Here is a 113,476-nt window from a genome sequence, read left to right on the forward strand (position 1 = left end):
GCAGCGCTGGCCGCAATGCGCAGGAGCGCATGGGCCAGGTGGCGCAGGTGGGCCGCGAAACCGCGCAGACCGAAGACGGCGGGGAGTTTTTCAGCCAGCTGGCCAGCCACTGGAAGAAGAACTACAGCGGTTGGAGCGCCTGGATGCTCACGCCCGACCTCAAGCTGCCCGGCAAGATGCGGCTCAAGGAATCGCGCCGCACGCCGATGTGGAATGGCCCCATCGAGTGCCGCCTGTTCCGCTTCGACATGGTCAAGGGGACCGTCAAACCGCGCAAAAATGAGAGCGATCAAGGCGCCCCGGAAGGCCCTGGCGCATGAAAATCGTGCTCAAGTGGCCCGCCTGCAATGATGGCTATGCAGGCCCGCTGCCACGCCCCGTGGTGCTCGACACCAATGTGGTGCTGGACATGCTGATCTTCGACGACCCGCATATTCCGCCCATCCGCGAACTGGTGGCCCAGGGCCATCTGCGCTGGATTGCCGACCAGGCCCAGCGCACAGAACTGGAGCGCGTGCTGCACTACAGCCAGATTGCGCCGCGCGTCAGCTTCTATGGAAAGACCCCCGAAGGCGTGATGGCGGCCTTCGATGCTGCGGTGCAATACGTGGCAGAAGCGCCCAAGATCCGCTTTACCTGCACCGACCCGGACGACCAGCACTTTCTGGATCTGGCCAGCCAGCACCAGGCACTTCTCGTCAGCAAGGACAAGGCCGTGCTCAAGCAGCGCAAGCGGGTGGCGACCTATTACGGCGCGACGGTGGGCAATATCGTGCAACTGGAGCCAGTGCCTGCCCTGGTGTGACCATGGCCTATCATGGCTGCGATACGCCATGTGCATCCCGTTCAGTTCTCTCGCGTGCACAGCTTTGGGCCCCGCGCCGCTGTTGCGTGGCAACCACCCAAGCCATCGGCGGTTTTGGAGCGGCTGAGGGTGTGAAGGCGGAAGTGGCGCTAGCATAGACACACTTTCGTGCACAGGGACGGCCCTGTTACAGCATTCACGCGATGCGCACCGCAGCCAGGACGGCCTGGCCCTTCAACACGACAGGAGTGCAATATGGCTTGGTTTGCTTTGCTGGTGGCGGGCGTTCTGGAAGTACTGTGGGCTTACACGATGAAGCAGTCGCACGGTTTCTCCAATCTCAAATACAGCGCCGTCACCCTGGTGGCGATGGCTGCCAGCTTCGGGCTTCTCGCCTATGCCATGCGCAGCCTGCCGCTGGGCACGGCCTACACCATCTGGACGGGCATCGGCGCGGTCGGCTCGTTCATCGTGGGCGTGCTGGTGTTGGGCGAGGCCCTGTCGGCCATGCGCATGACGGCGGCCGTGCTGATCGTGGCGGGATTGGTGCTGATGAAGATATCTTCCAGCTAGAACGGCTGCAGGTGCTTAACCATAAAGCGCCTGTAGCTCTTCTTTGTATAGCATCTGCAGTAGGACTGGCGTATAACCGCACCTCCGATGCATAAGGCGCAAACCAGACGCAGGCCCGGTGCAATTGCGCAGGCTGCGACAATGGCGGGATGACAGACGCCTCTATTTCTGCAATGGCAGCGCAACGCAAGCATGCGTCGCGGCTGACCACCTTGGACAAAACCCGCATTGACGACACGCGCATCAAGATCGTGCGTCCACTGCTCACGCCTGCGCTGCTGGAGGAGTGGCTGCCCATCCCGGACGAGGCATCCCACCTGGTGGAATCGAGCCGCGCCGCCATCTCGCGCGTTCTGCATGGGCAGGACGACCGGCTGATCGTGGTGGTGGGGCCTTGCTCCATTCACGATCACGACCTGGCCATGGATTACGCCCGCCAGCTCAAGCTGCAGGCCGATGCGTTGAAGGACGATCTGCTGATCGTCATGCGTGTGTACTTCGAGAAGCCTCGCACCACGGTGGGCTGGAAGGGCTACATCAACGACCCTTATCGCGACGGAAGCTTTGCCGTCAACGAGGGGCTGGAGCTGGCGCGCCGCCTGCTGCTCGATGTGCTGGCGCTGGGCCTGCCTGCGGGAACGGAGTTTCTCGATCTGCTCTCGCCCCAGTTCATCAGCGATCTGGTCAGCTGGGGCGCCATTGGTGCGCGCACCACCGAGAGCCAGAGCCATCGCCAGCTGGCCAGCGGCCTCTCATGCCCCGTGGGCTTCAAGAACGGTACCGACGGCGGCGTGAAGGTGGCAAGCGACGCCATTCTGGCCGCCCAGTCCTCCCACGCCTTCATGGGCATGACCAAGATGGGCCAGAGCGCCATCTTCGAGACGCGCGGCAACCAGGATTGCCACATCATCCTGCGCGGCGGCAAGGCGCCCAACTACGACGCAGCCCATGTGCAGGAGGCCTGCGAGCTGCTCGAAAAGTCGGGCCTGCGTCCGCAGGTGATGATTGACCTGTCCCACGCCAACAGCAGCAAGCAGCACCGCCGCCAGATCGAGGTGGCGGCTGATGTGGCGCAGCAGGTGGCTGGTGGCGACCAGCGCATCACCGGCGTGATGATCGAGAGCCACATCCACGAAGGTCGGCAGGATATTGTGGACGGGCAGGAGCTGCAGTACGGCGTGTCGCTCACCGATGCCTGCATCAGCATGGAGCAGACGATTCCCGTGCTGCAGCAATTGGCGCAGGCGGTGCGCGCACGCCGGAAGATCTGAATGAAAATGCACCCCAGCGCTTGTTCATTGAGTGCCAAATGCTTCTAAATTGATAGCATTTGTGGGGCAAAACAAAAGGACCACCTGTGGAAACAGGCGGTCCTTTTTCGCGGAGGCGTCTTCTCGAACCTGGTTACCGGGCCGCCCCCTGCCCGGTTGCCTCTGCTGGCAAGGACTTGCGCACGGCAGTTGCCTGCGATGCCGACACGGCGCCCGCCTGGTTGCCCCAGCTGCTGCGCACAAAGCTCGCCAGCTCTGCCGCCTGCTGGTCGTTGAGGCGCCAGCCGAATGCGGGCATGGTGAAGGTGGACGGTCGCGTGGCCGTAGCAGGTACCTTGCTGCCCTGCAGCATGATGGCGATCAGGTTGTTCGGGTCATGCGAGAGCACCACGGGGTTGCCCGCCAGTGCAGGGAAGACCTGCTGGTAGCCCTGGCCGTCGCTGCGGTGGCAGGCGGCGCAGTTGTCCAGGTACAGCGCGGCGCCCGTCTTGCTGACATCGCCCTTCCACAGCGCGTTGGCCGTATCGGCATTGGCGGCGAATGCGCTGGCCTTGCCATCTTTGGCAGGGCCCAGCGATTTCAGGTAGACGGCAATGGCGTTCAGGTCGCTGTCGCTGATGTACTGCGTGCTGTGCGCGATCACGTCCGTCATGCCGCCAAACACCGCGGTGTGGTTGTTGCGGCCGGTCTTGAGCAGGGCGACGATGTCGGCGGCACTCCAGCGGTCGAGGCCGTCCGGGCCTCCGCTGCGCAGGCTCTTGGGAATCCAGCCGTCCACGGGTTGGTCGCCGCCGCTCAGGAACAGTGGGTCGCTGTTGGTGAGCGCCTTTTCCTGCATCGTAAAGGCTCGCGGCGTGTGGCAGGCTCCGCAGTGGCCCAGGCCTTCGACCAGATAGGCGCCGCGCAACTGCGGGTTGGCCGTGGGCGCCACGGCATCGGAGGCGGCCTGCACCTTGCCTGCATCGGGGGCGAACATCGCGCGCCAGACGCCCAGCGGCCAGCGCATGGACAGCGGCCAGGTGATGCCATTCTCGGGCGGTGCGCTGGGGATGGGCTCCACCTTCTGCATGAAGAAGGCGTACATGTCGCGCATGTCCTGCTCGCTCACCCGCGCGTAGGACGGGTAGGGCATCGCCGGATACAGGCTGCCCTTGCCCTTGGCCTTGCCATGCCGCACGGCCTGGTCGAAGTCTTCAAAACTATAGCTGCCGATGCCGGCGTCCTTGTCGGGCGTGATGTTGCTCGAATAGATGGTGCCGATGGGCGTGGCCATTGCCAGCCCGCCGGCAAACGGTTTGCCGCCCGGCGCGGTGTGGCAGGCCACGCAGTCGCCCATGCGCGCGAGGTACTCGCCGCGCACCAATGGGTCGGAAGACGTTGCACCGTCTATGGGCTTGCCGGGCTGCCATGGCGCTGTGGTCACCATCGGCTGCGCGGCCACCTGGCCTCGCGGAGCAGGCACGTTGGATGGCGATGCACTTGTGGCTGCCGCTGGTGAGGCAGGCTCGCCGGACGGCATCGCTTCTTTCTGGGCCCAGCTGTTGATGCCAAATACGCAGGCAGCGGCGGCTGCGGCGGCAATCAGGCCGCGCTGGAGTGTGGAGGTTTTCATGTGCATGTTCCTCCATCAGGCCTTGAGCAGCGCGCCGGGCTGCTTCAGGTATTGATCCCGGATGGCACGGGCGGACCAATACGCCAGCGCGGCCACCAGGCCGGTCGGGTTGTAGCCCAGGCCCTGCGGAAAGGCCGATGCCCCCAGCACGAACACGTTGTGCACGTCCCAGCTCTGCAGGTAGCGGTTGACGGCGCTGGTGGACGGGTCGGTGCCCATGATGGCGCCGCCGTTCAGGTGCGTGGTCTGGTAGCTGCTGGTGTCGAAGTGCGTGCCGTCCTTCTTGCCCGAGACACTGATGGCCTGGCCGCCCATGGCCTTGGCGATGGCGCCCATTTTTTCCTGCATGAAAAGGTTCATCCGGATGTCGTTGGGCTGCCAGTCAAACGTCATGCGCAGCAGCGGGTTGCCATAGGCGTCCTTATAGGTGGGGTCCAGGCTCAGGTAGTTGGCGCGGTAGCTCTGGTGGGCGCCGTGCGCATCCATCGAGACGTTGTGCGTATAGGATTCGGCCACCGCCTTTTTCCAGCCACTGCCCCAACTGGGCGTGCCCGGCGGAGTGGGAGTGCCGGAGATGGGCTTGGCACCGGCCTGGTTGACCCAGAAGGGCGAGCCGCCTACGAACCCGGCGGGGCCGTGGTCGAAGTTGTCGGCATTGAAATCATCGACGGCAATGCCGTTGCCGCCCGCGCCGATGAAATTATTGGTGTGGTGCTGGTCCTTGCCGTAGAAGACCTTGATGGTTGCCATGTTCTGGAAGGCAAAGTTCTTGCCAACTACCCCGGTGTTGCTCACCGGGTCGTAGGGCTTGCCGATGCCAGACAGCAGCAGCATGCGCACGTTGTTGAACTGAAAGCTGCATACCGCCACGATGTCGGCAGGCTGCACCACCTCGTTGCCAGCAGCGTCGATGTAGGTCACGCCGGTGGCTGTCTTGCCGTCGGCCGCTAGGTTGATGCGGGTGACCTGGCACTGCGTTCGCAGCTCAAAGCGCGGGTCCAGCCGCAGCGCGGGCAGGATGTTGACGTTGGGCGATGCCTTGGAATACATGTAGCAGGCATAGCCGCTGCAGAAGCCGCAGAAGTTGCACGGCCCCATCTGTACGCCATACGGATTGGTGTAGGGGCCCGATGTATTGGCAGAAGGCATGTTGTATGGGTGGTAGCCCACTGCCTCGGCGGCCTTGCCGTACAGCGAGGCCGAGACCGAGTTCATCTGCGCGGGCAGTGGAAAGTGGTCGGAGCGGTCCGGCGCAAACGGGTTGCCGCCCTTGCCGGCGCCCACGTTCTCGCCCTTCACCGTCCAGGCCGTGCCCGAGGTGCCGAACACCTTTTCGGCGAAGTCGAAATACGGCTCCAGTTCTTCGTAGCCCACGCCGAAATCCTGGATCGTCATGTCCTCGGGGATGAATTTCTTGCCGTAGCGCTCTTCGTAGTGGCTGCGCATGCGCAGTTCTACCGGGTCGACGCGAAAATGCACACCCGACCAGTGCAGGCCCGCGCCACCCACACCGGTGCCCGGCAGGAATGCGCCGAGCTGGCGATTGGGCAGGGCCGTTGCCGCCTCGTTGTGGCGGATGGTGACGGTTTCCTTCGATACATCGACGAAGAGTTTCTTGCGCGAATTGAAGGTCAGCTCGTCCATGGTCTGCGGATAGACGCCGTCGGGGTCGGTATCGCGCATGGGGCCGCGCTCAAGCGCCAGTACATCGAGGCCCGCTTCGGTCAGCTCCTTGGCCAGGATGGCGCCGGTCCATCCGAAGCCGATCACCACGACATCTTTTTTGGGAAGTGTTTTTGCCACGCTTTAACCCCTTTGTCCGCGAATGGAGACAGGCGGCTGCGGGTAGGCTTCGTCGCGCTCGATCCAGTCCATGAAATCGGCACGTGCGCCGGGAAAGCCGATCAGCTTCCAGCCCACCAGCCCCTTGTTGCCGCCGTGCAGCGGGTCGCTGAAGAAACCTTCCCGGGTGTTGCCCCACAGCATGGAAAAGAAGGTGCCGGACGGCAGGCTGTCAAAGCCTTCCGCACCATGCTCCATGGCGGCCAGTGCCTTGTCCTGGTCTGCAGCGGACAGTTCCGCAAAGCGCTTGCCCAGGTTCTTGCTGCACCACTGGTTGGCAGCGGCGATGCCCAGGCGGTAGATCTCCCGTACCGTGAGTTTGAGCTGGTAGCCCATCTCTGCGGGCGCGTCGGGCTGGAATGGCCCTTGCATGTACCAGTTGCTGCCGGCGGCGTAGGGCGTGTTCATCTGGCGGTCGATGAATTCGGGCACGCCCGTTTCCAGTGCGCCAGGGCCCAGTTCGTCATCGGGAATCAGCCTTGCCACCGCAGCCTGCAGGAAGCGGTACTCATCGGGGCTGAAGTAGCTGGGCTGGTACTTGGCGGCGTCGGCCAGCGCCGTATCGACGGCAGGGCCGGAAACCACCGGCAGGTGGTGGCTGCCGGTGGTGGCCAGGGTGGCGGCACCACCGGCTGCGGCCACGGCGGCTACGGGAATGATGGGGAGCGAGCGCTTGAAGAACGTGCGCCGCGAAGGATTGCCCGGCGAGGAGGGGTCTTGCATGATGGGGTTGTATCGTTGTTATCTATCCCCTCATCATTTCTCTTTAGGAAATTGGCACCCTGTCAGCCAATGGGTTGTTGGTTTGTAGGAGAAGGCGCTGCCCTCGCTTTGCTTCTATCGCTGCGCAGCGCCCGCCATGATGACGGCCATGCCCGCCAGGCACAGCGCCACGCCTGCAGCATCCCAGGCGGTGGGGCGCACGCCATCCACCAGCCACAGCCAGGCAATGGCCACGGTGACATAGACGCCGCCGTAGGCTGCGTACACGCGGCCGGACGCCGTGGGGTGCAAGGTCAGCAACCAGACGAAGGCGTAGAGCGACAACGCCGCAGGCAGCAGCACCCACGGGGGCGCCTTTTCCTTGATCCACAGGTAGGGCAGATAGCAGCCCACGATTTCGGCAATCGCGGTCAGAACGAACAGGGCAGTGGTGGTCAGGAGTTGCATGGGCTGGCAAAGTCTGGAAGGCGCGCGGCCAGCTCGGCGTCGTGCCGGGCCAGCGTGTGCAATTGCGCAAATGCGGTCTTGGCCGCCACCGTCACCTGCGAGCCGCAGGTCTGCAGGTAGGCGTCCAGAAAGGGCTGCGCCGTATCGGCAAGGGCCAGCCACGCCGGAGCACAGTCCAGCAGCGCATGGCATGCCATTTCGCAGCGGCCGAGTTGGCTGATGGCCCACAGCGCCGATTGTGCTTCCACCTCGTCCAGGTCGGCATGGTCCTGCACCAGCAGATCCAATGCCTGCTGTTTGTCGGCATCGGGCACGGCGGGGTCGGCAAACAGGCGCCCCAGCTCCGCAATGACGGGTACGCGCGATGGAAGGCCGTGGTTGTTCAGGCTCATGGGCAGGAAATCTTGCAGAAGCTCCCTAGGGCAAGCCATGGGGATGGAGGACACAAATACCGATTAGAATTTTGTGAGACAAAAGTCTCGTAATCGATAATTTTTTGACGGATTTATGAACTCTGACGCGGATGGAAAGCTGGTCAGCGCCCTGGTGCGCGGCATCAGCATTTTGCAATGCTTCAACAACAAGCGCCAGGAACTCAGCGGCAAAGAGCTGATGGATTTGACGGGATTGCCCAAACCCACCCTGTTCCGCCTGACGGAGACGCTGTGCGAGCTGGGCCTGTTGCGCTATTCGGAGCGCTTGTCCAAATACGTGCCGGGCGTGGCGCTGCTCAACCTCGCCTCGCCCGTGCTGGCACGTATGACGATGCGTCAGTTTGCCCGCACGCAGATGGAAGAGCTGGCCAACTACATGGGCGGCCAGATCCAGCTGAACGTGGGCAGCGGCCGCGAACTGGTGCTGGTGGAACTGGCCAAGGGCATTGAAGACAAGCTGTTCGCGCCCGAGATCGGCGTGGGCATTTCGCTCTCGCGCACTGCCACGGGTCGCGCCTATTTGCTGGCCTTGCCGCAGGCGCAGCGCGAAAGCTACCTGGCGGACCTGGCGGCGCGCGATGCAGAGCGTGCCACGCAACTGCGCGAGCGCCTTGATGACGCCCGCCGCGATTTGGCCGAACACGGCTTTTGCCGCAGCCACGGCGACCTGCACCGCGAAATCCAGTCGATTGCCGTGCCGCTCTCCAAGCCGCAGGACGGCGAGTACTGGGTATTTGCCGCATCGGTGCCTTCGTACAACCCCAAGAGCAGCCAGATGGAAACCGATATCGGCCCGCGCCTCATCACGCTGGTGCGCTCCGTTGAAGCCGTGCTGGGCGGTACAGGCGTGTGATGGCGTGGTGCTATTGATTTGATATTGACTGTGCCCGCCAACAGGGCGCTGTACGTCGATTTTATAAAAATATGGAGACAGCATGAAAGTACTGGACAGCATCAAGGTTCTCGAGATCGGCGGCCTCGGCCCCGGCCCGTTCTGCGCCATGCACCTGGCCGATCTGGGCGCCGATGTGATCTCCATCGTGCGCGAGGAAAAGCATGCCGCGCCCACGGGCAACCTGCTCAACCGTGGCAAGCGCTCGGTATTTGCCGACCTGAAGACGCCCGAGGGCAAGGCCCTGGTGCTGGCCCTGGTGCAAGGCGCTGACGTGCTGATCGAAGGCATGCGCCCGGGCGTGATGGAGCGCCTGGGCCTGGGCCCGGCCGAATGCATGGCAGTCAACCCCCGGCTGGTGTACGGCCGCATGACGGGCTGGGGCCAGAGCGGCCCGCTCAGCCCCCGTGCCGGGCATGACAACAACTACGCGGCGCTGTCTGGCGCCCTGTGGGGCTGCAGCCCGGCCGATGCGCGCCCCGTGTCGTCGTTCGCCATGGTGGGCGATATCGGCGGCGGCGCGCTCTACCTGATGACGGGTTTGCTGGCGGGTGTCATCAACGCGCGCCAGACCGGTCAGGGCACGGTGGTGGACGCCGCGATTGTGGATGGCGCCGCCCACATGCTCAACCTGGCGCTGAGTGCCCGGCAAAAGGGCGTAGTCACCGACACGCGCGGCACCAGCATCCACGACAGTGCGCCTTTTTACGAAACCTATGTCTGCGCAGACGGCGCCCACATCACCATTGGTAGCATCGAGCCGCAGTTCTACGCCTTGTTGTTGCACACCTTGGGCCTGGCGGATGATGCCGATTTTGCGACTCCTCAATGGGACAAGGCCGCCTGGCCCGGGCGTCGCGCGCGCCTGCAGGCCATCTTCATCACCCAGCCGCGCAGCCACTGGCAGCAGGTGTTTGAAGGCACCGATGTGTGTTTTGGCGCAGTACTGAGCCCGCTGGAAGCGTCGCAACACCCCCACATGCAATCGCGCGGCGTGTATGGCGAGCAGGGCGGTGTTCTGCAGGCCGCGCCTGCGCCGCGCTTTGATGGCGCCGCCTATGCCACCAACGCCATGTGTGCAGCGGGTGCGCATACCGAAGCGGTGCTGGCATTGGTACAGGACGGGCGTGCGCACGGGGTCTGGCGTTAGGGGGCGTGGCGATTTTTTATCCACCAGCAGTGCGCGCCGTAATGCGGTACAACAGACGCTTGAACGCGTTCCTGCTGTTCTCACTCCTTGCATAGCCGCGCCATGAGCATCGCCGTCTTCTACCTGCACAACACCAACCCCGACACAGAGGGCGAAGTCCGCTGGCAACCCCGCTGCATTGCCTATACCGACCAGCAGATGAGCGAGGCCCTGGCGCAGTGCCAGACGTTGCGCGGCGATGCGCGCAATGCGCATGTGGTGATCTCGTCGGAGTTGCGCGACATGGTGGGCAAGATGGGGGTGGCCGCAGTCGAAGGCGGCCAGACGCCCGACGGCCAAACCTACGACTGGAGCAAGGCTGGCCGCGCAGGCAACAGCCGAAAAAACGCCATGGAGCCGCCCAGACAGCGCAAGGACATGGATTCCTGAGCGCGGCTATTCCTATCGTCTTTTGCTATCAAAAACAAAGTGATAAATGGCGCAAATGGTGCGCAGACGGCCGATTGCTCATCCAAACTTGCACATCTTGCCCGGTGCGGCACGCCGCCACTCGGCTATCGCCACCCAGGCGTCACCTGAAAGCACTAAAATCAAGGGTTTTGACCGCTTTGCGGGCTAAGAACGTGTTCTAAGGCCGCAGTGCTTGCATGCAGCTGGGCCATGCCGCCATGTGCCGTGGAGCATAGGCGCGGGGCGGCGCACTGTATCACCACCAGATTCTCATGTTGACCTTCCAACAAATCATCCTGAAGCTGCAGCAGTACTGGGCCGACCAGGGCTGCGCGCTCTTGCAACCCTATGACATGGAAGTGGGCGCGGGCACCTCGCACACGGCCACCTTCCTGCGCGCCATCGGCCCCGAGCCCTGGAAGGCTGCCTATGTGCAGCCCAGCCGCCGCCCCAAGGATGGCCGCTATGGCGAAAACCCCAACCGGGGCCAGCATTACTACCAGTTCCAGGTGGTGCTCAAGCCCGCGCCAGCCAACATTCTGGATCTGTACCTGGGATCGCTCGAAGCGCTGGGCTTTGACCTGAAGAAGAACGACATCCGCTTTGTCGAAGACGACTGGGAAAATCCCACGCTGGGCGCCTGGGGCCTGGGCTGGGAAGTCTGGCTCAACGGCATGGAAGTGACGCAGTTCACCTACTTCCAACAGGTAGGCGGCATCGACTGCAAGCCCGCGACCGGCGAGATCACCTACGGCCTGGAGCGCCTGGCGATGTACCTGCAAGGCGTCGAGAACATGTACGACCTGGTCTGGACCGTGGATGCCGATGGCCGCAAGCTCAGCTATGGCGATGTGTTCCACCAGAACGAGGTGGAGCAATCCGCGTACAACTTCGAGCACTCCGATGCCGATTTCCTGTTCACTGCCTTTGCCGCGCACGAAAAACAGGCCAAGCACCTGATGGAGGCGCAACTGGCATTGCCCGCCTATGAGCAGGTGCTCAAGGCTGCGCACACCTTCAACCTGCTGGACGCGCGTGGCGCGATCAGCGTGACCGAGCGCGCCGCCTACATTGGCCGCATCCGCAACCTGGCACGCGCAGTGGCGCAAAGCTACTACGACAGCCGTGAGCGCCTGGGCTTTCCGATGGCGCCGCGCGAATGGGTGGCACAGATGCCAGCCAAGGCTGCTGCCTGATTCTGTTCTCTGCAAGCCGCGTCCATGCCCACCATCTTCACGCATGTTGCCGTTCCGGTTGCCGCAGCGCTGGCGCTGGGCAGCCGCCGTGTGCCGCCCAGCATGCTGCTGGTGGGGTGCCTGGCCGCCATCGTGCCGGATTTTGATGGCATTCCCCACCAGTTTGGCTGGCAGGGCCTGGGAATGTGGGGCCACCGCGGCTTTACCCACACCGCCCTGTTTGCCGCGCTGATGGGCATCATCGGCCTGCTGCTGGCCAGATGGTGGAAGGTGCCGCGCATTGCCGGTTTTGCGTGGCTGTTCGCCTGCACGGTGTCGCACCCCCTGCTGGACATGATGACCAGCGGCGGCAGCGGCATTGCGCTGTGGTGGCCTTTTACCAGTGAACGTTTTTTCAGTCCGTGGCGGCCGATTGCCGTGTCGCCCATCCTGGCGGACCGCTTTTTCTCGCAGCGCGGCGTACAGGTAATGGTCAGTGAACTCTACAACGTATGGTTCCCGCTGCTGACCATCGGCCTTTCCATCTTTGCGTTGCGCCATACCCGGAAATCCTGATGACTTCCTCTCCCAATCTTCTGGTCGAACTGTTTGTTGAAGAGCTGCCTCCCAAGGCGCTCAAAAAGCTGGGCGAAGCATTTGCCCAGGTGCTGCTTGCGCAACTGCGCGCGCAGGGCCTGGCGGGCGATGCCTCGCAGCTGACGGCCTACGCCACGCCACGCCGCCTGGCTGCCCACATCACCGATGTGCTGCCCCGCGCCGCCGACAAGCAGGTTTCGCAAAAACTGATGCCCGTGACCGTGGGCCTGACGGCAGACGGCCAGGCGACGCCCGCGCTGCTCAAGAAACTGGCCGCACTGGGTGCCGATGCCGCCGCCGTGCCCCAGCTCAAGCGCGCACCCGACGGCAAGGCCGAGGCGCTGTTCTACGACAGCACCGTGGCTGGCGCCACCTTGGCCGAAGGCCTGCAGAAAGCGCTGACCGAAGCGATTGCCAAGCTGCCGATCCCCAAGGTTATGACCTACCAGCTCGAAAGCAACTGCGAGCTGCCCGGCTGGAGCAGCGTGCAGTTCGTGCGCCCCGCGCATGGCCTGGTGGCGCTGCACGGCTCGCAGGTGCTGGAATCCATTGAAGCCCTGGGCCTGAAGGCGGGCAATACCACGCACGGCCACCGCTTTGAAGCACTGGCCGACCCGGTGCTGATCGCCAATGCCGACAGCTATGCACAGACCCTGGCCGAGCAGGGCGCCGTGATTGCCAGCTTCGATGAACGCAAGGCCACCATCGCCCGCCAGCTCCAGGAAGCTGCAGCGCGCGTGGGCGGAGGCGTTCGCGCCATCGAAGACGAAGCATTGCTGGACGAAGTGACCGCCCTGGTCGAGCGCCCCAACGTGCTGGTCTGCCAATTCGAGAAGGAATTTCTGGATGTGCCCCAGGAATGCCTGATCCTGACCATGAAGGCCAACCAGAAGTACTTCCCGCTGCTGGACGCTGCTGGCAAGCTGACCCACCAGTTCCTGGTTGTCAGCAACATCAGCCCCGCAGACGCGTCGGCGGTGATCGGCGGCAACGAGCGCGTGGTGCGCCCACGCCTGGCCGATGCCAAGTTCTTTTTTGACCAGGACCGCAAGAAAACGCTGGAATCGCGCGCGCCGCTGCTGGCCAAGGTGGTGTACCACAACAAGCTGGGCACGCAGGGTGAGCGCGTGCAGCGCGTGCGCGCCATCGCCAAGAGCATTGCCCAGCAACTGGGCGCCACGGCGCTGGGCAAGCAGGTGGACCAGGCCGCTTTGCTGGCCAAGACCGATCTGGTGACCGACATGGTGGGCGAGTTCCCGGAACTGCAAGGCACGATGGGCCGCTACTACGCGCTCAACGACAAGCTTGACGTGGCCGTGGCAGATGCCATTGAAGACCACTACAAACCCCGCTTTGCCGGCGACGAGCTCCCCCGCGGCGAGGTGGGCGTGATCGTTGCGCTGGCCGACAAGCTGGAAACCCTGGTCGGCATGTTCGGCATCGGCAACCTGCCCACCGGCGACCGCGACCCGTTTGCACTGCGCCGCCATGCGCTGGGCGTGATCCGCATGCTGGTGGAGAAGGACTTGCCGCTGGATCTGGATACCCTGCTGGTCAGCACGCTGCCTGCGTTTGGCGACAAGATCGAAGACGCTACGCCAGCGCTCTCCGACTTCATCTATGACCGCCTGGCTGGAAGCCTGCGTGAACAAGGCTTCAGTGCGCAGGAAGTGGACGCCGTGCTCGCCCACCGTCCGCAGCGCCTGGCCGATGTGCAAAAGCGCCTCGAAGCCGTGCGCGCCTTTGCCGCCTTGCCAGAGGCGCCAGCGCTTGCTGCGGCCAACAAGCGCGTGGGCAACATCCTGAAAAAGGCGGATGCCCCCGTCAGCCCCAATGTCAACGAAGCCGTGCTGCAGGAGCAGGCCGAAAAGGACCTGTACGCCGCCCTGCAGACCGTGGCCCCCAAGGCCCATGCCCAGTTCGCGGCGGGCGACTACACCGCCAGCCTGCAGACGCTGGCCGCCTTGCGCGCTCCGGTCGACGCCTTCTTTGAGCATGTGATGGTGAATGCGGAAGACCCGGCGCTCAAGGCCAACCGCCTGGGCCTGCTGGCCACCCTGCACGATGCGATGAACCGCGTGGCCGACCTGTCCCGTCTGGTCGCCGCCTGATTCTCTGGGTACACTGGTTCCCAGCGGGTCAGAAGCCTGCTGCCGCCCGTGCGGCGGCAGGCAATAACGATGAGGACTGACGCCAGCCAGGATGCGCAACGGGCCGAGCCATGGGCGCCGTCTGTTGCCGGATCCGGATTTGCGGAGGTCGGTACAACAAGGGGACGGTTATGAAACTCGCCATCATCGAGCGCGACGGCATCGTCGGCCAGCCGGTCACGGGCCAGCTCACTGGCCATCACGACTGGCATGTACTGCCCGATGCCGCCAGCGGCATTGCACGGCTCAACCTGTCGGGCTGGCATGTGGTGCTGGTGGCCAACCAGCCTGGCCTGGAGCGCGGTCTGTACGATTGTGCTGCGCTCAACGACTACCACCGTCAGATGTACAAGGATCTGGCCATGGTGGGCGCCAAGGTTGATGCCGTCTTCTTCTGCCCGCATGCCCCCGAGGACCATTGCGAATGCTGGGCACCGCAGGCCACCTTGCTGCGCCAGATCACGGAGCGGTTCAATACCGAGGCCGGCAAGGTTGCCGTCGTGGCGCGCAGCACCGAGTTGCTGCAGGCTGCCGCCAGCCTGGGCGCCTGCCTGCATTGGATTGCGCCGGCTGAGGCGGCCGCAGCACACCCGCAATGTCCATCGGCCCAGGCCGCGCAGCACGCCACCCTGGCGCAGTGTACCGAGGCCCTGCTGCACTGGCAGCCGCCCAGATCCCCGTCGCAACTGGCCGCTGCATAAACCGGCTGCTGTATCACCGGCCAAAAACAAGCCCCGCATGGCGGGGCTTGTTGCTGAAGAGGGTGCTGCTTTACTGGCGCATGGCGCGCGATTGGCTGTGCACCGCTTCGACGAGCGCCGCTACATGCTCGGGCGGCGTGAACTGGCTGATGCCATGGCCCAGATTGAAGATGTGCGTGGGGCCGGTGGTGGTGCCATCGGTATGCGGCTTGCCAAAGCTGCTGAGCACGGCCTGCACCTGCTCCGCAATGCGCTCGGGCGGGGCAAACAGCACATTCGGGTCGATATTGCCTTGCAACGCCTTGCCCGGGCCGCCCACTGCGCCACCAACGACAGCGCGCGCATGGCCCAGGTTGGCCGTCCAGTCGAGGCCCAGCACTTCGCAATCGAGTGCGTTCATGTCCTGCAGCCAGATGCCGCCGCCCTTGGTGAAGACGATGCGGGGCACATCCTGACCATCGGTGCCGTGGCGCTTCAACTGGCTGAGTACACGTTTGGTATAGGCCAGGCTGAACTGCTGGAACATGCCGTCGGCCAGCACGCCGCCCCAGCTGTCAAAAATCATCACGGCCTGCGCGCCCGCGTCGATCTGTGCATTCAGATACGCCGCCACGCTGTCGGCGTTGATTTCGAGAATGCGGTGCATCAGGTCGGGGCGCGCGTACATCAGCGATTTGACCTGGCGGTAGTCGTCGCTGCCCTTGCCCTCGACCATGTAGCAGGCCAGCGTCCAGGGGCTGCCGGAAAAACCGATCAACGGCACGCGGCCATCCAGCGCGCGGCGGATGCTGGTGACGGCATCGAATACATAGCGCAGCTTGTCCAGGTCGGGCACGGCCAGTTCTGCAACTGCCGCCTCGTCGCGCACATGTCTCGCAAAGCGCGGGCCTTCGCCTTCGGCAAACGACAGGCCCAGGCCCATGGCGTCGGGAACGGTCAGGATGTCGGAGAACAGGATGGCTGCGTCGAGCGGAAAACGCTCCAGCGGCTGCAGGGTAACTTCGGTTGCATAGTCCACATTCGTGGCCAGGCCCATGAAGCTGCCCGCCTTGGCGCGCGTGGCCTTGTACTCGGGCAGGTAGCGGCCGGCCTGGCGCATCAGCCACAGGGGCGTGTAGTCGGTGGCCTGGCGGCGGCAGGCGCGCAAGAAGGTGTCGTTGTGCAGGGGGGCAAAGGTCGTGCTCATGGCCTGATTGTCGCCCAGCGGCACAAGGCCGACGGGGAGAACCTGACTGTGGGTACCGCCTTCATGGGCAATGGTGTGGTCGTTGCGCTCCGCGCGATGGTTGCCGTTGGGTAAAAAGACCGGTTTCGGGCCGGTGATAGAATTGCGCATCGCCCTGAGAATCATTTCTCCAGGGCGTTTCGTTTCGGAAGGTGCTCGCCTTGGCGAGTGAAACGGGAACAAGGTGCGGTCGTCCGACCCAGGCCTTGGCTGCCCCCGCAACGGTATGCAGGAAAACACCCCAGGCAGGCGACTTTGCGCTTGCAGCCACTGGATCGGCGTGTGCGCTCCAACATGGAGCGCTGCACGCTACCGGGAAGGTGGGGTTTGGGTCCGAGATGGATCGCCTGCGAGCCCGGAGACCGGCCCGCCGATGTTCACAGCGCATGCTTTTGGGTGCATGCGCTGGCTTTCCACTGTCTGCGGGGTGCGGATGGCGTTCTCGGTACCAGTCTCGGTTCGTGGGTTCGGCCATCGCTTCAGACAACGGATGTCCTGGGGTGCTGCGTGATGCACGGCCTTCTTTTTTCTTTTCCTCTCTTGCGGCGCACGGCCTGTGGCCTGCTGCTGTCTCCCGCAGCCGTTCTGGCGCAGCAGACCCTGACTGAAGTGGTCGTCACTGGCAGCCGCAATGAGGCGCCTGCACTCGACACCGCACGCCGCTCTGCAACGGCGTCACATGTCGATGTGCCCACGCTGGACCTGCCCGCCAGCGTGGGCAGCGTGTCGGCCGAGCAGATCGATGAGCGCGCCGACCGGGGTGCTGCTGAAGCGGTGACGCGCACCGTAGGCCTGTCGGCTGCGGGCACGCCGGGCAATGGCGGGCTGGCGTTTGCGAGCCGGGGCTTCTATGGCGTCAATTCGGTGGGTGTGGCCGAAGACGGCATCACGCTGGGCGTGGGCTCGGGAACCATCAACTATCCGTCGGACACCTGGGGTTATGAACGCTTTGAAGTGTTGCGCGGCCCCGCGTCGCTGATGTACGGCAGCGGCACCATGGGCGCCACAGTCAACGCCATTCGCAAGCAGCCCAGCCGAGAACGCTCCACTGAACTCCTGCTCTCGGGCGGCAACCATGGCACTGCACGCATGGGCCTGGGCAGCACCGGAGCCCTGAGCGATACGCTGACCTACCGTGTGGATGCCTACGGCGCGCGCAGCGACGGCGACCGAGCCTTCGACAACAGCAAGGGCGGCAAGCTGATGAGCGCGCTGCGCTGGCAGCCGCGTGGCGACTTCACGCTCGATGTGACGGCCGACATCAGCAGCCAGGCGCCATCGCGCTATTACGGCACGCCGACCACCAATGGCCGTGTGGCGCGCGAGCTGATCGACACGGGCTACAACACCGAAGACAGCGACATCCATTACCGCGACAAACGCTTCAAGGCCAAGGCAACCTGGCAAGTCAACGACGCACTGGCGGTGCGCAACGAGCTCTACCACTTTGGCGCCGACCGCCACTGGAAGAACATCGAGGCCTATGACTACAACCCGGCCGCAGGCACGGTGGCGCGCTCGGATTACCTCGAAATCGGCCATGCACTGCAGCAAAACGGCAACCGCCTGGCGCTGGACTGGAAGGGCAGTGCGCACCAGTTGGCTGTGGGCTGGGATGTGTCCCAGGCCAACTTCCGCAACACCAGCAATTCTCCATACACGGGAAGCTCCATCGTCTCTGCATTCGATCCGGTGCCGGGCACCTGGATCAGTCCCGATCCGTATTTGCCGCGCATGGGCTCGGCCTTGCGGCAGAACGCGCTGTATATCGAAGACGCCTGGAAGATCAACGAGCAGTGGTTGCTGATGGGCGGCATCCGCCGTGACTGGTACGAATTCTCGCGGCAGGATTTCGTGGCCAAGACGGGCTTTGACAAGGACCTGAACGGCACCTCGTGGCGCCTGGGCCTCACGCGCAGGCTGACCGCGCAGTCAAGTGTCTATGCACAGATGACCACCGGGCACGACCCAGTCACCAGCCTGCTGTCGCTGGCGGCCTCGCAGACCGGCTTTTCGCTCAGCAAGGGCCGCCAGCAGGAAGTCGGCTTCAAGCAGCAACTGGCCGATGGCCGTGGCGAATGGACGGCAGCGCTGTTCCATATCGCCAAGGGCGACATCATCACCCGCGATCCGGCGAATTCGGCCCTGTCGATCCAGGGCGGCAAGCAGTCATCGCGCGGGTTGGAGCTGGCTGGCGCATTGCAGGCAAGCCCGGCGTTGCGCCTGGAGGCCAACGCTGCCTATACCAAGGCACGGTTTGACGAGTTGATCGAAGCAGGCGGCGCCGACCGCAGCGGCAATCGCCCAGCCAACGTGCCCAAGGTCACGGCCAACCTGTGGGGACACTACCGCGAAGGCGGCTGGCGCACGTCGCTTGGCCTGCGCTACGTAGGCAGCCGCTTTGGCGACAACGCCAACAGCGCCGGCAAACGCTTGCCGGGCTACACCGTGCTGGACGCCGTAGTGAGCTGGAATGCTTCCCCTCAGACCACCGTCAGCCTGATTGGTCGCAACCTGACAAACCGCGTCTACGCCACAGCCGCCTACAACAGCCAATGGCTCGTGGGTGCCAGCCGCAGCGTGGAGCTGATGGCGCAGATGCGCTTCTGAACCATGCAACGAATCTTCCTGCTGCTGATCGCGCTGTGCGCCACGCCTGCATGGGCGCAGGATGCGAAGCGCCCTCCGGTAACCGTCAATGTCTGCGGCCAGCCGCAGACCTATGCCACTGTGCCTCGCCGAGCCGTGACGCATGACGTGAACATCACCGAGATGTTTTTGTTTCTGGGGTTGGCCGACCGGCTGGTGGGATATTCCGGCATGTATGCGGGCAAAGATGCCAGCCCGCAGATCGTGCCCATGCTGGCGGGGGTTCCCAATCTGTCGCCCCAGGGCATGAACCTGGAGAATATCGTCGCCGCGCAGGCCGATTTCGTCTTTGGTGGATGGAGCTATGGCTTTCAGCAGGGCGGCGTCACGCCACAGCTGCTGGCGCGCTACGGCATTGCGTCCTATGTGTTGACCGAATCCTGCATCCGTGTGCAAAAGCGCGCGGACGTGGCCCTGGAAGATACCTTTGTCGACATGGACAACGTGGCCCGTATTTTTGGTGTGCAGCGGCAGGTCGCGCCACGCGTTCAGCGACTGCGCGACGATCTGGCGCTGCTGCGCCAGCAGATGCGCGGCAGTGCGCTGCAGCCCAGGGTCTTTGTTTTCGACAGCGGCGAGAAGATTCCCACCACCGTAGGCCGTTACGGCATGCCGCAGGCCATGTTGGAGGCGGCGGGTGCGCGCAACATCTTCGACGATATCGCCAGCAACTGGCCCAAGGGCAACTGGGAAGACGTGGTGCTGCGCGACCCCGAGTGGATCGTCATCATCGACTACGGCCAGCCCAATGCCCAGGGCAAGATGGATTTTCTGCTGCAGAAAAAAGAGCTGCAGACGGTGAACGCAATCCGCAACAAGCGCTTTTTCGTGATGACCTATGCCGAAGCCACCCCAGGCCCGCGCAATGTGGAAACCGCCCAGCGCCTGGCCGCCGCATTGCATCCACAGCGGGAAATCACCGTGACACCGGTGCGCTTTCAACCATGAAGACCTCGGCCCTGCCCTGGATGCTCGTGCTGCCTGTGCTGCTGACCCTGGCGGTGCTGGCTGGCGTCACCTGGGGCTCGGCGCAGCTGGACATGGGGCAGGTCTGGTCCATCGTGCGGCATCAGGTGGCGCAGGCGCTGGGCATGCAGACGGCGGAACCTGGCTGGAGCCTGCAGCAGTACCAGATTGTCTGGATGATCCGCCTGCCGCGTGTGCTGATGGCGGCGCTGGTAGGGGCTGGGCTGTCTATCGTGGGCGTGGTGATGCAGGCCATGGTGCGCAACCCGCTGGCCGACCCGTACATGCTGGGTGTGTCGTCCGGTGCTTCAGTGGGGGCGGTATCGGTGCTGGCCTGGGGTGTGTTTGCGGCGGCGGGGCTCTACGCGGTGACAGCGGGTGCGTTCATTGGCGCACTGGTGGCCACCGTGCTGGTCTATCTGCTTGCGCAGCAAGGCGGACGCATTCCTTCGGCGCGGCTCATCCTGAGTGGTGTGGCCGTGGGCTACATGCTCACCGGGCTGACCAGCCTGGTCACCCTCACCGCAGGCCAGCGCGATCTGGCCAATGCCTTGCTCACCTGGCTGCTGGGCAGCCTGGCCGGCACGCAGTGGCAGGCGCTGGGCCTGCCTGCTGGCATGGTGCTGGCGGGCATGCTGTGGCTGCTGGCGCAGGCGCGGCCACTGAACGCGCTGCTGGCGGGTGATGAAGCCGCCGCCACGCTGGGTGTGGCAGCCGAGCGGCTGCGCCGGCAATTGTTTGTGGTGGTGTCGCTGCTCACTGGGACGATGGTGGCGGTGAGCGGTGCGATCGGCTTTGTCGGGCTGGTGATTCCGCATGTCACACGCATGCTGGTGGGCAGCGACCACCGGCGCGTATTGCCCGTCGCGGCGCTGATGGGTGGCGTGTTCCTGGTGCTGGTCGATGGTGCCGCGCGTACATGGTTTGCGCCCATGGAGATACCGGTTGGCGTCATCACGGCCTTTGTTGGCGGGCCGTTCTTCATCGCCATGCTGTGGCGCGGCGCCGTGCGGGAGGATCGTTGATGCTGCAGGCGCAAGGGTTGCACTTTGCCGTAGGCCAACGCGCCATCGTGCAGGATGCCGCGCTGCATGTGAGTGCTGGCGAGTGTGTGGGCCTGATCGGCCCCAATGGCTGCGGCAAGTCGACACTGCTGCGCATGCTCTACCGCGTGTTGCCGCCGCACCGCGGCGTGGTGCGGCTGGAGGGGCAGGATGTCTGGCAGATGGATGCGCGTGCGTTTGCGCGGCAAGCTGCCGTGCTGGCACAGAACAGTGCACCAGCCTTCGACAGCACGGCGCAGGAAGCAGTAATGCTGGGTCGCTTGCCGCACCAGGGGCGCTTTGCCGCTGATAGCGTGCAGGACAGACGCATCGTTACCGAGAGCCTGGAGCGTGTGGGCGCCGCGCAGCTTGCCGGCCAAAGCATGGCCACCCTCTCCGGCGGCGAGCGCCAGCGTGTGCTGCTGGCGCGTGCGCTGGCCCAGCAGCCGCGCCTGCTGTTTCTCGACGAGCCGACGAACCACCTCGACATTCGCTACCAGTTGGAGCTGATGCGGCTGGTGCGCAGCCTCCAACTCACCGTGCTGGTCGTGCTGCATGACCTCAATATCGCCGCCCAGTTCTGTGATCGGCTGTACCTGATGGAGGCAGGCGCGCTCGTAGCCAATGGAGCGCCGCGCGAGGTGCTCACACCCGAAGCAATGGCGCGCGTATTTGGTGTGCGGGCCACCATTGATGACCACCCGGCCACCGGCCGGCCTCGCATTGCCTACTGGATGGAATGGGATGGACCATGACGACAGGTGAATCCATCGCCATCGTGCTGTTGGGGCGCGGTGGTGTCGCCAGATCGACCACCGGCGAGCTGACGGAGTTGGCACGGCAGCTATCGGCGCAATGGCCAGGTGTGCAGGTGCTGCCCGCCTTCGTTGATCGCTGGCAGCCGGATCTGCCTGCGGCGCTTTCCACCAGCGCGGATGCCGGTGCGCGGACCATTGCCATCGTACCGTTGATGCTGCCGGACGAGGCTGCGCTGCGCCGCTGGCTGCACAAGGTGGCCATGCGTTGGCTTGCCGGCCGGGGTGATGGCGGACCTCGCATCGTCTTTGCCGATCCTCTATCGCAGACCGTACCGCTGCCGGCACTGCTGGCCCTGGCTGTGCGCAACGCGCTGACGCACCAGCCCGATGTGCCTGCCATGGTTGGCGATGAGGACTGGCAGCACGACCCCAAGGGCTGGTCCAGCGTGCCGGAGCACACGCACCACGCGCTGTGGTGTACGGGGCCGCGCTGTGCGGCAGCCGGTGCAGTGGCGCTGTGGCCTGTGCTCACCAGTACCGTCAATGACACGCCTGCCTTGAAGAAATGCGTGCGTCCGCTGCAGACGAGCTGCCAGTATCCCTGCAACCACGGCCCGCTGATGATCGTCTATCCCGAAGGCGTGTGGTACGGGCCGCTGGATGCGGATGGCATCCGCCACGTGCTGACCCGCCATGTGCTGCACCGCGAAGTGGACCCTGCGTTGCGCGTGCATGGGCCGCTGCAGATTGATCAAAAACCATAGCAAAAGCGATTGATACGCAGGGATTTCAAATAAGTAGCGATTTGAAGACCTCATCCCTAAAGTGCAATCCGCTATCCAACTTCACCCCTCAGGAGTTCACACCATGCAAACCACCAAGATTCCCGCCACCATCGTCACCGGCTTTCTGGGCAGCGGCAAGACCACGCTGATGCGCCATATCCTTGAAAAGGCCCAGGGCCTGCGCGTGGCCGTCATCGTCAACGAGTTTGGCGAGTTGGGCATCGACGGCGAAATACTCCGGACCTGTGCCATCGGTTGCAAGGACGAAGGCGGCGCCGACGCGCCCGAAGGCCAGATCTACGAACTGGCCAACGGCTGCATGTGCTGCACTGTGCAGGAAGAGTTCTTTCCGGTGATGAAGGCCCTGGCAGAGCGCCGTGCCGATATTGATGTGCTGCTGATCGAGACCAGCGGGCTGGCTCTGCCAAAACCACTGGTGCAGGCCTTTCAGTGGCCGGAGATCGCCAGTGTCTTCACCGTGGACTCGGTGGTGACCGTGGTGGACGCGCCCGCAACTGCAGCCGGCCAGTTTGCCCATGATCCGCATGCCGTTGATGCGCAGCGCCTGGCAGACCCCAACCTCGACCATGAAGCCAGCCTGCACGAGTTGTTCGAGGACCAGCTCTCTGCCGCCGATCTGGTGGTGCTCTCGAAGGCAGACCTGGTCTCGCCGGAGGAGTTGGCGCAAGTGCGTGCCCTGGTGGCCGAGGAGGTACCGGCAGAGGTCAAGATGGTAGAGGCCGTGCAGGGCAGCGTGCCGCTGTCCGTGCTGCTGGGCCAGCAGCGCGCGGCGGAAATCCATATCGATGCACGGCACTCCAACCATGACCACGACGAAGCGCATGACCATGACGACTTCGATTCGCTGTTCATCGACCTGGGGGCTGTGGACCGCGATCGCCTGATACAGGCGCTGCAGGACATCGTGCAGCAGCACGCCGTGCTGCGCGTCAAGGGCTTTGCTGCATTGCCTGGCAAGAAGATGCGGCTTCTGGTGCAGGGCGTGGGGCGGCGTTTCGATGCATACTTCGACCGCGCCTGGAAGGAGGGCGAAGCCCAGGCAACGCGGCTTGTGTTCATCGGCAAGGGGTTGGATGCAGGGCTGCTGCGCACGGCGCTGGCTGCATCGGAAGTCTGAACCATGCACTTGCTCAGCACCCGCCCGGGCGGCTTTGTCGAAGACGACAGCATCATCACCCGGCTGGACCAGACGCCTGCCGAGATGGTCGTGCTCAGCTCGGCCGACACCACGCTGTCGCTGCTGGCCGATGCATACCGGCTGTGGCGGCAGTCTGAAGCGCCCGGGGCCGTTCCCACATTGCGCCTGGCGAACCTGCTGCACCTGCGCCAGAGCGCATCGCTGGATCTGTACATCGATGAGGTGCTGCAGCATGCCAGGCTGGTGATCGTCGATCACCTGGGCGCCGAATCGGCATGGCCCTATGGCATCGAGCAGCTGCGCAAGCTTGCACTGCAGCGTGGGCAGCAACTGGCCATGTTCTCGGGAGACAGCCAGGAAGATGCCGAGCTATTGGCCAAGGGCACACTGGCACCCGCGCAAAGCCGCGCGCTGTGGCACTACCTGCGCGCAGGGGGCCTTGCCAATGCACGCGAGTTTCTGCGCATGGGCGCGGCCTGGGGGCTGGGCAGCGCCACAGAAGCTGCGCCGGTGCGCGTGCTGCCACCCGTGGCCGTGCATGTGCCCATGGCGTGGGCGAGCGCTGAGCCGGGCCACATCGCTGGCCTAGATGATCTGCAGGCACATTGGGTGCCGGGCGCGCCGGTGGTCATGCTGGTGTTCTACCGCTCGCACCTGCTGGCCGCCAATACGGATGCCTTCGATGCCATGGCAGAGGCGTTGTTGGCCCAGGGGCTGAACCCGCTGCCGCTGGCCCTGGAATCGCTGAAGGACGCGTTGTGCCTGCAAACCCTGCGCGCGCTGTGCGCGGCCCACAATGTGCAGCTCATCCTCAACACCACCGCCTTTGCAGCGCTGGGTGAGCATGCGCGTGCGGGAACAGAGGCAGATGCCCTCGCGGGCGACATTCCGGTGCTGCAGGTGATTGCCAGCGGCGCCAACCGCGACGACTGGCTGGCTGACCACCAGGGCCTGCGTCCGCGCGACATCGCCATGCAGGTGGTGTTGCCCGAGATGGATGGCCGCATCATGACGCGCGCCGTGAGCTTCAAGGGGCTGGCCCACCGCTGCGAACTGACACAGACCGATGTGGTGGCCTACCAGGCAGAGCCTGACCGGGTGCAGTGGGTTGCCGAGCTGGCACGGCGCTGGTGCATGCTGCGCAGCAAGCCATCTGCCGACAAGCGTGTCGCACTGGTGCTGGCCAATTACCCAGGCAGCGAAGCGCGCATGGGCAGTGGCGTGGGCTTGGATACGCCCGCATCGGTGATCGCGCTGCTGGCGCAACTGGCACGCGATGGCTGGAATCTCGGCGATCCTGCCGACCGACCCGCAGACGGCCTGGCTTTGATGGAGCGCCTGCAGCAAGGCATTGCCAATGACCCTGCCAAGTGGGTGCTGCGTCGCGCGCACCAGGGCTACTCGCTGCAGGCCTACCGCCAGCGCCTGGCGCAACTGCCGGAGGGCATGGCCGATGCCATCACCCGCCGGTGGGGCACGCCCGAGCAGGATCCGATGTTGCGCGATGGCTGGTTCATGGTGGCCGGAGTGCAGCTGGGCCATGTGTTCGTCGGCATCCAGCCTGCGCGCTCGCTCGATGGCGGCAACGATTACGCCCAGTACCACGACGCCGAACTGGTGCCGCCGCACCATTACCTGGCCTTCTACTTCTGGCTGCGCGGTGCGTTTGCGGTCGATGCCGTGGTGCATGTGGGCAAGCATGGCAACCTTGAATGGCTGCCGGGCAAGAGTCTGGCGCTGTCGCAGCAGTGCTGGCCCGATGCCATCCTGGGGCCTCTGCCCCATGTCTATCCCTTCATCGTCAACGACCCTGGCGAAGGTGCGCAGGCCAAGCGCCGCAGCCAGGCCGTCATCATCGACCACCTGATGCCACCGCTCACGCGTGCCGAAAGCCACGGCCCCATGCAGGAGCTGGAGCGGCTGGTGGACGAATACTACGACGCACTCCTGGTGGACCAGCGCCGCGCGGCCATGCTGCGCCGCCAGATTCTGGAGGCCGCCCGCAGCCAGGATCTGCTGCGTGAACTGGGGGTGCAAGCCGGGCCCGGTGAGCAGGACGAACAGCTGCTGGAGCGCATCGACGCTTACCTGTGCGAGCTCAAGGAAACCCAGATTCGCGACGGCCTGCACATCTTCGGCAGCTCGCCTGAGGGCGCATTGCGCGACAGCACTTTGCTGGCGCTCGCGCGCTATCCGGCGCCGGGAGAGCTAGGTTTGCTGCATGCCCTGGCTGCCGACCTGCTGCCGGGTTGCGACTGGAATCCGCTCGACATGGACGCCGCTGCGGCATGGAGTGGGCCGCGCCCGCAGGTGCTGGCCGATCTGGATGCGAGCCCCTGGCGCCATGGTGGCGACACGCGCGAGCGCCTGGAGATGCTGGCGCTGCGCGTGCTGCAGGAGCCAGAGCTAGCCCATGGCTGGTCGCAGACGCAACAGGTGCTGGCGCGCATCCACGAGCAGATCGCGCCCGCGCTCGATGCTTGTGGCAGGGAGGAACTGCGTCAATTTTCGCGCGCACTGCAAGGTCGCTTTGTGCCCCCAGGGCCCAGCGGCTCGCCCTCGCGCGGGCGCTGCGATACCTTGCCTACGGGGCGCAATTTCTACACGGTGGATACGCGCGCCATCCCCACGCAGACGGCATGGGCGCTGGGCCAGCAGGCCAGCGAGCGGCTGATCGCACGCTACCTGCAGGAGCATGGCGAGTACCCCGCCGCCATTGGCATTTCGGTCTGGGGCACGGCCACCATGCGCACGGGTGGCGACGATATCGCCCAGGCTTTTGCACTGATTGGCGTGCGCCCCAAATGGGCACCGGGCAGCCAGCGCGTGGTGGATTTCGAGGTCATTCCGCGCGTAGGCCTGCGCCGCCCGCGCGTCGATGTGACGCTGCGCATCAGTGGCTTTTTCCGCGACGCGTTTCCAGGTGTCGTGCAGATGTTTGACGCTGCCGTGCGCGCCGTGGCAGCGCAGGACGAGGAGGCCGAGGACAACCCCATTCGCGTCCGCGTGCTGCGCGATGCCGCCACATGGGTGGAGCAGGGCATGGACGAAGCCCAGGCCCGCGAGCAGGCCTTGTGGCGCGTATTCGGTGCGCCTGCGGGCAGCTATGGGGCCAGCATGCACGAGCTGCTGCGCTCGGGCCAGTGGAGCGATGCGGGCGACTTTGCACGCCACTACCTGCACTGGGGCGCATTTGCCTACGGACAGCAGGCCGATGGGGTTCCGGCACGCCAGGCGCTGGAGCGTCGCATGCAGGGGCTGGATGTGGTGCTGCAGAACCAGGACAGCCGCGAGCACGATCTGCTGGATTCCAGCGAGTACTACCAGCACCAGGGCGGCATGGTGGCCGCCGTGCGCCACCTGGGCGGTGGCGAGCCGGCCGTCTACCACGGCGACCACGGAAATCCGCAATCGGCCAGGGTACGCTCGCTGGCCGAAGAGATCGGCCGCGTGGTGCGCGCCCGCGTCACCAACCCCAAGTGGATCACGGGCGCCATGCGCCATGGCTACAAGGGTGCATTCGAGATGGCGGCCACCGTGGACTATCTGTTCGGCTTCGACGCCACCACGCAGCTGGTGTCAGACGCGCACTATGCGTTGGTCACCGAAGCCTATGTGCAGAATGAGGTCGTGCGGCAATTTCTGCGCGACCACAATCCCCAGGCCCTGAGCGATATCGTGGGCCGCTTGCTCGAAGCCATTGACCGCGGCATGTGGGACCAGCCCGGCGCGCTGCACGATGCGCTGCTGGCACACATGCTGGCGCAGGAGGAATTCATGGAAGGACGGGTACGGCAATGACACCGACATTCCCTTTGTCTGCGATCCAGGGCCAGCCGCAACTGGTGCAGGCCTTGCTGCTCGCGGCCATCGAGCCCGCTCTGGGTGGTGTGCTGATCCAGGGGCCGCGCGGCACGGCCAAATCGACGGCGGCGCGCGCGCTGGCCGATCTGCTGGCACCCGCGCCCTTTGTTACGCTGCCGCTGGGGGCGTCCATCGAGCATGTGGTGGGCAGTCTCGACCTGTCCAAGGCGCTGTCGGGCAATGAGGTGGCCTTTGCCCCCGGCTTGCTGGCCAGGGCGCATGGCGGCGTTCTTTATGTCGATGAGATCAATCTGCTGCCCGACGCCATTGTCGATGTGCTGCTGGATGTGGCAGCTTCGGGCGTGAACCGTGTGGAGCGCGATGGTATCTCGCACGATCACGCGGCGCGCTTCGTGCTGATCGGCACCATGAACCCCGAAGAAGGCATGCTGCGCCCGCAATTGCTGGACCGTCTGGGACTGTGCGTGCAGCTTGCCAATGCGCAGGACCCGGCGCTGCGCAGCGCCATCGTCAAGGCGCGGCTGCGCTTTGACCTTGATCCCGCTGATTTTTTGGCGGCATATGCCACCCAGCAGACACACATGGCCGAACGCCTGAGGCAGGCCCGCGCGCGCTGCGCCGAGGCCGCCGAGCTGCCATGGAGCGATGCGGTGCATGAGGAAGTGGCGCGCCAGTGCATCGCCGCCTGCGTGGATGGCCTGCGCGCCGATCTGGTGATGCTGCGTGCGGCGCGCGCGCTGGCTGCCTGGGAGGGATGCAAAACCATCGAAAGCCGCCATGTGGCACAAGTGGCGCCCCTGGTGCTGCTGCACCGTGCCAACCAGGCGCCAGGTGATGCTGCGCAGCGGCAGGCCCCGACTGCATCGTCTGCCTCTGCGTCAGCGACTGAGCGACCGCCCGAGTCATTGTCCGGCCCATCTCCAGCGGGGTCTGCACCATCGGTACCGCCGGGGCAATCCACAAACCCAGGGCAGAACGGTCTCCCAGCGCGGAATCTGGAGCAGCCGCCACCCGATTGGGGTGCGCCCCAGCCCATGGCCAGTGCGCCGGTTGCTGCGCTGCAGGCCGATGCGCTGGCGCAGGCTGCCATGGAGGCACTGGCCGCAAAAAAAGCCCGCGCCCCCGGCCTGCCGCGCTGAAGCCATCGGCATACCGCCCCGGCCGGGGGCAGGCTTTCACAGCCATGGCCAGTGCCGCGCTCGCAGGCCATGTGCTGCCCGTGGCGCAGCGTGAGGCGGGGGCAGTGCTGGATTGGCCCGCAACATTGCGTGCCCGCCGGAGCCAGCCACTGGCAGGCGAGCATCTGCGCTGGCGCCGGGGCATGGGCGATCCCCAGGCGCTCCATGTGTTTGCGTTGGACTGTTCGGCCTCCATGGTGGAGAGCGGCGCTTTCGCAAAGGCCAAGGGACTGCTGTTGCAATGGCTGCGCTGGGCCTATCTGCAGCGCGTGCCAGTGGCGCTGCTGTGCTTTGGCGCAGGGCAGTTGCAGTGGAAGCTGTTGCCGCGCCGGGCGCCGCAGTGGAATACCGAGTTGATCGAACCCCTGCTCGGTGGCGGCGGAACGCCATTGGCGCTGGCCTTTCATGCGGCCTGGAAGCTTCTGGCCAAGCGGTCCGAGGCGTGCCCGCATCTTTGGGTGCTGAGCGATTTTCGCAGCGCTGATGTGCTGTCCTTGGTGCAGGAGGGCGCGCCTGCGCCTTGGCACATTCTGGTCGATTGCGAGCCCGCTGCCCGCGCAGGCCAGCGCTGCTTCGGTGGAGCGGAGCGGCTGGCAATAGCCTGGCCCTGCGCCGTGCGGCTGCAACCCTTTTGAATGGGCGCAGCAGCTATCGTGGGCGTTGTGCTTTGCGCCTACGGTAATGGCAATTGCCGCAGGCACTGCACGATGCGCCGCGCCGCTTCGTCAATGCGCGGGCCGGGGCGCACGAGGGCATCGAACTCCGCATTGGGAATGCGGCAATAGCCTTGGTTGCGCAGGGCGGCAATGCTGCTCCAGCCCTGGCGTTTGGGGGGCGGTACCGGCATGTCGGCCATGGTGATGATCACATCGGGGTTGGCCCGCACCACGTATTCAGGGCCGAGCTTGGGGTACATGGGCAGATCGCGCCCGGCAATGTTGACAAGGCCCAGGCCATGCAGCGTCTGGCCGATGAACGAGGCTTCGCCAGCAGCAGCCATGCCGCTGTGCAGTTCAAAATACACTTTTTTGCCCTGCCACTGCCTGGGCATTTCGCTGCGCAGCACGGCCAAGCGCTCGTGCATCTGCTGCCACAGCCGTGTGCCTGCGCCAGGCCTGCCCAGCAGCGTGGCCAGCACTTCCAACTCGCGCGCCATGTCTTCGTAGGTCTGGGCGTTCAGTGTGAGCACCTTGATCCCCAGGCTCTCCAGGCGCTCGTCTACCTTGTGGCCAGGGCGCGCCAGCACGACATCGGGCTTGAGGGCCACGATGCGTTCGATATCCGGGTCGCGCAGGCTGCCCACCTGGGGCAGCAGGGTCACCTGCTGGGGCCAGGTGGAAAAACGGTCCACACCTACCAGTGTGTCGCACCCCCCCAACGCGCAGATGGCCTCGGTGAATGATGGCTGCAGCGAGACGATGCGGCGGGCAGGCGCCGCAAAGGCAATGGTTCGCTGCTTGGCATCGACGAGCTGAACAGCACTGCCAGCGTGGGCGAGTACAGCCGGCGTGAGCACGGAGATGGCCGAGGACAGCGCCAGTACCTTGAGATAGTCGTTCATCTTCTTGTCGTGATGGGAATGCTTTGGCCGTATGCAATCTGCGGGCACCGGATGCTCATATTTTAATAGTGAAGCCCTACCGTTTTCCGGACTGGCGCGGCGGATAGATGGCGTGGATGCCTGCAGCATCGCCATGCTCCAGTGCACTGGCCTGCGCCTGCAGCAGCTTCAGGCTGCGTTCCAGCTGGTTTTGCTGCTGGGAATCGAGCACTGAGACCAGTTGCAGGTTGATGGCGCGCACTTGCGGGAGCAGCTCGTCGTGCAGAGCCCGGCCTTCTGTCGTGAGCTGCAGTGCGGCACTGCGGCGATTGGCGCTGGAGGCCTCCTTGTGCAGCAGGCCCTTGGCTTGCATGGATGCGATGGCGCGCGAGATGCGTGCGCGGTCCAGCTCCAGGTATGCGGCCAGCTCAGAAGGCGACAGGCCCGGCACGCGTGCCAGCCACATCAGCACACCCCATTCGCGCCGCGTGATGCCATAGCGCCGCTCCAGCATGCGGGTAACCAGGCGCCCGGCAGCGGACGAAAGCTTGTGCAGGCGGTACATCAGCAGATCACCCGGCTGCTGCGGGTTGGCGAGCGCTGGCGTGCTGGTGGGGGCGGGCTGCGGCAGGCGCGGCATGCGGGTAAATCCTGTGAACAGTTGATTAGAACAATTGTGCCTGTGCTTTTTATATTGGGATAACACGACCGAGGCGCAGCGGGTGACACAAGCTTATTTCCGCCAGTCATCAAGGCCCCGGCAACATAAGCGGCATTGCTGTAACGATTCAAGGAGAGTTTCCCCATGGTTCAACGCCGTCAATTTCTCGGCCGCTCGGCGGCATGGGCCGCAGTGCCTGTTCTGGCCACCACGGCTGCCTTGTGGGCCACGTCAGCCCAGGCGCAGGATGTGGTGCGCATCATCGTGGGCTACCCGCCTGGTGGCGCCACTGATCGCGTGGCGCGCATCGTGGGCGACAAGCTGCAGGCCGAGATCGGCGCGAGCGTGATTGTGGAGAACAAGGTGGGCGCTGGTGGCCGCGTGGCGGCGCAGTACGTCAAAAACGCCCCGGCGAGCCAGCCGATGCTGATGCTGGCGAACCCCGCCGTGATGGTGGTGGCGCCCTTGGTGGTGAGCGACCTGGGCTACGACGCCGACAAGGATTTTGTTCCGGTGAGCGAGGTGAACAGCTATGTGTTTGGCGTGGCGGTGTCGAGTGCCGTACCGGTCAAGGAGATGCAGCATCTGCTGGCGTGGCTCAAGGCCAATCCGGCCAAGGCCAATATTGGCGTGCCCGCGACAGGCAGCCTGCCGCATTTTTTTGCGCTGATGCTGGGCCAGCAGGCAGGTGTGCAAGCCGAAGCCGTGGGGTACAAAGGCTCGTCGCCGTTGCTGACCGATCTGATGGGTGGGCAGGTGCCGGTGGCAGTCGATACGCTTGACACCCTGGTGCAGCAGCACAACGCGGGCAAGCTGCGCATTCTTGCGGTGAGCGGCGATGTGCGCAACGCCGCCGTGCCGCAGGTGCCAACCTTGAAGGAAGCGGGCGTGAACCTGGCCGCTGCAGGCTGGAACATCTTTTTCGCCCCCAAGGCGATGCCAGCTACGCAGGTGCAGCGCTATGCCGATGCGATCCAGAAGGTGATGAAGGACCCCGAGGTGCATAAGCAGTTTGCCGCCAACTACCTGGACCCGGTGGTCAGCAACAGAGCACAGACGCAGCAACGCCTGGAGGCCTACAAGAAGCAATGGGCACCGGTGATCCAGGCGTCCGGCTACAAGCCTTGATGGAGGTTGAAGCCACACCGCAGGCGCTGGAGGCCGGGGGGGCTGGTTGCTATTGTTTTTGATTGCCAGGCGCGCAACAGGTGCGCACTGAGGGCAGATTTGATCTGAATATTGTGTTGAAACGACCAAACATCATCTTTATCGTGGCCGATGACCTGGGCTATGCCGATCTGGGCTGCTATGGCGGGCGCGATGCCAGCTTTGGCGCTGTATCCCCCAACATCGATGCACTGGCAGAAGGTGGCCTGCTGCTCTCGCAGGGCTACTCCAACTCGCCGGTGTGTTCCCCCACGCGCTTTGCGTTGATGACGGCGCGCTACCAGTACCGGCTGCGCGGTGCGCTGGAGGAGCCTATCCGCACCGCCACGCGCGGCAACCCCGACCTGGGCCTGCCGCCGCACATGCCCACCTTGCCTTCGTTGTTGAAGGAGGCCGGTTACCGCACAGCGCTGATGGGCAAGTGGCACCTGGGCTATCCGCCGCACTTCAGCCCGCTCAAATCGGGGTATGAGGAGTTCTTCGGTCCCATGTCGGGCGGTGTGGATTACTTCACCCATTGCGGCGCCAACGGCCAGCATGACCTGTGGTTTGGCGAGGCCGAGCGTGCGCAGCAGGGCTACCTGACCGACCTGATCACCGATTACTCGCTGGACTACATCGAGCGCATGGCAGAAGGCGCACGGGGCGAAACGCCTTTCTTCCTGAGCGTGCATTACACGGCGCCGCACTGGCCGTGGGAGACGCGCGACGACGAGGCGCTCTCGCGCGAGCTGGTGGAGAACCAGCAAGCCATCTACCACCTGCACGGCGGCAGTGTCGATACCTACCGCCGCATGATCCACCACATGGACGAGGGCATCGGCCGCATTGTGGCGGGCCTGCAGGCACAGGGCCTGCTGAAGGACACGCTGATTGTCTTCACCAGCGACAATGGTGGCGAGCGCTTTTCGGACAACTGGCCGCTTGTGGGCGGCAAGATGGATCTGACCGAGGGCGGCATCCGCGTGCCCTGGGTGGCGCATTGGCCGCGCATGATTGCGCCGGGCAGCCAAAGTCGCCAGACTTGCATGACCATGGACTGGAGTGCAACCATGTTGCACATCGGTGGTGCCAAGCCCCGGGCCGACTTTCCGCTGGATGGCCAATCCTTGATGGCGCTTTTGGAAGACCCGCTGTGGAGCAATGACCGCCCGCTGTTCTGGCGCATGAACCACCGCGGCCAGCGCGCCATGCGCCAAGGCGACTGGAAGTACCTGCGTGTCGATGGCATCGACTATCTCTTTAATCTGAAGGCGGATGAGCGCGAACGCGCCAACCTGGCGACCGTGATGCCCGAGCGCCTGGCCAGCATGCTGCTTGCCTGGGAAAGCTGGAATGCCTCGATGCCTGCCATCCCCGACGACGCGACAGTGAGCCTGTGCTATACCGAGGACGATATGCCGCAGCGCTGAAACAGCGGCGGATGCTGCAAAAACAGAGCTGCCAGCGCCCTTGAGCAGGGGGCTGGCAGCTTTTTTATTTGCGCAGTGGCAATGCGGCACAGGTGCCGCCGCGCTCGCGCTACTTGGTGGTGGCCGGTATTTTGCTCAGCGGAGCGGGTATGGGTTGGGGGACGCCACTGTTTTTGCAGCCTTTGGCCGCATCCCAGTCGGCGCCTACCGGAAAGCCGTCGCCCAGCAGCAGCGCCGAAGACAGTGGCTTGCCGTCAAAATCCACTGCCTGGGCCTTGGCAGTGATGACGCCCTGCAAGCCCGTGGGACTGGGCATGGACAGCACTTCACAAGTGACCTGCTTGGACAACTGCCCGTTGTTGATACGCTGTACGAAATAGGCGGTAAAGCCTTCGGCGTGGGTCACCGTGGATGCCAGCAGCGTTGCCGCCAGGGCCAGGGATGTGCGAATGTGCATCAAAGTCTCCTGAATCAATCAATGTTCAATGGATGGGGCGGTAAGACGCCTCTCAGCACTGGGCCCGGCGGCGGCGCGCGCCCAGTGCAGCGAACCCGGCCAGCAATGCAGACAGCATACCCAGCGCCCAGGTGCTCAGCGAAGGCACGGCAGTGGCGGTGGCCGGTGGAGTGGTGACCAGGGCCAGCATCAACCCGCCATCCTGGCTGGACTGCAGGGTATAGGTCTGGCCATTGATCACCAGCGGTGCGGAAAGCACAAAGCTGTTGGCGGGCACAGGCTGCGTGCTCTTGATGAGCTGCAATCCGTTGAGGGTGGCCGGGTCGATATTCTGCAGGCCGGACAGGCTCAGCGTGGTCTGGCCGCTGACGGCGCCATTGATCACGATCGTATCCGGCACGACGGCGGCCTTGGTGGTGGCCGTGGCGCTTTTGGCGGCGGCTGCAGGCGCCAGATCCAGCTTGACGGTGCCTTGCTGTCCCACCCATGGGCCATTCACGGTCAAGGTCTGGCCGGCAATGCCGTCTGCCAGGTTGACGGTGCCGCCATTGCGGATACCTGCCACACCCGCGTTGCCGCTGGCGGTGATGTCGAGGGTGGCGCCGCTCGCAATGGTGATCTGGCTGGTGGCCAGCGCGGTTTCCACGCCGGTGCGCAGGCTGCCCGCATCAATGCGGGTGCCTCCGGTATGGGTCGCATTGGCGGCCAGCGTCAGGCTGCCCGTGCCGGTCTTGACCAGCGTGCCCGTATAGTCTGCATCGGTCTTGGCGGCCAACTGGTCGATACGGGCTTGCCAGGCGGCGAGGCCTGCATCCACACTGGTGTTGTTGTACCCGGCATAGGCCTGGATGTAGGCCATCATGACGGTCATGTCGCGGCCACCAATAAATTTGTCGTAGGTGGTATTGGTGCGCCAGTCGGGGTACAGGTTCTGGTCTTCCAGCGCTGCCAGCACTGGCTTGCCATAGGTTGCATCGGCCAGCATCTCGTTGCGCAAGGTGGTGGCGGTGGCGGACGGGGTTGCCGGGTTGAATATTGTCTTGATCTTGTCCAGTGCAGTTTGATAGCCCGCCTGCACTTCGGGCGTGATGGCTGGAATGCTGAATTTCTCTTTCTGCAGCAGGTCGCGGTTGGCGGGCCAGTCGGCGATTTCCTGCTGGTCGTCCATCTTGCGCTGCTTCAGAGCCGCCTCGGTGATCGGGTTGGTCCATACATCCGAGGCGCCGCCTGCAATCTGGGCCTCGAAGGTGCCCAGCAACTGGCTTGGGCCGGACATGGCCTTGTCCATATCCGGCACGCCCCAGCCAAAGCGGGCATTGGGCACATCTTCGGGGCCATCGCCCAGGTGGCGCGACGTGGTCAGCAGCACGGTACGCACGGCCTGGTTGGAGAGGGTCGGGTAGCGTTCCATCAGCACGCCCAGTGCGCCGGTCACATGGGGCGCGGCCATGGATGTGCCGCTGGAGCTGGCATAGGCGGTGGTTTGCGTGGCTTCGGTAATTGCGCTGATGCTTCGGATGCCGCTGCCTGGAGCGGAGACGCACCAGTATTTGGCCAGACCGCAGTGCTGCGAAAACGAGGCAAGCGTCAGCGGAGCGGTGTTGGCCAGCGCTGGCACCGCAATCCAGTTGGCTTCGATGTCGGATTTGAAGAACGGTACTGCCGAGCGCAGGTTGACATTGGGGTACTGTGTATTGCCGGCCGCAAACACCTGCAGGGCCTCGGTGCCGCGGGTGACGTCGACGACCGCATCCAGCCAGGTCTTGTCCTTCGCATCGGACTCCAGCCGGGCGTGGGTGGCCAGAAAATACTTGCCAAAGTTGCGCACCAGGCTGGTGAGCGTCGAGGTGTCGCGGGTGGCGCCTGGACTGCCCCAACTGCTATTGGTGACGCGCACGCCCTGCGCGATGAGGTCGCCATAGGCGGCCTTGAAATAGTTGTAGTCCATGTTGGAGCCGTAGATCGCGGCGTCGGCCCCGTTGGTGTTGGCGATGTAGTACTTGCTGTTGAAGGCCACGCCCATCATGCTGGCTGCATCGCCTGTCTTGGCCGCTGCAATGGTGCCCGAGACATGGCTGCCGTGGTTGTCGTTGACGCGCTCTGCTGAGGGCTTGGTGAAGTCGTAGTTGATGGCGCCATTCACGTTGAACGCGTCGCCCGCATTCCAGGCCCCTTTGCGGGTGGGAGGCACCAGATAGCCGCTGTTCAGATACGTGCCTGAGACCGTGATGGCGACGGGGTCGCGGTTGACAAACTTGACGTGGTTGAGCCGCAGGCCGGAATCGACCGAGCCCACCTTCACATCCTTGCCCGAGAAGCCACGCGCATACGCGAATTGCGCGTTCATGGCGCCCAGGCCCCAGTCGCCTTTGAATTCACCGTGATCGGCCCAGGTTTGGGCGGCTGCGGCCAGATCGATGTTGGGGCTGCCGTCGTAATTGGTATAGGCCTGTGCGGACGCTGATGCGGCCCACGCGGGGGCCAGCGCCACAAAAATGGCGCGCTGGATGGAATGCCACTGAGGGGCCCGCTGGTGGCGCGGGCGCGAGAAAGGATAGGCTACCGCCATATTGTCTCCTGGTAATTTATCGTTGTGATAGGCCTAGTGAACGCAATAAATTGGCGTAATGAGACCTATTGAGGAACCACAATGTAGTCAGATGGACAACGGTGGCGGGTCTTGTAGTTGTATTTATTTGAAACCAAATGTTTCTTATTTGCGTTTCACAGAAGAGAGCAATGCCAAGCACTCGGGAAAACGATGAACGTGCCGATTGGTTACTGGCCTTTGCCGGTGTAGGGGAGACCGTGCCGTGCCATATCCATAAAAAATAGCTGCTTGCGCCCGTCAGACGGTCGCAAGCAGCTATGGTTTCAGGAGTGGCTGGTTACTGGCCCGACTTGTGACGGCCTTCCTGCACGTCCCGGCGCACCTCTTGCACAGTGGCCAGAAAATCCCAGAACTGGCGAGCCTGCTTCTTGAACTGGTAGTCCATCTCGCCCATCTGGTCTTCCACGAGATCGGCCATGCGGGTATCCAGGCGGGCGGGGGGAAGCTTGAGGTAGGCCTCGGATTCGGAACCGTCGCGCTCCACCGTGGCGCCGGCCTTGCGGGCAATCTTGAGCATGGCGGTGTTTTCCGACAGTGCATGGATGAACAGGAGGTGCACGCCCTTGGTTCGTGCATCCATGGCCGCCCGCTCGAACAGGCGACTGCCCAGGCCCTTGCCTCGGCCGGTCTTGAGTACCGACACGCCAAACTCTGCGCAGCTTTCCATGTCGGACGACGCTGGCGCATAAGCCACATGGGCCATGGCGATGAGCTTGAGGCTGCGGTTGTACACGCCGAAGATCTCGTCGCGCTCGAAATTCAGGTTGTCCACATAGCGCTGGATCTGCGCGTCGCTGGCGGCATATCCAAAACGCAGGTAGCGGTCATGCTCGTCCAGGCTCAGCAAGTGGGCGAGGATGCGAGGACGATGGCGTTCACTGAGGGCGCGGATCGGAACCATAGAGGAAGAAGTGCTGCGCTTCTTGCCGTCGGGGTTCTGCTGGTTGCCATTGCCCATACGGCCAAAGAAGGGGAAAAAAGCCATCATGCCGTTGGCAACGGATGAGGGGAACCATTCTTTCGTCGTGATCATGATGCAAATATACGGGTTAACCCGTGTATTATCAATCATGCTGCAATGCAGCATCTGCCGTGTGCAAACCTTACCCTCTGCTTACAGAGGATATTGCAGCCAGCACTGGCGCGGCTTTGCGACCGTTTGCTGCTGTAAAAGGGGCTTGTCAACAAAGGTCAGGCTGCTGCTGCGCATTGAAGCAACTACTGCGCTGGCGCAAACAAAGCGCAGGCAGAAAGCCAACACCGGCTCCTTCGCAGGTTCAGGTTGACAGGCCGGGCTGCACCGGCAGGGCGGTGGTGACCTTGACGCGGTCCAGCACGAAACTGGTCTTGCAATCCTGCACGGAAGGGTGGCGCAGCAGGGTGTCCATCACAAAGCGGCTGTAGTGGGCCATGTCGGCCACCACCACGCGCAGCAGGTAGTCCATGTCACCCGTCAAGGCCACGCACTCCACCACCTCGGGCCAGGTCTGCACGCTGGCGCGGAACAGATCGAGCGGGTTGCGCTTGCTCGCTTCGGTGAATTTTTCCAGCCGGACGTTGAGGTAGGCGGTCATCGACAAACCCACCGACTCGGGCTTGACGAGAGCCACATAGCGCTCGATCACGCCCATTTCCTCCAGCCGCTTGACGCGGCGCAGCACGGCGCTGGACGAAAGCCCCACCTGCTCGCCGATCACGTCATAGGTTTCGCGGCCATTGTGCTGCAGGCGCTGGAGGATGGCGCGGTCCAGTTTGTCCAGAGGGTAGAGGGTGGAATTCATGGTGAAGGCAGGATGGGAAACCAGTGATATTGCACTGCAACAGCGAATGTTCTTGAATTCTGGCAATTTTATTGCATGAAATCAAAGAAAATTGCAGATAAATAATATAAAAGCGAGTTTATAGGCTTCAAATCGCCAAAAACATGCGGGTCGGAATCGGTACAGTGGCATTGTTTTCCGCGCGGGGCCATGGCCCTTGCGCTCTCGCCTCAAGACGATTCACAGGAGACCTGCGATGACAGCCGCTACCCCCCACCAGACCATCGAATTCACCACCTGGGACAACCCCATGGGCACCGATGGCTTCGAGTTTATCGAATATGCCGCACCCGATCCGGTCGCCATGGGCAAGGTGTTCGAATCCATGGGTTTCAAGCCTGTTGCACGCCATCGCCACAAGAACGTTACCTTGTATCGCCAGGGCGATATCAACTTCATCATCAATGCCGAGCCCGACAGCTTTGCCCAGCGCTTTGCCCGCCTGCATGGCCCCAGTGTGTGCGCCATTGCGTTCCGCGTGCAGGATGCCAAGGCGGCCTACGAGCGTGCGCAGAACCTGGGTGCCTGGGGTTACGCCGGCCAAGCCGGTCCTGGCGAGTTGAACATTCCCGCGATCAAGGGTATTGGCGACAGCCTGATCTATCTGGTGGACCGCTGGCGCGGCAAGAACGGCGCACAGCCGGGCGATATCGGCAACATCGGCTTTTTCGATGTGGATTTTGAGCCTTTGCCAGGCATCACCGCTGACGAGGCGCTCAACCCCAAGGGCTTTGGGCTGACCTATATCGACCACCTGACGCACAACGTGCACCGTGGCCGCATGGACGAGTGGGCGGATTTCTACGAGCGCCTGTTCAACTTCCGCGAGGTCAAGTACTTCGACATCGAAGGTCAGGTGACCGGCGTCAAGAGCAAGGCCATGACCAGCCCCTGCGGAAAGATCCGCATCCCGATCAATGAAGAGGGCAAGGAAAAGGCGGGCCAGATTCAGGAATACCTGGACATGTACAACGGCGAAGGCATCCAGCACATCGCCATGGGCTCGAACAACCTGTACGAAACTGTGGACCAACTGCGTGCCGGAGGCGTGCGCCTGCTGGACACCATCGATACCTACTACGAGCTGATCGACAAGCGCCTGCCCGACCACGGCGAGAACGTGGCGGAGCTGAAAAAGCGCAAGATTCTGGTGGACGGCGCAGGTCGCAAGCTGCTGCTGCAGATCTTCAGCGAAAACCAGCTGGGCCCGATCTTCTTCGAGTTCATCCAGCGCAAGGGCGACGATGGCTTTGGCAATGGCAACTTCAAGGCGTTGTTTGAAAGCATCGAACTGGACCAGATGCGTCGGGGTGTTTTGTAAGTTTATTGTAAGGATTCCTGGCGGGCGGTAGCCACTCTCTCTATACTTCGGAGCGCTCAACATAGTTACCTTGGAAACATTGTGAAACGCTCTTTTGTATTCGCCGCGCTGCTGTGTGGTTCGGTTTTTGGTGCGCTGGCACAGAATGCCAGCCAGCCATTGACCTTCGTCGTGCCCTATCCGCCCGGCGGTCCACTGGACACCTCCGCCCACATGCTGGCCCAAGGTGCCAAGCAGGCACTGGGCAGCATCACCGTCACCAACAAGCCTGGTGCAGGCGGTGCTACGGGTGCCGCCCTGATTGCCCACGCCAAGCCCCAGGAAAACCTGGTGGTGATGGGGGCGGTGGCAACGCATGCGGTGCTGCCTTACCTGGGAACGCCTCCTGCCTACGACGCGCAGAAGGATTTCAAGCCACTCATCCTGGTCGCTCGCGTGCCCAACGTCTTGGTGATGAAAAAGGAACGCGCGGCGCAACTGGGGATCAAAAGCACATCGGATGCGGTGGCCTATATCAAGGCCAATCCGGGAGCGCTGAAGATGGGTACCGGAGGCAACGGCAGCATTGGCCATATCGCCAGCGAGATGTTCAGGTCGCTGGCCAACCTGCAACTGCAGAACCACCCCTATGCCGGTGCAGCGCCTGCGCAAAAGGCGCTGATGGGCGGCGAGGTGGACATGGTGTTCGACAACCTTGCCTCTGCGCTCCCGCTCATCAACAGCGGCGAGTTGGTGGCCCTGTCCGTCACCACGCCTGACCGCAATGTGGCCTTGCCCAAGGTGCCTAGCGTGAACGAGGCCATGCCCGGCTTTGATGTAGCTACCTGGTTTGGCGTATTTGCCCCGGCCAGCCTGCCCGACAAGGATGCGCAGCGCTATGCCTATGCATTCCAGTCGGCGCTGGCCGACCCCCAGTTCAAGGACGCTTACCGCAAGATGGGTATTGCTCCCGAAGACATGCGATTGCAGGAGTTGTCGCACTTTGTCGGCCAGGAGGGCCGCAAGTTTCAATTTTTGATCAACACGATCAAGATCAAGGCCAACTGAGCGCTTGCGGTTCGCGGGTGCTGGTGGTCTTCTATAACGAGATAGGAGTACACAATGGGACAAGCACCTGTGGTCTATGGCCAATCCGACCGCCCGCCGCGCGGCGACTACAGCCGCGCGAGCAGCGACTACACCTGCGCGCAGGATTACGCGGCCTATACCGAGGCGGACCACGATACCTACCGCCGTCTCTATGCACGCCAGAAGGCCTTGCTGCCAGGGCTGGCCAGCCAGGCGTTCATCGATGCCTTGCCATCGCTCGGCGCCGAAGACCGCATTCCGCGCTTTGAGGACATCAACGCACGCCTCAAGCCCGCCACAGGGTGGGAGATAGTGGCCGTGCCCGGTCTGATTCCGGAGGTGCCCTTCTTCAGCCTGCTGGCCAACCGCCAGTTCCCCGTGACCGACTGGATTCGCAAGCCTGAAGAGTTCGATTACGTGGTCGAGCCCGATATCTTCCACGACCTGTTCGGCCATGTGCCGCTGCTGTTCAACCCGGTGATCGCCGATTTCATCCAGGCCTATGGGCAAGGGGGCTTGCGCGCCTCGGAACTGGGCGCCTGCGAGCTGCTCTCGCGCGTGTACTGGTACACCATCGAGTTCGGCCTGATCCGCGAGGCAGGTGGAGTCCGTGCCTACGGTGCGGGTATTCTCAGTTCATCGGGTGAGCTCGCTTACAGCGTGACCAGCCCCGAGCCACACCGCCTGCCGCTGCAGCTGGAACGCGCCATGCGCACGCGCTACAAGATCGACACTTACCAGCAGACCTATTTCGTCATCGACTCCATGCAGCAACTGCTGGATTTCGCGGCGACCGACTTTGCCCCGCTGTACGAAAAACTGCGCGAGCAGCCCACCATTGCTGCCAACGCCTTGCTGCCGGGAGAAACAACGCTCGCGCCATAACATGGGCCATCGCGCGCCGCGCAAGCAGATAACCCGAGATTTTGGGCTTTGGCGTTTGTTGGTACTTTGCCAATTGCTATCAAAATAAAAGCATCTACCGTTGCGAGACGGTAGATGCTTCATGGGGGCGCAGCCCCGCTGGTTCTCAGTTCCAGTTCACCTCGATATTGGTGGGCTGGGTGGTGGCGCCCTTGGCATTGCTTTGTGCAATCAGCCCCGTCAGCTTTCCGGTGGCAATGACCCAATCTGTATTCACCTCGGGCTGGCCGCCATTCCTCTGAATGGTGTACTGCATCTTGCAGGTCTCAAAGGTACCGAATGCGGTCTGGATGGTTTCGCGTCCCAGGTAGGCCGTGGTCTGGACGACCTGGGTGGTGATGGTCCGGATGGGGTCCGTAAAAACGACGGTAAAGCTGGCGGTATGGGGTTGATTGAGCGGGAGGGCAAGTGGCACGGCCAGTGCAGGTGTATACACCTCTGTGTAGCGCAATAGTGCGTTGGGAAGGCCTGCGTTGCCCGAGTTCCCGTGGACATAGCTCATGCCATCTGCATTGTTGGTGTACGTGCCGCGATAGGGCGTTCCGTCCGTGGATTTTACTATTTGGAAGGTCTTTTTTCCTTCGAAAGTGGCTTCGCCTGCTGCCTCGTTGCTGGCCCTTTTGTCCGGTGTGACGTATGTCCAGATACTGCCTTTGATAAACGGCCGGTCGGATGAAAAGCAGGCCGCGCTCGTATCCGCGACGACTGGCTTGTCTGTGCACTGCACCTTGATATTGGCCACGGTGGCGTTGGCTGTGCCACTGCCATTGATGACCTCGCAAGTCTGAGACTGCGGCGGTGTTGCCACCGATACGTTGTAAGGCTTGCCAGCTTCCACCTTGGTCGAAAACTCGAACGCGCCGTTGCTCGACTGCGTCAGATCGTTGGTGCCGTTGTTCTGCAGCACCAATGATTTGCCACTGGCCAGGCCCGTCACCTCTCCACCAATGCCATAGGTGGGACTGGGAAGCGGAGGCGTATCGTCATCATCGCCGCTGCCACCTCCGCCACAGGCGGTCAGCACAAGTGCTGCCATCAGCGAAGGCAAAAATACCGTGGACTTGGAGCGAATGCGCATATGTCTTCCTTTGTTGTTGATGTTGTTGAACCTGGAATGCCGCGATGGATGCTGAGCAGACAGTCTCGCGATTCCTGATTCTTAATCCGTTTTATATATCAGATCATTTATTGATTCGATGAAATTTTGGTAGGGATATAGTCTGTTACCCGGATTTGTTGCGCTTTTATCTATGTCGGATCCCTTGTTATCAAGCCCTGCGGTTGCATTGCCTTCTGGCCTTCAATTCATCGAACGTGGCTGGCTGTCTGCCAATAACACGGTGTTTGTTGCCGGGGTGACGGCTGTGGTGGATACGGGCTATTGCAGCCATGCCGGGCAGACCGTGGCGCTGGTGGAATCGGCGCTGCAAGGCGCCCCGCTGCAGCGCCTGGCCAACACCCATCTGCACAGCGACCACTGCGGCGGCAACGCGGCGCTGCAGCAGCGCTGGCCAAGTGTGCAGACCTTCATTCCACCCGGCCACGCCCAGGCGGTGATGGACTGGGATGAGACGCAGTTGACCTACCGACCCACGGGCCAGGACTGCCCGCGTTTTCGCGCCGATGGCATGCTGCAACCAGGGGCAGAGGTGCTGCTGGGGCTGCAGCAGTGGCAGGTGCATGCGGCACGCGGGCATGATCCGCATTCGGTCATTCTGTTCGAGCCGCAATCGCGCACGCTGATATCGGCCGATGCCCTGTGGGAAAACGGCTTTGGCGTGGTTTTTCCGGAAATTGAAGGCATTGCCGCGTTTGACGAAGTCGCCGCCACACTGGATGTCATCGAGCAACTGCGGCCTGCCGTGGTGCTGCCAGGGCATGGCGGCCTGTTTGTGGATGTGGGCGCGGCGCTGGCCACTGCGCGGCGCAGGCTGGAGGGCTTTGCCCGCAGTCCCGAGCGCCATGCGCTTTATGCCGCCAAGGTGCTGCTCAAGTACAAGCTGCTGGAGTGGCAGCAGATGCCGCTGAGCCGGGTGTATGCATGGCTGGCTGCCACGCCGTACTACGCCATGCTGCATGCCGCCTATTTTGCCGATCAGCCTGCCAGCGACTGGTATGCCTCCCTGGTGGCCGATCTGGAGCGCTCGGGGGCCGCCTTGCGCCAGGGCGAACTGCTGGTGAACCAGTAGGAGGAGTGCTGACTGTGTGGAGCCCACTGCTTGCCCAGATTCAGACGCAGCCCTGGCTGCAGGCCTTGCTGACCGGAAGCGGCCTGTGCGCCATGTTCTGGCTGATCGACCACGCGGGTGCGCATGCGATGGTGCGCTACATCCCGATTGGCACACCCGTCTACCGGCGCAACCTGGCGGGTATTCTGCGACGCGTATTGCTGCTGTGCGCAGCCGGGCTGCTGGCGGTGAGCGACTATCTGATCCTGTTGCCCAGCGCATGGCAGGGCAGGCTCCCGCTGCTGGTGGTGGCATTGCCGATTGCGGCTGCCATTCTTGGAGTGTGGCTGCTCATCGAATCGCGTCTGGTGCGCCATGTGATTGCGGGCGATACCGCACTGCGCAGTTGGTGGCAGCAATACATGCAGGCTCGCTCGCCCAGCGCCATTGGGCAGGAGCCGGCCATGGGCCTGTTTGATTTCCTGCACCTGACGCCAGAGCTGAAGCAGCGCATCTACGGCAGCGAGGCCTATGGCGCGCCATCGCAGCGGCTCAATGGTTTGCTCTATCTGCTCACCTGGGCGCACCTCGTGGTCTGGGTGTATGCCTTGCGCATGCAAACCTAGAATCAAAATGGCCGCTGGCGATTGGCTGATGGGTGCCAATAGCTATAAAAATAATAGAAATTCGATAAAAAGCCCATGAAAAAAGCGCCCGAGGGCGCTTTTCTTGCAGGTGCTTCGCTAGCTTGGGAGCGGCTCAGGCGGCTTCCCAGCGTTTGAGCACCAGGCAGGCATTGGTGCCGCCAAATCCAAAGCTGTTGGAGAGCACCTGCTTGAGCTCGGCCATGCGTGCCTTGGTGACCAGAGGCATATCGCCCACCGCTGGATCAGGCGTTTCCACATTGGCAGAACCTGCGATGAAGCCCTTCATCAGCATGATCAAGCTGTAGATGGCTTCCTGCACGCCGGTGGCGCCCTGCGAGTGGCCGGTGAGCGACTTGGTGCTGGAGAACGGTGGAATCCGGTTGCCAAACACCTTGCGGATCGCATGCAGCTCGGGCACGTCACCCACAGGCGTGGAGGTGCCGTGGGTGTTGATGTAGTCGATGGAGCCATCCAGTCCCTCGATGGCCTGCTGCATGGCAGCCACGGCGCCTTCGCCGGAAGGCGCCACCATGTCTTCGCCATCGGAGGAGATGCCAAAACCGACGATCTCGCCCAGGATATTGGCGCCGCGTGCCTGGGCGTGTTCCAGGCTCTCCAGGACGAGTGCACCGCCGCCGCCGGCGATGACAAAGCCATCGCGGTGGGCATCGTAGGGGCGCGACGCCTTTTCGGGCGTTTCGTTGTACTTGCTGGACATGGCGCCCATGCCGTCAAACAGCAGTGCCAGGCCCCAGGAGAGCTCTTCACCGCCGCCGGCAAACATCACATCCTGCATGCCCCAGGCAATCTGCTGGGCGGCTGCGCCAATGCAGTGCGCCGAGGTGGAGCAGGCCGAGGTGATGGAGTAATTGATGCCCTTGATCCTGAAATTGGTCGCCAGGTTGGCTGACACGGTCGAGCCCATGCAGCGCGTGACCTGATAGGGGCCGACGCGGCGGATGCCTTTTTCGCGCAGGGTATCAGCTGCTTCGATCTGGTTGGCGGGCGAGCCTCCGCCCGAGCCCATGATGAGACCGGTACGTGGGTGGCTGATCTGTTCAGGCTTCAGGCCCGCTTGCTCGATCGCCTGCTGCAGCGAAATCTGCGCATAAGCGGCTGCATCGCCCATGAAGCGCAGTTGCTTGCGGTCGATGAACTCTTCCACATTGATCTGCGGAATGCCGGCCACCTGACTGCGCAGGCCCAGTTCCTTGAACACAGGCATGTGCTGGATGCCGGAGCGCCCTTCGCGCAGCGAAGTCTCCACAGCTTCCAGCCCCACACCGATACAGGAGACGATACCGGCCCCTGTAATAACCACCCTACGCTTCATGCTGCGTTTTCCTTGCCGTCACCGTCGCGCAGGAACAGGCCCACGCGCAGATCGTTGGCTACATAGATTTCTTTGCCATCGGCCAGCAGGCGTGCATCGCCGATGGCCATGTTCAGCTTGCGCTTGATCACACGCTTGATGTCGATCTCGTACGTGACCAGTTTCACGTCGGGGCCGACTTCTCCGGTGAACTTGACTTCGCCCGCGCCCAGCGCGCGGCCGCGGCCTGGCAGACGCAGCCAGGTCAGGTAAAAACCGATCAGCTGCCACATGGCATCCAGCCCCAGGCAACCCGGCATGACCGGATCGCCCTGAAAGTGGCATTTGAAGAACCACAGTTCAGGATTGACATCCAGCTCCGCCACAATCTTTCCCAGCCCGTGCGCACCGCCGTTCTCGTCAATATGGGTGATGCGATCGAACATCAGCATCGGCGGCAGTGGCAGACGGCCACTTTCGGGGGTAAACAACTTGCCCTCACCAGAGGCGATCAGTTGCTCGTAGGAAAAAGATTCAGCCATTGAATATCCAGTCAGTCCAACTCCAGGAATCCGGGGCGCAGTCATGGGCTGCATCTTCCGGACGGCAGCTAAACACCGCCGCCATCCATTATCCAGCTTTATCGCGCAAATGCAGCCATACATAGCCGTGGGCTGCACTGTGCTATGTCGAAAAAAAGCACGCTTTGATCGTTTTTAACAGCACTTACATTTGATGCTTGCCAGCCCTGAAGATACCGCCACGTCAACATTCATGGTGCATGTCTTGACCGTGCAGCACGCATCTGCATGCAGTTGCCGTCATCATCGGTGATCTCGCGTATCCCGGGTGCTGAGAGGTTAATCACTGGCGTGGCCGCGTCAGCATGGCTCCTGCCAACACTACAAGGCCTGCCAGCCAGAGCGGCCACAGGCCAAAATGGCCGGCCCAGCGCGCAAATGGGGTGGGGGGCACATCCACGCCCTGTACCTTGGCCTGCAGCACGGCGCGGGTCTGGTGGGGCAGGGCGTGTTCTACCTGGCCCCGGTGGTTGATGATGGCCGTGGAGCCAGTGTTGGTGGCGCGAATCATCGGGCGTGCCAGCTCCAGACTGCGCATGCGGCTGATCTGCAGGTGCTGGTCAATCGCAATCGAGCCGCCGAACCAGGCGATGTTGCTGGCATTGACCAGGATGGTGGGCGCAGCGGCTGCATCGACAAAGCGGGTGGCCAGCTCTTCGCCAAACAGGTCTTCGTAGCAGATATTGGGCGCCCATCGCTCACCCGCCCAGGCCAGTGATGGCTGGTTCATGCCACCCCGGTTGAAGTCGCCCAGCGGAATCTGCATCAGATCGGTGAACCATCGGAACATGGGCGGAATGAACTCGCCAAACGGCACCAGATGGTGCTTGTCATAGCGGTAGGCGGCAGGCTGCGCGGGCGCCAGGCCCACCATCGAATTGGTGTAGCCCACTTCAAAATCGCCCAGTGGCACACCAATCAATGCGGCTTGCCTGCCGCTGGAAAAGCGCTCCTGCAGTGCGGGCCAGTAGTTGTCCGGTGTCTGGCGCAGCAGTACCGGAATGGCTGTCTCCGGCGCAATCACCATATCGGCCTGGCTGGCCTTCAGTTGCTCCGCATACCAGCTGAGCGCCTGCGGAATGCCTGAGCTGGGCTGGAATTTTTCACCTTGCGAAATATTGCCCTGCAGCAGCTCGACAGAGACGGGCGGGCGGCTGGTGCCGGTGGCGGAATCCTGTTGCGGTTGATGGGTTATCCACAGCGCTGCGGCAAACAGGGCCACAGCCGCATAGCTTTGCCACTGGAATGCATGGCGTGCCCGCAGGCCGCCCAGCACCGCGGCGATGGCCGTTGCCACCGCGCCAATGCCGTACACCCCGACAAAGGGCGCAAGGCCCGCCAGCGGGCCATCGGTGTGGGCATAGCCACCCGCCCCCCAGGGAAAGCCGGTCCACCATTGTCCCCGAGCCAGCTCGCCCAGCAGCCATAACGCGGCAAACAGCAGCACGGCGCGGGTCAGGCGCTCACCCTTATAGGCGACGAACAGTCCGCAGGCTGCGGCGTAGTAGCTGGCAAGAAATGCGGCCAGCGCAAGAACGGCCAATACCGCCAGCGGGGCAGCCAGGCCACCATAGACGTGCATCGATATGAACAGCCACCAGAAGGTGGCGCACAGCCACGCCGTGGCAAAGCCCCAGCCCAGCAGCACCCCATGCCAGGCGCGCTGCTGGCGGCTGAGCATGGCCGGCAAGGCGGCCAGCGACACGATCTGCAGCCACCACAGGGGCTGACCATACCAGGCCTCATACCCGTCCAGCCGCCACGGCCAGGCCAGCGACCAGGCCTGCAGCACCCCGGCCACGATGGAGAGCAACAGGAAAAGCCACGGAAAGCGGCGCGGCGTCTCATACAGCGAAAAGGATGCGGGCACGGTAGGGCAGCAATGGGGGGTTACGTCAAAACAAAAACGGCAGCGACGTCACCGTCTGCTGCCGCCTTGCGCACTATACGCGATGCGTATGGCGCCTGGGCTGTGCGCCGTGATCAGGCATCTGCCTCGGGGTCTGACACGGGCGCAGCCCGCTGCACGCGGAACCAGCGTACGGCGCCGCCCTTGGTCAGCAGCACTTCGAAGTGCAGGCCGCCCAGCATGATGTGCTCGCCGCGCTTGGGCACATGGCCCAGTTCATGGGCGATCAGGCCGCCTATGGTTTCGAAGGATTCGTCGGCGTCGCTGCTCTCGAGCGTGACCTTGAACGCGTCGGCCACCCGCTCGACCGGGGTGTCGCCCGAGATGCGGAAGGTGTCGTCGGCCAGCGCGAAGATATCGCCTTCTTCCTCGGGCAGGTCGAATTCGTCCTCGATCTCGCCAACAATCTGTTCCAGCACGTCTTCGATCGTGACCAGGCCGGCCACGCGGCCGAACTCATCGATGACGATCGCCAGATGGTTGCGGTTGCCGCGAAATTCGCGCAGCAGATCGTTAAGCCCCTTGCTCTCCGGTACGAACACTGCCGGGCGCAGCAGGGAGCGGATATTGAGCTGGGGCGAGCGCTGGAGCTTGAGCAGGTCCTTGGCCAGCAGGATGCCAATGATGTTTTCCTGCTCGCCCTGGAAGACCGGGAAGCGTGAGTGCGCAGTGTTGATGACGGTGTGCAGCACCGATTCAAAATCGGAGTCGATGTCCACCAGGTCCATGCGCGTCGCGGCAACCATCACGTCGCCTGCGGTCATGTCCTCCATCCGGATCACGCGTTCCAGCATGACGCGCGAGTCGGCATTGATTACATCGTTGTTTTCGGCTTCGGCCAGGGTTTCGATCAGTTCATCAGGTGAATCTGGCGCCGGGTGGATGAACTCCACCACCTTTTGCAAAAAGGTTTTTTTGTCTTCCTTGTCAGGGAATCGCGAAGGATGGGGGTCTGACACTGTCTTGGAATGCAGGACGTGCGGTAGTGAAACAAGCTGCCAGCATAACGGATTGAAAAATTCCTCCGATTTCGCTGTTGATTGCAGTGGCCAGGTTCCGCGCCGCCCGGGTTGAGGTAATTTGAACTGCCAGCGCACACTGGCAGGGTGTAGGTTGCTATTGAATGGTGAGTGACTCTGTCCTGCTTCCGTCTTTTTTCTGTCCTATTCGCCTTGCGTGGCCGCCAGGCTTTCCAGAATGATCTTCAACTGGGGGCTCATCGGCAGGCCCAGGGTCTGGCCTGTCGGCAGCTTTTTCAGAAACCAGCGGTTGTACTGGCGCTCGATCTCTCCATCGGCCGCCAGCGCCTGGAAGACTTCCGTCACCAGTTGCGCCATGGGGGCGTCGCCCTTGCGGTACATCAGCCCGTAGGGATCGTAGGACAGGAAATCGCCAACGACGGCATACTGCTCGCGCGCTCCCGGCGTCTGTGCCACCAGGCCGTAAAGCAGCACGTCGTCGGTGGCAAAGGCATCGGCCGCGCCGCTCGTGACCTGCGCAAAGGACTCTGCATGATCGCGCATGGACATGATCTGCAGGTTCAACTGAAATCGGGTGGAGAGGTCGCGCATGGTCTTCTCGTTCGTGGTGCCTGCGGTCACTGCCACCTTTTTGCCAGAAAGTCCCGTGTAGTCGCGCACTGGCGATCCCTTTTTCACCAGCAGCTTGGTGCCCGAGACAAAAAAGGTGGGCGAAAACGCCACGGTCTGCTGGCGTTCCTTGTTGCTGGTGGTCGAGCCGCATTCCAGATCGGCCTGGCCGCTGGTGATTGCGTCCATGCGCGTGGCCGAGGTCACGGGCACCCAGCGAATGGCCAGCGGCTTGTGCACGGCCACTTCCATGGCATGCACCACTGCCTTGCACAGCTCGATGGAGTAGCCAATGGGCTTGCCGCGCGCATCTAGGTACGAAAACGGCACCGAGCTGTCCCGGTAGGCCAGAGCTACCTCGCCCTTTTGGTGGACTTTGGCCAGGGTACCCGTCAGCGCCACCGGGGCGGCCGGTACCTGGGCACTGGCTGCCAGTGGAGCGAGCGTCAGCAGCACCAGCCAGGGGTGCTTCCAGCACAGTCTGGAGATGGAGCGTATCGCAGCGCGCATCATCAGGCGACGTCCGGTGTGGGGAGGGGGTGGGCCGCCAGGGCCGCCTCGGCATCCAGCTTGCGGGCCAGTTCGGCGGCTTCCGCTTCGGGCAGCAGCTCGCCTTCCCACTTGGCAACGACGGCAGAGGCGATGGAGTTGCCCACCGCATTGGTGGCCGAGCGGCCCATGTCGAGGAAGGTATCGACCCCCAGGATCAGCAGCAAGCCGGCTTCGGGAATGTTGAACTGGTTGAGCGTTGCGGCAATCACCACCAGCGAAGCGCGCGGAACGCCTGCCATGCCCTTGGATGTCAGCATCAGGATCAGCAGCATGGTGATCTGCGTGGACAGGGGTAGATGAATGCCATAGGCCTGTGCAATGAACAAGGTGGCAAAGGTGCAGTACATCATCGAGCCATCGAGGTTGAATGAGTACCCCATCGGCATGACGAAGCTGGAAATCTTGCGTTTGACGCCAAAGCGGTCAAGTGCATCGAGGATCTTGGGATAGGCAGCCTCGGAACTGGCGGTGGCAAACGACAGCATGAAAGCTTCCTTGATCAGCACAATCAGCTTGAAAATGCGTGGACCAAGGAACACGAAGCCCGCGCTCACCAGAATTGCCCACAGCAGGAACAGGCCCAGGTAGAAGTCGCCCATGAACACGGCGAATTTGAGCAGGATGCCCAGGCCGTTCACCGCCACGGTGGCGGCCATGGCAGCCAGCACCGCCAGCGGAGCGAGCTTCATCACGTAGCCGGTGATCTTGAGCATCACATGCGATAGCTCATCAATTGCAGCCACCAGGGTCTTGCCTTTTTCTCCCAGCGCGGACAGTGCCACGCCAAAGAACATCGAGAAGACGACAATCTGCAGGATTTCGTTGTTGGCCATGGCCTCGGCGAAGGATTTGGGAATCAGGTGATTGACAAATTCCTTCAGCGTGAACTTGCCGGTGGCCAGATTGGCAGAGGCGCCAATATCGGGCAGCGGCAGACCCAGGTTGTGACCCGGCTGCAGCACATTGGCCAGCACCAGACCCAACACCAGAGACACCAGTGAAGCTGTGACAAACCACAGCATGGCCTTCAGAAACACCCGTCCCACCGATGCCGCATCGCCCATGTGTGCAATGCCGACCACCAGCGTAGAGAACACCAGCGGGCCGATCAGCATCTTGATAAGGCGCAGGAACACATCGGAGACGATGGCGATATAGCCTGCAATCTCCTTGGCAGCTCCCTTGTCCGGAAACTCAATGAAGATCAGATAGCCGATCAAGATGCCCAGCACCATTGCGCCCAGGATCAGGAACGCGACCGGGATGCCTTTTTTGCCCGCTGCAGAAGCCATGGTCAGAATCCTTTTTTGCTATTGATTGTTTTCAATGCATAGCTTACATCCATGCATCAGCGGCCAGACGCCTTTGTGCACCTTGGTTTTTACCTAGTTGACCTGGGTTATAGAACCACCACTAAATTGCAGAGACAGTGGCGCATGGCACACAGTTTCCGTCTTTCGAAGGCACGGCGACTCAGGACTGGCTTTCGTTCTCGTCGTCCTTGGGCATGGCGGCAAAGCTGATACCGCCGAGCAGCAGCATCACCAGGGCAAACAGATAGACGGCATTGGCAATGCCCAGGCTCAGGCTGTAGCCCCAGGCAATGGCTGCACACCACAGACTGTCGTTGTACAAGGCAGTGCATTGGGATTGTTGTGGCATGTGCACATACCAGACCACGGCCACTGCCGCAAAGGCCACAGCCGCCAGCACCCCGAGGATGTTGCGGTGAAAGCGCAGCATCACCAGCAGCGATACCGGCACCAGGGTGCCCCAGACAAACATCATCAGCCAACTGGCCATGGGCGCCTGAGCGAGCCAATGCTCCAAAGGTTTCCAGTGCGCCTGTGCCTGAACCAGATTGAGTGCATCTCGCACCAGCGGCAGGGCCAGCGCTGCAATGCCGATGCACAGCAGCAGAATGCCCAGGCAAACGCGCCGCGCACTGAAATGCGCGTGCCGGCCTTGTGGGGCGGTTTGCATGGAGGCGTGGGGGTTTGCATGCGTGATGACAGCCATGGTGGTCTCCTTGTGGTGGCTGTCTTGCCTGGCCGCAGACACGGTGTTGCGCACTTGCGGCGGGCGTTGCAGCCCTGGGTGACTCCGCTCCTGCTCCGTTTCGGAAGCGCAGCGCGGCATGTGAGTGCAGTGGTGGCCCGTTGAGGGACCTCCTCTGAACCGTGGTTTCAATATAGACCGATTCGGGAGCGGAAGCTAGAGGCCAAGGGCGTATCCGCGCGTGGCTGAATATGCGGAAATTTCATTAGCAAGCATGTTTTTATTCGTTTTTGATTTGTAGGCCGGCACCTAAATTGGTGGCTATACCCATCTTTCGAACGAAAAGGCTCCTGCGATGACTACCTTGGAAATCTCTCTCCCGCCCGCCCTGGAAGCCGCCTGGCAGCAGGCGCAGTTGCAGGGGCTGGGTTACGCCGGAGGCGTATCGCCCATACAGGCCTGGCAACTGGTGCAGCAGGGTCAGGCGGTGCTGGTGGATGTGCGTTCTGCCGAAGAGCTGAAGTTTGTCGGCCATGTACCCGGCAGCGTGCATGTGCCCTGGGCGACCGGTACGGCGCTGACGCGCAATCCGCGGTTTGTGCGCGAGCTGGAGTCAAAGCTCGCGGCGCATGGCGGAAAGGAGGCCGTCGCCCTGCTGCTGTGCCGCAGTGGCAAGCGCTCGGTCCTCGCGGCGCAGGCGGCTGCTGCAGCCGGTTTCACGCAGGTGTTCAATGTGCTGGAAGGATTTGAAGGCGAAATCGACGCCACGCAGCACCGTGGTGGCAGCGATGGCTGGCGCTTTCACCACCTCCCCTGGGTGCAGGATTGAGGAGCATGCCATGGCGACCAGTTCTTTCCCCATAGACGAGGTCAGCGCAGCGCTGGCCCAGGCGCGCCAGCAATGGCGCCAGGCGCACCAGCGCACGCAGGAGCCGGGCGGGCGTGAATTCCCTTCACGCGACGCACTCGCCCAGGTGGTGGCCCAGCTCAAGGGTGTGCTGTTTCCCATGCGGCTGGGGCCGCACGATCTGCTGCAGGAGAGCGAGAACTATTACGTTGCGCACACGCTGGATGCTGCACTGCATGGCCTGCAGGCACAAATTGCACTGGAGCTGCGCTACGGCAGGCGCGATCTGGCGGAAGCGGCCAGCCAGGCCCATGGGCTGACGCACCAGTTTGCGCTGGCGCTGCCCGGCATCCGGCATCTGCTCGACACCGATGTGCAGGCTGCCTACGAGGGAGACCCCGCTGCGCGCACGGTCGATGAGGTGCTGCTGTGCTACCCCGGCGTGTTGGCGCTTATCCACCACCGCCTCGCGCACCAGCTCTACCAGCAAGGCCTGCCGCTTTTGGCGCGCATCGTGGCGGAGCTGGCGCACAGCGAAACCGGCATCGACATCCACCCGGGTGCGCAGATCGGCGCGGGCTTTTTCATCGACCATGGCACCGGCGTCGTGATCGGTGAGACCGCCGTCATCGGTTGCAAGGTGCGCATCTACCAGGCGGTGACCCTGGGCGCCAAGCGTTTCGAGCAGGACGCGCAGGGCCACCTGCAAAAGGGCCTGCCGCGCCACCCGGTGGTGGAAGACGGTGTGGTGATCTATGCGGGCGCCACGATCCTGGGGCGCGTCACCCTGGGCGCAGGGGCCGTGATCGGCGGCAATGTGTGGCTGACGCAGGATGTGCCGCCAGGCGCCAGCGTGACGCAGGCCTCGCTGCAGGCGCAGGCAGTGTCCCAGGCCGAGCGGCGCGTGCGGCTGGCGGCGGAGGCGGCACTATGAACGGGTTTTCCCACCATTTCGGGCTGGCCGTGCGCCAGTCGCGCGAAGCGCTGGGCTGGTCGCAGGAGCAACTGGCGGCGCGCGCAGATCTGAACCGATCCTACGTTGGGGAGGTGGAGCGCGGCCGGGTGGCGGTGTCGCTGGCCACCGTGGGCAAGCTGGCGCGGGCCATGGATCTGGCGCAGTCCGCCCTGGTGCAGCGCGGCGAAGCCCTCCACCAGCATTACCTGGCGCGGTCTGCACAGATGCAGCACCTCTGCAGCCAGGCTCCAGCCACTCTTTAGACCCGCTAACGCAACCCTTGATACGTCGTTGCTTCGCCTTGTCGTACGTCTGTACTGCCTGCGGCCTCGCGCCTCGTCTCAATCGCAAATCTACGATTTGCTGGGTTGTGTTAGCGGCTCTTTAGCCACTTGGCGGCTATAGCCGGTTGAGCGGGGCAAGGCGTTCGCCAACAATTTCGGCATCCTTCAACCTTTCTTTCGATGACCAACGGAGTGCTTTATGACAGCAAATGTGGGCGGAACCACCGCTTTGGGCGATGTGGCAGCACGCCAGTTAGCCAATGCCACCAAGACAGTTCCCCAACTCGCAACCATCAGCCCGCGCTGGCTCACCCACTTGCTGCAGTGGGTGCCGGTGGAGGCGGGCATCTACCGGCTCAACCAGGTCAAGAACCCCGAGGCCATCAAGGTGGCATGCACTGCCAAGGAGCATGAGAACCAGTTGCCCCGCACCTTTGTCGAGTACGAAGAGGCACCGCGCGAGTTCTACCTGAACGCCGTCAGCACCGTGCTGGATGTGCACACCCGCGTGTCCGACCTCTACAGCAGCCCGCACGACCAGATCAAGGAGCAGTTGCGCCTGACCATCGAGACGATCAAGGAAAACCAGGAAAGCGAGCTCATCAACAACCCCGACTACGGCCTGCTGGCCCAGGTGACGGACGAGCAGCGCATCTTTCCCTTGACCGGGGCGCCCACGCCCGATGACCTGGACGAGCTGCTGACCAAGGTGTGGAAGGAGCCCGCGTTCTTTCTGGCCCACCCGCTGACCATTGCCGCCTTTGGCCGCGAGGCCACGCGCCGCGGCACGCCGCCGCCGACTGTCAGCCTGTTCGGCAGCCAGTTCATCACCTGGCGCGGTGTGCCGCTGATCCCTTCGGACAAGGTGCCGGTGGCTGATGGCAAGAGCAAGATATTGCTGCTGCGTGTGGGCGACAAGCGCCAGGGCGTGGTGGGGCTGTTTCAGCCGGGCCTGCCGGGCGAGCAGGGGCCGGGGCTGTCGGTGCGCTTCATGGGCATCAACAACCATGCCATCGCCAGCTACCTGATTTCACTGTACTGCTCGCTGGCTGTGCTCACCCCCGATGCGCTGGCGGTTCTGGATGACGTGGAAATCAACAAGTACCACGACTACCCCGATACCTATAAATAAGCGAAGGGGCAGCCATGGTTTCCACCGTCACAGGCGCGCCGGATCTGGCGGCCGCGCCCATTTCTCCCGAGGTGCTGGCGCAAATGGCCAGCGCCTTGTTCAGCGAGCGCCCGGGTGCTGACGCTGTGCCGCCAGGCATACAGGCGCCCGTCAATATTGCGCCGCCGGGTTCGCCCTTGGCAAGCCCTGCGGGCCTGGGCCCGAGCGTGCCGGGCACACCGATACCGCAGGGCGTGGCACCGGGTGCCAACCTGCTGCCGGCTTCGCCAACGCCCGTGCTGTCGCTCGCCCACCGGGCGCCTGCCTTGCTGCCGCATGCGCAGGCCGGCAACGGCGTGCCCGACAGCGTGTTGAGCAATCTGCCCGCTTACGAGCCGCGCCTGGGCAGCAGTGTGCAAGGCGTGCCGCAGGCGGTGCCAGTCGATGTCAAAACCGATTCTCATACGCGTGCAGAAAGCGCGAGCAGCTATTATTTTTTACAGCAATCGCCAGCGGTGCCAGCGCAAGAGGATGGCCTGCTGGCATTGGCCCAGCAGGCCCGTGCTGGCGCACCTGCCTCCGGTTTAGATGGCATTGATCTGCGCGGGCCCCGCAGCGCAAGTGCAGCGCCAGCGATACCGGCTTCTTCTGCCGCACCGCAGTACTACTTTGCCCACGCGGTTCAGTTGCCGAGCGGCTTTGTCACACCGGCCAAGCCCCATCCACACGGCGAGCAGGGCAAGACCCCGCAATCGCAGGCAGACCGCCACCCACCTTTTGATATCAATGCGGTACGGCGGGACTTTCCCATTCTGGCCGAGCGTGTGAACGGAAAGCAGCTGGTCTGGCTGGACAATGCCGCCACCACGCACAAGCCGCGCCAGGTGATAGAGCGCATCCGGCATTTCTATGAGCACGAAAACTCCAACATCCACCGCGCGGCCCATACGCTGGCCGCCCGCGCCACGGATGCCTACGAGCATGCGCGCGAAGTGGTGCGCCGCTTCATCCATGCGCCTGACGCGCGCGAGGTGATCTTTGTGCGCGGCACCACCGAGGCGATCAACCTGGTGGCTAAGGCCTGGGGTGGGCAGAACGTGGGCGAAGGCGACGAAATCATCGTCAGCCACCTGGAGCACCATGCCAACATTGTGCCCTGGCAGCAGTTGGCGCAGGCCAAGGGTGCGCGGTTGCGCGTGATTCCGGTGGACGAGCAGGGCCAGATTTGCCTGGATGAATACCAGAAGCTGCTGAACGACCGCACCAGGATCGTCGCCATTGGCCATGTCTCCAACGTGCTGGGGACGGTGGTGCCGGTCAGGGAGGTGGTGCAGATCGCCCGCCAGCGCGGCATCGCCACCTTGGTGGACGGCGCGCAGTCCATCGCACATACGCCGGTCGATGTGCAGGACATTGGCGCGGATTTCTTCGTCTTCTCTGGCCACAAGATCTTCGCGCCCACTGGCATCGGCGTGCTGTGGGGACGGCGCGAAGTGCTCGAAGCCATGCCACCCTGGCAGGTCGGCGGCAACATGATTGCAGATGTGACCTTTGAGAAAACCGTGTTCCAGCCACTGCCCAATACCTTCGAGGCGGGCACCGGCAACATTGCCGATGCCGTGGGCCTGGGCGCGGCGCTGGAGTATGTGGAGCGCATCGGCATCCATGCCATCAGCCAGTACGAGCACGCGCTGGTCGACTACGGCATGCAGCAGTTGGCTGCCATCCCCGGCCTGCGTCTCATCGGCACCGTGCCGGGCAAGGCGAGCGTGCTGTCTTTCACCCTGGCCGGTTACACGACGGAAGAGGTCGGCAAGGCGCTGAACGAGGAGGGCATTGCCGTGCGCACCGGCCACCACTGCGCCCAGCCCATTCTGCGGCGCTTTGGCGTGGAGACCGCCGTACGGCCTTCGGTCGCCTTCTACAACACCTTTGACGAGATCGATCAATTGGTGGCTGTGGTGCGGCGGCTGGCGGGACAACGGGGAGCCGGACACTGAAATTTTCTGGGTGGCAGAAAAGGAATCCGGCGCTCGCATTGCGGGGGCCGGACTTTTTCTTGCCTTCAGGGAGCCCGGTAGAACGGCCGCTCGCCCAATATGGTGGCGCGGTGCATCACGCGGCGATGAGGCAGATAGTTGGCGCAGGCGTAATGTTGGGTGCAGCGGTTGTCCCAGAAGGCAAGATCGCCCACTTTCCAGCGCCAGCGTACCGTGAACTCGGGTTTTGCGACGTGGGCAAAGAGCTGGCGCAGCACGGCGTCGCTTTCGGTGGCGCCCAACTCCACAATGCGTGTGGTGAATCCTTCGTTGATGAAAAGACCCGACTGGCCGGTTTCCGGGTGGGTCCGCACCACTGGGTGCCGCACAGGCGGATGCTTGGCGCAGGCAGCTTCCCAGCGCACGCGCTCCTCGGGCGTGCGGGCAAAGCGCCAGGCTGGGAAGGACTTCTGGAAGTCGTGCTCGGCATGCAGGCCCTCCAGCAGGCGCTGCCAGGGTGCGGAAAGCGCTTCGAAGGCCGCGGTGTTGCTGGCCCACAGCGTATCGCCACCGGTGGGCGGCAGCAACCGCGCCGAAAGCAGCGCCGCCTGGGCGGGTGTTTCGGTAAATGTGATGTCGGTGTGCCAGTTGTCATTGTCCGGAGGGTTGCTGTCATCGGTATCGAGCACGATGATTTCAGGTACTTCGGGAATGTTGCGGTACACCGGGTGAATGTGCAACGGGCCGAACTGTGCTGCGAGATCTCGCTGTTGGGCCGGGGTGATTGGCTGGTTTTCGAAGAACAGGACTTGGTGTTTCAGCAGCGCTGCATGCAGTGCCTGGCGCTGCGCGTCTGGCAGCAGCAGCGCCAGATTGACGCCGGTCACGATGGCACCGATGGCGGGGCCGAGCGGTTGAATTTCCATAAGACGGACAGAGAGGAACGAGAGCCGCAGCCCTAACGTGCCGAAGGGTGGAACAAGGATGCCAGTGTGTCGCAGCACGGCGACAGGCGTTGCGCGTTTTTGGTATTTGCACATGCGAATTTCGCGCATGCAGCAGCCGGTAAAAATCCTAGACTGGCTGCACAGCAACCATCCTTCTTCCATTTTTCATGACGTCCAAAAACCGCCGCATCTTCTCTCTGGTCCTCATTGCTGCAGCCATTGGCGCTGTCGCATTGCCCGCGCAGTCTCAAACCAAGGAGGTGGTGATCGGTTACCAGGACATGGTGCTGCCCTGGCGTTATGCCCAGGAGACGCAGGCCGTGGAAAAGGCCACTGGCTACAAAGTCAGTTACCGGAAATTGGGAAGTGGCGCAGAAGTCACGCGCGCGCTGGCCAGTGGAGCCATCCAGATCGGTGAGGCTGGCTCCTCACCATTTGCGGCGGCGCTGTCGCAGGGCGTGCCAATCCAGATTTTCTGGGTGGCTGACAATATCCACAATGCAGAAGCGCTGGTGGCTCGAAATGGCGGCAATGAGAGCAGTATCAAAACTTTGACCGATCTCAAGGGTAAGAAGATCGGCATTCCCTATGTCTCCACCAGCCATTTCCATGCCCTGGTGGCGTTGCAGGCTGCAGGTATCAATTCCAAGGATGTGAAGATTCTCAATCTGCGCCCACCCGAGATTCTGGCGGCCTGGGAGCGCGGCGATATCGACGCGGCCTTCGTCTGGGATCCGGTATTGGCCAAGATCAAGCAGGGCGGCCATGTGCTGACGACTTCGGGCCAGATTGCGGCTCAGACCGGCAAGGCCACGTTCGATGCATTGGCAGTGCGCACCGATTTTGCCAAGTCCCACGACGAGTTCCTGGGCAAGTTCGTGCAGGTGCTGGCCGAGGCCGACAAGCGATATATCGCCAACCCCAGCGCCTGGACAGCAGACTCTGCCGAAGTGAAGGCGGTGTCCAAGTGGTCGGGCGCAGAGGCTGCCAGTGTGCCTGACAGCCTCAAACTCTATGCCTTCATTTCGCCTGCGGAACAGGCCAGCACGCAGTGGCTGGGCGGCGGCAAGACCTCGGTGGTGGCCCAGTCGCTGGAAGCCACGGCGCAGTTTCTGCAGGCACAGGGCTCGGTGCAGCAGGTACTGCCCGACTATGCCGTGGGCGTGAACGACCGCTGGGTGCGCCGTGCTGCGCAGCAGTAACACCGAGCCCGGTCTGGCCGTTCGTCATCTGTCGGTGCGCTACAAAGGTGCGCCGACCCAGGACATACGGGCCTTGGCCCTGCATGACGTAAGCCTGGACATCGAGCCCGGCGAATTTGTTGTTGCCGTCGGCGCGTCAGGTTGCGGTAAGACCACGCTGCTCAACTGCATTGCCGGCTTTACGGCGCCATCGACCGGGAGCATTGCCTGGCAAGGTCAGCCGGTGCTGGATGCCGGCGCCGAGCGTGCTGTGGTGTTCCAGAAGCATGCGCTGTTGCCATGGCTGAACGTCATCGACAACGTTGCGCTGGGTTTGAGGCTGCGCGGTGCAGGGCGCGAGGAGCGCTACCGCGTTGCGCGTGAACAGCTTGCACATGTGGGGCTGACCCAACGCGCCCAGGCATATCCATGGCAATTGTCAGGAGGCATGCAGCAACGCGTGGGCATTGCGCGGGCGCTGGCGAGCGACGCCGATCTGCTGCTGATGGACGAGCCCCTGGGGGCGCTCGACGTGTTCACACGCGAGTCGCTGCAGGAGCTGATCCTGCAGCTGTGGTCTGGGGAGCGCGATGCAGAAGCAACGCAGCGAACCGTGTTCTTCATCACCCACGATGTAGAGGAGGCGCTATTCCTGGCCACCAGAATCATCGTCATGCGCCCAGGGCCTGGGCGGATCAGTGAAAGTCTGCACGTCGATTTCGGCCGCCGCTATCTGGCGGGCGCGTCTGCGCGCTCGGTCAAGTCACTGCCTGAATTCATCGCTGTGCGCGAGCATCTGGTGGATGCCATCGCAGGTGCTGCATCTGTACCCGCCTGATTGCAAAAATGACAGCGGCTGGCGCTTCATCTGCAGGCTTTTGATTTGATGTCGATATCATGACTTCTACCACGTTTGAATCCAAGCCTCTGCGAACTGCGCCTGTCGTACCCCATGGATCGCTGCCAGCGACCACGTACATCCCCGCCGTGCCACCTTTCCGCGCCTACCGGCCCCGCCCCGAACGCTGGTGGGGCCTGCTCTGTATGGCCGGCTGGCTGGCGCTGTGGTGGCTGGCTACCGAGCTGCGGTGGGTGCCGCCATTGTTCCTGCCGCCACCGGATGCCGTGCTCAGGGCCTTTGGCCAAGCTTGGCACGGTGACATTCAGGGGGGCGACCCGCTGTGGGTGCATGCGCAATGGAGCAGCCTGCGCGTGTTCGGTGCATTCGTTCTGGCAGTGCTCACCGCTGTACCTGTGGGCATGGCCATGGGCGTCAATCGCTGGGCGCAGGCCTTGCTTGAACCGGTGCTGGAGTTCTACCGTCCGCTGCCACCGTTGGCCTACCTTCCGCTGGTGGTGATCTGGCTGGGCATCGACGAGGCTTCCAAATGGTTGCTGATCTATCTGGCCTGCTTTGCCCCCATTGCGCTGGCCGCCCGCGCGGGCACCCGCAACGCCAGCGCCGAGCAGATCAATGCATTGCGCTCGCTGGGCGCCACGCGCTGGCAACTGCTGCGCCATGCCATTGCGCCCGCTGCACTGCCCGATATCCTCGTGGGCCTGCGCATTGCCATGGGATTTGCCTGGACCACGCTGGTTGCCGCCGAGATGGTGGCTGCTACGCAGGGGTTGGGACAGATGGTACTCAATGCCTCGAACTTTCTGCGTACCGATATCGTGGTCATGGGTATCTTTGTGATCGGCGCGATCGCGCTGGCGCTGGATGCGCTGCTGCGGTGGCTGGAGCGTTGGCTGCTGCCCTGGCATGGGCGTTGACTCTGCCCACGAAATCCTCTGTCGTGCAGGCTGAGCGCTATAGCGTGTTCACCGCGTTCACCACCTCCTGCACGCTCAGCACTTCGCTCAGCACCACCGGGGCCTTGCCCGGCGCGTAGAGCACATAAACCGGCACGCCGCTGCGTCCCAGTTGGTTCAGCGCTGCCGTAATGGCAGGGTCCTGGCGGGTCCAGTCGGCGCGCAGCAGGATGACCTGCTTGCCGTCAAAAGCCTGCAGCACCTCGGGATTGCTGAGCGTGGTGCGCTTGTTGTACTGGCAGGTCACGCACCAGGCGGCGGTGAAGTCCACGAATACCGGGCGACCTGCGGCGTTAGTCTCTGCCACCAGCGCCGCCGACCACGGCTGCCAGCGTGCATTGGGCTGGGCTGCACTGGCGATCTGGGGTTCGGGGTTGGAGAGATTTTTGCCTGTGGCACATACCAGATATGCGCCTCCAGCTATCAAAATTATACAAAACACCCAACGTGTACGGCCCTGCAGTGTCAGTGACCAGATCAGCGCGGCCAGCAGTACCAGGAAGGCCAGCAGGGTGGCTGCGCCATCGATACCGCTTTGCTGGCCCAGCACCCATACCAGCCAGACCACGGTGGCAAACATCGGGAAGGCCATGGCGCGGCGGAAAGTATCCATCCATGCACCCGGGCGCGGCAGCCAGCGCACCACGGCGGGCACCCAACTGGCCAGCAGGTAGGGCAGTGCCATGCCAATGCCCAGTGCAGCAAAAATCAGCAGCGCCTGCGCTGCAGGCATGCTGATGGCCAGCCCCATGGAGGCGCCCATGAATGGCGCCGTGCAGGGCGAGGCGATGGCCACAGCCAGCACACCGCTCAGAAACGCATTGGTGAGCGGGTTGCTGGCCTGCTTGCCCGCCAGGCTGCTGGGCACAAAATGGCCAAACTCGAACAGGCCCGCCAGATTGAGGCCGATCACGGTAAACAGGGTTGCCAGCAGTGCCACCACCAGCGGCGATTGCAGCTGAAAGCCCCAGCCCAGTTGCTGCCCGGCGGCACGCAGGGCCAGCAAAAGGCCGCCCAGTGCCAGAAACGACAGCACCACACCTGCGGTGTAGGCGAGGCCCGCCATGCGCTGTTCGCGCAGCTGGTTGCCGTGGCCAGCGAAGCCGAGCACCTTGATGGCCAGGATCGGGAACACGCAGGGCATCAGGTTCAGGATGAGGCCGCCGATCAGGCCGCCGAGCAAAGCCAGCCACAGGCTGCCCGACGCGGCTGGCAGCGTCGCTGGGGTTGTGCCTTGCCGTTCGGCATTTTTGGCCAATGCGGCAGCCAGCTCGGGCGACACCTGGGCTACGGCAGCGGCTTGCCATTGGCCGCTGATGGGAGCCACGGTGCGCCAGGCAACGGCGCTGCCCGCTGCGGTGCGTTCGGCGGTGGTCAGCACCAGGGGCAGTTCGGCGGGGGTGTCGCCGCGCGCGTCCGACAGTGGTACGGTGGCAGTCCAGACGGCGCCGTCCCACTGCTGGGTGAAGTCCTTGCCTGCTTCCATCGCATGGTGCAGGGTGTTGGCGGTTTCGGGCAGCACCTGCAGCGATTGGTTCTGCAGCGCAGCGGGCAGGCCGGAGACACGCAGTTGCAGTTGGCTGCCCTCCACGGTGGCGCTGCTCTCACCTTGCAGCGCAATGGGCTCCTGGGCGTGGGCGGCCGCAAATTCGGCGGCATACATGCCGGTGCTGCTCTTGGCCGGAATGGTCAGGCTGAAGCTGCCTTCCTCAGGAATGCATTCCACCCGGCAAACCAGCCAGCTCGCCTTGAGCTGCACCGTGGCGCTGGTGCTGTCTGCGGCGAATGTGGTGGGAATCTGTACTTTGACGGGGAGCAGCACCTTGCCTTCATAGCCGTAGTTCACCAGATTGCCAATGCGGATCGGGTGGGGCGTGGGCCAGGCGATGTCGGCGGCATCCCAGCCGGGGGGGAGCTGCCACTCCAGCTGTGTCGGCAGGCCGGAGTCGCCAGGGTTCTTCCAGTAGGTATGCCATTGCGGCTGGTGCTCGATCAGCAGGCCCAGTTCAATGGCGTTGCCCGGCACGATGCCATCTGGCGCATTGGCCACCAGTTCGGCGCGCACCCGGGGCGTCGTAACAATATGGCTGTCAGCGCTGCTGTTGCTGCTGGCGGGAGTGTCCATGGCTGCGGTGTTGCCGCTGCTGCCGATATTGAGCTTTATTTGGGCATTGGCGCCTGTCCACAAAGCGCTTAAAGCTATCAAAAAGAGAGTGAAAATCAGCGCCCGCAAAGGCAGGCGCTTGCCGTCATATGCCATGTAAAACCCCAGATCGCTCCAATGCCTGGCTGATTCGTGCGCAGCCTGATGCCTCGCCATTCAGCCGTGTGGCCAATGCGCTAGCTTAGTCGACTGGCGCGCTGATCAATATTAGTCACTCCCTCTCGGAGCTGCAGTCCATGGGTTTGGTTCCCTTTCCGCGCGCCGATGCAATGGATTGCCGTGCAAAGGCTCAAAAGGAAAAGGCTGCCGTTCGTAGAACAGCAGCCTGCCGACTTATTGATCTGGCAAAGAAAAACCGGGCGGGGAGTGTGTGCGCCGCCCGGTTGGTGGCTGGCAGGGTCGTGGGCTGCCAGCGGTCAGAAACGATTATTCGCCTTCAACGATCGAGCCGTTGACCATGGCCTGGTGAGCGGCCTGGGTCACTTCAGCGCGGCTCAGTTGGCCCTTGCCCATTTCGTAGGCGTTCACGGCCACTTTGTCGCCTTGCACCACCATGGTGTGGTTCTTCTGGGCGTCGGCCAGTTGGGCTTGCACATCGGCACGGCTCACGGCGCTGGTGGCGGTGGCGCGGGTTGCAATGGCCTGGTCGCCTTCAAAAGGGTTGGCGTTGGCAACGGTGGCACCCAGGGCCAGGGTAGCGGCGATAGCGAGAATACGTGCGTTCATTTTTCATTCCTTTCAAAGTCGCGGCAGGTCACATGGCCTGCCGTATCGCTCGCTGTGCGTCTTTGCGCGACAGCGTTTTGTTTAACGATGGAATGAAGTTTAGTTTTGGTATGAATGCAGATAAATCACCAAATTGCAGACGCATTGTTTCGTTTTTGAATCCAATAAGCTTGGAACTTTTACAAATATGTGACAGCTAACCCTGGTATTTACCCTTGGTCATGGATTTTGTCCTGGGCAAAATTTCTCTGTGTTGAGGCGCTGTAAAAACGATAGCTGAAAACGCCCGTTGTTCGCACGCTACGGCGCGAATGCCAGGATCACGCGCCGGCTGTTGGCGCCTTTCTTCTCGGTCTTGCTGATGGCAATGGCACCGATCTCCGACGAGTTGGCCAGGTGCGTGCCGCCGCAGGGCTGAAAGTCCACAGCGGGCATCCCTCCTGTGCCGTCCCCGCCAATGCGCACGGTGCGTACCCGGCCGCTGCCCCGGGGTGGTTGAACGCTCATGCTTTTGACAAGGGCGGGGTTGGCATCCAGTTCGGCGTCGGTGATGGAGGATATCTGCACCGGCAGCGCCTGGGCAACGATGGCGGCCAGGCCTGCGGTGACGGCATCCTTGTCGATGGCTTCATTGGTCACAAAGTCGATGCGCGCCTGCTCGGGCGTGATGGAGCAGCCATTGACCAGGTGGGGCACCAGATGGCAGAGCACATGCGACGCGGTATGCAGGCGCATCAGCCGGTGGCGGCGCTGCCAGTCAATGGTGGCGGTGACCTGGTCGCCCGCTCGCAGTCCATGGTCTTCCTGCGCAGGCACATGCAACACCAAGGGCAGAGGCTGGCCGTCTTCCGCCTTGGCCTTGCGCGTATCGGCAATGGCAATGCTGCGACCATCTGCACAGCGCAACACCCCTGCATCCCCGGCCTGGCCACCGCCCAGCGGGTAGAACACGGTGCGATCGAGCACGATGCCGGCATCGGTCACGGCCAGCACGGTGGCTTCACAGCTTTGCAGGTAGCTGTCGGCGCGGAACAGCTCTTCGGTGGCAGGCAGCAAGGAGAGTGGGGAAGGTACGGAATTCATTTCTGGCAGGGGAGCATAGACACGTTGGAGACAGCCATGCTAGTGGGTTTGGCGCGCCTGGCTTGTCGCCTGTGCAAGCATGGCGCCACAGGTGGCCGGTATACGGTGGCCTATAGCGAATGCGAATCACAGCATTGGCGATTGATATTAGACAGCGCAGGTGGTGCCGCCCACAATCATCCCAGAGTCGGCCCATACCCACCATTCGAGCATTAGGAGACAAAACCATGAGCGACATCCAACGCCGCCATTTTCTGACAACCCTGGCGGGTGCCGCCGCCACTGCAGGCCTGCCCCAATGGGCACACGCGCAAGCGGCGTACCCGAGCAAACCCGTGCGGGTGATCGTTCCCTTTGCGGCAGGCGGCACCACCGACGTGGTGGCGCGGCTGGTGATGCAGAAGATGGGCGAGCTGATGAAGGCGTCCTTCGTCATCGACAACAAGGGCGGCGCCAATGGCATGATCGGTACCGGCGAGGTGGCGCGTGCGCAGGCCGATGGCTACACCCTGCTGTTCAACACGGCAGGTGCGCAAACGCTCAGCCCGGTCATCTACAAGGCCAACTACGAGGCCGCTGCCAGCTTTGCGCCCGTGGCCAAGGTGTGCACGGTCGGTTTTGTCGTGATTGCACGCAAGGATCTGCCCGTCAATTCGATGCAGGAGCTGATCGCGCTGGCGCAGAACAAGGACAAGCCGCTCACCATCTCGTCGGGCAGCGCGATGATCAATCTGATTACCGAGCAGTTCAAGCACGTGATCAAGGCGCCGCACCTCATCAATGCGCAGTACAAGGGCACCAGCCCCCAGATGCAGGCCGTGGTGGCAGGCGAGGTGGATTTCTCGTTCGACTCGTTTGCAGCGGTCGAGATGATCAAATCCGGCAAGGTCAAGGCGCTGGGAGTGATCCTGCCGCAGCGCGCTGCGTCCTTTCCCGATGTGCCCACGTTCAATGAGCTGGGCATCAAGGACATGGAATTCAGCTCCTGGGCGGGCCTGCTGGCCCCCAAGGGCACACCCAAGGAAGTCATTGCCGCCCTGTCGCAGAACATCGACAAGGTGATGCAGATGCCCGATGTGCTGGCCAAGCTCAAACAGTACGACTACATCCCCGTCAAGACGACGCCGGACGAGTTTGCCCAGCAGATCCAGGCCGAATCCGACCGCTGGAGAAAGGTGGTGAAGGACACGGGTTTCAAGATCGAATAAGCGCTGGCGCATGACTGGTTAGCGCAAGCTGCTATAAAAAAGAGAGTCGATACCACCACGCGAACGCACCCTGTCCGGGTGCGTTTTGTTTTGGGGCAGTTGCGCGCGGGACGGGCTGGCGCGCCGCTCCAGCCCATAATCGCACCAAATACCTGTTCAAGGCCCCGCGTTGTGCACGGGGCGATTGCCTATCTGGAGAACACCCATGCAAACCCCGATCAATCCCTTCAAGCAAGCCATGGCGGCGGGTGAAGTCAAGCTGGGCCTGTGGCTGGCGCTGGCCGACAGCTACGCGGCCGAGATCAGCGCCGGTACCGGCTTTGATTGGCTGCTGATTGATGGCGAGCACGCGCCCAATGACCTGCGCAGCACGCTGGCGCAACTGCAGGCGGTAGCCAGTGCAACGCAGGCACTGCCGCCGGGCGTGCCTGCGCCGCACCCGGTGGTGCGCGTGCCCACGGGCGATGCGGTGCTCATCAAGCAGTATCTGGACATTGGTGCGCAGACCATTCTGGTGCCAATGGTCGATACCGCCGAGCAGGCCGCACATCTCGCCCAGGCCATGCGCTACCCGCCGCAGGGCATTCGCGGCATGGGCAGTGCGCTCGCTCGCTCGTCGCGCTGGCAGGCCTATCCCAACTACCTGCACGAGGCCAATGCCCAGGTGTGCCTGCTGGTACAGGCTGAAACCGTGGAGGCCATGAAGAACCTGGACGCGATTGCCGCCACGCCCGGGGTGGATGGCGTGTTCATCGGCCCGGCCGACCTGTCTGCATCGATGGGCCATGTGGGCAACCCCGGCCACCCGGAGGTGCAGGCGATGATTGCCGACGCGATTGCGCGCATCCGCAAGGCGGGCAAGGCGCCCGGCATTCTGTCCACCAACAAGGCGCAGGGCGACAAATGGCTCGCCGCAGGCGCACAGTTCGTGGCGGTGGGCGCCGATACCATGCTGCTGCATGCGGCAGCCCGGCAATTGGTGGCGAGCTACCGTGGCACGGACGGCGCCGTGAAAAACACGTATTGATTGCCCCTTCCGCACTCCTGTGCATATGAAAAAAGCCACCGGCGCAAACCGGTGGCTTTGTTCTTCTTGCGCTTTCTGTACTGATTGCACCGCCCGCGCCTGTGCGGCGGGGCTAGCTTTTATTGCTTGCGCGCAGCAATGGCCTTTTCGGCCACGTCGACCAGATCGGCGCCCACTTGCTGTTTCCACTTGTCATAGACGGGGCGGGTGGCCTTCACAAAGGCGTCGCGCTCGGCGGGGCTCAGCTGGGTCACGGTCACGCCGTTGGCGGCCAGTTCCTTAACCAGGGGCTTGTCGGCTTCGATCATGCCTTTGCGGGCGATGGCGATCTCTTCCTTGCCCGCCTCGATGGCGGCCTGGCGCACGATGTCCTGGTCGGCCTTGGTCCAGCTGTTCCAGATGTCCTTGTTGACGACGAAGATCAGCGGATCGTTGATGTAGCCCCACAACGTCATGTGCTTCTGGCCCACGGTGTAAAGCTTGGCAGCCTGGTACACGGCCACGGGGTTCTCCTGGCCGTCCACGGCGCCGCTGGCCATGGCAGGCTGGGCATCGGCCCAGCTCATCTGCGTGGGGTTGGCGCCCAGCGCGGTAAAGGTGTCCACAAAGAGGGGCGAGCCGACGACACGAATCTTGAGGCCTTTCAGGTCGGCAGGCGTCTTGATGGCGTGCTTGGAGTTGGAGATTTCGCGGTAGCCGTTCTCGCCCCAGGCCAGTGGCACCACGCCAGCTTTCTCCAGGCGGGCAAACAGGCGCTTGCCGGGTTCGCCCTGCGTCAACGCATCGGCGGCGGCATAGTCGGGCATCAGAAAGGGCAGAGCGAACAGATTCAACTCCTTGATCTGCGGCGACCAGTTCAGCGTGGAGCCCACCGCCATGTCGATCACGCCCTGGCGCAGCGCGGAGAACTCACGCGTCTGGTCGCCCTGGATCAGCGATACGCCAGGATAGAGCTTGATGTTGATGCGGCCCTGGGTGCGTTCGCGCACCTTGTTGGCCCAGATCTCGCCGCCCTTGCCCCAGGGAAAGGCGGTGCCCAGCACCAGCGACATGCGGTATTCGCTCTTGTAGTTGCCTTGTGCATGCACGGCAGGGGCGGCAAGGCAGAGCGCAGCAGCTGCGGCCAGTGTGGAGGCGAGGAATTGGCGGGTTTTCATCAGACAGTCTCCTTGTTGAAATACTAAAAAGTGAGCATTCAGCGCTTGCTGGATAAGCGCTGATACATGTTTTTATCAATAACCCAGCTTGGCGGGTAGCCACAGGGCGAGCTGCGGGAAGGCAATGACCAGCACCATCACGCAGAACATGGCAAACAGCATCCAGCCGACCCAGCGCACGGTCGACTCCATGCGCACGCCAGCGATGCGGCAGCTGACCATCAGGTTGACGGCCAGCGGCGGCGTGAACTGTCCGAGCGCCACCTTCAAGGTCAGAATCACGCCGAACCACACCGGATCCCAGTGGTAGTGCTGGATGATGGGCATGAGCAGCGGTACAAAGATCAGGAAGATGGAGATGCCGTCGAGGAACATGCCAACGGTGATCAGCATCAGAATCAGGAGCGCCATCACACCCCATTCGCCCAGGCCCGAGTTGACGATGGCCGTGGTGATCGGGTCGATCACGCCCAGCGTCGAGAGCGAGAAGGCAAAGATGCCGGCCAGCGACACCACGATCAGGATGACGGCCGACAGCTCACCCGCTTCGCGCAGGATGGGGAACAGGTCACGCAGGCTGATGGTGCGGTGAACCACCATGCCGACGAACAGGCCGTAGAAAACGGCGACCACGGCCGCTTCGGTCGGGGTGAACCAGCCCATGCGCATGCCGCCCAGAATCAATACCGGCGCGGCCAGGCCCCAGGCGGCCTCGCGCAGGCTTTTCCAGAACGGAGGGCGAGGCAGGCTCGACTCCAGCGCGCCCATCTTGTGCTTGCGCGACATCCATACCGCCGGAATGATCAGCGCCAGCCCGGCCAGCACGCCCGGAATCATGCCTGCCGCAAACAGCGCAGGCACCGAGGCACCTGGCACCAGCACCGAGTAGATGATGAAGGCCACCGAAGGTGGAATCAGGATGTCCGTGGCCGCAGCCGCCCCCACCACGCTGGCCGAGAAGCTGCCGGGGTAGCCCGCGCGGCTCATCGCGGCGATCATCACCCCGCCAACGGCAGCTGCATTGGCAGGGCCCGAGCCCGAGATGCCACCCAGGAACATGGCCACGGCAATCGCCACCAGCGGCAGCATGCCCGGGCCACGCCCCACGATGGCAATCGCAAAATTGACCAGCCGCAGCGCAACGCCGGAGCGGTCGAAAATGGAGCCCACCAGCACGAACATCGGAATGGCCAGCAGCGGGTATTTGCCCAGGCCTGCATAGAAGTTCTGCGGCACGGCCAGCAGGCCGAACCATTGCGCATCGGCGTTGGCCAGTGCAATGGCCACGGCGCCGGCCAGCCCCAGTGCGGCGCCAATGGGCACGCCGATCAGCATCAGCGCGATAAAGCCTATGAACAGAAGCGTGGCAATCATGCAAGCTCCTTGGTGGTGACCGTGCCGTCGCCGGTATCGTCCGCCGGCGCTTCAAAGCTGGCCTTGCCCTGGCGCGCGAACAGGCCCAGCGCTCGGAAAGTGATCAGCGCCGAGAACACCGGCAGCCAGACGGAGTACCACCACTGGGGCACACCAATGCCTGGCGAGGTTTCTTCATAGCGGTAGTCGTCATAGACCACGCGGATGCTGAGCACGCAGATCATTGCGAACAGCAGGGCCACCATCAGCGCGCCAAAGCGGGCAAAGGCCTTGCGGCGGCGGGCATTGCCACGGTCGGCAAAGTACTCGATGCGGATGTGCAGGTCGCGCGCCACGGCGGCAGAACCTGCCACCATGGCCAGCAGAATCATCAGGAAGACGGAGATTTCCTCGGTCCAGGCAAAGGAGCCGTCGGTGAAATAGCGCACGATGACATTGGCAAAGGTGATCAGCGCCAGGAGCGCCATGATGACCACCGTGAGCCAGTCCTCCAGCCACAGGCCCTTGGCAGGTGGTGGTGTGGCGGGAGCGAGGGGGGAGGCGTCAGGCGCGGCGGCGCCGCCCGGACGGGTGGAGGAAGGTGGGGTCATAACAACCGGGGTCCAAAAAGGCTCGGCAGAGCCAGACAAAACGCAGAGGCATGAAACACAAGCCGCCTTGTGGGCGGACCATCGCAATCGGGTAGATGGGTTGCTGAACCAGCAAAATTTGCCTGGTGGGTAGACCAGTTGCCGCTGATTATGGCCCGGTTGCGGAGGGCAAAATGCCATGAATTTCCCGCAAACGTTGCGCATATGCACTGAAAGCACGGCATGCGTCGCCGTAGTGACCAATGGCTTCGCCGCAAATTGCGCTGCATTGGTTGGGCCGGTGCGAAGCGTGTGGATAATGCGCGCATGGAAACCAAGTGGCTTGAAGATTTTGTGAGTCTGGCGGAAACGCGCAGTTTCAGCCGGTCGGCGCAGTTGCGCCATGTCACGCAGCCGGCATTCTCACGGCGCATTCAGGCGCTGGAATCCTGGGCGGGGGCGGATCTGGTGGATCGCAGCTCCTACCCGACCCGGCTGACCCCTGCAGGCAAGACCTTGTACAACCAGGCCATTGAAATCCTGCAGGCGGTGCAGAGCACGCGTTCCATGCTGCGGGTGCATGCCTCCTCCGGCAAGGACATCATCGACTTTGCCGTGCCGCATACCTTGGCATTCACTTTCTTTCCGGCCTGGGTGTCGAGCCTGCGCAATGATTTCGGCCTGTTCAAGAGCCGCCTGATGGCGCTCAATGTGCACGATGCGGTGGTGCGCCTCGTCGAAGGCGGTTGCGATCTGCTGATTGCCTACCACCATGAATCGCAGCCCATCCAACTGGACCCGCAGCGCTACGAAATGGTGAGCCTGGGCCGCGAGGCCATGGCGCCGTACTGCAAGCCAGGGCTTGACGGGCTGCCGCTGTTTCCACTGCCCGGCACCTCGGAGGTGCCACTGCCCTTTCTGGGCTACGCGCCTGGCGCGTACCTGAGCCGCGTGACCGATCTGGCACTGAAACAGGCGCCCGAGCCCGCCTATCTGGATCGCGTGTACGAAACCGATATGGCTGAAGGCCTGAAAGCGATGGCAATGGAAGGCCATGGCATTGCCTTCCTGCCGCAAAGTGCAGTCCGAAAGGAGCTCAAGGCCAAGAAGCTGGTCCGCGCCGACCACCCCAGCTCGGCGCAATGGGAAGTGGAGATGGATGTTCGCGTCTACCGGGAAAAACCGCAATCCAAGGATTCCGTCAAAAGCAGTGCGCAGGCCCTGTGGGACTATCTGTCGTCGCGCAACCCCGCACGCCATTCCTGATATGGATAGTGCTATTTATTTTTTTTATTTGCAGGGTAATTTCTAATACGGCCCGCAACTATTTTGTGCAATGCTTACGGATTGCTTATTTTTTGCAGGCCGGAGCTTAGGGTTTTCTTTGGAAAATGCTATGAGCAATGATGGCGGGATTTAAATTGCTGAAGATGTGTCAGCATGATCTCACCACATTAGCTTGACCGGTGCACAATCGAGCGCGCGGGTTGTCGCATTGGTGTCTTGATGGTTTTCGACAGCGTGACTACAACCAAACTGATTTTTCTGGAGGTCTGATGATGAAGAAACATTTGCTGGCTTTTGCGGTGGCAGCGGTTGCTGCAGGTAGCGCGTTTGCGCAAGCGGGTGATACCCTGGCGAAGATCAAGTCTTCCGGCAGTATCACCCTGGGCGTGCGTGAGTCGTCGGGCCTGGGCTATACGCTGGGCAACGGCAAGTACGTGGGCTTCCATACCGAGATGTCGGAGCGCATTGCCGATGACCTGCAAAAGCAGCTGGGTCTGGCCAAGCTGGAAGTCAAATACCAGCCGCTGACTTCGCAGAACCGCGTGCCTCTGGTGCAGAACGGCACCGTGGATCTGGAATGCGGCTCCACCACCAACAACCAGGCTCGTCAGAAGGACGCAGCCTTTGCGTTCACCACCTATGTGGAAGAAATCCGCATTGCCGTGAAAGCCAATTCGGGTATCACCGGCATCAAGGATCTGAATGGCAAGACCATTGTGACCACCACGGGCACCACCTCGGTGCAGACCCTGCGCAAGAACAAGCGCGCCGATGGCCTGACCTTCAAGGAAGTCATGGGCAAGGACCACGCCGACAGCTTCCTGATGCTGGAGTCGGGCCGTGCTGACGCCTTCATCATGGACGGCTCCATCCTGGCTGCCAACATCTCCAAGTCCAAGGTCCCTGCCGATTTCAAGATCGTTGGTGAAGTGCTGTCGGTCGAGCCCATCGCCTGCATGATGCGCAAGGACGATGCCGCCTTCAAGAAGGCAGTGGATGACTCCATCGTGCGCCAGATCAAGGACGGCTCGCTGGCCAAGCTGTACGACAAGTGGTTCATGCAACCCATCCCACCGAACAACGTGAAGGTGGGCCTGCCACTGTCGGCTGCGACCAAGGAAGCATGGGAGCATCCAAACGACAAGCCGATGGAAGCCTACGAAGTCAAGTAAGCACACCTCACGGGTACCGCCCTTCCAACCAGCGGTTTGGAGGGGCGTTTTTGTTGGTACTGGTAATTGATAGTTGCATGCCGGTGCCAAACATTGCTACAACGACAAAAAAAGAGGTGGCCCTATGAATTGGGATTGGCAAGTATTTTGTGAAGACACCATCGAGCGCCAGGTCGTGCAGGGCTGTTTCGGCAAGAACGGCGATATCACGTATCTGGACTGGTTGATGTCTGCATGGGGATGGACCGTCTCCGTGTCTTTGTGTGCGCTGGTGATCGCGTTGGTCGTCGGCTCGATCATCGGTACATTGCGTACCCTGCCAGACCGGCCATGGACGGTGCGTTTTGGCAATGCATGGGTGGAGTTGTTCCGCAATGTGCCGCTGCTGGTACAGATTTTCCTGTGGTACCACGTGGTGCCAGCCATTTTCCCTGCATTGAAGCAGGTACCCGGCTTCCTGCTGGTGGTGCTGGCCCTGGGCTTTTTCACCTCTGCCCGTATCGCCGAGCAATTGCGCGCTGGTATCCAGGCGCTGCCGCGTGGCCAGCGTTATGCAGGTATGGCGCTGGGCTTTACCACGTTCCAGTACTACCGCTATGTGCTGCTGCCCATGGCTTACCGCATCATCATTCCTCCGCTCACCAGCGAGGCGATGAACATCTTCAAGAATTCGTCCGTGGCGTTTGCCGTGTCGGTGGCAGAGCTGACCCTGTTCGCCATGCAGGCACAGGAAGAAACCTCGCGTGGTATCGAGGTCTACCTGGCAGTGACGGGCCTGTACATGATCTCGGCCTTTGTGATCAATCGCATCATGGCTTTCATTGAAAAGAAGAGCCGCATTCCAGGCTTCATTACTGCCGGCGGATCGGGAGGCCACTGAGATGAATCTGAATCTTGATTTTTCGTTCTACAACTGGGACCTGATCCAGAACTTCATCATCAAGGGTCTGGGTTTCAGCGTGATGCTGACCATCATTGCGACCCTGGGTGGTATCTTCTTTGGTACCTTGCTGGCGCTGATGCGCCTGTCGGGCAACAAGCTGCTCACGGTGCCTGCGACTATCTACGTCAACGGCATGCGTTCCATCCCTCTGGTGATGGTGATCCTGTGGTTCTTCCTGCTGGTGCCTTTGTTGATCGGCAAGCCGATTGGCGCTGAAATGTCGGCCATCATCACCTTCGTGGCGTTTGAGGCAGCGTATTTCTCGGAGATCATGCGCGCCGGTATCCAGTCGATTCCGCGCGGGCAGGTATATGCAGGCCAGGCGCTGGGAATGACTTACGGCCAGAACATGCGTCTGGTGGTGCTGCCGCAGGCCTTCCGCAACATGCTGCCCGTGCTGCTGACGCAGACCATCATTCTGTTCCAGGACACTTCGCTGGTGTATGCCATTGGCGCCTACGACATGCTCAAGGGCTTTGAAGTGGCAGGCAAGAATTTCGGCCGTCCGGTCGAGGCTTATCTGGCGGCTGCCGTCCTGTACTTCATCATCTGCTTTACGCTGTCGTGGTTTGTGAAGCGTCTGCACAAAAAGATCGCCATCATCCGTTGATGCTGCAATACAAAGGATATCCAAATGATTGAAATGAAGAATGTCTCCAAGTGGTATGGCAGCTTCCAGGTGCTCAACGACTGCTCCACCAGCATCAGCAAGGGTGAAGTGGTGGTGGTGTGCGGCCCTTCGGGTTCCGGCAAGTCCACGCTGATCAAGACGATCAATGCACTGGAGCCGGTGCAGAAGGGCGAGATCTGGGTCAACGGCACCGCAGTGCACGACCCCAAGACCGACCTGCCCAAGCTGCGCAGCACTGTTGGCATGGTGTTCCAGCACTTCGAACTCTTCCCCCACCTGTCGGTGACGGAAAACCTGACCATCGCACAGATGAAGGTGCTGGGCCGCAGCGCGGACGAAGCCAAGACCCGAGGCCTGAAGATGCTGGACCGTGTGGGCCTGATGGCGCACAAGGACAAGTTCCCCGGCCAGCTCTCCGGCGGTCAGCAGCAGCGTGTGGCCATTGCACGTGCGCTGTCGATGGACCCGACCGTGATGCTGTTTGACGAACCCACTTCCGCGCTGGACCCTGAAATGGTCGGCGAAGTGCTGGATGTGATGATCGGCCTCGCCCATGAAGGCATGACCATGATGTGCGTGACGCACGAAATGGGCTTTGCCAAGAAGGTGGCCAGCCGCGTGATCTTCATGGACGTGGGCGGCAAGATCCTTGAAGACTGCAGCAAGGACGAGTTCTTCGGCAACCCCGATGCCCGTCAGCCTCGTACCAAGGACTTCCTGAGCAAGATCCTGCAGCACTGATTCAGTACTGCTTCAAAAACGAAGCTGCCGGCGTTTGCCCTGGCGGGATTTCGGATGAAAAACATCTGAAATCCATACCAGGAGCGCGCCGGCAGCTCTTTTTTTGCGTAGGGCCACCGTACGCCTGCGCACAAGCGCTGTTGCGCCTATCAGCCCATCTCTGGACGGGCGCTCGCAAAGCCACTGTCGCTGCGCGAGGAGATCGTCAACATGTTCTGAGATAGGACCGATGCGACAATGGCAGGATGAGCACCGCACATCCCACCCTCTCCATCACCCGTCCAGACGACTGGCATATCCATCTGCGCGACGGAGCCGCCCTGGCGACAACCGTGCCCCACGCGGCGCAGCAGTTTGCGCGTGCCATCGTCATGCCCAATCTCAAGCCGCCAGTCACCACGGCTGTTCTGGCACAGGCCTACAAGGAGCGCATCCTGGCGGCGGTGCCGCAGGGGCTGTCGTTCGAGCCGTTGATGACGCTGTACCTGACGGACAATCTGGCGCCCGAAGAGATCGTGCGCGCCAAGGCAGCAGGCGTGGTGGCCTGCAAGCTTTACCCGGCAGGCGCCACCACCAACAGCGACCATGGCGTGACCGATATCCGCAAGATCTACCCCACGCTCGAAGCCATGCAGCGCGCAGGCATGCTGCTGCTCGTGCACGGTGAAGTCACCAGCAGCGACATCGACCTGTTCGACCGCGAAGCTGCCTTCATCGACCAGCACATGATTCCGCTGCGCCGTGATTTCCCGGAGCTGAAAATCGTCTTTGAACACATTACCACCCAGGAGGCCGCGCAGTACGTGGAGGACAGTGACAGCCACACCGCCGCCACCATCACCGCGCAGCACCTGCTCTACAACCGCAACGCCATCTTCACCGGTGGCATCCGCCCGCACTACTACTGCCTGCCGGTCTTGAAGCGCGAGGTGCACCGCCAGGCGCTCGTGAAGGCGGCGACCAGTGGCAATCACAAATTCTTCCTGGGCACCGACAGTGCGCCCCATGCTGCGCAATTGAAGGAGGCTGCCACCGGCTGCGCGGGCTGCTACACCGCGCACGCAGCCATCGAAATGTATGCCGAGGTGTTTGACAACGCGGGTGCGCTGGACAAGCTCGAAGGCTTTGCCAGCTTTCACGGCCCCGATTTCTACAGCCTGCCGCGCAATACGGATCGCATCACCCTGGCGCGCCAGAGCTGGACGCCGCCGCAAGCCTTCGCATTTGGCGAGACAGAACTCAAGCCCCTGCGCTCCGGTGAAGCCCTGCCTTGGAAGCTGGTGGCTGCCTGAGATAGTTTGCTATTGAAAGATGAGTTCCTGCGCTTGCCAGCCGTGCTTTGGCGGCCTGTTTTGCCTCAGAGCGCTTTGAAGCCGGCAACCCAATCCCTCTGGTCGGCCCTGGACTGGAGTGCTCCCTGGCTGGCGCCATACCGGGGCCTGGCCTCGCGTGTGCAAATGCTGTCGGCCAACCCCGAAAACCGGGTGGCGGATGTGCTCAATCAGCTGGGAGAGTGCGACCGGCGCTTTGTGCCGCAGACCGACCTGCCCGAAGGCGAGGCTTACGAAGCCTTCATCGCCCGCACCGGCTGTGTGCCTACGCGCGAGCATCTGCACGACGCGCTCAACGGCCTTGTCTGGCAGCGCTTTCCGCGCACCAAGGCGCGGCTCAATGCTTTGCAGGCGCAGGCCATTGCATTGCAGGGTGTGGGCGCGCAGCGGGGCGCATTGCGCGACGCGCTCACTGTATTCGACGAGAACGGGGCAGTGCTGCTGGCCCCCGAGCCGCTGTGGCAGGCGCTGCGGGCGCGCGAGTGGCAGCGCCTTTTCGTCGAGCTTCGGCCCTTGTGGTCCGATGCGCAACTGATTTTGACGGGCCACGCGCTGCTCGAGAAACTCGTCCAGCCGAGAAAACCAATCACCGCGCATGTTTTTTGCCACCCATTCTCTGCGCGCTTGGGGGACAATATCGACACAGCCATCGCACAAGCCCTGGACGCAGCGCCGCTCGCGACCAAACCATTTACACCACTGCCAGTGTTGGGTGTTCCAGGGTGGAGCCAGGAAAACGAGAACTTTTCCTTCTACGATGACTCTTGCGTATTTCGCGCGGCACGACTGCCAAAACCTTGATAACAACACCAGTCGATGCCAGAAAAAGGCAGGTAAGGCCTTGAATTACCGAAACTTTGCCTCAATTAGCGATCAATGCGTTCCCCTTATTGGAGAAACCCCTCAATGAAACGAATTTTTCTGTTTTTGCTGACCAACGTTGCTGTCGTGGTGGTGCTGGGCATTGTCGCCAGCCTGCTGGGCGTCAACCGCTATCTCACATCCAACGGCCTGAACCTGAGCGCCCTGCTGGGCTTTGCCTTCATCATGGGCTTTGGCGGCGCCATCATCTCGCTGCTGATGAGCAAGCCCATTGCCAAGATGAGCATGGGCGTCAAGATCATCAACCAGCCTGCCAATGCGGACGAAGCCTGGATCGTGGAAACCGTGCGCCGTTTTTCCGACTCCGCAGGCATCAACATGCCTGAAGTTGGTATCTACGAAGGCGAGCCCAATGCCTTTGCCACGGGCGCGTTCAAGAACTCGGCGCTGGTCGCGGTGTCCACCGGATTGCTGCAGGGCATGACGCGCGAGGAAATCGAGGCCGTGATCGGCCACGAGGTGGCCCACGTCGCCAATGGCGACATGGTGACCATGGCGCTGATCCAGGGCGTGATGAACACCTTCGTCGTCTTCCTCTCGCGTGTCATCGGCTATGCGGTCGATTCCTTCCTGCGCCGCAACGACGAAGAAAGCTCCGGCCCTGGCATTGGCTACATGATCACCACCATTGTGCTGGATATCGTGTTCGGCTTCCTGGCTGCCATCATCGTGGCCTGGTTCTCGCGTCAGCGTGAGTTCCGTGCCGATGCCGGCGCCGCCAAGCTGATGGGTCGCAAGCAGCCGATGATCAACGCGCTGTACCGTCTGGGCGGCATGCAGCCCGGTGTACTGCCCCAGAGCATGCAGGCCATGGGCATCACCGGCGGTTTGGGCAAGCTGTTCAGCTCGCACCCGCCCATCGAAGAGCGTGTTGCCGCGCTGCAAAACAGCCAGGCGCAATAACAAGCCGCCAGCCCTTTCTCACAAGCACTGCCTCGGCAGTGCTTTTTTTGTGCTTGCCGGCAGCCGCTCTGGAGGCGTCGGCGTATTCGAGATTGGTATGGTTCATTGGCGCAGATCCCCGGGTACCTGCCTTTTACCAATGGTTTACGCACGGCTCACGCAGCGTTAAGGCGGGCTTTCTGTAATAGGCCCATCGCAATGACTGGAGATGCACCATGTCCCTCACCCCCCATTTCTGGCGCCCTGTGGTGCTCTGCGCAGGGGCCTTGGCGGTCGCCGCGCTGATGACCGGTTGTGTCGTGGCACCTGCCGACCCGTACTACTACGGCAATGCCGGGGCCGTGGTGGTGTCACCCGAAGCGCCTCCGCCCGTGCAATATGAGCCGGCACCGGTTGCGGTGGCGCCGGTGGCGACCCAGATCTGGATTGGCGGCTTCTGGGATTGGAGTGGAGGCCGCTATGTTTGGCGCCAGGGGCGTTGGGCTACGCCGCCGCACCATGGTGACCGGTGGGTGCCACGTGAATGGGTGCGCAGCCCGCGCGGCTGGCAGGCCCGTGGCGGACACTGGGAGCGGCGTTGAATATCCTGCTGAGGCAACCCTTCATGCAGAAAGCGCCTTGCGGCGCTTTGTTTGGAGAGCGCCGACTGGTGGCGATCAACGGATTGAATAGTTCAACTGAAACATCAGTGCCGACTTGCCCAGCAGATTGAGCTGTGCACCCCAGTGGTCATCAAAGTCCCAGCCCATCGCCGGAATGGCCGTGAGGCCCCAGCCGTTCTTGTTGTTGAGCGGAATCTTCTTGTGGTACGGGTATTTGTAGCCGTGGATCACGCCGCCTGTGATCTTGAAGAACAGCTGCGGCGCAGCGGAGATTGGGCGGAACTGCCAACCGTAGTAAGCGTACTGGCTGGGCTGCCCGAAAGAATTGCTGAAATAGGCAAAACCCGCCACCTGGCGCTCATCCAGCTGCTTTTCGGCATTGATCAGCCACACGTATTTGTGCTTCTCGTCATCGGGCTCGTAGTCGTGTTCTTTTTTGGCATCCGAGAAGTGGTAGGTGTAAGGGGCGTAGCCGAATTTCCACCCCGACAGCGCAGAACTGCCGGCGTCACCCAGGGTGTCGGCTTCGGCAGCGCAAGCCATACTGGAGAGCGCACAAAGCAACACTGCGCCCAGGCAGGAGGACAATGTGCGGTGAATCGAACCGGGCATGGATAGAACTTTCAGCAACGTCAACAGAACAATCCAAAATTGTAGGACGGGCTGGCGAAGGTGCTTCGCCTGCTGTGGTGCAGGTGCCTCGGGGATGTAAAAAGCAGTACCTTTAAGGTATTTTTAAGTCTCTTTGAAAGAAATTGGCGCGATAGGGCGGACCGCAAGAAAGCAATGGGGGCGGTGGCACGGCGGCGAGAGGTTTGCTGACGCCGTAAAGAGCAGATGTTTTCGGTCTGCAGCAGTCATCCGACATCAGGAAAATGATCGACTGAGTGAATGGGAACTCAGTGCCTGTCAATGGTGCGCAGATACTCACCGACCTTTGGTTCCCAGAGCGCAGGCTGCGTATGGATAAAGTGCCCGTTGACACCATACCGAGGCACAAACGTCATAAAGTCTCCCTTACCTCCCGCAGCGGTGAATGCATCGAAATTCCTTCGGCTGTGATTCAGGGAGTAAAAGGGGTCATTTGCCCCATATAGCCACAGCGTAGGCCGTGGAAACGCCGCACCGCGAACAAAGGACACAGTGTTCACCTTGCCCGCATCCTCGCAACGGTCCCCGATCCAGCCTCCCACAAAGTTCAGCACCCCAAGAAACTGTGGCTGTGCATGCGTGCCTGCATACACGACTGAAATGATTCCCCCACGCGAGACACCTCCGATCAACAGGCGTTGCATGTCCACATCGGCACGCGTGCGCAGGTGCGCCAGCACCGCATCAAGGTCAGCCATGGCGCGTTCCAGCCCAGGCAGCGACAGTTCTGCCTTGCAGGCATAGCGGGAACGGTCATGCTCGAAGCCCTCGTCATAGACCCCATCGGACTTGCCTCTTCCTCGGCGCTGCGGAAAGACGACCTGCCAGCCCTTGTCGGTGAAATAGCGCCCGACCTCGGGGCTTGCCCAGGTTTGCGTGAACAGTTCAGGCCTGTCTCCCTGGCCGGTCGAGCCATGGTTGAAGATGAGGGTGGGGAAGGGCCCTGAACCTGCTGGCCGATAGATCACCATTTCAAGGGTCTGCGCGCGTCCACCTTCTTGCCACGGCGTTGGAACACGTTCAATGGTTCGCGCGTATGGAAAAGGCTTTTGGGTGAGCACACCCAGGCTGATCAATTGCTCCGCGCTGCTCCATAGTGACATCTCCATATCGCCATCTTCGCGCAGACGAAGCACCAGAGTGGCGCCTGAATGCAGTTTCATCTGCATGTCGTTGTTAACGAACCTGGCTTCTCCACGCTCGGTGGTGCGCTGTACGGCACTTGCTGCTGCATAGACAACAGTGGCCGCATCGGCCGACAACTTCTCAATCGCAATCTTCACATCGCACTGGGCAGAAAAGCAGGCCCAGCCACGCCAAATTCCACCCCAGCGCGCCTTCGTATTGACATTGGTCTGTTCGATAGCGGTATCCGATGGCAACTCTGCAGAGACACTGCTTTCGGAAGGTCCGGCACGGAGTTGAGACATCGCAGGCGGCCAAGTGGGCCATTCGTTCTGCGCCTGCGCAAAATTTCCCATGAGAGACAGGGCCACTCCCAGCATTCCGCCAAGCAAGGCTCGAAAGCCCCCTTCATGCATTCTCCTGGTCCGCGCTTGGCCCAATGGATCCATAGGGTCCACTGGCGGCTGGCAACGAGATAGATCGAAAAATGGATGGACTCCCATATGTCGCAAGTTTGTACAAAAGTTGATAGAGGCTGTCTTGAATCGTAGCGTGTGTTTCGCATTGGGTGCTGGCTGACGGCTGGAGGTCGGAGGTCGGAGGTCTGCTGGGCACGCTCCATGGTGCAGTCCCGGTCCGCGGCGAGCTACGCTGGCAGTCTTGCGGCATACTTTGTGGCATGTCCACTGTGAAACCCGTTATCCAACGCGAACCTGCCCCGGCCTTGTTCAAGAGCGCGAGGGATTTCGAGGTGTGGCTGAAGAAGCACCACGCCGCATCGAACGGCCTCTGGCTCAAGATCGCCAAGCGGGGCGCCCGTGAGACCAGTGTGACATACCCCGAGGCGGTGGAGATTGCGCTGTGCTGGGGCTGGATTGATGGCCAGAAGAAGGGCCTTGACGATCAGCACTTTCTGCAGCGCTTCACGCCACGGCGCGCGCGCAGCATCTGGTCGAAAATCAATGTCGACAAGGTCGATGCATTGATTGAAGCGGGCCGGATGCAGGCGCCCGGGTATGTGCAGATCGAGGCTGCCAAGGCGGACGGGCGATGGGCGCGTGCATACGATGGCGCGCGCACCTCCTCGGTGCCGGAAGACCTGCTGGCCGCGCTGGAAGCTGAACCCCAGGCCAAGGCCTTCTTTGCAACGATCAATGCGACCAATCGCTATGCGATTCTGTGGCGCATCCAGACGGCCGTCAAGACCGAGACACGGGCCAGGCGCATTGCCCAGTTGGTGGAGATGCTCTCGCGCGGCGAAACCATCCACATCTTCAAACCTGGAGCCAAAGCCTGATGGGCGTGAGCGAATGGCGCAGCGCCGGCCTATCGCCGCGCGCTGCCGGCAGACCGATGCTGCAGCTGTTTTTACAGCGCCCCGCCCGAGCCACGCGCGCCCGATGAAGGCACGGGCAGGCCCAGAATGTCGCAGGCCACGGCCTCGCCGACCTTGATGCCGTCCACGCCCGCCGACAGGATGCCACCCGCGTAGCTGGCACCTTCTCCGGCGGGGTACAGGCCGCGCGTGTTGTCGCTCTGAAAATCGGCTCCCCGGCCAATCTTGACGGGGGAGGAAGTGCGCGTTTCCACGCCGGTCAGCACGGCGTCTGCCATGTCGTAGCCCCGGATTTTCTTGCCGAACGCCGGCAGGGCTTCGCGCATGGCCTCGATGGCATAGGCGGGCAGGGCCTGGTGCAGGTCGCCCAGGCTGATGCCGGGCTTGTACGAAGGCTGCACGGCGCCAAACTCCGTGGATGGATGGCCTGCAACGAAATCGCCCACCAGCTGGCCGGGCGCACTGTAGTTGCTGCCCCCCAGCACATAGGCTCTGGATTCCAATTGACGCTGCAGCACAATGCCGGAGAGCGGGTGATGCTCTCCTTTTGGTAGCATTTCCACGCCGTAGGTCTTGCCGCCAAAGGCCCAGGCAAAGCTTTCGGCGTCCTGTGGGTAGTCTTCCGGGGTGATGGCGCAGACCATGCCTGCATTGGCATTGCGCTCGGCGCGCGAGTACTGGCTCATGCCGTTGGTGACCACGCGCTCGGGTTCGCTGGTAGCGGCCACCACGGTGCCGCCGGGGCACATGCAGAAGCTGTAGACGGCGCGGCCATTTTTGGCGTGGTGCACCAGCTTGTAATCGGCAGCGCCCAGCAGTGGGTGGCCCGCGTCCTTGCCCCAGCGTGCGCGGTCGATCACGCTTTGCGGGTGTTCGATGCGAAAGCCGACCGAGAAGGGCTTGGCCTCCATGGTCACGCCGCGTTCGTAGAACATGGCGAAAGTGTCGCGCGAGCTGTGACCCAGCGCCATCACGGCATGGCGGGCGGGCAGGGTGTAGCTCTCTCCAGTGGCCTGGTTGAGCACCTGCAGGGCAGTGAGCTGGCGCTGTGCGCCGTCGTCCTGGGAGGCAGCTTCAACCACCATATCGATCACCCGCTGCTCGAAGCGGATTTCGCCGCCCAGGCGGATGATTTCCTCGCGGATGCCTTCCACCACCTTCACCAGCTTGAAGGTGCCGATGTGCGGATGGGCTGCGTACAGGATCTCGGGAGGGGCGCCGTGTTCGACGAACTCCGTCATCACCTTGCGGCCCAGGTGGCGCGGGTCCTTGATCTGGCTGTAGAGCTTGCCGTCCGAGAAGGTGCCAGCGCCGCCTTCGCCAAACTGTACGTTCGATTCGGGCGTCAGCTCGCGCTTGCGCCACAGGCCCCAGGTGTCCTTGGTGCGCTCGCGCACCTGCTTGCCGCGCTCCAGCACGATGGGCTTGAATCCCATCTGCGCCAGCACCAGCGCAGCAAAGATGCCGCAAGGGCCAAAACCGACCACCACCGGGCGCTCGGCCAGACTGGCGGGCGCCTGGCCCACCGGCTTCCAGGCCATGTCGGGTGTGAGGTTCACATGCGAATCGTCTGCAAAGCGGGCCAGCAACTGCGCCTGCAGAGCTTCATCGGTCAGCGTGACATCGACGATGTAGACCGCCAGCAGCGCAGACTTGCGTGCATCAAAGCTGCGCTTGTGCACATGCAGGCTGGCAATGGCCTGGGCGGGAATCCCCAGGCGCTCGCTCGCCAACTGCGTGAGCTTGTCTGTGGGCTGGAATTCGGTGTGGTTCTCGGGGTGGTAGGGCACCGCCGCGAGGGGGAGTTTGAGTTCTGCGATCCGGATCATGGCTTGTACCTATCAAGCAAGGCTGGGGATGGTACGGCAAAGCCTGCCCGGGCGACGGCAATGGCTCGCTTGGCCTTGGCGCTTGCTCGGAAAAGCGGCGCAAAAGAACTTCTGTTTTTATAGCGATTGGTGCTTGATGGGCGAGCGCCACAGGCTGTTTTTCTTCAACTATTGGAGATGGATCGCATCTTCTGGGTCAACGGCTGTGCTGTCAGCTTGGCATGGCGCCGACCAGCCATCACATCACCAGCCTGGAGTGGCCCACCCCCGCGCCTTTTTCCACGCGGATTTGCGCGGGAATGCGCTCCTTGAGCGCTTCCACATGGCTGATGATGCCGATCATCTTGCCGCTGGCGTTCAGCGCGTCAAGGGCAGAGAGCGCCACTTCCAGCGTCTCGCCATCCAGCGTGCCAAAGCCTTCGTCCAGGAACAGCGAGTCGATCGAGGTCTTGTTGCTGACCAGGTCGGACAGGGCCAGGGCCAGCGCCAGGCTGACGAGGAAGGCCTCGCCGCCCGAGAGCGTGCGCGTGTCGCGTGCCACATCGCCTTGCCAGCTGTCCACAATGTCGAGTTCCAGCTCGCCCGTGGGTTTGCGGCGCAGCAGGTAGCGGCCATGAAGGCGTGCGAGATGGCGGTTGGCAAGCAGCAGCAGGTGGTCGAGAGTGAGGCCTTGTGCAAACTTGCGGAATTTGTCGCCCTTGGCAGAGCCGATGAGGCTGTCGAGCCGCTGCCACAGGTCGCTGTCCTTTTCCTGCTCGGCAATCTGTGCCAGCAGGGTCTGCTGGCCGGTACGGCGCGCCTGGTCATCGGCAAGGCGCGCACGCTGGGCTCCCATCTGCTCTGCAGTGCCGGTGCGCTCGGCTTCCAGCGCCAGCAATTGCTCGGCAATGGCCTGCGGCGTCTCCTGCGTCATAGCCTGGGCCTGCAACTGGCGGTGGTGCTGTTCTGCTTCCTCGGCCAGGGTGGCCGCGCGCTGTACGGCGGCGTGCAAGGCATCGCTCAGCGCGGAAAGCCGTTGCTGCTCGGCCTGCGGTAGCAGGGCCTGGGCAAAAGTGCCCTCATCACCGAAAGGGCTGGCTTGCAGGGCCGCATTCCATGCCGCATGCGCTTGCGCTTCCTCCTGCTGCAGTTGCGCCAGTTGGCTGCGCGCTTGCTGGGCCTGGCCTTCCAGGCTGGCCAGTTGCTGGTTGGTGTGCTCCAGCAAAGCGGAGCAATCGGCCAGCGTGGCGGGCAGGGCGGGTGCCGCCGGGATGGGGGTATCCAAGGGCTGCAACTGCGCGGTTCGCTGCTGCCATTGCCTCGCTTCCTGGGAGCATTGGCTGGCGCGCTGCTGCTGCAGGGCCAATTGCTGTGTCAGAGACTGCTGCTGGGCGTTGTGCTGCTGCCATTGCTGCCAGTCATGCTGGCGCTCCTGTAGCCAGGCACTGGCAGTGGCGTCGCCGGGCGCTTGCAAGCCCAGGGGGACCAGTGCCGCCTGCAGTGCCGCATCTGCGGTGGTGGCGCTGGCCTGCAGGCTTTGCACCGAGGCGGTCAGTCGCTGTTGCAATGCCGTATTGTCGTGCTGGGCTTGCTGCAGGCGTTCATGCTGGTGTTGTTCGTTTTGCAGCGCCTGCATGGCCGCGTGGGCGGCGTCCTTTGCGCCTTGCAGGCTGCGTTCGCCAGCTTCTGCATCCGCCAGAGCCTGTTGCAGATCGCCGGCTTGTGTGGCGCTTGCCCGCTGGGCCTGGGCAAGCACCGCTGGCTGCTGCCAGGCGTCCTGCGGCAAGGCGCTCGCCGTGGTCTGGCGCAGTTGCTCCCATTGGCTGTTCCACTGGGCCATGCGTGCCGCAAGGCCTTCCAGCTGCCTGTGCAGACTGGCCTGCTGGCTGAGGCTCGCCGCGTGCGCTGCATTCAATTGCTCGCCCTGGTGCTGTAGTGCTTCAAGCACGGCTTGCGCGTGCTGCAGCGCAGTTGCGGTGGCAGAGATATCCAGCGCCGCGTATGCCGACAGGGCCGGATGCTCCTGCGATCCGCACAGCGGACAGGGCTGGCCCGGCTGCAATGCATGGCGGTGCGCTTCCAGGCTTTGGATGCGCTCTTCCTGAGTCAGCAGCGTTTGCTTGTCGGCCACCCGCTCCTTCTGGGCCTTGTATTGGCTGCGCATCGAGGCAAGGGCAGCCTGCTGTTCTTGCGCCAAGGCAGCGCATTTGTTCAGTTCGGCGGTGAGCTGTACTTGATGCTGGGCCAGCGGCTCGCGCTGGCTGGCATGGTGCTGCAGCTGTTGCCAGGCTTGCAGATGTTGCTGGGCTGTCTGCCAGGCTGCGCGCAACGGGGCCAGGCTGCCGCCATGGGCAGTGAGCCGGGCTTGCTGCGCCTGCAAGGCATTGCGCGCTGCAGTCTCTGCTTCTTGCCGGGCCGCCTGGGCCCGCTCCAGCGCCGCAGCCTGACCCGTGGCTTGCTGCTGCAGGGCGTCACCCTGTTGCCGGGCATGCTGCAGCTCGTCTTGTTCACGCTGCAGTTGCTGCAGTTGGAGCTGGCAACGTTCCAACTGCTCGCGCCAGCCACTGAGGTGTTCGCCCAGCTGTGCATGGGTTGCACGGCTATGCAGCCAGTGGGAGTTATCGGATTGCTGTACTTGCAGTTGTTGTAGTTTTTGCTCTTCTTTTTGTAGTGATTGCGTTGCCAGTTGGCTGGCTTGCTGGTGGATATGCCATTGCGCGCTGCGGGCCTGGCCCAGGGCTTCTCGCAGTTGTTCCTGCTGGGTGTGCCCCGCCGCACTGGCGGCCTGTGCCTGCAGCCAGCGCGCGTGCAGCGGTGCGATGGCTTGTGCCGGGCCATGGGCTTGCAGGCGCTGCAAGTCAGGCGCTGCAGCCTGCAGCGCGTGCCGTGCCTGATCCAAGGCCAGGCTGGCCTGGGTGCGCGCGTGGGCAGCTTGCGCAGTCTGGGCCTGCCAGTGCTGCAGGGCCTGCAATGCGGCGTGGCGCATGTGAAGCTCGCCCAAGGTGGTTTGCAACTGGGCAGCGTGCGCCTCCAGGTGGGCGCGCTCATCCTCTGGCAGCAGTTGTATGCCGCCCGCATGGGCCTTGTTCCGCTCCAGCGCCTGGCGTGCTTCGCGCGCGTGCTCGAACACGGCCTGCGAGATCTGGCTGTAGATGTCGGTGCCGGTCAGCTCTTCGAGCAGTTCGGCTCGGTCATTGGCGCTGGCTTCCAGGAACTTTGCAAAGCCGCCCTGGGCCAGCAGCATCGATTTGGTGAAGCGCGCAAAGTCCAGCCCGGTGATCTGCGCGATCTGCCTAAGCTTGTCTGCGCTCTGGGTGCTGAGGATGTGGCCGTCCGCCACGCGCGCCAACTCGACCCTGGGTGCCTGGAGCGCGCCGCTGGCCTTGTCGCGCGCGCGGCGCTGGCTCCAGAAGGCGCGGTAGCGCACGCCTTTGACCTCGAACTCCACCTCGGCTTCGCAGCTCGCGGTATGGCGGGTCATTACATCGTTGCTGCTGGCGCTGATGGCGGACAGGCGTGGCGTCTGGTGGTAGAGCGCCAGGCAGATCGCGTCAAGCAGGGTGGATTTTCCCGCCCCCGTGGGGCCGGTGATGGCAAACAGGCTGTTGTCGGCAAAGGGCGCGGCGGTGAAGTCGATGTCCCAATCGCCTTTGAGCGAATTGAGGTTCTTGAGGCGAAGCCTGAGGATTTTCATGCCGCGTCTCCGCCTGGGGCAGTCACTATGTGCACGACCTCCTGGTAGCGCTCGGTCAGGGCCTGCTGCAGCGGCGGCTCCAGCGCCTCCTGCGCCAGGCGGCGTGCAAAGACTTCCAGCGGGGTGAGGTCGCCCAGCGATTCCATGGCGGCGCTTTGCAACTGCGCCGCGGCCGTGCCGCGCTGGCGTTTGATGCGCAGCACCTGCACGGGCAGCCCGTCGGTCAGGGCTTGCACGCGGGCGGGCAGATCGGCGAGGTAGTCGTCTTCTTCAATGGTGATATCCAGCCAGGTGGGCCGCTCTGCGTCTGCGCTGGATGCTACGTTCTTGAGAGCATTCGGCAAGGCTGCCAGGCTGCAGCGGAGGGCGGACATGGGCTGGAACACCGGAATCTGCAGCGGCGTGACGGCCTGCAGGCCATCCTCTCCCACATCGACCAGCAGCACCTGCTTGGTCTGCCGCGTCTCGTCAAAGCCCAGTGCAATCGGCGATCCGCTGTAGCGGATGTGCTCCAGCCCGCCCACTTTCTGCGGCTGGTGGATATGGCCAAGCGCGACGTAGTCGGCTGGCGGAAAGGCATTGGTCGGAAAGGCTTCGAGCGAACCCACATAGATTTCGCGTACCGATTCGCTGCTGCTGGCGCCCACGGTGGTGAGGTGCCCGGTGGCGATGATGGGCAGCTTGCGGCCCAGCAACTGCAGCAGCACTGCCTGCTGGGTGAGCGCTGCTTCGTAAACCTGCTCGTAAGTGGACTGGATCGCGGCCTGCAGGGCCCGTTGTTTGTCGAGTGCGCTTTGCCCGGCCAGGCTTTGCTGCACATCGCGGGCACGGATGAAGGGCAGGGCGCAGACGATGCAGCCGGGATCGCCAGAGACGCGCAGCGGCAGCGTGATGGCATGCTGCTGCGGCGCGCCTGTGGCGGCAATCACTTGGGTGCCGAGATGGCGCAGCAGATCGCGGCTTTCATCGAGCACGCTGACCGAGTCATGGTTACCGCCCAGCACCAGCAGCGCAACGCCTGCCTGGTGCAGCCGGGCGATCAACTGGTTGTACAGCTCGCGGGCATAGCTGGGCGGTGCGCCGGTGTCGAAGATATCGCCTGCAATCAGCACCGCATCCACCGCATGAGCATCGACCTGCGCCACCAGCCAGTCAATCAGCGCCCGGTGTTCGGCCTGGCGGCTCTGGCCCATGAAATGCTGGCCCAGGTGCCAGTCGGAGGTGTGGAGGATGCGCATGTGGTGATCGGCGAGAACAGTCGCCTATCGTAGTGCCTGCTGCCGTGCTGCAAGGAGCGGCCAGACGCGATTGGTTATAAATAATAACAATGGTCTCATTGAATCAAGGCGATTAATTGATTTGTTCTATGGATCGGCAGGGTCCTATAATCCGCCGCACCATGATTGCGCCCATAGGGGGCGGCAACGTGACATGCGCAGCTGACAGGCGCGGGGCCCGCTGCAATACGGAGAAGCATATGGCAAAGTTTGCAAATTGGATGGCAGTGGCTGCCGTGGTGGCCGGTGCTGGCCTCGTGGGATGTGGCAAGAAGGATGAGGCCGGCAGCGCACCTGCACCTGCCCCTGCAGCCGCCCCCGCGCCAGCCGCAGCACCTGCCCCGGCTGCAGCACCTGCGGCCAAGGTTCAGGCTGGCAAGTGGAGTGCCACCACCGAGATGAGTGGCCCCATGGGCCAGCAGGCACTGGCAGGCATGGAGCAGGCGTTCAAGAGCATGACGCCTGAGCAGAAGAAGGCCGCCAATCTGGAAAATGCCCGCATTGAAGGCGGCAAGCTGATCCAGGAGATGTGCATCACTGCGGACATGGCCTCCAAGACCTTGCAGGCCCTGGCTGATTCCCAGCTCAAGAACATGCCCGGCTGCAATGCGCCCGACATCAAGACCAGCGGCAGCAAGGAAACCATGTCGTTCAGCTGCGGCGAGGGCAAGATGAGCATGGTGCTCGAAGCCGATTACAAGTCGCCCACCGAGAACGTCGTGACCACCAAGATGGACATGGCAGGCCAGAACATGCAGACCACCGTGACCAGCAAGCGCATCGGCGACTGCTGATTCCGGTCAGGATATTCATTGCGAGGCTGAGCGCAGCCACCTGGCGGGGTGGCTGCGCTTTTTTGTGGGGTACTGGCTGGCGGCGTCTACCCAGATTGCGCAATGGCTCCTGATTCTGTAGCAAATTGCCCCAGCGAAAGCGCAAAAAAGGCCACTGCTGGGGTCAGCAGTGGCCATCAAGAGCACGGCCTGAGAGCTTTGCGGCTCCCCGTCTTGCGACGTTCAAGCCGTGCCACGCACTTCATGCCGTGGTGGGGGGCGCTTTGCCCGCCACCGTCAACCTGCGTTTGATTTGAACAAAAGGCGACCGGGTTCATGGCGGTCGCCTGGAGGAAGCGGGCGTGCGTCAGCGCCGCCCGATCCGGATGAGACTACCGTGCTTATTCGCCGAAGGAGCCGTTGCCTTCAGGCAGCTTGCCGGCGATCAAGGCGTCATGGGCAGCCTGCACGACTGCACCGCGTGACAGGCCCTGGCCTTGCTCGTAGGGGTTGGCTTGCAGCTTATCGCCCTTGAGCAGCAGGGTGCCATTCTTCTGGGCATCGACCCATTGGGCCTGCACTTCGGCACGGCTCAGGCTGCTGGTAGCTGCGACGCGTGGCGCAATGGCCTGGTCGCCTTCAAAGGGATTGGCCTGTGCAACACCTGCACCCATGGCCAGAACAGCGGTGAGACCTGCAATCGAAAAAATACGTGCGTTCATCATTTTTAAATTCCTTTGAGATTCCGGCGGGTCACCATGGCCTGCCGGTTCGCTCAACGGGTGGCGGTGTGTGTCACCGCGTTTGCTTCTCGTTGATCGATGTATTCAGTGTATTTTTGCGACCTTTGTGGATAAACTCCTTGGTATGGGATTGATTGTTCTGAATATCGAATCAATCAATCAATCCATCGGCGGAGTAGGTGCGCGATGGCCTACCCTGGTGGCCGCTATCGACGGTAGATAAATGAAAATAGCATCCAGCGCTTTCTGTGTAAGCGCTGGATGCTATTGATTCAGGAGTATGACGAAGTGGCCCCAAGTGCCACCGCAAGAAGCGGCCCGCAGCGGCCCTCTACAGCGGCCCTTCCATGGGCTCGGCCAGAAAGCCGCCGCTCTGGTGGGCCCACAGCTTGGCGTAGATGCCGCCGCGCGCCAGCAACTGCTGGTGCGTGCCTTCTTCCACGATCTGGCCCTTGTCCATCACGATCAGGCGGTCCATGGCCGCGATGGTGGACAGGCGGTGTGCAATCGCAATCACCGTCTTGCCATGCATCAGGTTGTCCAGGCTCTCCTGGATGGCGGCCTCAACCTCGCTGTCCAGGGCGCTGGTGGCCTCGTCCAGCAGCAGGATCGGTGCGTCCTTGAGCATCACGCGTGCAATCGCCACGCGCTGGCGCTGGCCGCCCGAGAGCTTGACGCCCCGCTCGCCCACCTGCGCGTCATAGCCCGTGCGGCCAAACCGGTCGGACAGGTTGCCGATGAAGTCTGCCGCTTCGGCGCGCTCGGCGGCGCGCAGCATCTCCTCCTCGGTGGCATCGGGCCGGCCATACAGGATGTTGTCGCGCATGGAGCGGTGCAGCAGCGAGGTGTCCTGGGTCACCATGCCGATGTTGCTGCGCAGGCTGTCCTGCGTGACATGGGCGATGTCCTGGCCGTCGATGCGGATCTGGCCGCCCGCCACATCGTGAAAGCGCAGCAGCAGGTTGACCAGGGTCGATTTGCCGGCGCCCGAGCGCCCGATGAGGCCAATGCGCTCGCCCGGGCGGATGGTGAGGTTGAGGTGGTCGATCACCGGGCGGCCCGCATCCTTGTATGAGAAGCTCAGGTTGTCGAAGGTGATCTCGCCGCGGCTCACCACCAGCGGCTTGGCATCCTTCGCATCCACGATCGTGCGCGGCTTGGTCAGGGTGTTGATGCCGTCCTGGATGGTGCCCACGTTCTCGAACAGGCCGGTCATCTGCCACATCACCCAGTGCGAGTAACCCATCAGGCGCAGCGCCATGGCAATCACTGCCGCCACGACACCGGCCGTGGCCTGGCCGTTGGTCCACAAATACAGCGCCGTGCCGGTGGAGCCCAGCAGCAGCAAGGTGATCATCAGATGGTTGGTGATCTCGAACAGGCTCACCAGGCGCATCTGCGCGTGGCCGGTCTGCTTGAAGGCTTCCATCGCGCTGCGGGCATATTCAGCCTCGCGGCGGGTGTGCGCAAACAGCTTGACGGTGGCGATGTTGGTATAGGCGTCGGTCACACGGCCGGTCATCAGCGCGCGCGCATCCGCCTGGGCCTTGCCGATCTTGCCCAGACGCGGAACAAAGAACACGCAGGCACCGATATAGGCGGCCAGCCACAGGGCAAATGGAATCATCAGCCGCCATTCAAAGCTTGCGGCCAGAATCAGGATGCCGATCATGTAGACGCTCACGCCCACCAGCACATCGACGATCATGAAGATCACCTCGCGCACGGACAGCGCCGTCTGCATGATCTTGGTCGTGATGCGACCCGCAAACTCATCGGCGTAGAAGGACATGCTCTGCCCCAGCATCAGCCGGTGGAACACCCAGCGCAAACGCATCGGGAAGTTGATCGCCAGCACCTGGTGCATCACCTGCGTGTGCAGGGCCAGCAGCAGCACGCTGCCGAGCAAAATGGCGACGATCCCGACGACCGTGCGGCCCTGGTCGGCCCAGAACGTGGAGGGTGAGAACGTGGCCAGCCAGTCAACCACATGGCCCATGATGGCAAACAACACTGCCTCATACACCGCCAGCAGCGCCGAGGTGGCTGTGAGCAGGCCGATCCAGCCACGCATGCCTTGCGTGCAGGCCCACATGAAAGCGAAAAAACCCTTGGGCGGAACTTGTGGCTCGGCCGTTGGGTAGGACGGCACACGCCGTTCAAACCATGAAAACATGCACAAATCTCCTGCGATGTGGTCCAGATGCAGCCGGAAAAGAGACGGTGGGCAAGAGGTGCCATGGAAGCACCCAGGCCGCAAACGGGACAACCAGCGCAGCCGCTGTGTGCAAGCGGCTGATGGTGAAATGGGAAAAGCGGGAACTAGCCCGGTCTGCCGAGTCTAGCGGTCTCGCTGCCGGCGAGGGGCCCGGATATCCGATAGCCCTTTAATGACGAAATGTTTTTTTGGTTACTGTTGTTTGCTGCACTGCGTCAATTTATAGATTCATGAAAAGCCATAGGGGTGTTTACCTATGTGGAGCAAAGCCCGGCATTCCTAAGATAGGGGTTTTACCCTAAAAAAGGCATCCGATGTCTTCTACCCCAGCTACAACTCTGCATCACGTCCCTGCCACTCGCTGGAAGCTGCCCGCCTTGAGCGCCCTGGCACTGGCCATCACCATGAGCCTGGGCGCCTGCGCAAGCAGCCCGCAGGCTGCCAGCGCACCTGCAGCGGCAGCTCCCGCTGCGGCAGCGCCAGCAGCAGCGGCGCAGCCATCACAGCAAGGGGCACGCAACGTGGTGGTGCTGGCCACTGGCGGCACCATCGCTGGCGCAGGTGCTTCGGCCATGAACAGCGCAACCTACAGCGCTGCCAAGGTGCCGGTGGACAAGCTCCTGGCAGGGCTGCCAGAGCTGTCCAAGGTGGCCAATGTGCGCGGCGAGCAGGTCTTCCAGATCGCTTCCGAAAGCTTCACCAACGACAACTTGCTGGTGTTGGCCAGACGCGTGTCGGCTCTCGTCAAGCAGGCGGATGTGGATGGCGTCGTCATCACCCACGGCACGGACACCCTGGCCGAGACCGCTTATTTCCTGAGCCTGACGGTGCACACCAGCAAGCCCATCGTGGTGGTGGGATCGATGCGCCCCGGTACGGCCCTGTCGGCTGACGGTGCCTTGAACCTGGTGAATGCCGTGAGCGTGGCCGCCGCCAAGGATGCCGAAGGCAAGGGAGTGGTCGTCACGATGAACGACGAAATCCAGTCGGGCCGCGATGTGAACAAGGACGTGAACATCAAGACCGGCGCCTTCCAGAGCCAATGGGGTCCGTTGGGCATGGTGGTGGAGGGCAAGAACTACTGGTTCCGCGCCCCCGTCAAGCGCCACACCATGCAGTCCGAGTTCAACATCGACACCATCACCAACCTGCCTTCGGTGGAGATCGTCTACGGCTACGGCAATGTGCCGCGCACGGGCATCGATGCCTTTGTCGGGACGGGCGCCAAGGCGATTGTCCACGCGGGCACCGGCAATGGCTCGGTGGCGGACCGCATTGTGCCGGCCCTGCAGGAAGCGCGCAGCAAGGGCGTGCAGGTGATCCGCTCGTCGCGCGTGCCTTACGGCTTTGTGCTGCGCAATGCCGAGCAGCCTGACGACAAGTACGACTGGGTGGTTGCCCACGACCTGCGCCCTGAAAAGGCACGCCTGCTGGCCGCACTGGCCCTGACCAAGACCAGCGACCCCAAGGAAATCCAGCGCATTTTCTGGGAATATTGATGCACAGCGCCCGGCGTTGCCGGGCCTGATTGCCCAAGCGCCATGAAAAAGGGACAGCCTGAACCGGGCCGTCCCTTTTTTCCATGGCGTGGATCAGAAGGTGAGGACCTTGTCAGCGGCCAATGTCCAGTCGGCCAGCTCGGGCAGCGTGCCAATGCTCACACCGTTGATCAAGGTCAACTCGGCCAGACCCCGTGCCAGTGCACAGGTGCGGCACAGCCTGATGGTGACGCCTTCGGCCACCAAGGTTTCCACCATGGCCTGCAGGCCGGGGCCTGTGCCGTCATGCTGGTTCGGCAGGCCGACGACGGTGGCATCCGACATCAGGAACACCTTCACTTCCGGCCTGGCATCGTGTCCGGCCAGTGCCGTAGCCACGCGCAGGGCCGACAGGCAGCGCTCGCTGCCATAGGGCGCGGCATGCACGATGATGACGATCTTTTGGGTCATGGGAATCCTTTGCAGAGAGGGATCACTTCCTGATCAGGTAACGGATGGTCGGGCCATCCTGCTGGATTTCCAGCACCTCGTAGCCGTGGTTCTTGGCGTCCAGCGGAATGTTGTTGATCGACTGCGGGCAGTCGGAGATCACTTCCAGGATTTCGCCGGGCTGGAGGCTGGGCATTGCCTCCAGCGTGGCAACAGCAGGGTATGGGCAGGGCTCGCCCATCATGTCGAGGCGGTAATCGGGCGTGTAATTGGACATGGGAAGAACTCCTTACTGAACGGCAGGGCGCACGCTGGCCTGAATGGATTGCTGGCGCTGCTTGCGGTTGAAGAAATGGCGCTCCCACCACAGCACGAGCAGCAGCGAGATGGCCAGCATCACATAGGTGGTGAGCAGGCCCGCTTGCGGGCCCAGAGCCTTGAGCAGGTTGATCTTGTCGTAGTTGATGGCGATGGCGGGGGCCAGATCGTCCCATACCAGGGCGAGCAGCGTGGAGCCGATGATGTTGCCCAGTCCCACCCACCAGTAATGCACCTGGCCTTCAACAGCGCGGTACATCCAGCCGGTCTCGCACCCGCCTGCGAGCACGATGCCAAAGCCGAACAGCAGGCCACCGATCACGGCATTGGGGCCTGCCCAGAAGATCTTGGGATCGAGCCCCAGTTGCACGTAGCTGTAGACACCGATGGTGCCAGCGGCCATGCCGAAGATGATGGCTTTGGCCATCTGGGTGCGGCCAGTCAGCCACAGGTCACGGAAAGCCGAGGTGAAGCACACCTGGGCGCGCTCGATGATCAGGCCGAACATCAGTCCGAACAGGGCGGCAAAACCGAGCTTGGGCGCATCGAACACCTTGGCAATCGCCCAGCAGATGAAAGCGACGAACAGGAACATGCCGATGCGAAAGCGCTTCTTGGCCTGGGCTTCGCGCGCCGACAGCGGCTGGGCGGCGTTCACCTTCTGCAATTTGACCGGAATGCGGAAGATGGGCAGCATGCTCACCTTGGCGCCGAAGAGCGAGCCAATGGCTGTGGCAATGGCAAAGAACCAGGCGTGCAGCGAGAACTGCGGAATGCCGGTGAAGAACGCCGCCAGGTTGCAGCCCATGGCCAAGCGTGCGCCAAAACCCGCAATGATGCCGCCGACGATGGCCTGCACCACGCGGATGCGGTGGTTGGGCATGCGCAGCTTGACGTTGTTGGCCCAGAGCGCGGCGGAGAAGCAGCCGACGAACATGCCGATGATCATCACCCCATCGATGCGGGTGAGCGGCGTCCCCTGCAGGCCGATGACCTTGAAATAGCCCCAGTTGGAGAGATCGACCCCGAAGAACTGGAGCACATGGCCGCCCCACCGGGTGAACTCGCCGGTGACGGCCCAGAACGTGCCGGTCAGGCCAAAGTAATACGCAGAGAGGACGCCCGCCGCAATCACTGCGGGCACGGGCGACCAGAAGCGCACCAGGTATTGGTGCTTGAAGTCTTGCCAGGTCATGTTTCTTCCTTGCTGCGCGGGCGTGCGCAGCGTCTGGCCCAGGCCTCCTGACGCGTGCTGCAGCAACGCGCGACAGGTGGTGGGTCTTTCAATAGGTGCCTGCAACAGAGGCGAATCCTCCCGGCAGATGCACCGGGGCGGACGGGAGCGATTATGCTCCTTGTGGTTCTTCCGGCCACTGTCGCTGCTGCTGCCGCCGTCACGGCGCTCGGCAGCCTGCACAATCTGCACCTGATATCCAACAAGGAACTCCATGAACAACACACACGGCTGGGCGGCACTCGTCTGGGAAGGTTTTCCCGCTTGGTACAAGCAATGGGCGGACGGCAGCAGCCTCGTCGTGGCAGAGCAGGGCGCGCAAGTGCTGTCGTGGAAGACGGCAGATGGCCGCGAGCACCTGTACCTGAGCCCCGCCAGCGCGCGCGATGGCAAGACGGCCATCCGCGGGGGCGTGCCGGTGTGCTTTCCGCAGTTCAACACGCGCGGGCCGCTGCCCAAGCATGGCTTTGTGCGCAACCTGGGCTGGCAGGTGGCGGAATGTGGCGCGCAGCATATTGCACTGCGCCTGCAGGATGGCCCGGCTACCCGCCAGTTCTGGCCCGAGGCTTTTGATGCCGTGCTGCGCGCTGAAGTTGGCGCCAACTCGCTGGCCATCACGCTGGATGTGCGCAACACCGGCAGCACGCCCTGGGCCATGACCTGCGCGCTGCACAGCTATCTGCAGGTGGATGACATCACGCAGACGCAGCTTGCGGGCTTGCAGGGCGCTGCGTGCTGGGATGCGCTGGCCGATACCCGCTTTGCCGAAGCGGCGGCGCAGATCGATTTTGGCGCCGCGCCGGGAGCGGGTTTTGATCGCGTGTTCTCGACGCCCGGCGCTGGCGGTAAATTGCTACAAGTTTCGCAGCAATTTGCGCATGACGGACGGGCTCTGACCATCCAGAACAGTGCAAATGCCAGTGAGGTGGTGGTGTGGAACCCGGGTGCGGCGCTGAGCCAGGAGCTGGCCGACATGCCCGATGATGGCTGGCGCCAGATGCTGTGCGTGGAAGCGGCCAGCATCGACACTCCCGTCACCCTCGCACCCGGACAGTCATGGCGGCTGATGCAAACACTAACTACGGCTGGCGCATAGGCCTGGCTGGGGTCTAAAGCAAGGCGCAGGCTGCGGATTAGCGCCCGCTCCCCGGCAGGGGCGGGCGGCTGCGTTGATAATGGCGCCCTTGTTTGTTGTGCGCGCAGCTATGGCTGCGCTGTTTCTATGCCGGGTACTGCTTCCCGTTCCTCTCTCTCTGGCGCCGCGACGGAACTGCGCCGCGACCTCAAGGCCCGCCATCTGTCGATGATTGCCATTGGCGGCTCCATCGGCACGGGCCTGTTCGTGGCCTCTGGTGCCACCATTGCCCAGGCCGGGCCCGGCGGTGCGCTGCTGGCCTATGGCGTCATTGGCCTGATGGTGTATTTCCTGATGACCAGCCTGGGCGAGCTGGCTGCCTATATGCCGGTGTCGGGTTCTTTTGCCACCTACGGTGCGCGCTATGTCGACGAAGGCTTTGGCTTTGCGCTGGGCTGGAACTATTGGTACAACTGGGCGATCACGATTGCGGTCGATCTGGTGGCGTCGCAGTTGGTGATGACTTACTGGTTTCCCGATGTGCCGGGTTACTGGTGGAGCGCCCTGTTTCTGCTGCTGATGGTGGCGCTCAATGCCATCTCGGTCAAAGGCTTTGGTGAGGCAGAGTACTGGTTTGCCGCCATCAAGGTGACGACGGTGCTGGTGTTCATCGCGATTGGCGTGGCCATGATCGTCGGCATTCTCCATGGCGGCCCGCAAAACGGCATCTGGGGTGCGCTGGCTACGTGGCAAGTGGGTGATGCGCCCTTTGCCGGCGGCTTTGCAGCGCTGATCGGCGTGGCGATGATTGTGGGCTTTTCCTTTCAGGGGACGGAGCTCATCGGCATTGCAGCGGCAGAGTCGGAAGACCCTGCACGCAACATTCCGCGCGCGGTGCGCCAGGTGTTCTGGCGCATTCTACTGTTCTACGTGCTGGCGATTGCGGTCATCAGCTCGCTCATTCCCTACACCGATCCGCAATTGCTGCGCAACGAGGTGGGCGACATCAGCGTGAGCCCCTTCACCCTGGTGTTCCAGAAAGCCGGGCTGCTGTCGGCGGCGGCCGTCATGAATGCGGTGGTGCTCACGTCGGTGCTGTCGGCAGGCAATTCGGGCATGTATGCCTCGACGCGCATGCTCTACACGCTGGCATGCCAGGGCATGGCGCCCAAGGCGTTTGCGCGGCTGTCGGGCAACGGGGTGCCGGTGCTGGCGCTGCTGGCCACCACGGTGATGGCCGGGCTGTGCTTTTTCAGCTTTCTCTTCAGCCCCAAGACCGTGTACCTGTGGCTTTTGAACCTTTCGGGCATGACGGGCTTCATCGCCTGGCTGGGCATTGCCGTGAGCCACTACCGCTTTCGCAAGGGCTTTGTGGCGCAGGGGCATGATGTGTCGCAACTGCCCTATGTATCGCCCTGGTTCCCTTTCGGGCCGATCTTTGCGTTCGTTCTGTGCCTCATCATCACACTGGGCCAGAACTACGAGGCATTCCTGAAAGACAAGATCGATTGGGGCGGCGTGGTGGCTACCTATATCGGCCTGCCGGTGTTTCTGTTGATCTGGTGGGGCTACCGCCTGGCCAAGGGCTCACGCACCGTGGCCTACGGCGATATGCGTTTTGACGGGCATGTCACTACCAAAAAATGAGCTGAAGGCGCTTGATGGTTGTGCGCTATAGCGTGTTTTGATCGTAAAAAAAAGCAAGTCCGTGGACTTGCTTTTTTGTGTGCTCCCGATCCCGCTGTTGGGGGCGCGCTTCAATGGCCCTTGGGCTGCACAGGCTGGCGGCCGATGGAGACATAGCCCAGGCCGTGACTTGCCACGAGCGCCGGGTCATAGAGGTTGCGGCCATCGAACACCATGCGGTCCTTCAGGCTGGCGGCGAGTTGCTCAAAATCGGGTGCGCGGAAGATTTGCCACTCGGTGACGATTGCCAGGCAATCGGCGCCCTGCACGGCTGCGTCCACGCTGTCCACCAGCACCAGGTCTTCGCGCTCGCCATAGATGCGCTGCGCTTCCTTCATCGCCACCGGGTCGTAGGCCTGTACCCGGGCGCCTGCCGCCCACAGGGCTTCGAGCAGGTTGCGGCTGGGCGCCTCGCGCATATCGTCGGTATTGGGCTTGAAGGCCAGGCCCCACAGCGCAATGGTCTTGCCCTGCAACAGTCCGCCATAGAAGGCGCTGATGCGCTCGAACAGCACATTGCGCTGGGCCTCGTTGCGGGCCTCCACGGCGTTCAGCAGCAGGGGCTCGAAGCCGGTGTCCTGCGCGGTGCGCACCAGGGCTTTCACATCCTTGGGGAAGCAACTGCCGCCATAGCCCACACCGGGGTAGATGAAGTGGTAGCCGATGCGCGGGTCGCTGCCGATGCCGCGGCGCACGGCTTCCACATTGGCGCCCAGCCGTTCAGCCAGGTTGGCGATCTCGTTCATGAAGCTGATCTTGGTGGCCAGCATGGCATTGGCGGCGTACTTGGTCAGCTCCGCGCTTCGCACATCCATCACCACGATCCTGTCGTGGTTGCGGTTGAAGGGCGCGTACAGCTCGCGCAGCCGGGCCTCGGATGCCGGGTTGCCGGTGCCGATGATGATGCGATCGGGCCGCTGGCAGTCGGCCACTGCGGCGCCTTCCTTCAGGAATTCGGGGTTGGAGACCACATCAAAGCCGTAGCTCGCACCCCGTGCAGCAAGGCCTTGCGCAATCACGTCGCGCACCTTGTCGGCGGTGCCCACGGGTACGGTGGACTTGTTGATGACGATGCGCGGCCCCGTCATGTGCTGGGCAATGGTACGGGCCACCGCCAGCACGTATTGCAGGTCGGCGCTGCCATCCTCATCGGGCGGGGTGCCCACGGCCAGGAAGATGACCTCGCTGTGCTGCACGCCTTCGGCCGCATCGGTGGTAAAGCGCAGGCGGCCGTTGGCGTGATTGCTGGTCACGAGCTTGTCGAGGCCTGGCTCATGGATGGGAATCTGCCCGGCCTGCAGTGCGGCCACCTTGGCGGCGTCCACATCTACGCAGAGTACCTGGTGGCCCACGTCGGCCAGCACGGCACCTTGTACAAGACCGACATAGCCGGTTCCGAAAACAGTGACTTTCATACGCGGTAGAACGAGCGGTACCAGTCCACAAAGCGCTGGACACCGTCTCTGACAGTGGTCGATGGGGCAAAGTTCACCCAGGCCTGCAAGGCGCGGGTGTCGGCCGATGTGCTGTGCATATCGCCCGGCTGTATGGGCAGCATACGCTTGTTGGCGGTGGTGCCCAAGGCCGATTCCAGTGCTGCGATGTAGTCCATCAGCACCGTGGGGTTGCTGTTGCCGATGTTGAAGATGCGGTAAGGGGCGGTGCTGGTGCCCGGGTTGGGCTGCAGCGCGTCATAGCTGGCATCGGGAGCCGCAGGCTTGACAAGCACGCGCAGGATGCCTTCCACGATGTCGTCGATGAAGGTGAAATCGCGTACCAGCTCGCCGTTGCCGTACACGTCGATGGTCTCGCCCGCCAGAATGGCCTTGGTGAACTTGAACAAGGCCATGTCGGGCCGACCCCAGGGGCCGTACACGGTGAAGAACCGCAGCCCGGTCGTGGGCATGCCATACAGGTGCGAATAGGTATGCGCCATCAGCTCGTTGGCCTTCTTGGTGGCCGCGTAGTAGCTGATCGGGTGGTCGACCGCATCGCTCTCGGCATAAGGCATCTTGGCATTGCCGCCATACACGCTGGAGCTGCTGGCGTACACCAGGTGCGCCACCTGGTGCCTGCGGCAGCCTTGCAGAACATTGCCAAAGCCCAGCAGGTTGCTGTCGGTGTAGTCGTCGGGTTGGTCGATGGAATAGCGCACGCCGGCCTGGGCCGCCAGATGCAGCACGCGCTGCGGGCGCACTTCGTCAAAGAGGGCGGCCATGCCAGCGCGGTCGGCCACATCCAGCTTCACAAAGCGGAAATGGGGGTGGCTTTGCAGCTGCGCCAGGCGCGCATCCTTCAGCGCCACATCGTAGTAGCTGTTGAGGTTGTCGATGCCCACTACAGCCAACCCCTGCGCGAGCAGGCGCTGGGCGCAGTGCATACCGATAAAACCGGCGGCGCCGGTGACGAGAACAGTGTTCATGGACTGACGGGGGCTGGCAGCCACACATACTGGTATTGCATGGGCGGCGTGCTGGCACGCATATGGACGAAAGGAATGGTGAGGGACTGCGGCACAGCCCCGGGGTGGCTGGCAAGCACGATGTCCCACCAGTCGGGCGTAGCCTTGTCCATGCGTGCAATGTACAGCAGCCCTACGCCGGTATCGGCAGCCCGGGAGCGGCCACCGGCAAGGCATTCGGCCATGCGGCCCCACTCGGCAGTGCAGGACATGGCATAGGCATGCGGGTTGTGCGAGCGCAGCATGGCTGCCACCATGTTGTCCGAGCCAATGATCACGCCCTTGCCGTCGTAGCCAGCGGCCGCCAGCTGCTGGGCCAGTTGGGCAACCGGGTGGTTCAGCTCGTCGGGGTCGTGGCGCCAGTCGGCCTGCCAGGGGCGGATGGTGGCCAGGGTCCAGAACACCAGCGCAAACAGCACCACCACCGTGGTGTAGCCGCGGCCTGAGCCTTCTGCCAGCAGGGCTGGGCGCCAGGCATACAGCGCCAGTGGTGCAATGGCCGTCAGGGGCAGCACCCAGCGCTGCTTGAAGCTGCTGACATCGCCCACCACCACCATGGCAATCAGAACAAGGAACACCAGGGCCAGGTAGCGGCGCAGCAGCGGCCAGGCCCAGGCGCGCCAGTCGGGTGCGGTGTCCGCCGTGGCATTGGCACGGTAGGCTTCCTTCCATAAGCGGTTGCGATAGGTTGCCAGCGCAACGATAAGCCACAGCCCCAGCGTGGAAAATACGGCCTTGGCCAGGGCGCCCAGGCCTTTGAGGTGCGAGACCTGGGTGGAGATGTCCATCTTGTGGATGGTCTCCGTGGTGGCCTCACGCCAATGCTGCGACAGCCACCAGGCGTGAGGCGCAAAGATCAGCAGGCCCACCAGCGGAGCGAGCCACCAGCCGTGGCCCAGTATGGCGCGGCGCACCTGCGGTACTGTGAGTGCCGCGACAAAGAGCACGCCGATCAGCATGGCAAAGCTGTATTTGGCCAGCATGCCCAGGCCGCAGAACACGCCCAGCCAGACAAAATGAACAGGGTTGGGCGTCTTGACCTGGCGCAGCACCATCCACCAGGTGCCAAAGGTCATGGCGGTCACGAGGACGGTGTGGGTCTGGTCGCGCACGCTGTCCCAGCCAAAGGGCAGCATCAGCAGCAGGCCGCCTGCCACCCAGAAGGCGCCCTTGGCGGGCAGCAGCACGCGTGCAGCCTGCCAGACCAGCACATAGGTGAGCACGATCAGGCTGTGCTTGACGACGGAGAGCGCCAGCACCGACGGCCCCAGCACCTGGCCCACGGCCCATTGCAGCCAGCTGTAAGCGGGTGGCTGCGAACCGTAGCCCAGCAGAAACTCCTGTGACCACAGGATCTGTTCGGACTCGTCCCATTTCATGCCCTCCGAGATGGCGACGCGCGAGATGATGTGCGCGCAGGCCAGCAGCAGTATCCAGGCCAGTGGGTGCTGGTAGAGAGGCTGCTGCCAGTCTTTGGCAGGAGCGGAGGGCGAAGACGTCATGGCAGAAACACGGGTGCGCCCATGCGCAAGTGGCCTGGGCACGGGCCTGGCCTGTCGCATCAGCAGCAGAGGAAAGGGCGGATCAGGTAGTATAGGCCACCGCTGTTTAAGCAAAATACCAAGCGCCGTGTCTTCTCCTGCCGTATCCATCGTCGTCCCCATCTATAACGAATTTGACAACCTGACCGCCCTGGTGGACCGGATTGATGCGGCCATGCGCGCGCAACCGCTCAGCTACGAGCTGATTGCCGTGGACGATGGATCGAAGGACGACAGTGCCAGGCTGCTGCTGGAGTTGGCATCGACCCGGCCCTGGCTGCGGCCGGTGGTTCTGGCCCGCAACTACGGCCAATCGAGCGCGCTGCAGGCCGGGTTTGATCGCGTGCGTGGCAAGTATGTCGTGACGCTGGATGCCGACCTGCAAAACGAGCCCGACGATATTCCGCTGCTGCTCAACCGCCTGGAAACCGATGCCAGCGTGGACATGGTGTCCGGGTGGCGCAAGGATCGCCAGGATGCGGCAATTTCGCGCAAATTGCCGTCAAAAATAGCCAACCGGCTCATATCCAACGCCACTGGCGTGCAACTGCACGACTATGGCTGCGCCCTCAAGGCGTACCGTCGCCACATCATCGACCGTATTCACCTGTACGGCGAGCTGCACCGCTTCATTCCGTCGCTGGCGCGTGATGCCGGTGCGCGCATCACCGAGGTGCCGGTGCGCCACCATGCGCGCACGGCGGGTGTGTCCAAGTACGGCATTGACCGCACCTTCCGCGTCATCCTGGATCTGATCCTGATGGTGTTTCTGATGCGCTACCGCCAGCGCCCGCTGCACGCCTTTGGCGGCCTGGGCCTGTGGCTGGCCACGCCGGGCTTTCTCATCCTGGCCTATCTGTTCGTCGTCAAGCTGATGGGCGAGAGCATCGGCGGCCGCCCACTGCTGATCGTGGGCGTGATGCTGGTGCTGATGGGCATGACCTTTGTTGCCGCAGGCCTGATTGGGGAAATGCTGACCCGCGTGTACTATGAATCGGGCGGTGGCCGCCAGTACTACGCGGATGAATACCGCATCGACACCACGGGCGAAACCCCGCAGATGGTGCGCGTAGAGGTGCCGCGCGCGGCAGCCGCTGCTGCTGCATGAGCGTGGCGCCTGCGTGAACCGAGTCCAGAAAGCCTGCATCAAGGCCGCAAGCGGCGCCCTCCTGCTGGGCGCCGTTGCCTATTTTGCCGACCCTGCTGCACTGTGGGCGCGCCTGCGCGCAGCCAATGGCGGGTGGCTGGCAGCGGGCTTGTGCGCGGCAATCGCATCCAACGTGGTTTCTGCATGGCGCTGGCGCGCATTGGCGCGTTGGCTGGGCGCGGAGATGCGCTGGCCCGATGCACTGCGCTGGTACTTTCAGGCCATCGGCCTCAACGCCTTGCTGCCCGGTGCCGTGGTGGGCGGCGATGTATACCGCGCCGTGGTGCTGCAGCGCACGGGGCAGGGCAAGGCGGCATCGTCGCTGTCGGTGCTGCTGGATCGGCTGAGCGGCCTGTGGATGCTGTGCGCGATTGGCGCCTTGGGTGCGGCGGTGGCCGCCCCTGCGCTGGCGCCGGTGGTGCGGGTGCCGCAGGCCTGGTTTGTTGCGGCCATGCTGGCAGGAACGGTACTGTGGATTGCGCTCCCCTGGGGGCTGCTGTGGTGGCTGGGCCGGCGCGATGCGGCCCATCTGCCTGCATGGCTGTTGCCACTGCTGCAGGCGGCGCAGCGGCCTGATTTTCATGCGCAGATGCTGGTGCAGGCGGCTTCGTCGGCGCTGGTGCAGGTATTGTCGGCAGGGGCTCTGGCGCTGGGCGGTCTGGCACTGGGCATTCATCTGCCGATTGCGGCATGGGCCTTTGCCATGGCTCCCATCTTTTTGATGGCGGCGCTGCCGGTCAGCGTGGGCGGCTGGGGTACGCGCGAAGCGGCCAGTGCTGCAGCGCTAGCGCCGTTCGGTGTGCCGGTTGCCGTGGCGGTTGGCGTAGGCCTGATCTACGGCGTGTACGCGCTGGTACAGGGCGCGCTGGGGGCGGTAGCCTTCGGTCTTCCCAGCCAGCGCGAAAGAGAAGCTGATGCCGCAGAGCGTTGAACCGCCCTGGAACAGCATTTTCCAATGAAAACAGACTTTGGTCCTGAAGAGGTAAGCATAGTTTGCTACTCAAAATGCAGCATGCGATAGATGGTGCTGCCATCCCCCAATAAAAAAGCAAGCCCGCAGGCTTGCTTTTTGCTTTTCGGGACCAAGCCGGGCTGGTCTGGTAGTGGTTAAGCAGCGGTGATCGACACGGCCTTGGCATTGAGATAGGCCTCCATCGCTTCGGGGCCGCCTTCGCTGCCGTAGCCTGAGTCCTTCACGCCGCCAAAGGGGAATTCGGCCGTTGGCGTGGCAGGCTGGTTGATCCAGACCATGCCGGCCTCGATCTGGTTGGACAGCATCTGCACGTTCTTGTACGAGCGGGTATAGGCATACGCGGCCAGGCCAAAGGGCAGGCGATTGGCTTCGGTGATCGCGTCTTCGAGCTTGTCGAAGGTGCGGATAGCGGCAATCGGGCCGAAGGGCTCGTCATTGAACACCGAGGCGTTCATGGGCACGTCGGCCAGAATGGTCGGGGCGAAGAAATTGCCTTCGCTGCCCACGCGTGCGCCACCGGTAGCCACCTTGGCGCCCTTGGCGGCGGCGTCTTCCACCACCTTGGCCATGGCGGTCAGGCGGCGGGCATTGGCCAGAGGGCCCAGGGTCGTGCCATCGGCAAGGCCGTCGCCCAGCTTGAGGCTTTCGGCGCGCTTGACAAAGGCATCGACGAACTCGTTCTTGATGCTGCTGTGCACCAAAAAGCGCGTCGGCGAGATGCAGACCTGGCCCGCGTTGCGGAACTTGGCCGCCGCAGTGGCCTTGATGGCCAGTTCCACATCGGCGTCTTCGGCTACGATCACCGGCGCGTGTCCGCCCAACTCCATGGTCACACGCTTCATGTGCGCGCCAGCCAGTGCAGCCAGTTGCTTGCCAATGGCGGTGGAGCCGGTAAACGTCACCTTGCGGATGATGGGATGGGGAATCAGGTATTCCGAAATCTCAGCAGGCGATCCGTACAGCAGGCCCAACACGCCCTTGGGAATACCTGCATCCACGAAGCACTGCAGCAACGCAGCGGGCGATGCGGGGGTCTCCTCGGGCGCCTTCACCAGGAAGGAGCAGCCTGTTCCAAGCGCGGCGCCCAGCTTGCGCACCACCTGGTTGATCGGGAAATTCCAGGGCGTGAAGGCAGCAATCGGGCCGACGGGCTCCTTGATCACCAGTTGCTGCACGTTGGCCACACGGGCGGGAACGATACGGCCATACACGCGCAGGCCCTCGTCGGCAAACCATTCGATGATGCCGGCACCGGCCAGCACTTCGCCCTTGGCTTCCACCAGCGGCTTGCCTTGCTCCTGCGTCAGCAGGCTGGCGATGGCATCAGCGCGCTCGCGCAGCAGGGCGGCAGCCTTGCGCATGATGCCTGCGCGCTCGATTGCGGGCATGGCACGCCAGGTATTGAAGCCTGCCTGCGCGGCTTCCAGCGCGCGATCCATGTCTTTCTTGGTGGCATGCGCCACCTTGCCGATGGTCTTGCCGGTCGCAGGGTTCACCACATCAATGGTCTTGCCATCCGAGGCGTCGCACCATTCGTTGTTGATCAGCAGTCGGGTATCCGGATACGCGGTGGTCATTGCGGTTGTTCCTTGCATGTCTTGGGAATGTTCGGGCCTGCCTGGGCAAACCATGCCTTGTGCAGGCAAACCCTGGTGATCGCGCCGCAGCACAGGCGGACGGGCGCATACATGCTAACCGCAAGCGCAAATACGCGGAGTCACCAACGTAATTTCAGGCCTGCAAGCGCGGCGGGAAACGCGCATGCCCAGGTTTCTCCACAATGTGGCCGTGCGCTCATGGTAAAACATGGGGTTGTGGTGCGCTCCTCTGTTGCCAAAAGCGCAGGCGAATGCCCTTTGCCGTGTATCTTTTGCATGATTTGCGCAGATTTGACGTGAGCAAAGTGTTGCTCCGATGGAAATGCCGATGATGCATTCCTGTTTGCGCAAGTTCTATTCCGGAAGTTTTCAGACCATGTCTTTTATCCGAACCAGTTCCGCCGTTGTGACCGTGCTTGCTGCCTTGCTGGCCGGTTGCGCCACGCAGGAGACTGCCAAGACCGCCGAGAAGGCCGATGCCGCTGCAACAGTGCCTGCAGCCTCCAGCGCCTTGCCGGCCGCTGGCTGCGCAGGCGATGCCTGCGACAGCGCGCCTCAGCTGCTGACTGGCGCGTCTCCCCGCTATCCCTACCCAGCAGGGGCGCTGGCGCAACCTGCCAGCGTGCGCGTTCAGTTCGTCGTGAATGTGGACGGCAGCGTGGGCGAGGTGAAGACCTTGACCACTACTTCCAAGGACATGGCCGGTGAAGTGGAGCGAGCCGTACGCAAGTGGAAATACCGCCCGGCAATGAAGGCCAACCAGCCCATCAAGGTCATTCTGCAGCAGCAGTTCGACTTCAAGCCCTGATTCGTGGTGGAAGTGCGGCAGGCGTCTGCCGCGAGTCTGCTCAAACCACAGTGCACAATCGTTCGGCCAGCTCCACAAAGCCCGCGCCGCGCTCACCCGGCGTCACATAGCGTGGCAAGTGTGACAGTTGGGGTACAAAGCGCGCAATATTGGCAACGCCAAAACTGTTTTCAAAGTGCTGGAACATCAACTGGTCGTTCGTGGAGTCACCGATGTAGCACCACTGGCCGATCTCGGCGTCCAGATTCCTGCCAAACAGCGTCTTCACGATCCAGCGCGCGCCTTCGAGCTTGTTGTGTCCGCCAAACCAGCCGTTGATATGAATGGAGCTGACCGTGGCATTCATGCCTGCAGCCCGCATGATGGCGACACACTGATCGATCTGTGCCTGCGGCATATGGGTGAACTCGCTGTGGTCCACGGCAATGTCGCATTCGCGGCCCGCTGAGTCTGTGGCGCGCCGCGCGCCCGGTACCGTGGCCTCGATCTGCTCCAGCACAGCCTGCATCTTGGCAAAGTTGGCGATTCGGGTGGCGTCGTCCTGCTGGTAGAGCTTGTCCAGCCCACCCAGGGCATTGCGGCGCAGCGCCACAGCGCCGTTTTCCGCCACGATGGCGTCCACGGGCCACTCTTGCGCAAATGGCACGCTCCAGCCCACGGGGCGCCCCGTAATCGGAATCACCGCCAGGCCCTTGGCCTTGAGTGCTGCGATGGATTGCACCACTGCGGCGGGCACCACGCCTTCGGTGGTGAGGGTGTCATCAATATCGGTCAACAGGCCAACAATGGGGCCGTGGGAAGGGTTCCAGGTATCAAGAGCTTGCATTGCGGAAAAGCGGGACTGTTCAAGGATGCGAGGGTTGTTTTTTCGGTCGAATTCTGCCGGTGGGCAGCGTCAGCTGCGGGCGAATGCGGCACAGAAGGACATTGGGGGTAGTTGCTGTTCGGCAGGGGCCATCATCGCAGATAGGTTTTTAGGCGCAAAGCGGGGGCCTCCACCAGACGCCAGGAGAGCCACCCTGCCGCGAGCGTGAGCGCAACGACCACCGCCAGGCTGGTGGTGAAATCCAGGCCAGGGGCCAGCGCACGCACGCACTGCTGAATCGGGAATGCATATAGATACACCCCGTACGATACATCGCCAAGCCGGCCAGCTTGAGACAGTATGGGCCATGATGCAGTACCAACCGCCAGCAGTGTGGCAGGCATGAACAGCAAAAGCGCGGAATATGGAAACCCAAGAGCGTATGCCACGAGTGCACAGGCGCATGCAGCAATGGCAAATACCGCACGATGCTGCAGAAATTGCTTGTTGAAGGCGGCTATCAGGGAGCCAAAGGCGAAATAGGCCGGAAATTCCCAGTAATGGTTCATGGCCCCCGTCAGGTCCATCGTCATGGTCGAGAGAAACCAGACCAGATAGGCCACGCAGAGCAAGGCCCATATGCGCCGCGAGCGGAGCAAGCCCAATAGCCCGGCAGCAGCCAGCACTGCATAGCAACTGACCTCGATAGGGATGGTCCATAGGGAGCCGTTGATGGAATTGGGAAGCGGATGATCGGTAAAAACGCCGGGCAGGCTGAAGCGTATCTGCAGTGCGATGTTGCGCAGATAGTCCCAGGTCACGGCGTTCTGCCAGTAATCATGCAATGGGACCTTGGTAAACACGGGGCCCAGTACAAACAGTGCGAGCAGGACCACCGCCGTCAACGCCGGCCAGATACGCAAGACGCGTTTGGCTGCAAATGGCAACAGCCGTGGCTGTGCCCACCAGCTCAAGGTGACCAGATAGCCGCTGATGACGAAAAAGGCCATCACTGCAGCCCCTCCGATCATGGCCACGTTCATCCACGCAGGAGGCGTTGTCGCTGTAAGAGGAAATTGATGGCTGTAAAGCACGGACAAGGCGGCAAACAGCCGCAGGGCATCAAAATTGTTGGCTGGGCGCAAATCCATTTGTTTCATGCATTCTTTGGGCGGGTACGGTCTATTGTCTTGCGGGGTAGCAGGCCATGGTCATCGATCCCTGTTGCCGGCGTGAGCGGTTGCGGTACACGCCGCATCCCTGCCGTAGTCGGTTATTCATCGGCACGGAGCTAGTCTGCCTGCCTCTTGCGGTACAGCAGCCGGCTCAGGCCCAGATAGTTGACCGCCATGCCCGCGACGGTGCCTGCCGCCACATACAGCATGAGCCACCATGGGCCTTGCGGCAGCTGCCAGGCCAACAGCGAGTAGACGCCAAGGTTCACTGCACCACCGCCAAGCATCAGCCCCAGGTAGCGAAGATACTCGGCTACCAGTCCGCCAGACGCATTGCGGCCGGCAAAGGAAATATTCCGGTTGATCAGCCATGTCGTGGTGGCCGCCAGCCAGAATGATATGGCGCGCGCGGCATAGACCCCCAATACGTCACGCAGCAGGGTGAGCACGCCGGCATCCACCAGAAAAGCCAATCCGCCCGCAACCAGAAACCAGAGAAACGAGCGGCTGATTCCGAGTGGCTTCACTTTCCAGCTGCCGTGCTTGCCAGGTAGGCAAATTGCTTGGCCTCCCGGCGGGCCAGGGTGATGGCCTGCAGAATCAGCCCTGTGACAAATGAGATGCCACCACACACCACCAAGGCGGTGACCAGGCCCAGGGTTGGAAAGCGCCGCACCAATCCGGTATGGCCGTACTCAATCAGGATGGGCGCAGCCAGCAGCACCGCCAACAGGGCCAGCACTGCACCCAGCAAGCCAAAGAACTGCAGCGGCTTTTCACTCACAACAAGCCGGCCAATGGTCTTGAGAATGCGCCAACCATCACGGTACGTCGACAGCTTGCTCGCGGAGCCCTCGGGCCTTGCGCCATAGGGCGTGTCGATTTCGGTACAAGGCATGCGCAACTCCAGGGCATGTACGTTCAGCTCGGTCTCGATCTCGAAACCATGCGAATGCGCAGGGAACGATTTGACATAGCGCCGCGAAAACACCCGGTAGCCGGAGAGCATGTCGCGAAAGCTCCCGCCAAAGATTTTCTGCACCGTGCCCGTCAGCAGCTTGTTGCCCCAGCGATGGCCCGGCCGGTAGGCCTCGCCCTTGTCGCCCGCCTCCGGCTCCGCCTCCACGCGCGCGCCCACCACCATGTCCAGCTGCTGGTCGATCAGCCTGTCGATCAGGATGCGCGCAGACGGGGCATGGTAGGTCGCATCGCCATCGGCCATCACATACACATCTGCGTCCACATCGGCGAACATGCGGCGCACCACATTGCCTTTTCCCTTGAGATTGACGTTGCGTAAATGCGCGCCGACTTCAATGGCCAAATCAGCGGTTCGATCGGTCGAGAGATTGTTGAAGATGTAGATTTCCGCTTCGGGCAACGCCTCGCGAAAGCCCTCGACCACCGGGCGCACCGTCAACTCCTCGTTGTGGCAGGGAAGGATGACGGCAATGCGCTGGTTGCGATAGAGCTGGACTGGTTGTTGTGCACTCATTTTCAGGATTCTTCTCAATCATTCAGGCAGTTGCTGCATTGTGCCCGCTGTTTTTGCGGCTCTTGAGGCGCTGGGCAACGCTCCATAGCACCACGACCGGAAACGCGAGGGACAGAGGTACCGCCGGGTACAGGTAGAGGATGTAATTGCTCGGGATCGAAGTTGCTTCCAGAAAGCCAAGCAATGCGATCCGGGTTGCCAGGGCGGCAGCCAGGCTGGCCGCCAGCATCCAGGTGACATCGGGCATGCGCCTTCTGACAATCAATACCACCGTCCACAGAGACCACAAGGCAAAAGCCATTGGCAGTGCCACTGCCGACGCCTTGCTCATGGCGGTTGCGATCCATTGAGCAAGCTGGAGTCGAAATGTATCGCGCGGCGATGTCAGGTCCACTTCCAGTGGCGGCGTGTCGGCCATGGGGGCAATCGGGCCGTTGGTCACGACCTCGAACAACCTCAGATGCAGTGGCTGACCCACGCTGTGATAGGGTTTGAGCGTTGCGTGGTCCAGGGTTGCAAGCGTCCAGAAGACCTGTCCGGATGCCTTGATGGCATCGAGTGCATAACCCTCATGCCACGGTGGCACCATAGTGGCGCGCGGGGGGAGGCAGTCGTCGGGATGCTGGCGACAACCGGCGTCGATTTCTGCGGCCAGCCTGCGGTAGAAAGATTGTGCTTCCTGAGCACTTTGGTAGTGTCCCGTGGTGGCTACGGCGCGGCGCAACGCCCACATGAACCAGCCCGATAGAATTTCAGGGCAAGGGGAAGTCTGGGTCTGCGCGCAGCCTCCTTGTCGCCAGAATTCACCTCCATCACCCTCGAAATAGGGCTTCAACTCACGTGCAGCTGCACTCATGGCATAGGCGCGCTCGCGGGCATCCTTGGGAAAAGGGACATAACGCTGCCAGTGATCGTGGCGAATGCGGGTGAGCGCCCCATAGCCACCCAGAAAATCGCTCGAGCGGAAATCGTTGTTGCGGAACACCCCGTAGACCGCATAGTTGGTCGTATTGACTGCGCCGACCATCACCGTCGCCACCGCAATGGGTAATGCAGCAAAGGCCAGTGCAGCCCGCCATTGGCGCCGCAGCGCATGGCGCTGCGCCCACAGCCAATAGGCCAGCAGCAATGTCAGCGCGGGCAGAAGCCATACACCTTCTTCGCGGGTCAGCCAGAACCATCCGCCGACCAGCCCCATGGCGAGCAGTGGACGCCATTGCGCACGCAACTGTGTGGCTGGCAAGGCCTGTGTCGCTGCAAGCACCCAGCAGCGCAGGCCCAGGGTCAGCAGCAGCAAGGTCTGCGAGACATAGATGCCCTCGCGCATCACACGGCCTCCCGATTGCTCCAGCCATGCTGCTGGCTGGAAGGCCACCACGGCAAACAGCACCAACGCCAAAGGCCGGGAACGCAACATCTGCCCGGCCGTATGTGCGAAAAAAGCCGCTGATGCCAGATACAGGGCGTGCTCGGAGAACTTCAAAGGCAGAGCGGTTGCGTGATTGAGCAACAGGAAAAGGGGATAGCCGACTCCTTTGGCATGCGTGAGTTCGTTGTAGTTGCCCAGCCAGTGGCCCATTCCGATTTCAGCCGCAAGACGCACAAACAGCAGATCATCATGCGCGGCCCAGCCCACGGCCAGTATTGGAAAGGCCATGCGCAGCCAGAGGGACAATGCACTTACGAGTGCGATCCATCCCCAATAAGAAAGAGGCGAGCGCATCCAGGCTGTCTTGCTGACAGCAAAGGGGGAGGGATGAAGGCTTTCAACGAATGACATCGGCGTTGCGCGACTCACAAGACGACTAGGAACAGGAATTGGCTTCTAAGCGAGTTTTCGGCCAACGGCGATAAATTTTCTCTCGATCAACTCATAAATTATATTGGAAAATATAAATATGGTCAGATATGCCAGGGCAATCGAGAAATTTCCCAACGATGCATTGAATTTTTGAACAAAAAATATAATGACCGGAAAATGGATCAGGTAGACAGAGTAAGATATTTTTCCAATACGGGGGAGAATCTTGTCTTTCGTAGGCGGTGCACGCAGCACCTTGATCAGCAAAGCACCAAGGCCGAGACCCGTCAAGAATATAGGTGACGGCAGCCTGCCTTGGTAAACACCGATCAAAAGAATGAATGCTACGATGGTTGCGTTGATGAGAGTTTCATTGATGCGAAAGAAGAAGTCACGATAAAAATAGATACACCCGCCAAGTATGAAGAAGAACATCTGTGCGGGAAATGCATTGTTGATGATGATCCCAACCTGGCCAGGATCTGCCGGATTTCTCGACGATGCAAATCCATTGGCAAACCATGCATTGAAATAACCGTGTGCTGCGAGATAGCTCCATGATGTGGATATTAGTATGCTGGCAATCAGCCACCAAAGAGCCCAGCGTCCTTTGCCAAGTATGAATATTGGTGCGATAAAGTACCAGATCAATTCAACCGTCAAGGTCCAGGAAACATGCAGAACGTCATATTCAATCAACGCCTTGGGTGAGAGTTGTTGAAAGTTGATGATGTTCAGAA

At 62.6% G+C, this 113,476-nt stretch carries 101 protein-coding genes and 1 riboswitch (2 of these 102 only partly in view); of the genes, 54 read left to right on the forward strand and 47 right to left on the reverse strand.

Translation table 11 applies throughout. The features are described 5' to 3' along the window. The 4 genes from ACH2DG_RS01040 to ACH2DG_RS01055 all read left to right on the forward strand — a co-directional run. Positions 1-320, forward strand: partial view of a class I SAM-dependent RNA methyltransferase gene (locus ACH2DG_RS01040; protein WP_395023868.1) — the 3' portion only. It extends 970 nt beyond the left edge of the window; 320 of the gene's 1,290 nt are visible here — the last part of the coding sequence; its start codon lies off the left edge, out of view; it ends in the stop codon at positions 318-320. After that, the gene (locus ACH2DG_RS01045; protein WP_395023869.1) at positions 317-805 is read left to right on the forward strand and encodes a putative toxin-antitoxin system toxin component, PIN family; all 489 of its coding nucleotides are present in this window, start codon (positions 317-319) and stop codon (positions 803-805) included. Before ACH2DG_RS01040 ends, ACH2DG_RS01045 begins: the two co-directional genes overlap by 4 nt. A gap of 255 nt (positions 806-1,060) precedes the next feature. After that, a complete protein-coding gene (locus ACH2DG_RS01050; RefSeq protein WP_184704138.1) occupies positions 1,061-1,378 on the forward strand; it encodes a multidrug efflux SMR transporter in 318 nt (105 codons plus the stop codon). A 173-nt stretch (positions 1,379-1,551) separates the two neighbouring features. Further along, the gene (locus tag ACH2DG_RS01055; protein ID WP_395023870.1) at positions 1,552-2,649 is read left to right on the forward strand and encodes a 3-deoxy-7-phosphoheptulonate synthase; all 1,098 of its coding nucleotides are present in this window, start codon (positions 1,552-1,554) and stop codon (positions 2,647-2,649) included. A gap of 133 nt (positions 2,650-2,782) precedes the next feature. On the opposite strand, the gene ACH2DG_RS01060 is transcribed toward ACH2DG_RS01055, so the two are convergent. From ACH2DG_RS01060 to ACH2DG_RS01080, 5 genes are all read right to left on the reverse strand, one after another. After that, a complete protein-coding gene (locus ACH2DG_RS01060; protein ID WP_395023871.1) occupies positions 2,783-4,261 on the reverse strand; it encodes a c-type cytochrome in 1,479 nt (492 codons plus the stop codon). Positions 4,262-4,276: 15 nt separating this feature from the next. After that, positions 4,277-6,064, reverse strand: coding sequence for a GMC family oxidoreductase (locus ACH2DG_RS01065; protein ID WP_395023872.1), 1,788 nt, complete (start codon positions 6,062-6,064; stop codon positions 4,277-4,279). Between the two features lie 3 nt (positions 6,065-6,067). Next, entirely contained in the window at positions 6,068-6,826 is a 759-nt protein-coding gene (locus ACH2DG_RS01070; protein ID WP_395023873.1) for a gluconate 2-dehydrogenase subunit 3 family protein, read from the reverse strand. A gap of 114 nt (positions 6,827-6,940) precedes the next feature. Then, positions 6,941-7,273, reverse strand: a complete 333-nt coding sequence (locus ACH2DG_RS01075; protein WP_395023874.1) for a YnfA family protein — start codon at positions 7,271-7,273, stop codon at positions 6,941-6,943. Beyond that, positions 7,261-7,665 carry a hypothetical protein gene (locus ACH2DG_RS01080; protein WP_395023875.1) on the reverse strand — a complete coding sequence of 135 codons (405 nt, stop codon included), beginning with the start codon at positions 7,663-7,665 and terminating at the stop codon, positions 7,261-7,263. The genes ACH2DG_RS01075 and ACH2DG_RS01080 overlap by 13 nt, the downstream gene beginning before the upstream one ends. A gap of 115 nt (positions 7,666-7,780) precedes the next feature. On the opposite strand from ACH2DG_RS01080, the gene ACH2DG_RS01085 reads away from it, so the two are divergent. From ACH2DG_RS01085 to ACH2DG_RS01115, 7 genes are all read left to right on the forward strand, one after another. Continuing rightward, complete coding sequence (locus ACH2DG_RS01085) at positions 7,781-8,560, forward strand: IclR family transcriptional regulator (RefSeq protein ID WP_395023876.1); 780 nt, start codon at positions 7,781-7,783, stop codon at positions 8,558-8,560. A gap of 82 nt (positions 8,561-8,642) precedes the next feature. Further along, positions 8,643-9,749 (forward strand): CaiB/BaiF CoA transferase family protein, encoded by a 1,107-nt coding sequence (locus tag ACH2DG_RS01090; protein WP_395023877.1) that lies wholly within the window; start codon positions 8,643-8,645, stop codon positions 9,747-9,749. Between the two features lie 102 nt (positions 9,750-9,851). Further along, entirely contained in the window at positions 9,852-10,178 is a 327-nt protein-coding gene (locus tag ACH2DG_RS01095; protein ID WP_395023878.1) for a hypothetical protein, read from the forward strand. Between the two features lie 293 nt (positions 10,179-10,471). Then, a complete protein-coding gene (gene glyQ / locus ACH2DG_RS01100; RefSeq protein ID WP_224150462.1) occupies positions 10,472-11,395 on the forward strand; it encodes a glycine--tRNA ligase subunit alpha in 924 nt (307 codons plus the stop codon). A gap of 24 nt (positions 11,396-11,419) precedes the next feature. Beyond that, positions 11,420-11,950: a metal-dependent hydrolase gene (locus tag ACH2DG_RS01105; protein WP_395023879.1), complete on the forward strand. Its 531-nt coding sequence runs from the start codon at positions 11,420-11,422 to the stop codon at positions 11,948-11,950. After that, a complete protein-coding gene (gene glyS, locus ACH2DG_RS01110) occupies positions 11,950-14,082 on the forward strand; it encodes a glycine--tRNA ligase subunit beta (protein WP_395023880.1) in 2,133 nt (710 codons plus the stop codon). The genes ACH2DG_RS01105 and glyS overlap by 1 nt, the downstream gene beginning before the upstream one ends. A 170-nt stretch (positions 14,083-14,252) precedes the next feature. After that, the gene (locus ACH2DG_RS01115; protein WP_395023881.1) at positions 14,253-14,822 is read left to right on the forward strand and encodes a histidinol phosphate phosphatase; all 570 of its coding nucleotides are present in this window, start codon (positions 14,253-14,255) and stop codon (positions 14,820-14,822) included. A 70-nt stretch (positions 14,823-14,892) separates the two neighbouring features. Here ACH2DG_RS01115 and hemE read toward each other — a convergent pair whose 3' ends face one another. Next, positions 14,893-16,008: a uroporphyrinogen decarboxylase gene (hemE, locus tag ACH2DG_RS01120; protein WP_395024122.1), complete on the reverse strand. Its 1,116-nt coding sequence runs from the start codon at positions 16,006-16,008 to the stop codon at positions 14,893-14,895. Between the two features lie 172 nt (positions 16,009-16,180). Beyond that, positions 16,181-16,433, forward strand: a riboswitch (cobalamin riboswitch). Positions 16,434-16,587: 154 nt separating this feature from the next. Between hemE and ACH2DG_RS01125 the strand changes: the two genes are divergently transcribed. The 9 genes from ACH2DG_RS01125 (at position 16,588) to ACH2DG_RS01165 (ending at position 29,045) form a co-directional block, all read left to right on the forward strand. After that, complete coding sequence (locus ACH2DG_RS01125) at positions 16,588-18,657, forward strand: TonB-dependent receptor (RefSeq protein WP_395023882.1); 2,070 nt, start codon at positions 16,588-16,590, stop codon at positions 18,655-18,657. A 3-nt stretch (positions 18,658-18,660) separates the two neighbouring features. Further along, positions 18,661-19,644, forward strand: coding sequence for an ABC transporter substrate-binding protein (locus ACH2DG_RS01130; RefSeq protein WP_395023883.1), 984 nt, complete (start codon positions 18,661-18,663; stop codon positions 19,642-19,644). Beyond that, a complete protein-coding gene (locus ACH2DG_RS01135) occupies positions 19,641-20,687 on the forward strand; it encodes a FecCD family ABC transporter permease (RefSeq protein WP_395023884.1) in 1,047 nt (348 codons plus the stop codon). The genes ACH2DG_RS01130 and ACH2DG_RS01135 overlap by 4 nt, the downstream gene beginning before the upstream one ends. Further along, positions 20,687-21,460: an ABC transporter ATP-binding protein gene (locus tag ACH2DG_RS01140; protein ID WP_395023885.1), complete on the forward strand. Its 774-nt coding sequence runs from the start codon at positions 20,687-20,689 to the stop codon at positions 21,458-21,460. Before ACH2DG_RS01135 ends, ACH2DG_RS01140 begins: the two co-directional genes overlap by 1 nt. Then, the gene (locus tag ACH2DG_RS01145; RefSeq protein ID WP_395023886.1) at positions 21,457-22,227 is read left to right on the forward strand and encodes a CbiX/SirB N-terminal domain-containing protein; all 771 of its coding nucleotides are present in this window, start codon (positions 21,457-21,459) and stop codon (positions 22,225-22,227) included. The genes ACH2DG_RS01140 and ACH2DG_RS01145 overlap by 4 nt, the downstream gene beginning before the upstream one ends. Before the next feature lie 103 nt (positions 22,228-22,330). Next, positions 22,331-23,386, forward strand: a complete 1,056-nt coding sequence (gene cobW, locus ACH2DG_RS01150; protein WP_395023887.1) for a cobalamin biosynthesis protein CobW — start codon at positions 22,331-22,333, stop codon at positions 23,384-23,386. Between the two features lie 3 nt (positions 23,387-23,389). Next, positions 23,390-27,208 (forward strand): cobaltochelatase subunit CobN, encoded by a 3,819-nt coding sequence (gene cobN / locus ACH2DG_RS01155; protein WP_395023888.1) that lies wholly within the window; start codon positions 23,390-23,392, stop codon positions 27,206-27,208. Further along, on the forward strand, positions 27,205-28,371 hold the full coding sequence (locus tag ACH2DG_RS01160; protein WP_395023889.1) for an ATP-binding protein: 1,167 nt from the start codon (positions 27,205-27,207) through the stop codon (positions 28,369-28,371). The genes cobN and ACH2DG_RS01160 overlap by 4 nt, the downstream gene beginning before the upstream one ends. A gap of 44 nt (positions 28,372-28,415) precedes the next feature. Next, positions 28,416-29,045 carry a magnesium chelatase gene (locus ACH2DG_RS01165; RefSeq protein WP_395023890.1) on the forward strand — a complete coding sequence of 210 codons (630 nt, stop codon included), beginning with the start codon at positions 28,416-28,418 and terminating at the stop codon, positions 29,043-29,045. Positions 29,046-29,083: 38 nt separating this feature from the next. Here the strand turns inward: ACH2DG_RS01165 and ACH2DG_RS01170 are convergent, their stop codons facing one another. Next, positions 29,084-29,971: an ABC transporter substrate-binding protein gene (locus ACH2DG_RS01170; RefSeq protein ID WP_395023891.1), complete on the reverse strand. Its 888-nt coding sequence runs from the start codon at positions 29,969-29,971 to the stop codon at positions 29,084-29,086. Between the two features lie 76 nt (positions 29,972-30,047). Next, complete coding sequence (locus ACH2DG_RS01175; RefSeq protein WP_395023892.1) at positions 30,048-30,590, reverse strand: MarR family winged helix-turn-helix transcriptional regulator; 543 nt, start codon at positions 30,588-30,590, stop codon at positions 30,048-30,050. Positions 30,591-30,755: 165 nt separating this feature from the next. Here ACH2DG_RS01175 and ACH2DG_RS01180 point away from each other — a divergent pair, with 165 nt between their 5' ends. Together ACH2DG_RS01180 and ACH2DG_RS01185 are read left to right on the forward strand one after the other, a co-directional pair. Next, positions 30,756-31,739 (forward strand): Bug family tripartite tricarboxylate transporter substrate binding protein, encoded by a 984-nt coding sequence (locus ACH2DG_RS01180; protein WP_395023893.1) that lies wholly within the window; start codon positions 30,756-30,758, stop codon positions 31,737-31,739. Positions 31,740-31,852: 113 nt separating this feature from the next. Next, on the forward strand, positions 31,853-33,190 hold the full coding sequence (locus ACH2DG_RS01185) for a sulfatase (protein WP_395023894.1): 1,338 nt from the start codon (positions 31,853-31,855) through the stop codon (positions 33,188-33,190). A 109-nt stretch (positions 33,191-33,299) separates the two neighbouring features. Here the strand turns inward: ACH2DG_RS01185 and ACH2DG_RS01190 are convergent, their stop codons facing one another. The 4 genes from ACH2DG_RS01190 to ACH2DG_RS01205 all read right to left on the reverse strand — a co-directional run bounded on the left by ACH2DG_RS01190 (position 33,300) and on the right by ACH2DG_RS01205 (position 38,039). Further along, positions 33,300-33,647, reverse strand: coding sequence for a hypothetical protein (locus ACH2DG_RS01190; protein ID WP_395023895.1), 348 nt, complete (start codon positions 33,645-33,647; stop codon positions 33,300-33,302). A 52-nt stretch (positions 33,648-33,699) separates the two neighbouring features. After that, positions 33,700-36,216: an IPTL-CTERM sorting domain-containing protein gene (locus ACH2DG_RS01195; protein WP_395023896.1), complete on the reverse strand. Its 2,517-nt coding sequence runs from the start codon at positions 36,214-36,216 to the stop codon at positions 33,700-33,702. Between the two features lie 319 nt (positions 36,217-36,535). Further along, positions 36,536-37,291: a GNAT family N-acetyltransferase gene (locus ACH2DG_RS01200; RefSeq protein ID WP_395023897.1), complete on the reverse strand. Its 756-nt coding sequence runs from the start codon at positions 37,289-37,291 to the stop codon at positions 36,536-36,538. 244 nt (positions 37,292-37,535) lie between these two features. After that, positions 37,536-38,039 (reverse strand): Lrp/AsnC family transcriptional regulator, encoded by a 504-nt coding sequence (locus tag ACH2DG_RS01205; protein ID WP_395023898.1) that lies wholly within the window; start codon positions 38,037-38,039, stop codon positions 37,536-37,538. Positions 38,040-38,274: 235 nt separating this feature from the next. On the opposite strand from ACH2DG_RS01205, the gene hppD reads away from it, so the two are divergent. From hppD to phhA, 3 genes are all read left to right on the forward strand, one after another. Next, positions 38,275-39,399, forward strand: coding sequence for a 4-hydroxyphenylpyruvate dioxygenase (gene hppD / locus ACH2DG_RS01210; RefSeq protein ID WP_395023899.1), 1,125 nt, complete (start codon positions 38,275-38,277; stop codon positions 39,397-39,399). Positions 39,400-39,480: 81 nt separating this feature from the next. Further along, complete coding sequence (locus ACH2DG_RS01215) at positions 39,481-40,446, forward strand: Bug family tripartite tricarboxylate transporter substrate binding protein (protein WP_395023900.1); 966 nt, start codon at positions 39,481-39,483, stop codon at positions 40,444-40,446. A 54-nt stretch (positions 40,447-40,500) separates the two neighbouring features. Continuing rightward, on the forward strand, positions 40,501-41,352 hold the full coding sequence (gene phhA / locus ACH2DG_RS01220; RefSeq protein WP_395023901.1) for a phenylalanine 4-monooxygenase: 852 nt from the start codon (positions 40,501-40,503) through the stop codon (positions 41,350-41,352). Between the two features lie 145 nt (positions 41,353-41,497). On the opposite strand, the gene ACH2DG_RS01225 is transcribed toward phhA, so the two are convergent. Continuing rightward, positions 41,498-42,469: a hypothetical protein gene (locus ACH2DG_RS01225; RefSeq protein ID WP_395023902.1), complete on the reverse strand. Its 972-nt coding sequence runs from the start codon at positions 42,467-42,469 to the stop codon at positions 41,498-41,500. A gap of 172 nt (positions 42,470-42,641) precedes the next feature. Between ACH2DG_RS01225 and ACH2DG_RS01230 the strand changes: the two genes are divergently transcribed. Next, positions 42,642-43,580: an MBL fold metallo-hydrolase gene (locus tag ACH2DG_RS01230; protein WP_395023903.1), complete on the forward strand. Its 939-nt coding sequence runs from the start codon at positions 42,642-42,644 to the stop codon at positions 43,578-43,580. Positions 43,581-43,594: 14 nt separating this feature from the next. Further along, on the forward strand, positions 43,595-44,185 hold the full coding sequence (locus ACH2DG_RS01235; protein WP_395023904.1) for a hypothetical protein: 591 nt from the start codon (positions 43,595-43,597) through the stop codon (positions 44,183-44,185). Between the two features lie 133 nt (positions 44,186-44,318). Here ACH2DG_RS01235 and fabB read toward each other — a convergent pair whose 3' ends face one another. The 7 genes from fabB to ACH2DG_RS01270 form a co-directional block, all read right to left on the reverse strand. Then, complete coding sequence (gene fabB / locus ACH2DG_RS01240) at positions 44,319-45,539, reverse strand: beta-ketoacyl-ACP synthase I (protein ID WP_395023905.1); 1,221 nt, start codon at positions 45,537-45,539, stop codon at positions 44,319-44,321. Then, complete coding sequence (fabA, locus tag ACH2DG_RS01245; protein WP_184704072.1) at positions 45,536-46,060, reverse strand: bifunctional 3-hydroxydecanoyl-ACP dehydratase/trans-2-decenoyl-ACP isomerase; 525 nt, start codon at positions 46,058-46,060, stop codon at positions 45,536-45,538. The genes fabB and fabA overlap by 4 nt, the downstream gene beginning before the upstream one ends. A 322-nt stretch (positions 46,061-46,382) precedes the next feature. Next, the gene (gene lnt, locus ACH2DG_RS01250; protein WP_395023906.1) at positions 46,383-47,969 is read right to left on the reverse strand and encodes an apolipoprotein N-acyltransferase; all 1,587 of its coding nucleotides are present in this window, start codon (positions 47,967-47,969) and stop codon (positions 46,383-46,385) included. Between the two features lie 113 nt (positions 47,970-48,082). Next, entirely contained in the window at positions 48,083-48,967 is an 885-nt protein-coding gene (locus ACH2DG_RS01255; protein ID WP_224150432.1) for an HlyC/CorC family transporter, read from the reverse strand. Positions 48,968-49,171: 204 nt separating this feature from the next. Next, the gene (locus ACH2DG_RS01260) at positions 49,172-50,110 is read right to left on the reverse strand and encodes an amino acid ABC transporter substrate-binding protein (RefSeq protein ID WP_395023907.1); all 939 of its coding nucleotides are present in this window, start codon (positions 50,108-50,110) and stop codon (positions 49,172-49,174) included. Further along, complete coding sequence (locus ACH2DG_RS01265; protein WP_395023908.1) at positions 50,110-51,441, reverse strand: dicarboxylate/amino acid:cation symporter; 1,332 nt, start codon at positions 51,439-51,441, stop codon at positions 50,110-50,112. Before ACH2DG_RS01265 ends, ACH2DG_RS01260 begins: the two co-directional genes overlap by 1 nt. A 181-nt stretch (positions 51,442-51,622) precedes the next feature. Continuing rightward, positions 51,623-52,168, reverse strand: a complete 546-nt coding sequence (locus tag ACH2DG_RS01270; protein ID WP_395023909.1) for a hypothetical protein — start codon at positions 52,166-52,168, stop codon at positions 51,623-51,625. Between the two features lie 334 nt (positions 52,169-52,502). On the opposite strand from ACH2DG_RS01270, the gene ACH2DG_RS01275 reads away from it, so the two are divergent. The 5 genes from ACH2DG_RS01275 to ACH2DG_RS01295 all read left to right on the forward strand — a co-directional run bounded on the left by ACH2DG_RS01275 (position 52,503) and on the right by ACH2DG_RS01295 (position 57,344). Further along, positions 52,503-52,976: a rhodanese-like domain-containing protein gene (locus ACH2DG_RS01275; protein ID WP_395023910.1), complete on the forward strand. Its 474-nt coding sequence runs from the start codon at positions 52,503-52,505 to the stop codon at positions 52,974-52,976. Positions 52,977-52,986: 10 nt separating this feature from the next. Next, positions 52,987-53,928 carry a serine O-acetyltransferase EpsC gene (gene epsC, locus ACH2DG_RS01280; protein WP_395023911.1) on the forward strand — a complete coding sequence of 314 codons (942 nt, stop codon included), beginning with the start codon at positions 52,987-52,989 and terminating at the stop codon, positions 53,926-53,928. Further along, positions 53,925-54,212, forward strand: a complete 288-nt coding sequence (locus tag ACH2DG_RS01285) for a multiprotein-bridging factor 1 family protein (protein WP_395023912.1) — start codon at positions 53,925-53,927, stop codon at positions 54,210-54,212. The genes epsC and ACH2DG_RS01285 overlap by 4 nt, the downstream gene beginning before the upstream one ends. 220 nt (positions 54,213-54,432) lie before the next feature. Continuing rightward, entirely contained in the window at positions 54,433-55,365 is a 933-nt protein-coding gene (locus ACH2DG_RS01290) for a family 2A encapsulin nanocompartment shell protein (protein ID WP_184704056.1), read from the forward strand. A 14-nt stretch (positions 55,366-55,379) separates the two neighbouring features. After that, positions 55,380-57,344 (forward strand): family 2A encapsulin nanocompartment cargo protein cysteine desulfurase, encoded by a 1,965-nt coding sequence (locus ACH2DG_RS01295; RefSeq protein WP_395023913.1) that lies wholly within the window; start codon positions 55,380-55,382, stop codon positions 57,342-57,344. 65 nt (positions 57,345-57,409) lie between these two features. Here ACH2DG_RS01295 and tauD read toward each other — a convergent pair whose 3' ends face one another. Beyond that, on the reverse strand, positions 57,410-58,249 hold the full coding sequence (gene tauD, locus ACH2DG_RS01300; protein WP_395023914.1) for a taurine dioxygenase: 840 nt from the start codon (positions 58,247-58,249) through the stop codon (positions 57,410-57,412). Between the two features lie 188 nt (positions 58,250-58,437). Between tauD and tauA the strand changes: the two genes are divergently transcribed. Genes tauA through ACH2DG_RS01315 form a run of 3 tightly spaced genes read left to right on the forward strand, consistent with a single transcriptional unit; the run spans position 58,438 to position 61,227 of the window. Continuing rightward, positions 58,438-59,472 carry a taurine ABC transporter substrate-binding protein gene (tauA, locus tag ACH2DG_RS01305; RefSeq protein WP_395023915.1) on the forward strand — a complete coding sequence of 345 codons (1,035 nt, stop codon included), beginning with the start codon at positions 58,438-58,440 and terminating at the stop codon, positions 59,470-59,472. Next, on the forward strand, positions 59,456-60,289 hold the full coding sequence (locus tag ACH2DG_RS01310) for a taurine ABC transporter ATP-binding protein (protein ID WP_395023916.1): 834 nt from the start codon (positions 59,456-59,458) through the stop codon (positions 60,287-60,289). The genes tauA and ACH2DG_RS01310 overlap by 17 nt, the downstream gene beginning before the upstream one ends. 59 nt (positions 60,290-60,348) lie before the next feature. Further along, positions 60,349-61,227 carry an ABC transporter permease gene (locus tag ACH2DG_RS01315; RefSeq protein ID WP_395023917.1) on the forward strand — a complete coding sequence of 293 codons (879 nt, stop codon included), beginning with the start codon at positions 60,349-60,351 and terminating at the stop codon, positions 61,225-61,227. 37 nt (positions 61,228-61,264) lie between these two features. Here ACH2DG_RS01315 and ACH2DG_RS01320 read toward each other — a convergent pair whose 3' ends face one another. The 3 genes from ACH2DG_RS01320 to ACH2DG_RS01330 all read right to left on the reverse strand — a co-directional run bounded on the left by ACH2DG_RS01320 (position 61,265) and on the right by ACH2DG_RS01330 (position 65,239). Then, positions 61,265-63,526 carry a protein-disulfide reductase DsbD family protein gene (locus ACH2DG_RS01320; RefSeq protein ID WP_395023918.1) on the reverse strand — a complete coding sequence of 754 codons (2,262 nt, stop codon included), beginning with the start codon at positions 63,524-63,526 and terminating at the stop codon, positions 61,265-61,267. A gap of 330 nt (positions 63,527-63,856) precedes the next feature. Continuing rightward, positions 63,857-64,156, reverse strand: a complete 300-nt coding sequence (locus ACH2DG_RS01325; protein ID WP_395023919.1) for a hypothetical protein — start codon at positions 64,154-64,156, stop codon at positions 63,857-63,859. Positions 64,157-64,456: 300 nt separating this feature from the next. Then, a complete protein-coding gene (locus ACH2DG_RS01330) occupies positions 64,457-65,239 on the reverse strand; it encodes an alanyl-tRNA editing protein (protein WP_395023920.1) in 783 nt (260 codons plus the stop codon). Positions 65,240-65,466: 227 nt separating this feature from the next. Here ACH2DG_RS01330 and ACH2DG_RS01335 point away from each other — a divergent pair, with 227 nt between their 5' ends. Beyond that, on the forward strand, positions 65,467-66,447 hold the full coding sequence (locus ACH2DG_RS01335) for a Bug family tripartite tricarboxylate transporter substrate binding protein (RefSeq protein ID WP_395023921.1): 981 nt from the start codon (positions 65,467-65,469) through the stop codon (positions 66,445-66,447). A 205-nt stretch (positions 66,448-66,652) separates the two neighbouring features. After that, entirely contained in the window at positions 66,653-67,474 is an 822-nt protein-coding gene (locus ACH2DG_RS01340; RefSeq protein WP_395023922.1) for an aldolase/citrate lyase family protein, read from the forward strand. Between the two features lie 119 nt (positions 67,475-67,593). Here the strand turns inward: ACH2DG_RS01340 and ACH2DG_RS01345 are convergent, their stop codons facing one another. The 3 genes from ACH2DG_RS01345 to ACH2DG_RS01355 all read right to left on the reverse strand — a co-directional run bounded on the left by ACH2DG_RS01345 (position 67,594) and on the right by ACH2DG_RS01355 (position 70,595). Next, on the reverse strand, positions 67,594-68,631 hold the full coding sequence (locus ACH2DG_RS01345; RefSeq protein WP_395023923.1) for a DctP family TRAP transporter solute-binding subunit: 1,038 nt from the start codon (positions 68,629-68,631) through the stop codon (positions 67,594-67,596). A gap of 75 nt (positions 68,632-68,706) precedes the next feature. After that, entirely contained in the window at positions 68,707-70,005 is a 1,299-nt protein-coding gene (locus ACH2DG_RS01350; RefSeq protein ID WP_395023924.1) for a TRAP transporter large permease, read from the reverse strand. Further along, positions 70,002-70,595, reverse strand: coding sequence for a TRAP transporter small permease (locus ACH2DG_RS01355; RefSeq protein WP_395023925.1), 594 nt, complete (start codon positions 70,593-70,595; stop codon positions 70,002-70,004). The genes ACH2DG_RS01350 and ACH2DG_RS01355 overlap by 4 nt, the downstream gene beginning before the upstream one ends. 306 nt (positions 70,596-70,901) lie before the next feature. On the opposite strand from ACH2DG_RS01355, the gene ACH2DG_RS01360 reads away from it, so the two are divergent. From ACH2DG_RS01360 to ACH2DG_RS01400, 9 genes are all read left to right on the forward strand, one after another. Beyond that, positions 70,902-71,840 (forward strand): LysR substrate-binding domain-containing protein, encoded by a 939-nt coding sequence (locus ACH2DG_RS01360; RefSeq protein WP_395023926.1) that lies wholly within the window; start codon positions 70,902-70,904, stop codon positions 71,838-71,840. A 293-nt stretch (positions 71,841-72,133) separates the two neighbouring features. Then, complete coding sequence (locus ACH2DG_RS01365) at positions 72,134-73,033, forward strand: transporter substrate-binding domain-containing protein (RefSeq protein WP_224152804.1); 900 nt, start codon at positions 72,134-72,136, stop codon at positions 73,031-73,033. A 124-nt stretch (positions 73,034-73,157) separates the two neighbouring features. Next, positions 73,158-73,913, forward strand: a complete 756-nt coding sequence (locus ACH2DG_RS01370) for an amino acid ABC transporter permease (protein WP_395023927.1) — start codon at positions 73,158-73,160, stop codon at positions 73,911-73,913. Between the two features lies 1 nt (position 73,914). Continuing rightward, positions 73,915-74,586, forward strand: coding sequence for an amino acid ABC transporter permease (locus ACH2DG_RS01375; RefSeq protein WP_224150414.1), 672 nt, complete (start codon positions 73,915-73,917; stop codon positions 74,584-74,586). Between the two features lie 24 nt (positions 74,587-74,610). Then, complete coding sequence (locus ACH2DG_RS01380; protein ID WP_184704033.1) at positions 74,611-75,348, forward strand: amino acid ABC transporter ATP-binding protein; 738 nt, start codon at positions 74,611-74,613, stop codon at positions 75,346-75,348. A gap of 245 nt (positions 75,349-75,593) precedes the next feature. After that, complete coding sequence (gene pyrC / locus ACH2DG_RS01385) at positions 75,594-76,640, forward strand: dihydroorotase (protein WP_395023928.1); 1,047 nt, start codon at positions 75,594-75,596, stop codon at positions 76,638-76,640. Positions 76,641-76,805: 165 nt separating this feature from the next. Then, positions 76,806-77,480 (forward strand): DUF3025 domain-containing protein, encoded by a 675-nt coding sequence (locus tag ACH2DG_RS01390; protein ID WP_395023929.1) that lies wholly within the window; start codon positions 76,806-76,808, stop codon positions 77,478-77,480. A gap of 105 nt (positions 77,481-77,585) precedes the next feature. Then, positions 77,586-78,464: a protease HtpX gene (htpX, locus tag ACH2DG_RS01395; RefSeq protein WP_395023930.1), complete on the forward strand. Its 879-nt coding sequence runs from the start codon at positions 77,586-77,588 to the stop codon at positions 78,462-78,464. Positions 78,465-78,679: 215 nt separating this feature from the next. Next, positions 78,680-79,045 carry a hypothetical protein gene (locus ACH2DG_RS01400; protein ID WP_395023931.1) on the forward strand — a complete coding sequence of 122 codons (366 nt, stop codon included), beginning with the start codon at positions 78,680-78,682 and terminating at the stop codon, positions 79,043-79,045. Positions 79,046-79,120: 75 nt separating this feature from the next. Here the strand turns inward: ACH2DG_RS01400 and ACH2DG_RS01405 are convergent, their stop codons facing one another. Together ACH2DG_RS01405 and ACH2DG_RS01410 are read right to left on the reverse strand one after the other, a co-directional pair. Continuing rightward, entirely contained in the window at positions 79,121-79,678 is a 558-nt protein-coding gene (locus tag ACH2DG_RS01405) for a hypothetical protein (RefSeq protein ID WP_395023932.1), read from the reverse strand. Positions 79,679-79,965: 287 nt separating this feature from the next. Further along, positions 79,966-81,147 (reverse strand): dienelactone hydrolase family protein, encoded by a 1,182-nt coding sequence (locus ACH2DG_RS01410; RefSeq protein ID WP_395023933.1) that lies wholly within the window; start codon positions 81,145-81,147, stop codon positions 79,966-79,968. A 374-nt stretch (positions 81,148-81,521) separates the two neighbouring features. Here ACH2DG_RS01410 and ACH2DG_RS01415 point away from each other — a divergent pair, with 374 nt between their 5' ends. Next, on the forward strand, positions 81,522-82,139 hold the full coding sequence (locus tag ACH2DG_RS01415) for a YdeI family protein (protein WP_395023934.1): 618 nt from the start codon (positions 81,522-81,524) through the stop codon (positions 82,137-82,139). A gap of 71 nt (positions 82,140-82,210) precedes the next feature. On the opposite strand, the gene ACH2DG_RS01420 is transcribed toward ACH2DG_RS01415, so the two are convergent. The 3 genes from ACH2DG_RS01420 to sbcD all read right to left on the reverse strand — a co-directional run bounded on the left by ACH2DG_RS01420 (position 82,211) and on the right by sbcD (position 88,918). Continuing rightward, on the reverse strand, positions 82,211-84,007 hold the full coding sequence (locus tag ACH2DG_RS01420; RefSeq protein ID WP_395023935.1) for an NAD(P)/FAD-dependent oxidoreductase: 1,797 nt from the start codon (positions 84,005-84,007) through the stop codon (positions 82,211-82,213). 238 nt (positions 84,008-84,245) lie between these two features. Next, entirely contained in the window at positions 84,246-87,680 is a 3,435-nt protein-coding gene (locus ACH2DG_RS01425; RefSeq protein ID WP_395023936.1) for an AAA family ATPase, read from the reverse strand. Next, positions 87,677-88,918 (reverse strand): exonuclease subunit SbcD, encoded by a 1,242-nt coding sequence (sbcD, locus tag ACH2DG_RS01430; RefSeq protein ID WP_395023937.1) that lies wholly within the window; start codon positions 88,916-88,918, stop codon positions 87,677-87,679. The genes ACH2DG_RS01425 and sbcD overlap by 4 nt, the downstream gene beginning before the upstream one ends. Positions 88,919-89,157: 239 nt before the next feature. Between sbcD and ACH2DG_RS01435 the strand changes: the two genes are divergently transcribed. Then, entirely contained in the window at positions 89,158-89,751 is a 594-nt protein-coding gene (locus ACH2DG_RS01435) for a DUF3617 domain-containing protein (protein WP_395023938.1), read from the forward strand. A 380-nt stretch (positions 89,752-90,131) separates the two neighbouring features. Here the strand turns inward: ACH2DG_RS01435 and ACH2DG_RS01440 are convergent, their stop codons facing one another. Beyond that, on the reverse strand, positions 90,132-90,452 hold the full coding sequence (locus tag ACH2DG_RS01440) for a hypothetical protein (RefSeq protein WP_395023939.1): 321 nt from the start codon (positions 90,450-90,452) through the stop codon (positions 90,132-90,134). 352 nt (positions 90,453-90,804) lie between these two features. Then, positions 90,805-92,649 carry an ABC transporter ATP-binding protein gene (locus ACH2DG_RS01445; RefSeq protein ID WP_395023940.1) on the reverse strand — a complete coding sequence of 615 codons (1,845 nt, stop codon included), beginning with the start codon at positions 92,647-92,649 and terminating at the stop codon, positions 90,805-90,807. A gap of 446 nt (positions 92,650-93,095) precedes the next feature. Here ACH2DG_RS01445 and ACH2DG_RS01450 point away from each other — a divergent pair, with 446 nt between their 5' ends. After that, complete coding sequence (locus ACH2DG_RS01450; protein WP_395024123.1) at positions 93,096-94,190, forward strand: type II asparaginase; 1,095 nt, start codon at positions 93,096-93,098, stop codon at positions 94,188-94,190. Positions 94,191-94,283: 93 nt separating this feature from the next. Here the strand turns inward: ACH2DG_RS01450 and ACH2DG_RS01455 are convergent, their stop codons facing one another. Genes ACH2DG_RS01455 through yedE form a run of 3 tightly spaced genes read right to left on the reverse strand, consistent with a single transcriptional unit; the run spans position 94,284 to position 96,387 of the window. Continuing rightward, positions 94,284-94,640, reverse strand: a complete 357-nt coding sequence (locus ACH2DG_RS01455; protein WP_395023941.1) for a DsrE/DsrF/TusD sulfur relay family protein — start codon at positions 94,638-94,640, stop codon at positions 94,284-94,286. 22 nt (positions 94,641-94,662) lie between these two features. After that, a complete protein-coding gene (gene yedF / locus ACH2DG_RS01460; RefSeq protein WP_184704016.1) occupies positions 94,663-94,896 on the reverse strand; it encodes a sulfurtransferase-like selenium metabolism protein YedF in 234 nt (77 codons plus the stop codon). A gap of 12 nt (positions 94,897-94,908) precedes the next feature. Then, a complete protein-coding gene (gene yedE, locus ACH2DG_RS01465; protein ID WP_395023942.1) occupies positions 94,909-96,387 on the reverse strand; it encodes a selenium metabolism membrane protein YedE/FdhT in 1,479 nt (492 codons plus the stop codon). Here yedE and ACH2DG_RS01470 point away from each other — a divergent pair. After that, on the forward strand, positions 96,386-97,267 hold the full coding sequence (locus ACH2DG_RS01470; protein ID WP_395023943.1) for a D-hexose-6-phosphate mutarotase: 882 nt from the start codon (positions 96,386-96,388) through the stop codon (positions 97,265-97,267). The two genes, yedE and ACH2DG_RS01470, sit on opposite strands and share 2 nt — an antisense overlap. 126 nt (positions 97,268-97,393) lie before the next feature. Next, positions 97,394-98,893 carry an amino acid permease gene (locus ACH2DG_RS01475; RefSeq protein WP_395023944.1) on the forward strand — a complete coding sequence of 500 codons (1,500 nt, stop codon included), beginning with the start codon at positions 97,394-97,396 and terminating at the stop codon, positions 98,891-98,893. A 110-nt stretch (positions 98,894-99,003) separates the two neighbouring features. On the opposite strand, the gene ACH2DG_RS01480 is transcribed toward ACH2DG_RS01475, so the two are convergent. Genes ACH2DG_RS01480 through ACH2DG_RS01490 form a run of 3 tightly spaced genes read right to left on the reverse strand, consistent with a single transcriptional unit; the run spans position 99,004 to position 102,895 of the window. Beyond that, positions 99,004-100,347 (reverse strand): UDP-glucose dehydrogenase family protein, encoded by a 1,344-nt coding sequence (locus ACH2DG_RS01480; RefSeq protein WP_395023945.1) that lies wholly within the window; start codon positions 100,345-100,347, stop codon positions 99,004-99,006. Next, the gene (locus ACH2DG_RS01485; protein WP_395023946.1) at positions 100,344-101,354 is read right to left on the reverse strand and encodes an NAD-dependent epimerase; all 1,011 of its coding nucleotides are present in this window, start codon (positions 101,352-101,354) and stop codon (positions 100,344-100,346) included. The genes ACH2DG_RS01480 and ACH2DG_RS01485 overlap by 4 nt, the downstream gene beginning before the upstream one ends. Beyond that, on the reverse strand, positions 101,351-102,895 hold the full coding sequence (locus ACH2DG_RS01490; protein ID WP_395023947.1) for an ArnT family glycosyltransferase: 1,545 nt from the start codon (positions 102,893-102,895) through the stop codon (positions 101,351-101,353). The genes ACH2DG_RS01485 and ACH2DG_RS01490 overlap by 4 nt, the downstream gene beginning before the upstream one ends. Before the next feature lie 127 nt (positions 102,896-103,022). Here ACH2DG_RS01490 and ACH2DG_RS01495 point away from each other — a divergent pair, with 127 nt between their 5' ends. Beyond that, positions 103,023-104,042, forward strand: a complete 1,020-nt coding sequence (locus ACH2DG_RS01495; RefSeq protein WP_395023948.1) for a glycosyltransferase family 2 protein — start codon at positions 103,023-103,025, stop codon at positions 104,040-104,042. Between the two features lie 13 nt (positions 104,043-104,055). After that, a complete protein-coding gene (locus ACH2DG_RS01500; protein WP_395023949.1) occupies positions 104,056-105,012 on the forward strand; it encodes a lysylphosphatidylglycerol synthase transmembrane domain-containing protein in 957 nt (318 codons plus the stop codon). Positions 105,013-105,188: 176 nt separating this feature from the next. Here the strand turns inward: ACH2DG_RS01500 and ACH2DG_RS01505 are convergent, their stop codons facing one another. Next, positions 105,189-106,631 (reverse strand): NAD-dependent succinate-semialdehyde dehydrogenase, encoded by a 1,443-nt coding sequence (locus tag ACH2DG_RS01505; protein ID WP_395023950.1) that lies wholly within the window; start codon positions 106,629-106,631, stop codon positions 105,189-105,191. Between the two features lie 397 nt (positions 106,632-107,028). On the opposite strand from ACH2DG_RS01505, the gene ACH2DG_RS01510 reads away from it, so the two are divergent. Then, complete coding sequence (locus ACH2DG_RS01510; protein ID WP_395023951.1) at positions 107,029-107,460, forward strand: energy transducer TonB; 432 nt, start codon at positions 107,029-107,031, stop codon at positions 107,458-107,460. Positions 107,461-107,500: 40 nt separating this feature from the next. On the opposite strand, the gene ACH2DG_RS01515 is transcribed toward ACH2DG_RS01510, so the two are convergent. From ACH2DG_RS01515 to ACH2DG_RS01540, 6 genes are all read right to left on the reverse strand, one after another. Continuing rightward, positions 107,501-108,286, reverse strand: a complete 786-nt coding sequence (locus ACH2DG_RS01515; RefSeq protein ID WP_395023952.1) for an HAD-IIB family hydrolase — start codon at positions 108,284-108,286, stop codon at positions 107,501-107,503. A gap of 131 nt (positions 108,287-108,417) precedes the next feature. Further along, a complete protein-coding gene (locus ACH2DG_RS01520) occupies positions 108,418-109,416 on the reverse strand; it encodes an acyltransferase family protein (protein ID WP_395023953.1) in 999 nt (332 codons plus the stop codon). Between the two features lie 140 nt (positions 109,417-109,556). Continuing rightward, positions 109,557-109,967: a GtrA family protein gene (locus ACH2DG_RS01525; protein WP_395023954.1), complete on the reverse strand. Its 411-nt coding sequence runs from the start codon at positions 109,965-109,967 to the stop codon at positions 109,557-109,559. Continuing rightward, positions 109,964-110,935 (reverse strand): glycosyltransferase family 2 protein, encoded by a 972-nt coding sequence (locus ACH2DG_RS01530; RefSeq protein WP_395023955.1) that lies wholly within the window; start codon positions 110,933-110,935, stop codon positions 109,964-109,966. Before ACH2DG_RS01530 ends, ACH2DG_RS01525 begins: the two co-directional genes overlap by 4 nt. A gap of 22 nt (positions 110,936-110,957) precedes the next feature. Beyond that, positions 110,958-112,592 (reverse strand): hypothetical protein, encoded by a 1,635-nt coding sequence (locus ACH2DG_RS01535; protein ID WP_395023956.1) that lies wholly within the window; start codon positions 112,590-112,592, stop codon positions 110,958-110,960. A 168-nt stretch (positions 112,593-112,760) separates the two neighbouring features. Next, positions 112,761-113,476 carry the 3' portion of an acyltransferase family protein gene (locus ACH2DG_RS01540; RefSeq protein WP_395023957.1) on the reverse strand. It continues 331 nt past the right edge of the window, so the window shows 716 of its 1,047 coding nt (coding positions 332-1,047); the start codon falls outside the window, past its right edge — the gene reads right to left on this strand; its stop codon occupies positions 112,761-112,763.

It is taken from the genome of Comamonas odontotermitis, assembly GCF_040396735.1.
Taxonomy (GTDB): domain Bacteria; phylum Pseudomonadota; class Gammaproteobacteria; order Burkholderiales; family Burkholderiaceae_C; genus Comamonas; species Comamonas odontotermitis_C.

Excerpts from the sequence above, each read along its gene's own strand:
- ACH2DG_RS01045 (WP_395023869.1), top strand. The coding sequence starts at position 317 with ATGAAAATCGTGCTCAAGTGGCCCGCCTGCAATGATGGCTATGCAGGC.
- ACH2DG_RS01050 (WP_184704138.1), top strand. The coding sequence starts at position 1,061 with ATGGCTTGGTTTGCTTTGCTGGTGGCGGGCGTTCTGGAAGTACTGTGG.
- ACH2DG_RS01055 (WP_395023870.1), top strand. The coding sequence starts at position 1,552 with ATGGCAGCGCAACGCAAGCATGCGTCGCGGCTGACCACCTTGGACAAA.
- ACH2DG_RS01060 (WP_395023871.1), bottom strand. The coding sequence starts at position 4,261 with ATGAAAACCTCCACACTCCAGCGCGGCCTGATTGCCGCCGCAGCCGCC.
- ACH2DG_RS01070 (WP_395023873.1), bottom strand. The coding sequence starts at position 6,826 with ATGCAAGACCCCTCCTCGCCGGGCAATCCTTCGCGGCGCACGTTCTTC.
- ACH2DG_RS01075 (WP_395023874.1), bottom strand. The coding sequence starts at position 7,273 with ATGCAACTCCTGACCACCACTGCCCTGTTCGTTCTGACCGCGATTGCC.
- ACH2DG_RS01080 (WP_395023875.1), bottom strand. The coding sequence starts at position 7,665 with ATGAGCCTGAACAACCACGGCCTTCCATCGCGCGTACCCGTCATTGCG.
- ACH2DG_RS01085 (WP_395023876.1), top strand. The coding sequence starts at position 7,781 with ATGAACTCTGACGCGGATGGAAAGCTGGTCAGCGCCCTGGTGCGCGGC.
- ACH2DG_RS01090 (WP_395023877.1), top strand. The coding sequence starts at position 8,643 with ATGAAAGTACTGGACAGCATCAAGGTTCTCGAGATCGGCGGCCTCGGC.
- ACH2DG_RS01095 (WP_395023878.1), top strand. The coding sequence starts at position 9,852 with ATGAGCATCGCCGTCTTCTACCTGCACAACACCAACCCCGACACAGAG.
- glyQ (WP_224150462.1), top strand. The coding sequence starts at position 10,472 with ATGTTGACCTTCCAACAAATCATCCTGAAGCTGCAGCAGTACTGGGCC.
- ACH2DG_RS01105 (WP_395023879.1), top strand. The coding sequence starts at position 11,420 with ATGCCCACCATCTTCACGCATGTTGCCGTTCCGGTTGCCGCAGCGCTG.
- glyS (WP_395023880.1), top strand. The coding sequence starts at position 11,950 with ATGACTTCCTCTCCCAATCTTCTGGTCGAACTGTTTGTTGAAGAGCTG.
- ACH2DG_RS01115 (WP_395023881.1), top strand. The coding sequence starts at position 14,253 with ATGAAACTCGCCATCATCGAGCGCGACGGCATCGTCGGCCAGCCGGTC.
- hemE (WP_395024122.1), bottom strand. The coding sequence starts at position 16,008 with ATGAGCACGACCTTTGCCCCCCTGCACAACGACACCTTCTTGCGCGCC.
- ACH2DG_RS01130 (WP_395023883.1), top strand. The coding sequence starts at position 18,661 with ATGCAACGAATCTTCCTGCTGCTGATCGCGCTGTGCGCCACGCCTGCA.
- ACH2DG_RS01135 (WP_395023884.1), top strand. The coding sequence starts at position 19,641 with ATGAAGACCTCGGCCCTGCCCTGGATGCTCGTGCTGCCTGTGCTGCTG.
- ACH2DG_RS01140 (WP_395023885.1), top strand. The coding sequence starts at position 20,687 with ATGCTGCAGGCGCAAGGGTTGCACTTTGCCGTAGGCCAACGCGCCATC.
- ACH2DG_RS01145 (WP_395023886.1), top strand. The coding sequence starts at position 21,457 with ATGACGACAGGTGAATCCATCGCCATCGTGCTGTTGGGGCGCGGTGGT.
- cobW (WP_395023887.1), top strand. The coding sequence starts at position 22,331 with ATGCAAACCACCAAGATTCCCGCCACCATCGTCACCGGCTTTCTGGGC.
- cobN (WP_395023888.1), top strand. The coding sequence starts at position 23,390 with ATGCACTTGCTCAGCACCCGCCCGGGCGGCTTTGTCGAAGACGACAGC.
- ACH2DG_RS01160 (WP_395023889.1), top strand. The coding sequence starts at position 27,205 with ATGACACCGACATTCCCTTTGTCTGCGATCCAGGGCCAGCCGCAACTG.
- ACH2DG_RS01165 (WP_395023890.1), top strand. The coding sequence starts at position 28,416 with ATGGCCAGTGCCGCGCTCGCAGGCCATGTGCTGCCCGTGGCGCAGCGT.
- ACH2DG_RS01170 (WP_395023891.1), bottom strand. The coding sequence starts at position 29,971 with ATGAACGACTATCTCAAGGTACTGGCGCTGTCCTCGGCCATCTCCGTG.
- ACH2DG_RS01175 (WP_395023892.1), bottom strand. The coding sequence starts at position 30,590 with ATGCCGCGCCTGCCGCAGCCCGCCCCCACCAGCACGCCAGCGCTCGCC.
- ACH2DG_RS01180 (WP_395023893.1), top strand. The coding sequence starts at position 30,756 with ATGGTTCAACGCCGTCAATTTCTCGGCCGCTCGGCGGCATGGGCCGCA.
- ACH2DG_RS01190 (WP_395023895.1), bottom strand. The coding sequence starts at position 33,647 with ATGCACATTCGCACATCCCTGGCCCTGGCGGCAACGCTGCTGGCATCC.
- ACH2DG_RS01195 (WP_395023896.1), bottom strand. The coding sequence starts at position 36,216 with ATGGCGGTAGCCTATCCTTTCTCGCGCCCGCGCCACCAGCGGGCCCCT.
- ACH2DG_RS01200 (WP_395023897.1), bottom strand. The coding sequence starts at position 37,291 with ATGATCACGACGAAAGAATGGTTCCCCTCATCCGTTGCCAACGGCATG.
- ACH2DG_RS01205 (WP_395023898.1), bottom strand. The coding sequence starts at position 38,039 with ATGAATTCCACCCTCTACCCTCTGGACAAACTGGACCGCGCCATCCTC.
- hppD (WP_395023899.1), top strand. The coding sequence starts at position 38,275 with ATGACAGCCGCTACCCCCCACCAGACCATCGAATTCACCACCTGGGAC.
- phhA (WP_395023901.1), top strand. The coding sequence starts at position 40,501 with ATGGGACAAGCACCTGTGGTCTATGGCCAATCCGACCGCCCGCCGCGC.
- ACH2DG_RS01225 (WP_395023902.1), bottom strand. The coding sequence starts at position 42,469 with ATGCGCATTCGCTCCAAGTCCACGGTATTTTTGCCTTCGCTGATGGCA.
- ACH2DG_RS01230 (WP_395023903.1), top strand. The coding sequence starts at position 42,642 with ATGTCGGATCCCTTGTTATCAAGCCCTGCGGTTGCATTGCCTTCTGGC.
- fabB (WP_395023905.1), bottom strand. The coding sequence starts at position 45,539 with ATGAAGCGTAGGGTGGTTATTACAGGGGCCGGTATCGTCTCCTGTATC.
- fabA (WP_184704072.1), bottom strand. The coding sequence starts at position 46,060 with ATGGCTGAATCTTTTTCCTACGAGCAACTGATCGCCTCTGGTGAGGGC.
- ACH2DG_RS01260 (WP_395023907.1), bottom strand. The coding sequence starts at position 50,110 with ATGATGCGCGCTGCGATACGCTCCATCTCCAGACTGTGCTGGAAGCAC.
- ACH2DG_RS01265 (WP_395023908.1), bottom strand. The coding sequence starts at position 51,441 with ATGGCTTCTGCAGCGGGCAAAAAAGGCATCCCGGTCGCGTTCCTGATC.
- ACH2DG_RS01270 (WP_395023909.1), bottom strand. The coding sequence starts at position 52,168 with ATGGCTGTCATCACGCATGCAAACCCCCACGCCTCCATGCAAACCGCC.
- ACH2DG_RS01275 (WP_395023910.1), top strand. The coding sequence starts at position 52,503 with ATGACTACCTTGGAAATCTCTCTCCCGCCCGCCCTGGAAGCCGCCTGG.
- epsC (WP_395023911.1), top strand. The coding sequence starts at position 52,987 with ATGGCGACCAGTTCTTTCCCCATAGACGAGGTCAGCGCAGCGCTGGCC.
- ACH2DG_RS01285 (WP_395023912.1), top strand. The coding sequence starts at position 53,925 with ATGAACGGGTTTTCCCACCATTTCGGGCTGGCCGTGCGCCAGTCGCGC.
- ACH2DG_RS01290 (WP_184704056.1), top strand. The coding sequence starts at position 54,433 with ATGACAGCAAATGTGGGCGGAACCACCGCTTTGGGCGATGTGGCAGCA.
- ACH2DG_RS01295 (WP_395023913.1), top strand. The coding sequence starts at position 55,380 with ATGGTTTCCACCGTCACAGGCGCGCCGGATCTGGCGGCCGCGCCCATT.
- tauD (WP_395023914.1), bottom strand. The coding sequence starts at position 58,249 with ATGGAAATTCAACCGCTCGGCCCCGCCATCGGTGCCATCGTGACCGGC.
- tauA (WP_395023915.1), top strand. The coding sequence starts at position 58,438 with ATGACGTCCAAAAACCGCCGCATCTTCTCTCTGGTCCTCATTGCTGCA.
- ACH2DG_RS01315 (WP_395023917.1), top strand. The coding sequence starts at position 60,349 with ATGACTTCTACCACGTTTGAATCCAAGCCTCTGCGAACTGCGCCTGTC.
- ACH2DG_RS01320 (WP_395023918.1), bottom strand. The coding sequence starts at position 63,526 with ATGGCATATGACGGCAAGCGCCTGCCTTTGCGGGCGCTGATTTTCACT.
- ACH2DG_RS01325 (WP_395023919.1), bottom strand. The coding sequence starts at position 64,156 with ATGAACGCACGTATTCTCGCTATCGCCGCTACCCTGGCCCTGGGTGCC.
- ACH2DG_RS01330 (WP_395023920.1), bottom strand. The coding sequence starts at position 65,239 with ATGAATTCCGTACCTTCCCCACTCTCCTTGCTGCCTGCCACCGAAGAG.
- ACH2DG_RS01335 (WP_395023921.1), top strand. The coding sequence starts at position 65,467 with ATGAGCGACATCCAACGCCGCCATTTTCTGACAACCCTGGCGGGTGCC.
- ACH2DG_RS01340 (WP_395023922.1), top strand. The coding sequence starts at position 66,653 with ATGCAAACCCCGATCAATCCCTTCAAGCAAGCCATGGCGGCGGGTGAA.
- ACH2DG_RS01345 (WP_395023923.1), bottom strand. The coding sequence starts at position 68,631 with ATGAAAACCCGCCAATTCCTCGCCTCCACACTGGCCGCAGCTGCTGCG.
- ACH2DG_RS01350 (WP_395023924.1), bottom strand. The coding sequence starts at position 70,005 with ATGATTGCCACGCTTCTGTTCATAGGCTTTATCGCGCTGATGCTGATC.
- ACH2DG_RS01355 (WP_395023925.1), bottom strand. The coding sequence starts at position 70,595 with ATGACCCCACCTTCCTCCACCCGTCCGGGCGGCGCCGCCGCGCCTGAC.
- ACH2DG_RS01360 (WP_395023926.1), top strand. The coding sequence starts at position 70,902 with ATGGAAACCAAGTGGCTTGAAGATTTTGTGAGTCTGGCGGAAACGCGC.
- ACH2DG_RS01365 (WP_224152804.1), top strand. The coding sequence starts at position 72,134 with ATGAAGAAACATTTGCTGGCTTTTGCGGTGGCAGCGGTTGCTGCAGGT.
- ACH2DG_RS01370 (WP_395023927.1), top strand. The coding sequence starts at position 73,158 with ATGAATTGGGATTGGCAAGTATTTTGTGAAGACACCATCGAGCGCCAG.
- ACH2DG_RS01375 (WP_224150414.1), top strand. The coding sequence starts at position 73,915 with ATGAATCTGAATCTTGATTTTTCGTTCTACAACTGGGACCTGATCCAG.
- ACH2DG_RS01380 (WP_184704033.1), top strand. The coding sequence starts at position 74,611 with ATGATTGAAATGAAGAATGTCTCCAAGTGGTATGGCAGCTTCCAGGTG.
- pyrC (WP_395023928.1), top strand. The coding sequence starts at position 75,594 with ATGAGCACCGCACATCCCACCCTCTCCATCACCCGTCCAGACGACTGG.
- ACH2DG_RS01390 (WP_395023929.1), top strand. The coding sequence starts at position 76,806 with ATGCTGTCGGCCAACCCCGAAAACCGGGTGGCGGATGTGCTCAATCAG.
- htpX (WP_395023930.1), top strand. The coding sequence starts at position 77,586 with ATGAAACGAATTTTTCTGTTTTTGCTGACCAACGTTGCTGTCGTGGTG.
- ACH2DG_RS01400 (WP_395023931.1), top strand. The coding sequence starts at position 78,680 with ATGTCCCTCACCCCCCATTTCTGGCGCCCTGTGGTGCTCTGCGCAGGG.
- ACH2DG_RS01405 (WP_395023932.1), bottom strand. The coding sequence starts at position 79,678 with ATGCCCGGTTCGATTCACCGCACATTGTCCTCCTGCCTGGGCGCAGTG.
- ACH2DG_RS01410 (WP_395023933.1), bottom strand. The coding sequence starts at position 81,147 with ATGTCTCAACTCCGTGCCGGACCTTCCGAAAGCAGTGTCTCTGCAGAG.
- ACH2DG_RS01415 (WP_395023934.1), top strand. The coding sequence starts at position 81,522 with ATGTCCACTGTGAAACCCGTTATCCAACGCGAACCTGCCCCGGCCTTG.
- ACH2DG_RS01420 (WP_395023935.1), bottom strand. The coding sequence starts at position 84,007 with ATGATCCGGATCGCAGAACTCAAACTCCCCCTCGCGGCGGTGCCCTAC.
- ACH2DG_RS01425 (WP_395023936.1), bottom strand. The coding sequence starts at position 87,680 with ATGAAAATCCTCAGGCTTCGCCTCAAGAACCTCAATTCGCTCAAAGGC.
- sbcD (WP_395023937.1), bottom strand. The coding sequence starts at position 88,918 with ATGCGCATCCTCCACACCTCCGACTGGCACCTGGGCCAGCATTTCATG.
- ACH2DG_RS01435 (WP_395023938.1), top strand. The coding sequence starts at position 89,158 with ATGGCAAAGTTTGCAAATTGGATGGCAGTGGCTGCCGTGGTGGCCGGT.
- ACH2DG_RS01440 (WP_395023939.1), bottom strand. The coding sequence starts at position 90,452 with ATGAACGCACGTATTTTTTCGATTGCAGGTCTCACCGCTGTTCTGGCC.
- ACH2DG_RS01445 (WP_395023940.1), bottom strand. The coding sequence starts at position 92,649 with ATGTTTTCATGGTTTGAACGGCGTGTGCCGTCCTACCCAACGGCCGAG.
- ACH2DG_RS01450 (WP_395024123.1), top strand. The coding sequence starts at position 93,096 with ATGAGCCTGGGCGCCTGCGCAAGCAGCCCGCAGGCTGCCAGCGCACCT.
- ACH2DG_RS01455 (WP_395023941.1), bottom strand. The coding sequence starts at position 94,640 with ATGACCCAAAAGATCGTCATCATCGTGCATGCCGCGCCCTATGGCAGC.
- yedF (WP_184704016.1), bottom strand. The coding sequence starts at position 94,896 with ATGTCCAATTACACGCCCGATTACCGCCTCGACATGATGGGCGAGCCC.
- ACH2DG_RS01470 (WP_395023943.1), top strand. The coding sequence starts at position 96,386 with ATGAACAACACACACGGCTGGGCGGCACTCGTCTGGGAAGGTTTTCCC.
- yedE (WP_395023942.1), bottom strand. The coding sequence starts at position 96,387 with ATGGAGTTCCTTGTTGGATATCAGGTGCAGATTGTGCAGGCTGCCGAG.
- ACH2DG_RS01475 (WP_395023944.1), top strand. The coding sequence starts at position 97,394 with ATGCCGGGTACTGCTTCCCGTTCCTCTCTCTCTGGCGCCGCGACGGAA.
- ACH2DG_RS01480 (WP_395023945.1), bottom strand. The coding sequence starts at position 100,347 with ATGAAAGTCACTGTTTTCGGAACCGGCTATGTCGGTCTTGTACAAGGT.
- ACH2DG_RS01485 (WP_395023946.1), bottom strand. The coding sequence starts at position 101,354 with ATGAACACTGTTCTCGTCACCGGCGCCGCCGGTTTTATCGGTATGCAC.
- ACH2DG_RS01490 (WP_395023947.1), bottom strand. The coding sequence starts at position 102,895 with ATGACGTCTTCGCCCTCCGCTCCTGCCAAAGACTGGCAGCAGCCTCTC.
- ACH2DG_RS01505 (WP_395023950.1), bottom strand. The coding sequence starts at position 106,631 with ATGACCACCGCGTATCCGGATACCCGACTGCTGATCAACAACGAATGG.
- ACH2DG_RS01510 (WP_395023951.1), top strand. The coding sequence starts at position 107,029 with ATGTCTTTTATCCGAACCAGTTCCGCCGTTGTGACCGTGCTTGCTGCC.
- ACH2DG_RS01515 (WP_395023952.1), bottom strand. The coding sequence starts at position 108,286 with ATGCAAGCTCTTGATACCTGGAACCCTTCCCACGGCCCCATTGTTGGC.
- ACH2DG_RS01520 (WP_395023953.1), bottom strand. The coding sequence starts at position 109,416 with ATGGATTTGCGCCCAGCCAACAATTTTGATGCCCTGCGGCTGTTTGCC.
- ACH2DG_RS01530 (WP_395023955.1), bottom strand. The coding sequence starts at position 110,935 with ATGAGTGCACAACAACCAGTCCAGCTCTATCGCAACCAGCGCATTGCC.
- ACH2DG_RS01535 (WP_395023956.1), bottom strand. The coding sequence starts at position 112,592 with ATGGCCTTTCCAATACTGGCCGTGGGCTGGGCCGCGCATGATGATCTG.